Source organism: Mesorhizobium sp. B2-3-10 (genome assembly GCF_006442275.1).
Taxonomy (GTDB): domain Bacteria; phylum Pseudomonadota; class Alphaproteobacteria; order Rhizobiales; family Rhizobiaceae; genus Mesorhizobium; species Mesorhizobium australicum.
This window is the reverse complement of sequence record NZ_VFVT01000004.1, coordinates 1-113,409: the sequence shown is the minus strand read 5'-3', so window position 1 is coordinate 113,409 and position 113,409 is coordinate 1. Positions and strand designations below refer to the sequence as shown.

Here is a 113,409-nt window from a genome sequence, read left to right as displayed (position 1 = left end):
GATGGCAAGTATCCTCTATCCGAACGCTGAAGTCGTTAACCTCGATCTCGATCCCGAGTTGGGCAACTACCAGCCAGATTGGGCGAGGTCGACCTTCGTCTGCGGCGATGCCTGTGACCTCCCCTTCGCGAATGACAGTTTCGACGTGGCGACGCTCTTCGACGTGCTTGAACACATCGAGGATGACCGTAGTGCCGCACAAGAGGCCTTGAGGGTCGTGCGCCCAGGCGGGTATGTTCTTGTCTCGACGCCACATGCGGAGTGGCATTACCCTTATTTCCGCTTCATGAAGCCCTATTGCCCGCATGAAAGCGAACTGATGCAGGAATGGGGTCACGTTCGTCGCGGCTATTGGGATCCCGAACTCGCAGCGCTCTTCGACCGTGCGCCGGAACGCCGCGCCACATTTATCAACCCAGTGACGGCACTCTTTCACGACGTCGCATTTTCTCGTCTGGGACGCCGTCGCCGCAAGATACTTTACGCTCTTGCGGCGCCGATCACGGCTGTCGGCTACGTGCTGCACCACCGCTCGACACGCGGCACGGAGACGGCTTTTTCCTGGCGTAAATGAATTTTGGGGCATTTGATGGGCCGCCGCGCTTCCCTCGTCATCGCCCTCTTTCCATGGGGCGACGTCCTGGAGGAATTCCTCGATCCGATAGGATTGCGGCTTAAGGATTTCGTCGAACAGATGACCGGCGGCTGGCTGTTCGGTTACGTCTCCGCCCTGCAACTGGCCGGCCACAGGCCGGTCATTGTGTGCGCTTCCGAGCATGCCTCGCAGATAGAATGCCACTACCATGCCGGCACGGGCGCGCCGATCTGGGTCGTTCCCGGCGCGCGCGCGCGTGAAGGTCACTCCGCAGCGGGTCACAGTCTGCGGCGCTGGTCCGCGACGCCGCTCCCGGCATTCCGGAAGGTGCTCGCCCGATCGCAATGTGATGCAATTCTCGTTCAGGAATATGAATATACGCGGTTCGATGCGCTTGCCTGGCTGGCAGTCCGTAACCGCATTCCGCTCTATGCAACGTTCCAGGGCGGCGACCGGACGCTCTCCTGGATAGAGGCGATCGCCAGGCAGGCTTCTCTCCGTGCCTGCAGCGGCCTGATCGTCGCATCGGCAGCGGAGCGTGAACGCCTCGCCAAAGCTTACCCGCACATGGCGCTCAACATCGCAAATATCCCCAACCCCATCGATTGCGGAGAGTGGATAGCAATCGAGCGTCGGCAGGCGCGGCAAGATCTCGGTTTGGCGAGCGGGAATTTCATCGTTGTCAACCACGGACGCATCGACGTTCGCCGGAAGGGGCTCGATGTGCTCCTGAACGCATGGTCCCTCTTTTCGGGCGATGCTTCGTCAGAACTGGTTATCATAGGCTCGGGGCAGGACCGAGACGTTTTTGCCAGGCTGTTGAGCGAGGCCGCTCTACCCAATGCGAGATGGCTTTGCGACTACACCACGGACCGGGCTTTGATACGGCGTTGGCTTTCGGCGGCGGATGCCTATGTCATAGCGTCCCGCACCGAAGGTATGCCCGTTGCGCCGTTGGAGGCGATGGCCTGCGGCCTTCCGATCGTTGCCACCGACGCACAGGGCCTACCCGACATCTTGGCAAACGGCGAGGCATCCGGCGGCCTCATTGTTCCAAGGGACGAGCCGGCGGCCATTGCACAGGCGCTGAAGAAACTTAACGACGATCCGATTATGCGAGAGCGCCTCGGACAGGCGGCGCGAAAGCGGATAGAGGGAAACTTTTCGCTCGGCGCGGTTGCTGGCGCACTTGATCGCTTGCTGACCGCGCGGTAGCCCACATCCGCTATATTTTTTCCAATCGGCTGCGATACCAAGCCAGTGCTGTCTCGACGATCCTGTCGATGCCCGATTGTTCGGGCACCCAACCGAGTTCCCGCTCGGCCTTGCCGGCCGCGGCAACAAGCGCTGGCGGGTCGCCTGGCCTGCGCGGCCCGTAAGCCACCGGAAGCGGTATCCCCGAAGTCCGTCTGACGGCGTCGACCAGTTCGGCCACCGTTGTACCGGCTCCGGTTCCGAGGTTGTAGACGTGGACGCCCTTGTCCCGGAGAAGCTTCTCCCCTGCCAGGACGTGGGCGCGCGCGAGATCGACAACGTGGACGTAGTCCCGCACGGCGGTTCCGTCGCGGGTATCGAAATCGGCTCCGTTGATGACGAAGGTGCGGCCTGGCCTCACTGCCGCCTCTATGGCCAGCGGGATGACATGTGTTTCCGGTTCATGCTTTTCGCCGATTTCGCCGTCGGGGTCGCATCCGGCCGCATTGAAATACCGAAGCACGACCGCATTGAGGCCACGAGCAAGCGAGATATCCTCGACCATTCTCTCTATGATGAATTTGGACCAGCCGTAGGGATTGATGGGCGACTGCCGATGCGTTTCGTCTATCGGAGACCGCGTCGGAATCCCGTAAGTTGCGCAGGTGCTCGAAAAGATCAGCTTGTCCAGGCCGGCCTTCAGCATTTCCTCGAGCAGGACCAACGTGCCGAAACTGTTGTTTCGGTAGTAAAGCTCCGGCCGCTCGACTGACTCGCCAACGTAAGCGTAGGCAGCGAAATGCGCCACAGCGTCCGGCCGATACTGGTGCAGGGCGACCCCCACAGCCGCGGCGTCGGAAATATCCGCCTCGATCAACGGTCCCCATTTCACCGCGTCGCGCCAGCCGCGCGAAAGGTTGTCAAAGGCAACAACCGACCATCCAGATTCCGCAAATGCCTTGCAGCAGTGCGACCCGATATAGCCGGCCCCGCCAGTGACCAGGACCGTCTTCATTCGGCTGCGGCGGGCCGAATGTGCCCAGATGAAACCACGTCCTCGAAATACGCAATGGTCTTGGCAAGGCCAGCACGCAATGCAGTTCTTGGCTTCCATTTGAGTTCGCGGGAAGCATATCGGATATCGGGCTGCCGCTGCTTTGGATCGTCGACGGGTAGAGGCGAAAATCTGATCTTCGATCGGCTTCCGGTAAGTTCGATCACCAGATTTGCGAGCTCGAGCATCGTGAATTCCGCCGGGTTGCCGAGATTGACAGGACCGGTGATGTCGTCGGCAGTCTGCATAAGACGTACCAGACCGTCGATGAGGTCCTCGACGTAGCAGAATGAACGCGTCTGCTGGCCAGTGCCGTAGACCGTTATCGGCTTGTTTTGCAGCGCCTGCACGATGAAATTGGAAACGACACGACCGTCGTCGGGACGCATCCTTGGACCGTAGGTATTGAAAATACGGGCTACCTTGATCTTCAGCTTGTGCTGTCGCCAATAGTCGAAAAACAGAGTCTCGGCACATCGCTTGCCTTCGTCATAGCAGGAACGAGGGCCAATCGGGTTCACTCTGCCCCAATAGTCTTCCAATTGCGGATGAACTTCAGGGTCGCCGTAGACTTCGGAGGTGGACGCCTGCAGAATCTGTGCGCGAACCCGCTTGGCCAGTCCGAGCATATTGATCGCGCCATGAACGCTGGTCTTCGTCGTCTGGACGGGGTCGGACTGATAGTGGACGGGGCTCGCCGGACAGGCGAGATTGTATATTTCGTCAACTTCTACGTAGAGTGGAAACGTCACGTCATGACGAATAATCTCGAACGATCGGTCATCGAGGAGATGAGAGACGTTTCTGCGGCTTCCTGTGAAGAAGTTATCTGCGCAAACTACCTGATGGCCCTCAGCAAGGAGCCGCTCGCACAAAAATGAGCCCAGGAAACCTGCGCCGCCTGTCACCAGGATTTGTTTCGCCTGCTGCATTTTCAGGGTCTCCGGCTAATCTTAGACAGGACTAATATATTAAACTGACGCAGGGCCATATGCCACCGGCCTGCTTTCAATTTACGTTACGGGCAAGACATTGTTCTCGATGGACCAGGGGCTGCGATTATCGCTCAAAGGCGGCTGGAGCGTCCTATTTGCACGCCAGGGTAGCCCTTCTGCAATCAAAAGCTGGACATCGGGCTTTCCCCTTGGTGGGGCGCCTGCTATTTCGAACGCGTTCACAGAAAGTGCCACGCGTTCGGACAGCTGATTAGCGGATCAAGGTGATGAAGAGCGACACCCTCTCCTACCCCCCACGTGGCCTGTCGCGGGATGAAGCTGCCCGCTACGTCGGCGTAGGCGTAACAAAGTTCGACCAGATGGTCTTGGACGGGCGGATGCCAAAGCCAAAGAAAATCGACACTCGTGTGATCTGGGATCGCCTTAAACTGGAGGCTGCGTTCGCGGATCTGCCCGGCGACGATGACGACAATATCGTCGACTTTCTCTTGAAAGGGAATCATCGAGGGTAATAGCCTGGTTCTGCCATGGAACAGCGTCTTAAAGACGAATACCCAGGTGTGTCCTCCTATAAGGATCGTCATGGGAAGACGCGCTGGCGCTACCGCGCCAATGGGCGCCTGGTGCCGCTGCCTGCCCCGAACGAGAGAGGTTTCAAGGAAGCCTATCGGGCTGCTGTCGAGGGTCGCAAGATACGAAAAGCGCCGGTTGTCACAACGCCGGGTGCTTGCCTTGCCAGGGACGTTCGGAGCAGCCGAAAGGAGATTGAAGGCATCGGTGAAGTGGCTCGCTCATGATGACAGCACGAGATTCAAGAACAGCCGCCTGATCGAGGAATTTCTGGCGTTGCGGGTGGTCCCGGACCATCCGCTGACATGGCGCGACGTGCCCGTTAAGAACTTGCGGCGCGGCCACGTGAAGAGCTTCTAGGGCACTTCATCGCGACACCACGCAAGGCCAAGCTCCTGCTGGTCGCGATACGTAAGCGCGTCTATGTCGCGATGAGACTGGACTGGATTGAAATCGATCCTACCGCGGCAGTCGAGTGGCGTCCTGCCTACACGGGCTGGAAGGCTTGGCCTAATGAAGCAATGCAGAAGTATGAGCAGCGCTGGCCGCTGGGTACGGCTGCGCGCACCTGTCACGGGCTGGCGCTCTGGCTAGGCAATAGCGCTGGTTCTGTAGCGAGGCCGAGGCGAAGGCCGCCGGATGGTGACGAGCAAGGCGATGACGAAGGAGGGCAAAAAAACCTAGCGTCTGGGATAGGCAGCGGTTCGCAACACCACAGCCCTGTTGAATGGCTGGATCGATGAGCTGCGAATCACTGCGGCGCGCTAGCGCCGCGCCGGGGGTCGCCGTAACAGCATGAAATCATAGTTGATCCTTGCGCGGCTCGATTCGGCCGCGTTAACGATGTTTGTTCGGGTTTGTTTAAATCGCAGCGCAGATTGTCATCGCATGTGGAAGATCAACCCGATTTGCGCCGCTCTTCTGCTGACGCCTCTCGCTTTCGCTGTCGCGTTGTTCGTGCTCGCCACGATCTCAGACCGGACGCATCCCCCTCAGCCTGATCCCAGGTTCACGTCGTCTATTCGATAGGGGAGGATGCACGCTGTCGCGCGTCTCGTGGCCATACTGTGATTCTAAGATGACTGCGGTATGCGGATGTTCAGCCGTGGCCATTGCCAATTTTAGCGGACCGCGCACTAGTCGCCAGCATGGTGGCTGGACACGTTGAAATGGTCCTGTTTGAGCAATCGATCGCCGATAGCGATGGCTTACAGCGACCGTTTTCCGACAGGGTGGCCGATGCTGCGGATAAAACGGCGGGATCTGTCTTGTTCGACGTCCGCATCGATGGGGACGCCAACATTCAGCGGATGGCCGCAATAGGGTACGGTGAAGCGGATGCGGCGATAGTCGTGCTCGAGAAGGGTGGCCGCCTCAGATGCGCGTCAGTAAATGGTGACGCTTCTCATTTCGTCGCCGAACTGGCTGCTTGGGAATCGTATCCGTTGAGCGAGCATGTGCGCGCTGAGTACCGCGGAACCGCAATGACCCTGCTGGCGAAGCTGCGCAGTTCCGGACACTTCAAATAATCAGGGATTCACCGAGTTGCCGCCCACGAGGCTGCGTAGCCCCGACACCTATATCCCAGACCTTCACATCAACAACATCAACGTCACGACGCGAGAAGGTGAAACGCCGAATTCTTGCCCGGCTCAGGATCGCAAGCCATCCCAGAGCGTTACAAGTGGAACGTCGTGACGGCGCGCCTGTGGAACAGGGGAGACGATAATAGCAGACAACAAATTCGAAGCGCGGCGCCGCAGACCGTCGGCAGGTCTCCGGCGGTGAAGGCTGCGAGGGCGATTATTTCGCGCGCAAGTATCAGGAGAGCAGGCCGAAGACCTGATTACGCGGTCGGCAACGATCGCGACATGCTCAACGACGGCGCGGAGAAACGAAGATATAGCTGGGTGTTGGAAATGATGCATTGCACAGTTCGGTCTGAACAGGGTCAACTCAAGTGAGCAAGTCAGCTTTGCGTCGGCCCTCAGTCAAAGGATCTTCATCTCCCCTTGCGGAGCCGGCGTCCGACGGCGCAGCCAAACTCGCGCCGCCCGCATTCCGGCCGGTCCAGCTCGCAAAACTGGTGGACACGGTTCCTCCCGGCGACCGCTGGATCCACGAAATGAAATATGATGGCTACCGTATTCTTGTCGCTGTGGGCGGCGGCGAGGCGCGCGCCTATACGCGCTCCGGTCTGGACTGGTCGGACCGCTTTCCCTCGATCCTCTCCGAGGCACGCACACTTAACGTTCGCTCCGCCCTCATCGACGGAGAGGCCGTCGTCATCGACACCGAGGGACGATCCAGTTTTCAGGCGCTGCAGAACGCGTTGAAGGCTGCTCCCGCGAGCATCGATTTTTATGCCTTCGACCTGCTCCAACTCGACGGGGAAGACCTGACGAGGCTGCCGCTGCTGGAGCGTAAGGAGAAACTGGAGACAATCCTCCCGACGAAGAGCCCCATCCTTCGCTACTCCGATCATATCCAGGGCCGGGGGGAAGAATTGCTGAACCGCTTCTGCGGCGCCGGCCTCGAGGGGGTTATCTCGAAGCTGGCGGATTCGGACTATGTTGGCGCCCGCGATGGAAGCTGGCTGAAGATCAAGTGCATCAAACGTCAGGAATTCGTGCTCGTCGGCTGGACCCCGTCAGACAAGGATCGCGCGTTTCGATCGCTGATCCTTGGGGTCCATGATGGCGGAAAGCTGCGCTATGCCGGCAAGGTCGGGACCGGTTTCGATACTTCCGAGATGGTCCGGCTGATGAAGACCATGGCGCCACTCGAGCAGAAGGCCGCCACGGTCGAAGCGCCGCGCGCGGAGGTTCGCGGCGCGCACTGGCTGCGTCCCATGCTTGTCGCCGAGATCGCCTTCACCGAGATGACCAACGAAGGAACACTGCGTCATCCAAGCTATCTCGGCCTGCGCGAGGACAAGAAACCGGAAGCGGTCGTGCTCGAGACGGAACACCGCACAGCGACACTGCCGCCGCCGGCAATCGCGATTAGCAATCGCGACCGCGTGATCTACCCTGAATCCAACATCACCAAGGGTCAGCTTGCCGATCATTACCGCGACGTCGCCGCGATCATGCTTCCCTGGGCCGGCAGCAGGCCGATTAGCCTTGTCCGCTGCCCGCAGGGCCGTGCAAAGAAATGTTTTTTTCAAAAGCACGACGCGGGGAGCTTCGGCGACAAGGTCCATCACGTCGGGATCACCGAAAAGGATGGTCACGAGGAGCCCTATCTTTATGTCGACGACGCCGAGGGGCTTGTGACCTGTGTCCAGATGGGAACGATAGAGTTCCATGGATGGGGAGCGCGCATCGAAGACGTCGAGAAGGCCGACCGCCTTGTCTTTGACCTGGACCCTGACGAGGGATTGGATTTCGAGGCGGTTCGCGCTGCCGCATTCCAGTTCCGGGATATACTGAAATCTCTTGGGTTGACCACCTTCCCGATGCTGACGGGCGGCAAGGGCGTGCATGTAATCGCGCCGCTCACGCCGCGAGCTGAATGGCCTGAGGTAAAAGCCTTCGCCTTAGTGCTTGCACAGGCGGTCGCGCAGAGCGACCCTGCCCACTTCACGGCCGTGTTGTCGAAGGCCAAACGGAAGGGACGGATCTTCGTCGACTATCTGCGCAACCAGCGCGGCGCAACGGCGATCATGCCTTATAGCGCCCGGTCGCGGCCAGGCGCCCCGGTCGCGGCACCAGTCACCTGGGCGGAGATGAAGACAATCGATGCGCCCTCCCGTTTCCATGTCGGCGATGTACCCGAGTTGAAGAAGCGCGCCGCATCGAAGGCCCTCGCGGGATGGGGCCGAGCCGATCAGTTCCTGCCGGATCTATGAAGCCCTGAAGATCGCCACCTATAACGTCAACGTTCGCCTGTTGGTGCTGCTGCAGTGGGGGTGCTGGCCGGCAAGAACAGGACTGGATGTCGGAGGCTGCGGAGACGCTGTTCCGGCGCTCAGTGGAATTGCGATGGGATAAAGCCAGGGGCGGCTTCTTCTCCACGCTAGACTGGGCCGACAAGCCGGCATTCCGTTTCAAGCACTGGTGGCCGATCGCCGAGGCCGCGGGCGCGGCCTCCTTCCTGGTCGAGCACCGCCCGAGCGCCTTCCATGAAGAATGATACCGGCGCATCTGGAACACCATCGCCGAGGCCTGTATAGACCGCGAAAATGGCGGATGGTTCGAGGAGCTGGATGAGGGATTGCAGCCGGCGCATCCGCTGTTTGTCCGCGAGACCGACTTGTACCACGCACTGCAGGCTTGCCTGATACCGATCTATCCGGCGCAAGGGAGCCTAACAAACGTAATCAGCAAACGGTACGACGCTCTCTCAACCAGGATTTCTTAGCGGTCCCGCAACTCACCGAGCCGGCTGTTGCCCGAATCAGGAACTTGCAGACCTGTACTCTCTCGTGATGTCGCGTTTCCTCTAGAATAGTATGTTTATATTTTTGTAACAACTTTTACGTTGCTTGACGCGGCCGTAAGAGGCTATTTAGACAACGAAGGCTTGGCCTTGACTATTCATGCCATATGGGTGGTAGATCATTGTTCATGAAATCCAGCATCGACCACCTTCCTCCCCCGAAGCAGCGTGAGCTCAAAAAGGCAGTCGAGCTACTGCTTGGGGAGTTCGATGACGCTGTGAGAGGAGGAACCGCCGATTTCAAGAAGCGCGGGCGCATTTTGAAGATCATACTCTTTGGATCCTATGCCCGCGGCGGTTGGGTCGACGAGCCGCATACCAAGAAGGGCTACCGTTCCGATTTCGATCTGCTGGTGGTGGTCAACAATCGAAAGCTGACGGACTTCGCCACCTATTGGCAGCCTGCAGCCGACCGTTTGATGCGTGAGATCAATACGCCCGTCAGCTTCATCGTCCACTCGCGCCGGGAGGTGAACACGGCACTAAGAGAGGGGCGATATTTTTTCGTAGATATTCGTCGTGACGGGATCGTCCTGTATGAGCTCGACGAAGAGCCCCTCACGAACCCCGTCGCTTCGGGACCCGCGGAGGCCTTCCGACTGGCAGAGGACTACTACACGGAACGACTCCCGCAAGCTAGGACGTTCGCCGAGGGGGCGGAATTCTTCGCCGCCAGAGGAAGGCTTAAGGAGAGCGCGTTTCTCCTTCATCAATCGATCGAGCAAGCGTACGCGGCATTGTTGCTAGTGCTGACGAACTACAGCCCTGCCTCTCACAACTTGAAATTTCTTCGGAGCCTCGCCGAGGATCAGGTCCAGGAACTTGCCGAAGCATGGCCTCGTGACCAACAGCGCTTCGTCGCGTGGTTCAACGTTCTGAATGAGGCTTATGTGAAAGCGCGGTACTCGCGACATTTCGAGATCACGAATGAGGCACTCCAATGGCTCGCAGAGCGCGTCTCGGATCTTATCGATCGGATTGAATCTATATGCCGATCCCGACTTGAAAATTTGAAAAAAGAGGCGAGCAGTGCAATTCAGCGAGCTGGTTGAGGGCACGGCAGTCTCAATTCCAGTGTGATGTCCGGAATTATCTGTCGTCGTCCGGAATTAAGTGGGGCCGCTGACGTCGTGTGCGAAGTCTTTTCGGCGCTCGTGTAGAAGCTTGAGCGCGTCGCTGCCGCACGACGTGACACGGAGCGTGGTCTCGATCCGGGAAAGACGAATGCTGCCAACGCCGTTGGTAACGGCAGCGCAGTTCTGGAGTAGGTGGCAAAGCGCGCGAAGGGAGGTGTTTTCACCGTAGGTGGCGATTGCCTCGTAGCCGTCGGCCCCCTCAACGTTGTATTCGACGCCGATCCTTATGCAGTCCTCCCGCGTCGGCTGCCCGATCTCGAAACGCATGCCGATACGGCTTTCTATCTGATCCATTGCGTGGATATCGCGCCTCGTGCCCGCTAATCGATGAGTGTTGCCGGCGAGCAGTAAAGGGAAGCCGCAGCGCTCCTGAAGATGCAGCAGCTCCCGCAAAACAGTGGGTGTGAAGTTCTGATATTCGTCCACGAGCAACGGACGCGTCGGGCCGTATCGGGAGCCCAAAAAGTTCATGCAATCCTTCGCAAGATCGTATGTGTGCTTGCTGTCCTTTTGGACGCCGTAGGCGTCGTGCAGCATCAGGAACATCGGCCTGATAGCCTTGGTATGCTGCGCAACCTCACAATAGGCAGCTCCGCTTTCGGCGGCCATCGAGTTGAGCGCTACAGTCTTTCCGAGTCCCGCTTTGCCGACCGCAAGCACCGGATATCGCATCTTGACTGCCGTATCGAATGCGGCCCGCACGGTGAGCACAGCCCGGGTTTCAACGAATATCGTCATCCGACGATCCTCTTCACCAAATCCATCTGAGCGGCTATGCGCTCGTCCTGTTCGCGTCGGCGCTCTTCGGAGAGCAAGGGCTTCTTCGGCATCACGATCCGCGCCAGCCGCCGAGACGGGTCGAATGATAATTTGCCCGCCGGCTCGTTGGGGGTTACTTCAGGTTGATCCTGACCAAGCGCTATCAGCCGAGCTGCAACGTCGATTTTCGGGACCGAGCGAGCCATCTCCACGATCGCGCTGCGATGCGCCCTCGCCCGTGCTGCCGTGCATTGGGCGCCCCGATGATCAAGCGGATGAAGTGCAACATCGGGGGTGGCGATCCCGAGCCTGTTGCCCTTCATGTCCAGCACAAGCAGCTCGGCCGGCGCATGATAGACCGGCTCGCAGACCAGAACCTTATCATGCGTATACCGCCACAGCTCTTCGCAGGACCACCGACGCCCACGGATCTGAAACGCGCCTTGAATCACAGTGCGCTCGACATGGCGCGCTACGGATGCGCGGACCTCATCGCGGCTCATAGTGATCGCTGACCAGCCTGCAGCAACGTGCTGTTGAAAAATGGCGTTGGGCGAAAGTCCCTTGAGGCCGCTCTGCTTTCCCGTGGGCACGCTGTGATAGGCCTTTAGGAGACCGAAGAACGCCGGAACGAAGTCTTCGAAGGTGCCATAGGGCGCAACCGTCCGGCCGATCGCCTCCTGGCGCTTGTTCATACGGTTGCCGGCAATCCAGCCCGGTACTGAGCTCAGATAGCGAGACTCGAAGTCCCCGAACCAGCGTTCGATTGGCTTCGCCGCGGCGTTGTAAGGCAAGCATTGACAACCCTCACCGTGCGAGCCGGCCCATGAAATCCGGGCACGGTCAGTGTCGCGGCGGCGTCCAGGTATACGTCGCGAACCCATATTCCTTGCCGTTATCGATGTAGAGGGCTTCAGGCAGGCCGAAGGCAGGATGCTCCACCATGGCCGCGAAGACTTCGATCACATCACGATTGTTGACGCCGCCGCGCTTGTTAAATGCGATCAGATCACACCAGACGCGCCCGGTCGCCCAATCGAGAAACGCAATCAACTTCGCTGTACAAATCGAGCCCTCAGCCCGCGTCAGGTGGATGTCGATCGGGTGCACGTCTCCGACGACCAATTCCATCGGGCGCATGCCTTCGATGGAGCGCCGGCCGCGGGCGGCTGTCCTCGTAGGCTTTGCGGTTCGTTCGGAACTGGTGGACTTCCGGTAATGCAGCTCTTGCGAAACGAGCGTCCACGGGATCGAACAAGCTTGCTCGAAACTCGCAAAATCGCTGGTGCGGAACCCCCATGACCGGGTGGTCTCTACCAGGAAGTTACGGGCTAATAGCTTGACGTGTCCCCAAGCTGCGCCGGCTGCCAAAAGCCCTCGGATTTCCTGTTTTAGGTCCTCTGCAATTTTGGCCTTTGTGCTAGGGTCGAAGGGTACCAAAGCATCCCACTGCCGACTGATGACTACGCGTTTCTTGCCTTTATCGGCTCGGCCATGCCGGCCTCGGCATGCAATCGGCTTCGGACCTTTTCGAACCGTCGTTTCAATGGGCTTCAACCGGAGTTGCAACTCGGGTGGGAGTGAAGCCAAATTGACGAGATAATGCTTGCCCGCGTTGCCACCCTTACCCTGAACAACGCGCACCTCCAGGGCGTGCCCTCGCCAGTCGCCACGCTGACAGGCCTTCCAAACTGCCTGCCGCGAGATTCCTGCCGACTTGGCGAGCAGGTTGAGTGGGACGAACTCTTTCTTCGACATCGTGCGCTAGTCCCTAGCGGCGGAACGGAAACCACCGGGTAGCAACTGGAGTTATCTCTGTCGTGACAGCCAAACCTTGGATCTCCACGCAGCCTCAGGAGGCCGTATGTCAGCCATTGGCCGCAGTTCGTTTCGCGAGGGTATGGAAGAGTGACCGGTGGGGAGAGCTGGGCCTGGCCGATAGGGGTGCGGCGTTGGTTTACCAATCCTGGGGTCTTGGGTTGACCAATCCGCTGCCAACCGTAAGCGGGTTTACCAACAACGGCGGCCAGGTTCGATGCAAATCCAACCACTTGATGCCAGTCCAGAATTAAATGTCATTGAGGCCATTGGTAAACCTGATCTTAGGATCAGAAACTCCTACCTCGGCCTGAAAATGCTCTTGTTTTCAATCACATAGGCCACACACACGCAAGCCATAATTCCGGACTGGTAAACCCCACGAAATGCCAAATAATTCCGGACATCACACCATGTCACATATTTGTGCGATTCTCGAGCACAAATGAGGAACATAGCCTCCGCCATTGAGCGACTGGGACTATCGGCCAACGTCAGAAGGGAAGCGCATTTGAACCTTGAGCCAGGATCCTCTTCGTCCTCATGCTCGTGCTGCCGCATTGGCGACCACAAAGACTGCGTAGAGTGACTGGCGCGCGGTGATGAACAGGCGGTTGCGCTTGGCGCCGCCGAAGGTCAGGTTCGCCACCGTCTCTGGGATGCGGATCTTGCCGATCAGCGTGCCGTCGGGATCGAGGCAGTGGATGCCGTCGCCAGCGCCCGCCCAGATGCGGCCCGCTGTGTCCACGCGGAACCCGTCGAACAGGCCGGCCGTGCAAGTTGCGAAAACGCCGAGTTCCCCGAGCGTCGCATCTTCGACGGCGAACTTGCGGATGTGCCGCGGCCCGTCCTTCTGGTGCGTGATGCCGGTGTCGCCGACATAGAGGATGGCCTCGTCCGGCGAGAAGGCGAGACCGTTTGGCTTGGCCATCGTCGAGACGACCCGCGCCACCTCGCCCGTTAGGGGGTCGGCGCGGTAGACGTGGCAGCCCTCGATCTCCTGCTCGGAGCGGTCGCCCTCATAGTCGGTCGCGATGCCATAGGGCGGATCGGAAAACCACACAGTGCCGTCCGAGCGCACCACCACGTCGTTTGGCGAGTTCAGCCGCTTGCCTTCGAAACGGTCGGCGATCACCGTGATCGATCCGTCATGCTCGGTGCGGGTGACGCGTCGCGCGCGATGCTCGCAGGTGACCAGCCGCCCTTCCGTGTCGACTGTGTTGCCGTTGGCGTTGCTGGAGGGCGCACGAAACACTGAGACCACGCCGTTGGTATCGTCGTATCGCATGATGCGGTCGTTCGGGATGTCCGAGAAAACCAGATACCGCCCGGCCGCGAACCATGCCGGACCTTCCAGCCAGCGCCCGCCCGTCCACAGCCGCTCGACCGCCACATGGCCGACGAAACAGCTCTCGAACCGCTCGTCGAGAACCTCGAAGCCAGTGCCCTCTATGTCTCCGAACATGCCTCATCCTCTGCGAAACCGGAGCTATCGATAGCCTTCGGGGCGAGCCATTTTCAAGACTTGACCCGCAAAAATGTTAGCGATAACATCAGTGCCAATTCAGATCCGTTTGTTTGGCTTGGGAGGGCCATGGATGCGGCCCAAGCTCATAGAATTCATCGACATCTCCAAGCGCTTCGGGGGCACGCTGGCGTTGAAGTCGGTCTCGCTCGACATCCACGAGGGTGAGATCGTTGCGCTGCTGGGCGAGAACGGCGCCGGCAAATCGACTCTTATCAAGACGTTGGCCGGCATCTACAAGCGCGACCAGGGCGCGATCCGCTTTCGCGGCGAGGACTATCATCACCGCCCGCCTCGCCCCAACCTGCCGCAAAAGGTCGCCTTCATCCATCAGGATCTCGGCCTCATCGAATGGATGACGGTGGCCGAGAATGTCGGCATGGCGCAGGGTTTCTCGCGCCGCTCGGGCCTGATCGACTGGCGCGACACCGAGCGTCGTGCCGAGAGCGCCCTGGCCCTGGTCGGCTGCGCCTTCGATCCGGCGACGCGCGTCCAGGATCTTTCGCGCACCGAGAAATCGCTGGTTGCCATCGCCCGCGCGCTCGCTACCGAAGCCGACGTGCTGGTGCTCGACGAGCCGACGGCAAGCTTGCCCGCGGATGAGGTCGAACGCCTGTTCCAGGCACTGCGACCGTTGCGCGAGCGCGGCGTCGGCATGATCTATGTCTCGCACCGCCTGGATGAAGTGTTCCGCATTGCCGATCGGGTCGCCGTCATGCGGGACGGCCGCATGGTGGCGGTCAAGCCGGTCGCCGAGACGACGCCGCAGGAACTGGTCGATCTCATCGTCGGCCGCCCGGCGCACCAGATGTTCGCCAAGTCGCGCTGGCAGGACGGACCCGAGCGGCTGAAGGTCGAGGATTTGCGCTGCGGCAATGTCGGACCGGTCCACTTCGAGGCGCGGTCTGGCGAACTTCTGGGACTGGTTGGCCTGCGTGGTGCTGGACAGGAGGCCGTCGGCCGCGCGCTGTTTGGCGCCGAGCCTTTCGACGGCACTGTATTACTCGACGGCAAACGCCTCGACCTGTCCTCGGTCGGTGCGGCCCTTGCCGCCGGTGTCGGCTTGATTGCGCGCGACCGCACCGAGGAGTCGGTAGCGCTGTCGCTGTCCGTGCGCGAAAACATGTATCTCAATCCGTCCGCCGTCGGCCGCGGGCTTTTCTCCTTCATGACGCCGGCGCGGGAAAGCGAACTGACGCAGGAGCTCGGTACCCGGCTCGGGCTGCGGCCGAACGACCCGCACCTGCCGATCGAGGCGCTTTCCGGCGGTAACCAGCAGAAGGTGGTCGTCGGCCGCTGGCTGGCGACGGGTCGCAAGCTGCTGATCGCCGAGGATCCGACGGCGGGTGTCGATGTCGGCGCCAAGGCCGAAATCTATCGGCTGATCGCGGCAGCTGTCGAAGCCGGACTGGCGGTCGTCGTCGTTTCCACCGATTTCGAGGAAGTAGCGCATATCTGCCATCGCGCGCTCGTCTTCTCGCACAACCGCATCGTGCGCGAACTGGCCGGCGATGCCTTGACGACTGCTACGCTTATCCATGCCGCCTCCGTGTCCGAAGCCGCCTGAGGAGTATCCATGAACTCGATCAAATCGACGGCGCTGGAGCCGACCCGCTCGGAACTCTCAGGGCTCAGCCTTGGCCAGAAGGCGGCGCGCTACCTGCCGGTCTACGGCCTGCCGATCCTGACGCTGCTGCTCATCCTGCTGTTCTCGCTGCTCCTGCCGCGCACCTTCCCGACGCTGCTGAATTTGCGTTCCATCGTCTCCGACAAGGCGATCATCGCCTTGCTGTCGCTGGCGGCGATGATCCCCATGGCCTCGGGCCGCATCGACCTGACGGTCGGCTACGGCATCGTGCTCTGGCATATCCTGGCCATCAGCCTGCAGACCGCCTTCGGCATCCCCTGGCCGATCGCGGTGCTGATCGTCCTGCTGCTCGGCGTCGTGACCGGCTTCATCAACGGCCTGCTGGTCGAGGTGGCACGCATCGATTCCTTCATCGCCACGCTCGGCACCGGCACCGTGCTCTATGCACTCGCCATGTGGTACACGGGCGGCCGGCAGGTTGTCGGCGTGCTTCCCGAAGGCTTCCTCGCCCTCAACGGGACGATGCTGTTCGGCCTGCCGATCACTGGCTACTACGTGATCGTCCTGGCACTGGTGATGTGGCTTGTGCTCGAATACATGCCGATCGGCCGCTACCTCTACGCTATCGGTGCCAATCCCAAGGCTGCAGCGCTCAACGGCATACCGGTGCAGAAATTCGTCATGGGCGCGTTCGTCGCCTCGGGCGCGCTGACGGCGCTTGGCGGCGTGCTGCTCGCCTCCAAGCTCCGCATCGGGCAGGCCAGCGTCGGCCTTGAATATCTGTTGCCGGCGCTGGTCGGCGCCTTCCTGGGATCGACCACCATCAAACCCGGCCGCGTCAATGTCTGGGGCACGATCATCGGCGTCGTCATCCTCGCCGCCGGCATTTCCGGCATCCAGCAGTTCGGTGGCTCGTTCTGGGTCGAGCCGCTCTTCAACGGCGTCACCTTGCTCGTGGCGATCGGCATCGCCGGCTACGCGCAGCGCCGCCGCGGCGCTGTCGTGCCGCCGCCATCCACCGGCCAATCACCCGCGCACCAACCAACAAAGAAAACCGACAATGCTTAATGGGAGAAGAAACATGCATCGCAGAACAGTCCTTCAGCTCGGCGTCGCCTGCCTGGCGCTCAGTATCGCCTCGACCGCCCGGGCCGACCCGATGGCCGACGCCAAGGCAGTGGTCGGCAAATATGCCAGTAAGGTCGACAAATGGGATGGCCCGACGACCGGACCGAAGGGCGCGGCCGGCAAGACGATCGTGGTGCTTGGCGCCGACATGAAGAACGGCGGCATCCTTGGCGTCACCAAGGGCGTCGAGGAAGCAGCGGCAGCCCTCGGCTGGACCGTCAAGACACTTGACGGCGCCGGCTCCATCGGCGGCCGCACCGCGGCCTTCGGCCAAGCGCTGGCGCTCAATCCCGACGGCATTATTATCAACGGGTTCGATGCCGTCGAGCAGAAGCCGGCGCTGGAGCAGGCCAGGGCGGCCAAGATTCCGATGGCGGCATGGCATGCGGCGCCGACGGTCGGTCCGATCGACGATCTCGGCATCATCGCCAACGTCTCGACCGATCCGATGGAAGTGTCGAAGGCTGCCGCCGACTGGGCTTTTGTCGACGCCAAGGGCAAGCCCGGCGTCATCATCTTCACCGACTCGACCTACCAGATCGCCATCGCCAAGGCCGACCGCATGAAGAAGGAAATCGAGGATCTCGGCGGCACAGTGCTCGAATATGTCGACACGCCAATCGCCGAGACCTCGCAACGCATGCCGCAGCTCACCACCTCGCTGCTGCAGAAATACGGCGACCAGTGGACTCACTCATTGGCGATCAACGACCTCTATTTCGACTTCATGGGACCGTCACTGGCGGCGGCCGGAAAGTCCGGCACCGACGCGCCGATCAACGTGGCGGCAGGCGACGGTTCCGAATCGGCTTACCAGCGCATCCGCTCCGGCCAGTTCCAGAAGGTGACGGTTGCCGAACCCCTGAACCTGCAAGGTTGGCAGCTCGTCGATGAGCTCAACCGCGCCATGGCCGGCGATAAATGGTCCGGCTACATCTCGCCGCTGCATGTTGTGACGTCGGACAATGTCGAATTCGACGGCGGGCCGGATAACCGGTTCGATCCGGGCAACGGCTACCGCGACCAGTACAAGAAGATCTGGGGCAAATAGGCGCCGACGAGTACCTCTGCCAACGGGCAGGACGGTCAACGGCCGGCGGGAAAACCGCCGGCCGTTCTGTTTTGCCCAGTCTCAGGCCGTATGACGCGCGATCACCTTCGGCGTCATGCCGACGACCACCCGGTCGTCAGGCGCCCGGCGCCCGTTGAGCAGGTCGAGCACGAGTTCGGCGACACGGATGCCGATCTCATGCGCCTCGACATCGATCGTGGTGATCGAAGGCACCGACTGTTCGGCGAGGTCATAGGCGCCGAAACCGGCAATCGCGACGTCGTCGGGAACGCGGATGCCGCGCCTCACGCATTCCATCAGCGCGCCGAAAGCCGAAAGATCCGACACGCACATCACGGCTTGCGTGTCCGGCCAGCGCGAGATCATCTCGACCATGGCGGTGGCGCCCTCGCGCATCGATATCGGCGGCACGCCGGAGGCAATGATGCGCGAGCCATCGAGGCCGCGTTCCTGCAGGGCCGCGACGAAGCCGCGCCGGCGATCGAGGCCACGCGTGTCGCGCGACGTGTCGCCGCCGATGAAGCCGAGCCTCGAGTAGCCACGCTGAATGAAATGATCGACCATCAGCCGTCCGGCCGCGGCGTTGGAGAAGCCGACGACGTGACCGATCGGATCGTCCGGCAGGTCCCAGGTCTCCACCACCGGCACGCCGGCATTCTCCAGCATCTTGCGGCAGCGCGGCGTGTGCCGGCCGCCGGCGACGATGATTGCTTCCGGCCGCCGCCTCAGCAGTTGGCCGACCAGGCGCTCCTCCTCCTCGACATTGTAGTCGGTGAAGCCAAGCAGGATCTCCAGCCCGCTGTCACGCAGGCCCTCGGTCATGCCGCGCACCGTGTCGGCGAAGTTGGCGTTGTTGATCGAAGGGATCGTCACCGCGACGAAACCGGAGCGGCGCGACGACAGGTTGGCGGCGATACTGTCGAAGACATAGCCGAGCTCTTCCGCCGCCTGCAGGATGCGGTCGCGCGTGTCGGTGCTCACCGACGCGTCGCTCTTGAAGGCGCGCGACACCGTCATCGTCGAGACGTTGGCGCGATGCGCGACGTCGGCCATGGTTGGGCGTTTGGGCGGAGGCTGCATCGCCGTACGTTATCGATATCACTGCGGAATGCAACGCGCCGCGATGCTTATGAAAAGGCGATCTGAACCTTCATCGCCCGGCTGCGGTCATTGGCAAGTTCGAAGCCGGACAAGGCCTCGTCGCAGGCCACGGTGTGGGTGATCAGCGGCTTGACGTCGATCAGTCCCTTGCGCATCAGCTCGACCCCGACGGCGAATTCGGGGTGGAAGCGGAACGACCCGTTGATGGACAGTTCCTTGGCGGTGACCACCGACATAGGCAATGCCATCTCCGCACCACCAAGGCCGAGCTGAACGATCGTGCCGCGCGGCCGCAGCGCCGCGATGCCTTGCGCCAGCGCCGCCGCCGCCCCCGAGCATTCATAGAGGATGTCGAACGTCCCCTTGTCGGCGAGATAGGGCGCCAGCCCTTCCGGATCGGTTTTTGTGTTGATGGTCTTGTCGGCGCCGGCGCGCATTGCCATCGCCAGGGTGAAATCGGTGATGTCGACCGCGACGATCTCGGCAGCGCCCGCCCGCCGCGCGCTGAGGATCGACAAGAGGCCGATCGGTCCGCAGCCGGTCACCAGCACGCGCTTGCCGAGTATTTCGCCGGCCCGGCGTGTGGCGTGGAGACAAACCGCCAGCGGTTCGGCCATCGCCGCCTCGCCGGCGCTCAATCCGTCGGCCGGGACGCATTGCAGCGCGTCCGCCACTAGCATTTCGCGGAACGCACCCTGGATGTGCGGAAACGGCATGGCGCTGCCGTAGAAGCGCATGTTGAGGCACTGGTTGTGCATCCCTTCGCGGCAGTAGCGGCAGCTGTAGCAGGGCCGCGACGGCGACACCGCGACCAGTTGGCCGGGCTTGAGCCCGCTGACGCCAGAACCCAGCTTTTCGATGACGCCGGACACCTCGTGGCCGAGAATCATCGGCTCCTTCAGGCGCACCGTTCCGAAGCCGCCATGATTGTAGTAGTGCAGATCGCTGCCGCAGATGCCGCCGGCGGCGAGACGCACCAGCACCTGGCCCGGGCCCGGCGCCTCGACCGGACGGTCCTCGATGCGCAGGTCCTTGGCGGCGTGGATGACGATCGACTTCATGGTCAGCGAACTCCTCGGGCAATTCCAGGAACAATGTGCAGCGGTTTTCCGTCCGAATCTGCGTGAGACAAGCCTAGAGCACCGGCGTGAGCAATGGCTGGCCGGCGAAATGGGCGGCAAGATTGTCGCGCACCAGTTTGCCCATCGCCTTGCGCGTTTCGATGGTGCCCGACGCATGGTGCGGCTGCAGCAGCACATTGTCGAGCGCCAGGAAGCGCGGATTGAGCTTCGGCTCGCCTTCGAACACGTCGAGCGCGGCGGAGCCGAGCACCTTCGTCTCGAGCGCATCGAGCAACGCGTCCTCGTCGATGTTGGAGGCGCGCGAGATGTTGATCAGCATGCCGTCCTCGCCGAGCGCCGCGAGCACATCCTTGTTGACGATGTGGCGCGTCGCGGCCGATGCGGCAAGCGTCACGAACAGGAAATCCGAACGCCTGGCCAGTGCGTCCGGATCGGCGACGAATTCCCAATCCGGGGCGAAATCCTTCGGCGCGACGTCGCTGTAGGCAATGTCCATGTCGAAGCCGGCGAGACGCTTGGCTACCTCGTAGCCGATGCGGCCGAGTCCAAGCACGCCGGCCCGCCGGCCCCAGACGCGGCGCTTGAGCGGGTAGAGCCCCTTCGCCGCCCAGCTGCCGTCGCGCACCCACCGTTCGGCACCGATCATGCCGCGCGACTGGCACAGCATCATGGCGATGCCGAGATCGGCGACGTCGTTGGTCAGCACGTCCGGCGTGTTGGTGACCCGCACGCCTCGCTCCCGGCATGCCGCGAGATCGACCGCATCGAAACCGACGCCGTAGACGGAAACAACCTCAAGCGAAGGGCACGCCTCGATCATGGCGCGGTTCGCGCCGAGTTCGCCGCGCGTGGCTATGCCGCGCACTTGCGGCCCGATCCCGGCGAGGAAAGCCTGCTTGTCGTCGGCCGCGAAATAGCGGTGCACCGTGAAGGCTTCGTTGAGCGGCTCCTCGTCCCATGCCGGATAGGGTCCAACCTGAAGGATGTGAGGCCGCTGCATCGCTATTCTCTCCACTTGACTTGACAGATGATGTTATCGATAACATAAGACGCTCAGCGACGAGAGGCAATCGGAAAATGTCATCCAATCTGTTCAATCTCGGCGGGCGCACCGCGCTCGTGACCGGCTCCTCTCAGGGCATCGGATTTGCTTTGGCCAAAGGGCTGGCCGAGGCCGGCGCCAGAGTGGTGCTCAACGGCCGTGACGAGGCGAAGCTCACGGTTGCGGCTGGGCAGATTCCAGGCGCTGCGACGCTTGCCTTCGACGCGACCGACCACGACGCCGTCAGGGCCGCAATCGACGCCTTCGAGCAAGCCAGCGAGCCGATCGACGTTCTCGTCAACAATGCCGGCATGCAGTTCCGCACGCCGCTGGAGGATTTTCCCGCCGATGCGTTCGAACGCCTGCTGCAGACCAATGTCGCCAGCGTCTTCCATGTCGGCCAGGCGGTGGCCCGGCACATGATCAAGCGCGGTCGCGGCAAGATCATCAACATCGCCAGCGTGCAGACCGCGCTCGCCCGGCCGAGCATCGCGCCCTACACGGCGACCAAGGGCGCCGTCGGCAATTTGACCAAGGGCATGGCGACCGACTGGGCCAGGCACGGCCTGCAATGCAATGCGATCGCGCCCGGCTATTTCGACACGCCGCTCAACGCGGCACTCGTCGCCGACCCGGCCTTCAGCGCATGGCTCGAAAAGCGCACCCCGGCCGGCCGCTGGGGCAAGGTCGAGGAGCTGGTCGGCGCCTGCGTCTTCCTGGCCTCCGACGCATCATCCTTTGTCAACGGACACATTCTCTATGTCGATGGCGGCATCACAGCTTCGATCTGACGGGCCGCCGCGCATGGTGGTCATGGGCGTTACCGGTTCGGGCAAGACGACGATCGGCGTGGCGCTGGCCCGCGCTATTTCCGCGACATTCGTGGACGGTGACCAACTCCACCCTGAGGCCAACATCGCCAAGATGAGCGCCGGCATTCCGCTGGACGATGCCGACCGGTGGCCATGGCTGTCCAAGGTGGGCGAAACGCTGCGGCTAGGGCCCGCGCCGGTCATCGTCGGCTGCTCGGCGCTGAAGCGCGCCTATCGCGATTTCATCGCCGAGCAGGCGGGCGCGCCGGTGCTGTTCATCCATCTCGACGGCTCGCGCGAGCTGATCTCGAAGCGCATGCATGAGCGCACCGGCCACTTCATGCCGGCCAGCCTGCTCGACAGCCAGTTCGCGACACTGGAAGTGCCGGGCAAGGACGAGAATGCGATCGCCGTGCCGATCGACGCGCCGCTCGACGAGATTGTTGCGGACATAACAGCGAAATTCGGGGAGCGACCATCATGACCAACGCAGTCGCCTTGATCGGCGCCGGCGCCATGGGCGGGGCAATCGGCGAACGCCTGCTCGCCACCGGCAACCGCCTTTTCGTGTTCGATCTCGACAAGGCCAAGGTTGAGGTGCTGCTCACCAAAGGCGCGACCGCCATGGCGAGCGCGGCCGAGGCCGCCGGCGCGTCCGACTACGTGATCCTTAGCCTTAATTCGGCGGCGATCGTGCGCCGCGCCGTGTTCGGCGATGCCGGCGTGGCGGCTGGGGCGAAGCCCGGTACGCTGATCATCGACATGTCGTCCATCGACCCCGACGCGACGCGCCAACTCGCCGCTGACGTCAGCGAGAAGGGTTTACGCTGGGTCGACAGTCCGCTGTCTGGCGGCGCGCCCAAGGCGCTGACCGGAGAATTGACGCTGATGGCCGGCGGCGAAGCCGAGGACGTGGCCGACGCCTACAAGGTGCTGCGCCACGTCGCCACCAATTACACGCATATGGGCCCGGCCGGAGCGGGGCAGACGACCAAGCTGATCAATCAGGTGCTGTGCGCGCTGAACTTCATGGCTGTCGCCGAAGCGACCAAGCTGGCGCTCGACGCCGGCGTCGACGCGCTCAAGATCCCGCAGGCGCTGAAAGGCGGCCGCGCCGACAGCGCCATCCTGCAGGAATACCTGCCGCGCTTCGCCACCCGCGACTACCGGCGAACCGGCCGCATCGACAACATGGTGAAGGACCTCAACGCCGCCCAGGACCTGGCGCGGCGCACGCACACCGCAATGCCGCTGACGGCCGTCTGCGCCGAGGTGCACCGGCTATTGACGGCCGCAGGGCTGGGCGGCGAGGACCAGGCGGCACTGATGGAATTTTTCCAACGCAAGGATGAGGAACCGAGCAGATGATCACGCGCTATGCGTTCTTTGAAGGCAAAGTGAAGGAAGGTCAGATCGAAGCGTTCCGCAAGGACGTGATTGAGACGGTTCTGCCGAAGTGGAAGGCTTTCCCGGGCGCGCTCGACGTTCGAGTCAGCTTCGCGGAAAAACGCGACGATGGTGCGCCTGAATTTCCGATGATCCTGGCGATCAACTACCCAGATATGGCGGCCGTCGACGCGGCTTTGGCCAGCCCCGCACGCGCTGAATCGCGTGCCGCGACAGAGGCTGTGTTGTCCAGGTACTTCGAGGGTCGCATTCACCACCACGTCACCATCGCCAACGAGTTTTCATTGGCCGGAGATTGACGAATCTTAGGACATGTATCTGGCCCACTGCACTTCCCATTCATCGTTCTGCTCGAGCAGGATTGTGCCGACGAGGCGCACGATCGCATCGTCGTTCGGGAAGATTCCGACGACCTCGGTGCGCTGCTTGATCTCGCCGTTGAGACGCTGTGGCGTCCGGAATTATCTGTCGCAGTCCGGAATTTAGTCAAGGCGTCGCTGTCGCGCGCAAGTGCCTACGCTGAGATTCTGACGTCATCTGTCTCAAGGGGTTGTGGGGGAAGTACAGAGCCGTATCTTGGCCGATAAGGCTGCTGCTTTGGTTTACCAATCCTGGGGTTTGGGTTGACCAATTGGTTGCCGACCGCAAGCGGGTTTACCAATAAGGGCGGTTATATTCTATGCGAATCCAATCACTTAATGCCAATCCAGAATTAACTGTCATTGGGGCCATTGGCAAACTCGATGTTAGGGTCGGAACCCCCCTACCCTCAGCCAGAAAAACTCTTCTTTTCAATCACATAGTTCACCCGCCGCCGACCCATATTTCCGGACTGGTAAACCCCGTGAAATGCCAAATAATTCCGGACATCACACCAGTGTGCCGTCCGGAATTATCTGTCGCTGTCCGGAATTAAGCCGGGCTGCGGAGGTCGTCTGCGGCGGCGTTTCGGCGCTCGTGTAGAAGCCTGAGCACATCGCTGCCGCACGACATGCCGCGAAGCGTGGTCTCTATCCGGGGAAGACGAATGCTGCCGAAGCCGCTGGTCCCGGCAGCGCAATTCTGGAGGAGATGGCAAAGCGCGCGAAGGGAGGTGTTCTCACCGTAGATAACTATCGCTTCGTAGGCGTCGGCTCCCTCAACGTTGTGTTCCTCGCCGATCCTCACGCAGTCCTCCCGCGTCGGCTGCCCGATCTCGAAACGCATGCCGATACGGCTTTCGATCTGATCCACAGCGTGGGTATCACGCCTCGTGGCCGCTAACCGATGAGTATTGCCGGCGAGCAGTAAGGCGAAGCCGCAGCGCTCCTGAAGATGCAGCAGCTCCCGCAAAACAGTGGGTGTGAAGTTCTGATATTCGTCCACCAGTAACGGACGCGTCGGGCCGTATCGGGCGCCCAAAAAATTCATGCAATCCTTCGCAAGATCGTATGTGTGCTTGCTGTCGCTTTGGACGCCGTAGGCATCATGCAGCATCAGGAACATCGGCCTGATAGCCTTGGTATGCTGCGCAACCTCACAATAGGCAGCGCCGCTTTGCGCCGCTATCCAGTTGAGCGCTACAGTCTTTCCGACTCCGGCTTTGCCGACCGCGAGCACCGGATATCGCCTCTTGACCGCCGTATCGAATGCAGCCCGTACGGTGAACGCGGCGCGGGTTTCGATAAACGTCATCCGACGATCCTCTTCGCCAAGTCCATCTGAACGGCTATGCGCTCGTCTTGTTCGCGTCGGCGCTCTTCGGAGGTCGAAGCCCCCTTCGGCATTACGATCCGCGCCGGCCGCTTCGCCGGATGGTAAGAGACGATGCCGACAGGCTCGTTGGGGACCGTGTCAGGCTGGGCTTCGCCGCGTGCGATCAGGCGTGCAGCCACGTCGATATCAGGCGCTGACCGATCGAGATCACGCACCGCCTGCCGATGCACCCTTGCGCGTTCGGCTGATGCTTTTGCGCCGCGCTTGTCGAGCGGATGGAATTCGACATCGGGAGAGGCTATGCCGACTCGTTCACCATGCCGGTCAAGCAACAGCAACTCGGCCGGTGTGTGATAGGCCGGCACACGGACCCAAATCTTCTCGTACTGGTAAGCTTGCAATTCCGGGCATGTCCAATGACGGCCACCGACCGATATCGCACCCTGAACAACCGACCGCTCTTCGGTTCGCGCACATGCCGCGCGCACTTCATCGCGGCTCATCGCAGTCGGCGCCCATCCCGCCTCGACGTGTTTGCGGTATGTGGCTTCAGGTGAGAGACCTTTGAGCGCGCTCTTCTTGCCCTGTGCAGTGTAATTATAGGTGCGCACAAAGCCTTCTATGGCTGGCACCACATCTTCGAACGCGCCGAACGGAGCGACCGTCCTGCCGATCGCCTCCTGCTTCTTGCTCATTCGGTTGCCGCCGATGTGGCCGCGCGCCGTGCTGAAATAGCGCGTCTCCAAGTCACCGAATAAACGCTCAATCGGCTTTGCGGAGGCGTTGTAGGGCAAAGCATTGATGACGTGGGTTGATCGGGACGGGCCATGGAAGCCCGGCACGGTAAGCTGCATGGCATCGTCCAGAAAGGCGGCGAAGCCGAATTCTTTGCCGTTGTCGAAATAGAGCGACTGCGGCATGCCCCACGCTTCGATCATGGCTGCGAAGACTTCGATCACGTCGCGGTTTTGCACGCCGCCGCGCTTTTCGAAAAAGATCAGCCCGATCCAGAGGCGCTGCGTCGCCCAGTCTAAGAAGCCGATCAGTCTAGCAGTGGCGACTGTGCCGTCAGGACGAGTGAGGTGAATGTCCACAGGGTGAACATCGCCTACCACCAACTCCATCGGCTGCATGCCGGCGAGGGTGCGACGGATGCGCGGCCGGCGATCATCATAGGCCTTATGGTCGCGCTTAAACCGGTGGACGTTTCGGAAGTGGAGCTCCGCCGAGACGAGTTCGGTTGGGATAGAACAAGCGCGCTCCAGCACGTTGGGATCGCCGGGACGGAAGCCCCAGGCCCGAGTCGCGTCGATCAGGAACTTCTCGGCTTCTTGCAGGGTGTGGCCCCACGACATGCCTCCTTTGAGCAGGCCGCGGATTTCCTGTTTTAGGTCCTCCGCGATTTTCGCCTTGGTGGGGGCGTCGAACGGGACGAGCCTGTCCCACTTCCGGCTTATGACGACACGCTTCTTGCCCTTGTCCGATCGACCATGCCGTCCGACCTTCATGCCTTCGTCAAAGCGTGCGGCATGACGCTGTAGCGTCCGCAGGGAATAGCTGACCGCCCTACCCTCCAGTTCCGCGTTGACTTGTCTGCTCGCTCGGCCAGGGCGTCGGCGCGGGCAGTCGAGTTGGCTGGATGCTGAAGCGCTGGCCCCAGGTAATCGAGCCACCATGCGTGTTCTGCCGTCCTGTCGATGATTGATTTCGAGTGGTTTTCAAGGAGGGTTTGAGAGACCTCTAAACGGTGCTGGTATTCGAGCGGCAGAGACGTGGAATTCACCTGATATTGCTCTCCGGCGTTCCCGCCGCGCCGACCATTGACCTTCCGCACTTCGAGCGGATTCTTGCGCCAGTGACGCCGACGAAGAGCGCGATGAGCGACTTGTCGCCTAATGCCGACCAGCTCAGCAAACTCAACTGTAGACAGCCACTCACCCATAGCTAGCTACCTGGCGTCGACGCGGGGCAATTCCTGAGAATTTTGTGGGGATATGCTTACATCGCGAACGTGTAGGCTATTTGAAGATCGTCCGAGACCAACTCGCGGAGGCAATCTGCAATAGCGCTTGGTCGTGAGCTCGATGACCTCTCCGCTAGGGACTGGGCCAGTTGGATCGCTGATAACCGCCTCCGGATATTCCAGGAGATCGATGAGGCAGATCGCATCGACGAAACGATTAACGACCAATGTCTGGCGAGCCGTCTTGTCGGGTTGGTCATGCGCACCACAGACGGGAATCTGCTGACCGCAGCTGAACTGAAACGAATTCGCCGAAAGGTGCGAGCGCCACTCGCTCGATGAGGGTTACCAAAACCTGTCGCTGGGGGTTACCAATGCGCCTGTGGGGTGGCCTTAGGTTCCCAAACTTGGCCGTAATAAGCTCAATCAAAACAACTCCTTAAAGCCAGTCGGGAATTGATTGTCGTTGGGGCACATTGGTAACCTATTGTCCAAAGGGCATTGGTAACCTCTTCGGGCGAAAGCGGCGGGATATCATCCACTTAGCAGTCCGGCCAACGACAGATAATTCTGGACTCTCGCCCCTACCGACGACAGATAATTCGGGACGCCATACCAGTATGGCGTCGGGAATTATCTGTCGTTGTCGGGAATTAATCCGGACTTCGGAGAGGCCGGGTCCATTACGAAACGATCAATGATCTGTGTGTCTAGCCGCCGCCGCGGTCAGAAATCTGCGGGGTTTCACCGTCCCCGAGTGGGAGCGGTAGTCGCTCGTTGACGGTTACCAAACCTGTCGCTGGTGGGTTACCAATGCGCGTAACGGATGGCGTTGGGTTACCAATCGAGGCTACAATTAGCTAAATGAATGCAACGCCGACATGGGGTGCAGAGTTGCAGAGAAGCTGCGTAGAGCCGCCTGCGACAGTCATCGAAATTACCGGTGTTAACACCAAACATGCACGCGCCGTGGCAAAATTCATGGAGCCGGATATCATCAAGGCATGCCATGAAGGCTATGTGAACCAAGGCGGCTTCGCCTCGCCTGAGGAGTGCATTCGCCAGACGAAAGCGGACCTTCTCGGCGATGCAATTCGTGCGGAAGCAAATTGCAGTAAGGGCACCATCAATTTGGGGCATATGTCCTTCAAAATACCCCTTGAAAATAACTGCGCATCAGGCGGAATTTTTGCCGCACCAGCTTTCACAATGCTCCGCCCCAAATATCGGGGCAAGGTCGTTAAACCGTAAGGAAAGGCCATTGCGCGCACACCGAACTTTTCGAGCGCAAAAATTGCATTCTGATCGTTTGAACAACAAGTGTTCAGTTTGAAAACTGGAGCACGGGAACAGTCTTGTTTCGAAGCCCACCTCTTCTGGCAACACACCGACTCCTGCGCAGCTTGTCCTTGCAGCGCCCTTTCACGGCGGTAACAGGGGTTCGATTCCCCTTGGGCGTACCAGATAAATCAAGCACTTAGCTGTTACCTTTCGGCCCTGTCCAAGATTTGGCCAATATTCATCCAGAATCGCGCGTTTGCCGGCCGGTCCATGCGAAGACGCTAGATGCGCGTAGTGCTATTCTCTCGGCTACCAAAATGTCGCGTCCGCATAGGCCCATCGCCGCTTCGCTCTTGGTCTGATCCGCCGCCCACCTCAATGATTCCGACCAGTGCGCGAACAAACTGAACCATATCGTTTGCCGTGACTGCTGCCTCGTCAGGACTTTGCCCAATGTGCTCGGCGGCTGCGCAACATGACAGGCGGATGAGATCGTAGTGTGAATCCCTTTCATCCTCCGGAAACGCCGCTATTTTAAGGGCTCGGCGATAAATCAACCGCAGCAATTGTTCGAGAGCTGTTCCGACGACACTCATGCGTTTGCTCCGCATTGGTCGAGCGTTTTCCGGCGTCCAGAGCGCGCGTTGTAACGTCGATGAGGGAGGTGGTTTTCCCGTCCCGTGTGTGGAAGGGTGCGTCACAGCCGTTAACATATCGTTTCTTGCTAATATAAGACGCGTCGCAGAAGCCGCCCTGCAACTAGGCTGGGGCCACGTCTCCTCAGAAATTGTTCGTGTGTAGGACCAATGACGGGGCTTCGCGGGCCGATTCTACAATTGACGATGATCTTACGTAGCGTTAACTTCTTATTAGCTTTTGCTAACAAAGAGGGCTTCCAATGAAAACCGCTATCGTTTGCGCGGCGATTGTGCTTGCCGCGTCGAGCGCCGCTATGGCGCACGAGATGAAGAAGCCAACAGTCACTGCCGAAAAGACATGTGCAGGCATGTCGATCAAGGCGGCAGCAGCCGCCAAACTTGACTGCACCGCTACCGGAACCGCCAATTCACCACAGACGGACATGGGCAGTAATTCCAAGCCCCGCCTCGGCTATGAGACGAGCAGTCCCCAGGTGTTCTCTTTCGGGCTCTAGGGGTTGATGGTCGATTTTAGGGAGACGCTCACGCACGAGGCCGGCGAGTTGGCTTTCGCCGAGGAAAGGCGGGCCGGAGCACTACGGCGCAAGCTCGCGCTTCACGATGAAACGGGGGCAAAGCTAAAATCTGCCGTCGACTACGCTGCCTCTGCGGCTGCTCGCGTTCATAGATATCACCCCGTCATTGAGGAAACGCCGCAATGCCCGCGCTGCTGGATATTGCGAGCAAAGAAGGAGCCTTTGAGCAATCAAGTGAGCGGCGAAAAAAACGATTTGTTCAAGTGCCGCGAATGCGGGTACGAGATGCCCTTGGAGCCTTGAGGCCCTTGAGGCCCCGGAAGCCGAAGCGGCCGGGGCCAAAATTGATCAACAGATTTCGATTAATCTTCAAAGACCATTTCGCTGTCGACGCACACCTCCCGCTCATGGTCGCCACGCGCGCCGTCTGCCCAACAGGTTTGATTGTGGTGACGGTTCGGCGCGCCTAGCGTCGGTTCCTCGTTGCCGTCGTCCTCAGTGTCGCAGTCGTCCTGTTCCCGATCGTCGTAAGGGCTGCCCCTGCCATCATCAAAGCCCCTGACGGTCTGCGGGCCGAGCGCACACCAGCCAAGCCAAGGTTCGAGGTCGGCACCGTCTTCCAGATCGCAATCCACCTCCATCAGGTCGAGCGCCGTGATGAGGCTCATGGCGCGGTCGAGGAGATCGTTCAACTGCCTTTCGATCGCCTGCCGCCATGTCCGTGGATCGGTGCCGAGTGGCATACCCAGCGGCTTAAGAACGGCAACAGTCTTCAACAGTTCGCTCACGGTGATGCCGGCATTCATGGCGTCGTCCCCAGTGTCGCCTTGAATTGTGCGAAGACTTTATCGTGGTACCTCAAGCTGCGAATGTAAGCCAAGATATCAGCACGAGGCGCGCCGCTCTCTTGCATCCATACAATGTGGGTAAGCCACTCATGCATCTGCGCACGATAGGCGGCTGCGATATGTGGCGGCAGCGTGTCCAACAGGGCTTCGAGGCGCGCGAGTTTGGCATGAGCGCTTTCCCTGGTGGGCGGTGTGGGCGGTGTGATCAGAAGAGCCAGCGGTGCCGGCAATGCCGCTGTAGCGCCAGCTATGGCCGGCAGACAGGCAATGACGCCGAAGGCGGCGCGCCGTGAGAGGTGCGCGCTCATGACTGCACCTCGAAATAGGCCAACGCTGCGGTAAGGAGCGGGTCGACAATTCCGCTGCGTTCAAATGCCCTATTCTCTTCGGCAATCAGCTTCAGCGCTTCTATGGCGCTGCTGCGCGTCTTTGCTGGCTCATGCCATTTCTCAAGTGCCGCGAATGGCCGTTCGTATGTTATCGCGGCATAGGCGTCAGCCGCATCGTCGTCGTCTGGCGTGCTTGCATTGAAGGCAGCAAGGCCGGCGCGATAGGCACGGATGGAGTCGAGCAGCGGATCTTTGATCCGGATGGCAGTGGAAGCCGCAGTAGCGGCTCCCAGGGCCGGCAGAGAGGCAAGCCCGGCAAGGACGAGCCGGCGAGAAAATCGCCCGGTGATGATGTGCATTCCCTCGACAGCAGGCATAGCTTCGCTGGCCGCCGGAACATGGGTGTTCGGCATGGTGGTTGCCTCCAAATGGTGATATTTACACCATTAAAGGTAATGCCATAGCCGGTTTGCTGTCAACAACGTTTGGTGATAAAAACACCACATGAGACCAGTACAATGCCGTATGGGGCGCGCCGCCCTCAATTGGAGCACTCTCGACCTAGCCAAGGCGGCTGGCGTTGGGGGAAATACAGTCAATCGATTTGAGGCTGGACAGGACGCCCGCCTGAGCAGCGTGGACAAGATGCGCGCGGCACTCGAATCGGCCGGGGTCGAGTTCATTCCTGAGAATGGCGGCGGCGCTGGCGTGAGGCTTCGGAAGGCCTAAAGGCGCAAGTTCGCTTGCACGCGTGCTGGAGTTGCGCAAGTATTGGCGGATTGACTGGGGGAGCATAGTGCTGTGGTTGGGGAAAATTCCTGTGGTTTGCACTAGTGATTGTCGCTGGCGATGCAGAAGCTCAAACCCTTCAGGGCATCGAAAACTGTCGGCAGTTGGTAAACGGCGCGGACCGGCTGGCGTGCTACGACGGCCTAGGAACGAGCGCGCCATCAGTAGAAACAGGCCAAAAATCTGCGGCCCCCGTTACTCTCGCCAAAGCTCGATTCAACATCCAAGCCAAAAATTACGAACAGCAGATTTTCAACCCTCGGATTGAACTGCATATGTCATTTACCAATTCAACGGCCAAGAGAGTATCGGCCCTGGCTTTGGTAGTGTCCATCAAAGATGCGTTCGGCGATGTAGTCCTAAGCGGTGACAGTAAATTGGATGTCAACATCGGGCCGGGCGCGACCGAGACAAGCCCCACCTTCCTAATTTGGGAGGACAACCAGTTCCTTAACGACGATCCCTACAGCAAGATGGTTGGCCCGGTGGATGCGGGGACCGCAACGGCCGAGATCGCAATCAAGAAGGTGGTCTACCAAGACGGAACAGTTGAGTCCTACTAACCAAAAAGGGGGAGGGAAAACATGCCGCACATCGAGCGCATCGAGAAACGTAAGCGCGGTTTCTTCGGAATTATTTTCTGGTGGATGTTCCTGGCCTTCAACGCGCTGATGGGGCTCTGGATATTCTACGCCATCAAGATTTCCAGCGAGCACTACCAAGCCACAACAGATGCAGCCGGACAGGCTGGCACTGCGATCGGCGGGACACTTGCGGTTGGCATGCTGCTTTGGCTGTGGGTGTTCGGCGACATCATTCTCGGTTTGCTGGTCGCGCTTTCCCGAGGGAAGAAAATCACCATCGAGCGGACTGTCGCCTGATGACAACCAGATTGAGATACAGAGCCAACAGAATTTCACTGGCGCCGGCAGCTTTCCGAGCGGTGGGGGCCTGCTGTGGTTGCAGGCGGGGTTACGGCAAAAGGCAGTGACGCACACTTGGCGCCAATGACGGATTGAAGCGTCCAGTTCTTGCCCAATAAACGAGGCCTCTATTCTTTTCCCCCGCCTAATTTTGGTCAGTGCTTGCACTCCTGCCTTGATTGCGCGATTGCTCAGTTAGGGCAACAATTGGGGCGGGGCTGCGTGATACCGATGCGTCGGGTCATCGCGCACGGCGATGGCATGATCACAGACTTATTTCTCACAGCGGTCGCTGCGTTTTCTATTCTGATTCCACTCTACTTCATCCTCAAATGACAGGCGTCGGCTCCAGTTTCGCCGTGAACAAACCGGGGATTCACAGATTCGCGCACCGGGTATATGTTGCCAGGCATGGAACACGCTTTCGATGACATCGCCAGCGCCTTGAAAGCCCCTCAGACTGGCCAGGGAAGCCGCTACAGCGCGTTTGCTCTGAAGATGGCAGCGAACTTGGTCCTCGGCTTCGCTATCGGCCTGGGAATCGCCATAGGCCATGCTGTAGCGGGCTAGCGGCCCATATTTGCGCTATTGCTAATATTAGGCCATGATCCCTTTGCCGGGAGGGATCGCCGGCATGGCCCGGTTGCCGGCCTCCAACCCAAAACACCCCACGGCAGCCGGGTCGCCCGTTTATTACCGGCCGCCCTTAGCGTCCCCATAGAGGTTTTGCCCCATGCCCGACGTCTTGTTGGAATCGGGCGAGTAGATCAGCCCGACCGTCTTGCACTGGCAAACGTCGCATTTCAGCTTTGGCCTCAGATCCCACTCCATTGCGGGCATGTCCGGTCCAAATCGGTGGCGTAGCTTTTCGAGCGGTAGGGTCTTGCAGTGGTTGCAGGCCCCGTTCTGGCAAAAGGCAGTGACGCACATCTTGGCGTCTATCAGCGATTGAAGCGTCCAGTTCTTGCCTATCAAAGCACAGTGTCCCTATTTTTCCCGAAAGTCCTTCAGAGAGGCGTGACGTAGCTTCTCCTCGCCCTTCAGGAACCGCACGCGGCCGACCAGACCCGGCTTCAGCCATTCTGCCTTGTCGCTCTTAAGCCCCCTTGGAACAGGTCCGCCGACCTTCCCCTGCACGCGATCCCATAACGCTTGCCGTTTGTCAGCCTTGAAGGTGACAAAGGCGCCACCGGCATAACGGCCTTTGTCGGCCATCAGCACCATCGCGGGTTTCCCCGCCTCACGCTGCACGCCAATGATGTCCATTTCCTTTTCGGCATAGCACTTGATCTTGCGCCAGTTCATCGTCGGCCCGCTGCGGTATGTGCTGTCCTTGCGCTTTGAAACCATGCCCTCCAGGCCGGCTTGGTCGACAAGGTGATAGACGGCATCGCCGGTCCCAGGCATGGCTTCGCTGAACTGGATGCGGCCGCCGGTCGGGATCAATGCCTGGAGAATGTCGCGGCGGTCTTCCACCGGCATGTCACGCAAATCGTGACCATTGAGGTGCAGGAGGTCGAACGCCACCAGATAAAGGTCGCGCGACTGCGTGCGGCTGGTTACGGCTGATTGCATCGCATGGAAGTCAGACAGGCCAGCTTCGTTGATGGTGATCGCCTCGCCGTCAATGATGAAGTCTTTCGCTTCGATCGCCGCTGCTTCGCCGGCAAGCTGGATATATCGGCCGGTCCAGTCGTAGCCATTCTTGGTGATCAGCCGAATCCCGTCCTCATCCTTGATGACCTGGGTCCTGTACCCATCGAACTTGATTTCGTGGATCCACTCATCGCCTTGGGGCGGGGTATCGACCAGTTCGGGCTCCATCGGCTTAATGAACTTCAGACGCATGAACACACTCGCAAAACCTCGACTCAATTAGCTTTGTCTAAAATTGTTCCGAAGGGAGACGCCGACGCCGAAACAAAGCGACCGATCGCACGTTGCGAATCTCGCCACAGGAGGAACGTTAATGGCCGACGACAAGAGCAAGCGTGATGCCCGCGATCGGAACCGCGTATCGGGTGAAGAGGATTATGAGGTCGCCTATTTCGCCCGGAAATTCCAGCTCACCATGCCGGAGGTGCGAGACCTCATTGCGAAGCACGGCAACGACCGTGAGACGCTAGAGCGAGAGGCAAAAGCGCTTGGAAACCGCTGAGCCCGAGATATTCGAGCGGCTTCGCGCTCTGCCCTCGATGATGATCTCCGCCGAGGACTGTGACGAGGCCCTTGGCCTGATCAGGATGGCAATCGAGGCGACCTGTCCGGCTGGCGTGCTGGCTAGCCGAGAGATGGTCAATGCGCTCTATGGGCCGACCCCGATCCATGAGGCCGAGGCGCTGGCCAAAGCGATCATCGCCAACGGTGGAGAAGCTGACCAGCTAGACGAACCACCAAATGGCCGCCAGCACAATTGCTGCAGCGATGAGACCCGCCGATCCAGTCCTGGCATACCTGCGACGCGCCGCTTTGCGGGCTGCTGCTGGCGCATACGCGCTGTAAAGACGCTGGCCGTCTTCGGCGAAGCGGTCGCTGTTCGGGTAAGCTTTTTTGGGCTTCTGCCGTGGTCGAAGTATCCCCATGAAGGACGATGATAAACGAGATGCAGAACGCCCGCCACCCAGTGGGCCCGCCTCCTGGCAGTACGGGCAGGGAAGCGGGCCCGGCCAGGGGGGACATCCTGACCAGCAGCGGGGAGCTGCCACGTTTCGAACTTGCCGAGAAATACCAAGTTCCCACATGCGCACAAAATGCCCGCCGGCCGGAGCCAGCGGGCAGCTGACAGAAGTGGAGACCCGCCGGAGTAGCCGGCTGGCTCCCGAACCTTTGACTCTGACGTATGTTCCAGTGAGGCCCGCACCCCACCCCACTGTAGAGCGCGGGCCGGCCAGCGTCGCGAAAGACCCGGACGCGCCGCCGCCTAGGCCGGAACTTGCGACTGGTCGAGCTGTTCCCGACCCGAACACGAAAACCCGCCGGGCGTAGCCCTAGCGGGCTGCTTTGCATGGATCGGCTAGCCGGCCGACTTCGAGATGACGATCACCTGGGCCGCGATCCTCGATGTCCTACCGACGCTTCTTCGGCCCGCACGGAACGAAATAAACTCTATCCTGGATTCGCGCTGACCATCTCAGAATTTGTAGTTAATCTTGGCGACGACAGTGTTCTCGGTCTCGCGAGCGCTGAGCACGAAGGCCGGGCCTGCTAAGCTGCTGGCGCCATCTTTCGAGCCAAAATCGTAATAGTTCCATTCGACGCCAGCGGTCCAATGGTCACTGAAAGCGTAGTCAACGCCGAGGCCAGCAGTCCAACCTACCCGAGACCCACCCCCAAAGGATTGAAGCAAAAGCTGCGTCTCCGCGAACTTGTACTTGCTGAATGCAACGCCGCCATCGCCATAGATAAGCACCCGATCCATTGCGTACCCGAGGCGTCCGCGCACCGAACCCAGATAGTCCTGCTTGGTCTGGCAGACCGACCCTGGCGTAGCCGGACATTGACTATCGCCCTTTACCGAAGAGCCTGCGAAATCGCCCTCGATGCCTATGACGAATTGGTTGATCTGGTAGTTGTAACCGATCTGTCCGCCGTACACGGCTCCGGACCCGTTTGTATTGAAGGGAGCGAAGCTCCCCGGAGGGATTGCCGGCGACCATCGGCTGTCATTCCAGGCGCCTCCGACTTGTGCGCCGATATAGAAGCCGGTCCATGAGTACGGCATCGCGGCGACCGGCTCAACGAAGTCGGCAGCCAGGACTGGAGAAGAAGCTGCCAGAAACGCAACGGAACAGATGAGCGCGAGTTTCATGCCTTCGTCTCCAAATTCATCAACTTGTAGCTTTGCGCATTTTCTCAGGAAGAGTCTGCGCTACTTTTGCAACAGGGCGGATATTCTAGCGCTCGGTCGCGCATTGGATATCGTGCGTTTGCAGGCGCACGCTTTAGGCGTTGCTAGACGCAAAACTGCTGTGCGCCGCTTCAGGACCGATGAGGCAACGACCGCGACGCCGCGTCCTATCGATATGGGCGGCCGGGCGCCACAGTATCAAAAAACAGCAAGCACGCTGCGACCGATAGGACGTCGACTAGCAGTTCGTCCCCGGTCAATCCGAGAAAGTGGGCGAAATCACAAGCCAACACCAGCGCCATCGCACTTTACCGATCATAGAGTCCGGGAACACGTTGCATAGGTGAACCGTTAGAGGGCGCTAATGTTCCGATCTGGACTCCTACGCGGGAACCCGCCAAGAGTTGGGGCGCCGTTCATTCACGGCGGGTCGATCTAGCCCCGATTAACCAGAGTAGACATGCACCCTTGCACAAGGAATAACTTTAGGAGATGCTAATCCTTGGCCTTGGGAGGGCTCGGGGATGAAAATAAATACGTTGATGGCACTTGGTGCCATTGCCACGCTATGTGGCTGTCAGACCAGCAATCAATCTGACTACATGCAGAGCTGTTTGTCGCTTCCGTCTAGCAAGATGCGCCTGCGTTCTGCCTCCAGTGCTTCAGCCGCTGCTTCGGCGCCTTCGATGTCAATCTGCCCCAAGGCGGCCGTTAGATCCCCGACCGTATTTGCTTGGCGGCGCACCAAATTCAAGAAGGCTTTGAAGTCCATTTGTGAGGCTCCGGTTTCCGATGCACCGAATATACGATAAGCGGCGCAGCCAGTCATTTTGGGAAAACTGCAAACCTGCATCGGAAACTGCAAAACATGAACAGACCTGTTCACGGATGATTGGAGACATATTCGAAAAGCTCCGCCTTCTTGGTTTCGTATCTTCCACCAAACCTTGTCCCGATACGTCCGCCTTTGCACCACCTTGTGATCGTGCATTCAGACCTCCTTGCCAGATGGCCAGCTTGTTTCGGTGTCAGGATATCTGGCTGAAGAAGCCACTCGGCAGGGAATTGCGGCTCGAAATGGGGCGCAGGTTCCGGCTGCCGACAGGCTCCGGAAGAGCCGTGGCAGATATAGCGACGTAGGTCCGCCAGCGCGGCTTCTGCAGCTGCGACATAGGCTTCCAGTTGCGGATCGAGCGGTGTCATACACTCCTCCCCATCGCAAGCAGGGAACGAGGAACCAAAGCAGAATATGAGGGTTTCCTGATGGAAGGGATTCCAACGGACGCGAAACAATGCTTGAACTTTCGATCTGGAGCTTGCCAAGGCCAGGCTGAGCGTGAGCCAAGCTGAATCCGAGCTCAAACGTGTCGAGCGGATGCAGGACAAGCGCTACGGCGTGGGCATCGACCTTACCCTCTGTGACACGATACGAGGCGCGCACAGACGTGTCTGTGAAGCCAGAGAGCACCTGACGAAGATCAAGACCGGCAACATGGGCTGAGGTGGTGCTATGATCTACAATTCCGAATTTCACACTCCGACCAAATGCCCGACACAGATCGGGCAAAGAGGATATCGGCGCTTCGCCGACAGTTGGCGGAGCAAGCCGCACACACGGATGCATCGGCTCGGCTGGTCGAGAAAGCGGTTGCCAGGATGGCTGAGGCAAGCGGCTCTGGAGGCTTCGGACGGCGGCACATTCGCCGCTGGCTGGCATTTGGCAGCTGACCAACTCGGGGGCCGAGCCGGCGGTCGGGAAATTCCTTTGCGAACGTCCTGAAGAAGCGTAGCTTCACAGTGCGGGAGGGCGTCTGGGAGGAGCCCTTTATGTTCGAGGTGCGGAGCTTTGTCGCCAAGCTGGTGAAACGCGAGCGCGTAGCTGCTAAGCAGCACGTAAACTCGCCGATGGTGAAAACACTCGCCAATCGGCCGGTTCACATCAAACCCCGGCCCGCCAGGAACAGACCGGCTCCGCCTCAGCATCACGCAGCCAGCAACATGTAGGCTCGTCGGGGCCGCCGTCGCAGACAAGCTTTTGAGGGAGGACGAACGTGGCTGCCGAATACCAAGGAAACGATCTGACAGTCGCTATTGGCGACGACGAGGTGATCGAGTTGCAGCTCGATTCCGAAACGGCGGAAGATATTATTTCGGCGTTGATACAGTTCTTCCAATTAGGCCAGCGAGTTTCCTGACGCGAGCCGACGTTCGATCCTGGCTCCCTCTTTCTCCAAAGCCCTCTTGCGGCGCTGATGGCGGGTTGGGCCTTTGCGATTTGAGCCAGTCTCAGGTCTCGGTCTAAGGTCTCGGTCTTGGTCTTGGTGTGTGCACACCCTGTCACAGGGTGTAAAACTACCCCTACAGAGGGTGTGCACAGGGTCACTACAGGGTGTCTACAGGGTCTCATTGGCCACCCCGCATCAATCGAGTGCCCATCAGACGCGAAGTGGTTCCGATGGTCTCAGCCACCGATCTGGACATTCCAGCGGCCTTTGCGGCCTTGTCCGCTGCCTTCTGTGCTTCCCGTTCGATACGAGCCGCGTTGACCTCATCGAAGCCCGCGACGGCCTTCTCTCGCAACCGGTCGCTCTCGATTGCCTGGAGGCGGCGCCGTGTGCCTATGGCGTGGTCATCGTTGGTCGGCGGGTTATGCTTGAACCAGCGTTCTATGAGGATCACGTCGCGGTCGCGGTCGATCAACTCAACCTCGACCAGCTCGCGAAGTGCGCTCTCATACGCCGCATCAGTCCAGCCGAGATCCGCGCAAGCGTACCCAGGCGGGAGGTCGTAGACCCCGGCACTCGTCACATGGGCATTGGTGAGGAGATAGAGAAATCCCACCTTCGCCTCGTCCGGCAAGCTGATAAACCGCCGGGAGCGCCAGACGGCCGGCGCTACCTTGGTGAAGCTGCGGGCGCTCATTCGGCTGCCTCGCACCGAAGGCGCCGATGCTCTGCCTGATGGTCACGCCGGCAAAGCCAATCCACATCCATCGGCCGGTCATAGTCCGGATGATGTGCTTCGGCATCGAGATTGCCGCAGACCCTGCACGGCTCCTGAATGACCAGCCCCCGCTTCAAGGCACTCCGCAAGGACTGTTGAGCCCAGACTTTTTTCGGGTTGGCGCGCTTCCACCTCTCTTGCGGCGTAATGCGGTCGGCGTTAGACTTACGCGTCAACCTTCCTTTGCCGCCGTTCCCGACTGCAATCGGGGCGGCGGCCTCGTTTTCAAGAGGCGTCTGCATTGCTGATGCCTCCCTTCACGATCTTGAACAACGTCAACGCTTCGTCCGGTGTCAGTTTGAAGCGCTGCGCCAGCATCTCCCGCGTGGTCCAATGGGTCCGGCCTTCGCCAGCATAGGCGATGAACCAAGAGGCCTTTTCGATCATGTCATCGATGAAGGTCGTCAATGCGCCCTCGCCAAACGAAGGGCGTTGGCGAGGCGAATGGCCTCGATTGCCTGGGGTGCCGTGATGCCGAAGCGGCTGCGCAACTCAGGAACGGTTGCCGCGCCGGTCTTGCCGCCACCGGCGAGCCATTCGGCTGCGTGCTGGACTTGCTGGTCGGGATTGAGATCGAACTGCATTATGCGGCCTCCGCCTTGGCCGCGCCAAGTTCGCAGGCTTTGCGCCAATCCGCCGCCGCTTCCCTAGAGCTGCATGAGGGAGCCGGTGATTTGGCTAAAATAGCCCACCGAACTGTTGGGTGACGACCAGATGTCCACGGATTTTGTTGAACTTAATCGCTGGTTTGCTCCGATCCGCAGAGATCAGGAACTCAATCCTGAATACGGGGCGCATTGGGGCGCGCGGCTATGGGAGAAATCGCATCAGTTCCGGCCGATGAACGAAGCTTGCAAGAACGCCAAGATCCTCCGCGCAGGCGTTCATCCTGATCGACGAAATCGATGCCCACCTCCACCCGTCGTGGCGGCTGGCAGTGGTGGAAGCCTTGCGTGAGACATTCCCACTTGCACAGTTCCTGATGACAACCCACGACCCACTTCCGCTGCGCGGGTTGATCGAAGGCGAAGTAGTCATCCTCGACCGCGGCGAGAACGGAACCACTATCGAGCGACCTGCTGTCCTCGGATTGGACGGGATGAGCGTCGACCAGATCCTGACGTCCGACCTGTTCGGCCTGACCACGACGTTCGACATCACTACTGCCGACCGGCTGGCCCGGTACTATTCCCTCCTTGCGCGGCCGGTCCGTTCGGAAGCTGAAGACCAGGCGCTCGTCGCTGCTGAGGCTGCACTTCCGTCGGCAGTCCCGCTCGGCGACAATCCGCGCGAGAGGCTCATGTACAGGATCATCGACACCTATCTCTCTCGGTCATCCCGTTCCACACCTCATACATGACATCCATAATATCGGCCGTGATCGCAACGATGCTCTTGAACCCTGAACTAAGCTCATCGAGCGGTTGGGCTCGTCCATTCTCATCCACGATTAGTCGGTTGCCCGCGCCCAAGCTTGCCTTCGCCCTGCCTCGGAGTACGGCGTTGAGGGCGCGAGTCGCGTCGTTTAGTCGCTCGACATCGGGTTCGCCGTTCGCTCGTCTGAGGTGCTGGCGAAGTCCAAAGGCGCCGTTCACGAGCGCACGCTCCGAGAAGAGGCTCTGGATGCGGAGCTCGTACTCGCTGCCGCGATGGGTCAGCTCGCGCCGCGCCGCCATACGGTATGCACCGTATCCAAGCACCATCACAGGCACCTGCGCGTGGCCGTCGAACGCCGGCGACGAGGAGTTGAACGAAACGCGGTTTGTACGCTCTGTTCCCCAGAACTCGACGACGATCTCGCCCTCCTCCTCCCCTTCGGTGAGGCACCAGTTCGGCGTGACGTTGGCATCCAACGCACGTTCCGGACCGAGACAACCGAGTGCGGCGGCCTGCAGCACGGACGTCTTTCCAACGCCGTCGTCGCCGAGCACTACCACCGACCCGGCCGCTTTGACCTGCTCCTTGCCGCGCGGAGGAAACTCGAGGACGGCTTGGACAAGGCCTCGAAAATGCCTGACCGATACGCGGCGCACGTAGCGGCGCCGTCGGCGTCCTTCATCAGGCCGCCATCCATCGTCGATCAAGTCTGGGTCTTCAGGGCTGAAGGCGTTGGTGATTAGGTTGCCGAGAGTCCGCCTGTTCGTCGGCCGCCGCCGCATCCTCGCGCGTGCCAAGTAAGGCGGAAACCGTTCGAGGAGAGCGAGCCAGGCAGCACCGGAGTACGGGGCACGAGGCAGGAGCCTGTCGATCCGCGCCGACATAGGTTGGCGTGGCGATAGAAAGACCCGTAGCACCCCGCTACGCGCCTCGATAAGGGTCGGCCGGTTTAGGTCGAGGATGTCGATCGTCATCTCCCCACGCGACGTCTTGCCGATTAGGTTGCCCCGGTGATCGATGGAGAAGTGGTCTGCGGGAAGATCGGCACACGGGTCAATCAAGGTCTCGCGTTCGATGTTGCGGAGTTGTGCGACGGAGCGTCGGATGGGTCCGCGGGGGTCCGCGGGGAAGCGGTTGCGCTTCTCCCGCAAACAGTCCGGACATGCAAGATAGAGGTTCGCCCAGTCGAGCGCGAGCCAACAGTAGTGCTGGTAGTGCACCTCCCCATCGCCACCTTCCGCACCCTGCTGTGGTCGGAAATGGTCGATCTCGCCCCCCGTGGTCACTGGCGTCTCGCAGTATGCGCAGGCTCCTTCAAACAGGCGATCAAGCGAGCGACGAAGTTCTCGGTCTTCCAGCACCTCGAACGGCAGCTTGGGCGGTCGCTCGCCTCGATTTCCCTGACTGAGATATCGATCTACCCGGACACGATAGTCCTGCGCCAAAGTCGATCGCAGGGCGGCAGGACCTGCGACACGGCGTCTGTCGATATAGCGCAATCACCCCTCCCTCTTCTGTCCGACCAATAACGCCCGCTAAAGTCATATCTAATGCGATTGCGCCTCACGGACTGGAGCAAGGCCGTCCCATCGGGGCGGCGGTTCCTGACAGCCGAAAATTGATTGAGCATGCGACACAGCTGTTGGTTAGAGCAGCATCACTGATATGGCGAATTAACTCTTCATCGGATGGCGGTGTGCCGGCACGCAACTCGGGCAACTCGATGACAGCCGCATGCCTGCAGGAAGCAGCATCACCGACCTGAGCCGATATCATTCGCTGCGTCGCATTGGCTAGCTGCCATGTGAGCGGCAGGGACAATGCGGCATTCAGTTTGACGAGGGGAGACGGTGAGGAAAAATCGCCTGTGGTTCCCGCTGTCGAACCGTGCTGGGGGTTTAGAAGCGTCCTGATGCGATGGGTCGCCATGTCGGCCCTCGTGATCCTCGAGGCAAGGAGCGTGCGCACTGGCGAAAGCAGGTCACCAAATCCCTCGACTGCTCCCGGCCGCAGAACGCCTTCCGACGTGAGCGTGATCAAATGGACTTCGAAAGGGGGCACCTGCCCAATCGTGAGCTTTCCACCTAGCTGCTGAACCTGACGAAGCTCCATGATAAGGTCAAACGCCGTTTCATCGCCGGAGTTGTCAAGATAACCACCGTCGACCAGCCGGAACTCGGTTCTGCTGGTGATGAAGCGGGCCGCCGGCATGACCCACGGAAAACGGGCGCTCAGCCCCAGTGCGGTGCTAAGCTTAATGTCCTCGTCTGCACCCAACGCCTCCCATCCGTCATCGACGAGCTCGCCGTTAAAATAGCGCGTGTAGCGCGCTCTCTGATGGAGTGTGCCTGCCTCCAGCGGGCCGTCGATTGACATAAACGGTGCCACCACCACGCGCATACCGTTTTCGACCTGAGTCGTGTTCGCCAAGATTGCCGGCGCAGCACCATCTGGCCTCCAGAAACCCAAATAGGGTGCAGATAGCGGATTCTGGATGGCCGGCAGTACATCGCTCCATGCGCGCTCGAGTCCGGTGTCGAAGACGTCAGCCCTATCGTGGCGCGAAATCAACGCTGGAACTAACGTCGCCGGCAGATCGCTGAAGAGCATCGACGCCATCACTGGTGCGAGGAAATCGCGATCGAGAATCTGGCGCGTGGTTCGCTCGAACATGCCCGGGGCCATCGTACCAACGGCGCATTCGGCCCAGGGCCCGTTGGCGGCAAACGACTTCGCTAGCGCCGCAAAGACGCCCGCGCCGATTGAACCGCCGGAAACCGAACTTATTGCGAAGATGTGCTGGGAGAAGCTTGGGCAGCGATCCTGAACGCGAGCAAGGAATGTGGCGGCAAAGTCTGCGGCGTAGTGCCCGCCGCCTGCCGCGGAGATGATGAATACCGGATATGGACGTCCCGAACTCAGGAAATGATCGCGGTCACCGCGAGCCGAGAGCCAAGCATAGAGCGCTGCGGCAGTCGGTTGAACACCTGCGGCACCCTCGGGACGTCGCACCTTCGACGGAATATGGTTGTCGCTGACGTTCAACCACGAAAGGTAGACAGCGACGATCAGCAGGATGGAGAAAGCGGGAATATTCCAACGGTCGCGTAACCGAAAAAGGACGCTCAGGAACCCTCCTGTAACCAGCAAAAAGAAGAGCACTATGGCCATGCTGCCCAACAATACAGGGAGTCGGTACGGGGCAAGTGCAAACGCGACCCAACCTACTGAGCCCAAGCCGCATATCGGACCGAGGATCCGAACAAAACGCGGACGGAACGTTCGCCCGACGCACAGGAAAAGGGCTGCGACCAGCGCACCCAGAAATGCCACTAAGAGGGCGGCTAACACGAGGTTCGAGGGAAGGTCGGATATCGAATCGAAGATTGCGGAAAAGGCCCCATCGAGCGCGCCGGCAGGTTGCCCCGCGCCCATGACCTTTGTCCTCGATCCCGCTAGGAAAAGCCCGCTGGCGGCGCCCAGAAATGGTAGCAAAGCGATCACAGCCACCAACGCCGCTCTAAATCGACTGCCAGGTTGCGTGAGGGCCAAACCGAGTAGCGAAAGTCCGACCGCCAGGCTCAGCAGCGCCACAAGGGCGAATATCAACGGACCGACCTGGCCTTGTGTATCCAAAGCAAGAACCCGGTAAATCTCATGAGTCTGCTCGGGAAAAGTCAGGGCCGCGGCAGAAACGGCGGCAACCACTACCGGTGCTCTGGCTTCGCGAACAAGCCTCAGGCGGGTGGTGAGGCCGCCTTTCCATTGTAGAAACTTCGCTCTAAGTTGAGTACCAATTCCGTGCCTCAACTCTCTCCTTCCACTCATCCGCCTATTGTTCACACACGGACCTACTTTATGTCTGGGTTGGAAATTGCCTCGTCGTACTTGTCGATGGCGATCAGTTCGGACAGGTCGATCCAACCACGCATCGCGTCCTGGATGGCGCTGATGCGCTCAAGCTCGCCCTTCCAGTTGGGCGTGATCTTGAACTCATCCTCCGTGAACGGGATAACATCCTGCTTGAGGACGAAGCCGTAGGCACCGGCGGCGCTGCCTTGTTTGTTGACCACGATCTTCCAATAGGCGCGCGGTATCTGCACGCGGATACCGCCGTCGTCGTCTCGTCCGTTGAACCAACGATCCTTGGCGCCGAATATTGGACCCGCATAGATCACGACTTTCTCTTTGTCCTTGTCAGGGCCGGTCTGCTTCTGGACCAACACTTCGAGATCGCCCCAGTTATCCTCTCCCTTAGGGGCCTGATTGAAGGCACCGATCTGCGGTGAGCAGTTGGTGACGTGAAAAGTGTCGCCGTTGGCCATCTGGATGTCGTCGAAAGTGTCGCCCCAGCACACATCGTCGCGCCGCACGATGTGGCCCTTGTCGAATGCGCCTGCCTCCGACCCGGGCTTGTAGTAGTCCTTGGTGAAGAAAATGTCGGGGAGCTGGTGTCTGGCAGCGATCCGCGGATCAGTCACCCATTGCTCGTAGATCCTCTTGTCCGGAGGGAACCCGCAGAGCGTGTCCCGGTCAGTCGGCTTTTCGTCGACAGTTTTTGGCCGGTCGCGCCAGTCGACGTTGGACGCGGTAAAGAGCGCTATACGCCGCTCGGCGTGCATCCAGATCGAGAACTTGTTGTACTTCAGCTCGGTCCCACCACCATCGAGAAGCGGTGCCGCGATTGCTTCCCCCTGAGGCGTCAACTTGGGCATGGGGGCGCTCTTGCCCAGAAACTTGCGCTTGAAGCCCTGGCGGCTCGGCAGGTTGTCGAAGATCACCGGAATTTGGAATGTCGCCGCCTCGGTAGAGTCGACGAGCGGCTCGGCCTTGACGGTCGTTTTCTCTGGCGCCGTGACGACAGGCGCGACGTCACTAGGCGCGCCGACCAAACTCACCCTGAGGGCCAGCGGCAGGATAAGCCCGCCCAAACCATCGCTCACCGATCCGGCTGCGGAGACTGCAGGCTTTTGCGTCACTTCCTCGACCAATTTACCTTCCCTCCCATCCGAAATCGGCGCGCTGCTGTTGCCCTTTCTGGCGATGGCAGCGCTAAGCACGTCGCCGCCCGCCATTGCCGCCTCGACGACCGGTCGCCAACTCCCCGGTTGCGCCGCTGCCATCTCGGGTAGAATTGCACAGATGCGGCTGATGCGAATGCCGACGTTGAACTCCCAGACCACATCTGATTCATCGCGATCGTCGACGCTCGCGACATATTCACCGCTCTTGAGCAGGAATTGGCCCGCCTCGTTGCGCTTGATCCGGCCGCCAGAGTGAAGCGCCGCGATCTGAAAGCTGTCGTTGAATACTGGCGCACCTGACGAGCCATGAGCGGTGTCGGCAGTGTAGCGGATGACGAACTCCTCCTGGGACGCCGTGACGACCTTGTTCTCGCGGAGCGCTATTTGCATATAGTCGCCGTCGGGGTGCTGCACGATGGTGACGAACTTGCCCTCATACGTTTTGCCAGTGCCAGGGCTGAGCTTGAGGTAACCGCGCTCGCTCAGCGCAACCCCGTTGGTCGCCGTCGGAGAGAGAGCGACCACCGCAAAGTCGAGCTCCTTATCGTTGACGAAGAAACGGTCGGGTTCCATCGCAAAGGTCACGGTCGGATTGTCCCCGCCGGCTATGTCGTGCCAGTAGCCAAACTGTGCAAGGCCGCCAATCGCCGCTTCCGCGTTTGGAAGCACATGGTGATTGGTCATCAACAGGCCAGGTGCGACAAGGAATCCGGTTGCTTGCTCTCGGCCCCGCTCAGAGTCGATTTGCAACCGGGCAATACAGTTCATGATCAGATTGCAGCGAGGAATGAAGTTGGCATCGACAAGATCGAAATCTTCGATCATCGCCTCCATCTCGATCCGCGTGGGACGCTGTCCTTCGGACGATAAATTGCGGATGGCGACGATGGCTGGATCCGCTGCGGCCAGCTGCGCTCGCGCCGACTTGCTCACGGCAGCGACCGATTGTCGGCTGGAGATAGCCGGCGCACCGCTTTCCCAGCGCGCCTCCTTGACCTCGCGGATTTTCACAATACCCCCCTTCAAAAAAATACTTGCGCCGCCAAGTATTCAATGTCGCAGCTGTTGCTGTAACAAACAAGCGGCAGATTCTACAAAAGGTTGTCGGCTCACCTGACATTGTAGGCAGTCAATGAGCGCCAGAAGACGGACCGCCACTGCCGAGGCATCGCCACCAACTGTTTGTGGACTCACCAGCTTTGCCCAGTCGGGCCTCTGTCGCAGTGAATATTGAGTCAGTCGATGAACAGTCTGGTTTATGCCATCACTTGGTCGAGGCCGGATCATCCCTGCAGCATCGAGTGCAATATCGCCTGCATTTGCCCTTCCAGATCGAGCTCTCCCCGTGCCTCAACAGTCAACAGGTACCCATCCTTGGCCCGGCGATCGCGTCGGCTAGTAGCAGGATAGGAACAGATGCCAGCAATGCTTGCTCTTCAATTCGGTCTGCCCGTTGGCGGTCGTGCCACCTGCTGCCCACTTGATGAACGACCGCATGGAGTGCGTTGCAGCATTGCGGACCTCACCATATCCAACCCGCGTCCCTTTTACGAATCGAAGGAAGGAGCATATTTGGCCGAGGAATTCATACAGCTTGGCGGCCTTCAGGGGTCTGCCATCCAAGGATCGAAGCAGCGCCCGATGTGAAATCGTGGGTACCAGCGGAAGCCGGACACCCCCGCCGCCCAAGGCCAGGAAGTGGTCGAATGGCTGAACGGTTACCGCGAGATTGCCGAATTCCAGTGCGATGCCGACCTTCTTTGGATGGATTGCCGGACCGCATGAAGTGACGGCTTCCACCAATCCCTTGGATTTCCCGGCGAGATCCAGAGGCGAGTCCTCACCGGTCGGAAAACAGGCGGCGTTTGAGCCGTTCTGCCGAGGTCATTTCGGCTTCCTCGTCAACATCTTCCTCATCGGCGGCGACTGCGTCCCGCGACAACATGATCAGCGCGTAACCTTGCCGTTGCAGAAGAATCTGCTCATAGAGCGGCGCGGGTTGGCGACCCCTTTCGACAGGGAGCCACACGCCGGCGTCAGTCTCGTCGATCTCACTGGGCACGCCCATCTCATGCTTCCGGCGATGCAGCAGCGAGTGTGCGGGAACCATGGCCCCGGTCGGGATTGCAAGTCGGGGAAACTTGAGCGAGTCGCGATAGTCGCGCAACAACTTGCCGTTCTGCGTCACGACGAGGGCGACAGGTTCTTCGCGAAATCTGACGTATGCGCGGCCGGCCGCCTCCTTGCTGACGTCGTACTTCTTGGCGATGGACGACAGTTGGCGGATGTCAGGGTCTTTGCCGACCGCGACATCCATCCGGAACTTCGGGGGCGGCATCAGGAGCTGCGAGGCAAAGCGATTGGCCTCTACTTCCATTTTCAGGCGCCGGTCCGACTCCCCGCCCTTCAGCTCGCGCATGTCCTGCAACTTACACAGGAAGCGGCCTTCCGCCGAGGGTACGTGCGACGGGATGAGAAAATGCCCAAGCTCGTGGGCGATGGTGAAGCGCCGCCGCTCCCGTGGGCTTGCCTCGTTGAAAAGAATCGATCCGTTGAACTTGTCGGGCGTGGTGACGAGCCCGCCTTCATAGCTATGCGTCGTGAGTGGCACGATTTCGTGAATGTCCAGTCTCAGGCACAATTCCTCGATCGGCACCGGAATCGGCAGCTGCGGCTCGAGCTTCAGGATCTCGAGAACGAGGCGCTCGGGGCTGCCCGCGTCGGCAAGGTCCATCCGCGTGATCTTCATGATTTTCGGCTGGCTTTCAGCCGCTCGGCAATGAGCGCTATGGTCTCGCGATCCTCAGGCTCCAGTTCGCTTAGGTTGCGATAAAGGGCAATCAGGTCAGGCTCTTCCTCTGCGCCCGTCGGATCTTCACCCACCAATTCAGCCACGCCAATCTTGTAATAGTCGGCAAGGCCCTTCAGCAGGACCAGCGACGGGTTCTTGCTGGCGCCGCGTTCGAGGTCCCAGATATGCGCCTTGGAGGCCCCCACCGCATCAGCGACCTCCTGCAAGGATTTCGCCTTCCTCAGGCGCAGCTGCTTCAATTTGACGGCCAATTCTACCATTCAGTCCTTCTCCACGAGTCATATCGGCGCGCACGCTTGCGCGGCACGCCGTCTGATAAGGCATTACAACATCATACCGTGGGCATTGACGCAAGCCTCACCGTACGATATAGTTGTACGAGTTTGTAGCAAACAGGTTTTAACGGAGACTTTCATGGGCAAAAATCAGCATGTGGTACCTCGTGACGGACAATGGGCGGTGCTCGGCGCCGGCAACAGCCGTGCAACTTCCCTTCACCCCACCCAGGCCGACGCCATCTCTTCGGCCCGGGCCATCGCGATCAATCAATACAGCGAAGTCGTGATCCACCGCCCCAATGGCCAGATCCGCGACTCCAACTCGTACGGCAACGACCCCTACCCTCCCAAGGGCTAACAGAAGGAAACACACAATGACTGACGCCGCCGACAAGAAGGACGATCACGACAAGACCATCACCATCGTGGTGAACGGAACCGCGCACGAGGTGCCGAAGAACGACGACCTGACCTACGCGGAAGTAGTGACGTATTTCGACCCGACCTACCCGCAGCATCCGCAGACGATCTATTCTGTGACCTACACCCGCGGCGACAAGCCCAAGGAAGGCACTTTGGCGCCCGGCGGGTCGGTCAAGGCGAAGAACGAGATGGAGTTCCATGTTATTCCAACTAGCGAGTCATAATGCCGACATCCAAAAGCTGATCGACCGGGGCTACGCGCTCCGGCTCGACAGCGATTACCTTGTCGTAAGGGACATCCCGTACCTCGACGTCGAGGGCAGCCTGTGCTGGGGCGCGATTGTGACCGTGCTCAAGGACATCGATGGCAAGCGGGTTGAACCCGTCGATCATCAGGTGTTTTTCGCCGGCGGCGTGCCGCACGGCCTTGACGGCAAGCCGATACCTTCTCTGGGCGGCGGCGCCGCAAGCGTGACGTTAGCCAAGGCCGATGTGGTGGTGCAGCGGTCCTTTTCCAACAAGCCGCCAGGCGGGCTGCCCGACTTCTTCGTCAAGATCGAGCACTACCTGTCAATCCTCTCGGGGCCAGCTATTCACAAATACCCTGAGGCCAACCCCTTCACGTTCAACGTCGACGAGGATGCCGGCCCCGAAAGTGTTTTCCATTTTCGCGACACCCTGACCAGCCGTGCGCTGATCGGCGACCTTGCCGCGAAGTTCGCCCGTGAAGTGGTCGCCGTCATTGGACTGGGCGGCACCGGCGCTTATGTGCTGGACTTCCTCGTGAAGACCAATGTGCTTGAAATCAGGGGCTTCGATCCAAAGCCCTTTCACGTTCACAATGCGTTCCGCTCACCCGGGCGGCTGCTGCAGGACGAGCTCGACAAGCCGAAGGCGCAGGTCTACCGGCAGCGCTACGAGAACTTCCGCAAGGGGCTGCATTTCGAGGTCAAAGCCATCGACGGCGACTGCGAGGCGGACTTCGCAGGCGTAACCTTCGCGTTCGTCTGCGTCGACAAGGGTACCGCACGGGCGGAAATCTTCGACCTCCTCATGCGTCTGGGCATTCCCTTCATCGATGTCGGAATGGGGCTGGTCCGCCAAAACGGCGCACTCGCCGGCATGGTCCGCACGACCACGTTCCTGCCTGAAAACGCCGCCGAAGTCCGCGGCAAGGGGCTGGTGCCCCTCACGGACCCGCCGGGCGACGAGTATCGGCTCAACATCCAGATCGCCGAACTCAACGCCCTCAACGCAAGCATCGCCATGTTGCGCTACAAGCAGCACTGCGGATTTTACGCGCACGCGCTGCCGGCCTATCAATTGCTGATGAACACCGTCATGCCACACCTGTTTGCGGAGCCCCTCGAGTGACGGAACTCCGCCTCGAGAAGGTCCGCTACGTTCCCGGGGAGCCGGAGGCCGGTGTTTTGTACGTCTCCGACGAGTACAAGATCGCCGTGCACCTGTGCGCCTGCGGTTGCGGCAGCAAGGGTTCGATTCCCCTCGGGCCGGCCGGGTGGAGTGTCAGGGAGCGCGATGGAAAGCCTACCGTCTGGCCGTCAATCGGCAACGGACAGCTGCCCTGCCGGTCTCATTACATCATCACTGACGGAAAGATTCATTGGGCGCCTTCCATGAGCGCTGCCCAGGCCGTGACCGCCTTGCAATACGACCACCGTAGGCGCGAAGCCTACTATCGGACGCCGAGGTGGTGGATACGGGTATGGAAGACGGTTCTCGGATGGATTGGCCTCGGCTAGCCGTTGCCATCAGGGCACGCAGATATCTATGACCTAAAGCGGTTCGCGGCTGCGGTGAATGCTGCAAGGCTTGTGCCGATCCGCACTTTCTTTCCGGAGCGCTTCAAGGAGCTGTTCCAGAACGTCGCCCGTACCGAAGATGGGATTTGGCAGGAGGTTTGATGGCAAAGGGTCCGGGCGTCCTTGTGCGAGGTTTGAGCGAAAAGAAAATCGAATCCTTGTGGGCTTTGACGATGCGGCCGGAAGGGCATTGGTGGCAGGACCTTCCGCGATCCTGGGCGCCGTCGGGAGCGCCGCTGGAGGGGCACCGACAGCTTGGAGGGGCACCGACAGCTGCGACTGGCGGTCCGCGACGAATACCTCAACTTCTATCATTGCGGACAATCAGTCGCCAGAGTGTCCCTAGACAGGATGGCACGGCCCAGGCTGGAGGTGCACCAAGTACGTTTTCGACGACGTGCCCGGCCAAGCGTACATGACCCTGTCCGACGGGACCGTCCGCTACAGATCGGGAAACAATAGCGAAGTCCCGTACCAAGGGCTTCAGACCATAGCGGCCTGGATCAGGCGAGCGGATAAATATTCCGGTTATGAAAAGTCCGGCATGGAATGCGTCGTCGCGGCAAACGACGTCGTCATAGATCTCGAGATGGGAATTCCTTGGTGGCCGGAACAGTCGACGGGCGCGGGCACACCGGAACGGACAGGCAAATACGCTCCACGCATGGACATGGTAGCATTGGAGGATGGCCCTGGCGGACGCATCGATATCGTTTTCTGGGAGGCGAAAACTCTGGGCGACAGCAGGCTGCGCAGCAGGAGCAATCCAGAGGTCATCCGGCAGCTGCAGGTTTACAACAAGTACCTCAGCCGCCCCCGCCTACCGGGACGCGGCTTCCGCAGCCTATGTCGAGACGTGCAAGCTTTTGGAGACCATCCATCAGATGGCTGCGGGGCTTCGCAGAGAAACAGCGCTCCCGCGGCTCGGCAACATTGTGTCCCGGATTGCGGCGGGAGCCGAAATTCCTGTAGTCGATTCGATGCCGAGGCTGTTGATATTCCCCTCCGAGTTTGGAAGCGGGAAAATTCGAGCGGCAGGTATCAACCTGGAGCAGCCACCTTGCGAGACTCCGGAGCGCGTTCCCGGTCTACTGCGTCGACGACCCGAAAACTGCCGCCCTGGTTCGTCATACTCTTTAGCCCGCTGGGCCGACCTTGTTGGCATCGCTGTCCTCGTGGAAGGCGATCGAGGAATTCGATGGAGGTTTTCGCGTTGCCGAGAGCGTCCCTATGGCTTCGGCCCAATTGAATACGCGCCTTAGACCTTGCGGCCTCAACTGGAACATCCGCTTCGGGCTCGGGCACCGCAAGCGACGGGTGTTCAAGTCGTCTCCTAGCGCGGTCTCATGGGCAGATTTACGTCCACGGTCTTCGCTGCACCCGGATAGATAATCTCCGCTGACCTCACCCATTTTCCGAGTTCACCAATATAATGATTGATCGATGGGCTGGATCTTAACGCCTCAATCGTCGCGAGAAGCTCAAGGTAGACGTGGTTCAATTGAACTTTCTCCCTTCGAGAGCTCTCAATGGTGATCGACATGTGCGACCAGGCTCGATCAATTGCCTGTTCGCTTGCGTGCTTCCGACGATCTGAGACGTGAGCGGCCTTCTTGTCCGCTACGTATTTAATGACTTCTCGCCTTCGCACCGGTGTCCCCAAAACCGCAATCGCGAGGCCTTCCAGATACTCGGAAAGAGAGACATCGGCATTGTCGCGATAGCTCCAGATGGCTCCAGCCAACGGTGGCACCCCCTTCACGGAGAACTCAGCGGCCACACCTTCAAGGCGGTCCCCGGCCCAAGGATAGTTGCCGCACGTCACCAGCACGGCAGGATGGATCGGATTGAAATCCAGCATCCGCGCGCGAACTCTCAACTCAGTGCTCGGCGGCAACAGGCGCCCCATATTGAACAAGTCCTTCTCGGACAGCAGGCGTCGCAAAATAGTGCTTCGCGCCCGGATTTCGGCAGGCACCTCCGCCAGGTTTTCCGTCATCTCTTTGGTGACGAACCGAAAATCTTCCACCGTGATCCGCGCCAGATCGAAGTCTGCTTCCGAGAGGACGCGGTCCGGGGATTTCAGCCGAAACTGCGGCTTCAGCAAATACGAGAACAATGGGGTGGCGGAATTGTTCATCACGGGTCATTCGATTCCGGCGTTTGTTACGAGAGAGAGAGGGCAGTGACCAGAGTGGTGTCGTGGCGAGTTTTATCGAACCAGCCCTCCAGGTTGGCGACGGCTAGTCTACAGGCTCGGCCCATTGTGCAAGGGCAAACATGGTGGCGAACAGGATCGTCATCGTTGCCGCGACGATGCAGCCTACGCCGGTGAGATCCCACACAGGCACGACCAACTCTTGGAGCACGCGCGACCTTGGATGGTTTAGGTAGACGGAGCAGCCTATAGCAAAAATACCAAGGATCACCGTTATCAGCAGCAACTTCAACGCAGTGGTCATTAGCCTGTCGGCGGCCCTTGTTCGGAACAACAGTGCGCAGGCGATGGCCAGGAAGGATGCGATGGCAATGCCGGTCTGCTCTGCGTGTCCAGCATATTGAGGTCGCAGGATCGATGTGCCCGTGAACACATCAAACCACGCTGTGACAAATGAGATGATCAAACTAGGCGTGACACTGGCGAGCGTTCCGAGAAAACCCGAGATCTTCATTTTTTGGGTTCGCCGAACAGGGGCATTGGAATCGCCGACAACAGACGGTCCTTTTTGTCACGGAATTCATAATAGGCGGGCACCGGGGCCCAGCTTTTGAAATCGCCGGTCACGTTCCATTCGACCGACCCGTCGGCAGACAGCGGCACGCCATCCTTGTTGGTCGCAAAGAATGCCGGAGCGAAAAACTGCTCCTGCTCGGGGAATCTCGGCACGACCTTCACATCGTCGATATTGCCCTTCGTCCGCCCCGCATACTGTTTCGCGGAGTACGAAAAGAACGTCTTGAAGTGCCTCGTCCCCTCGGTGCGGAGTCCTATCCTCCCCACTAGCTCCAGCATGGAGTCATGGGAATTGTCAGGATCACTGGGAAAGAAGATGCGCACTTCGTCCGTCCAGCCTTTTGGGGGGAGCTCGCCATCCGAAGAGCTTACCTGCTTGGCCGTTGCGCCATGCCTGCAGAAATCGCCTTCGTCGTTGCGCTCATCGTCGCGCGCTGTCCCCATGAACTGCGCAGGCGTGCGCTCGCCGCTGTGGCCGTACTCGATACAGCCGTTGATCGGCCTGGGATTCAGGTCGTCGCTCATCCGCGGTGTCTTGGCCTCTTCCGTCGCTGGAACGTACGACTGGAAAGGGCCTGCTATGAACCACGTCACCATCAGGTCGCTATTCGGGTCGAGGTTGGAGACGCAGGAAACATAGCGCCGCATGTTGTCCACCGTCTCGACCCAGGAACTGGTAAGAAAGTTGAAGTTGCCTACATGGTGAGGCTGTGGGGCATCACCATCCTTGCAATCCTTTGCCTGAGTAGCCGGAGCCGGAAAAATACCCGAAGCCAAGACCAAAGCCAGTATAGAAAGCCGCGAGCAGTACATTTGTCTTCCCCCTACCTGGCGGATCAATGTGCCAGAACGTGCGAAAACTGCAATCTTGCTTGACCTTCATCGACAAGCGGACGCGTGCCGCCACCTCCCTTCCGTCACGCGAAGGACCCAGACGGCGTGCGTGGCGCAATCTTCTATCTGACGAGCGGCGAGATCGCGTGGATTGTCCCGCCGTGATGGGATCATCTATTCGTCGAGCGCGGCGCTGGCGCCATCGATATCTGCAAACCCTGGGATGATGTTACCGGCCAGCAGCTTCTCCTTCGACAGCAGCCCGGCGTCCTCGAGCGCCTCGAAATCCGGCAGCTGGCGCAACGTGTCGAGCCCAAACTGCGACAGGAAATTTTTCGTCGTCACATAGGTGTAGGGCGCGCCCGGTTGCGGCGAGCGCGGCCCGGAGGCGATGAGGTCCTGCGCCCGCAGCACGCCGATGAGATCGCGCGACACCTCCTTGCCGAAAAAGCTCGACAGCTCGCCACGCGTGATCGGCTGGAAATAGGCAATGCACATGAGGACAAGCGCCTCCGTCTGCGTCAGCTCTTTTGCACCCTCCGCCGCCGGCGTGCCGAAGGCGACGTGGATGGCGTCGGCAAAGACCTTCTTGGTCCGGTGCTGCCAGCCGCCAGCGACCGCGACCAGTTCGTAAGGGCGGCCGGCGAGCTCGGCGCGGATGTCGTCGATGATCAGCTCGAGATTGCAGTTTCTTCCCACCACCCGCGCGAGGACACTACGTGTCACCGGTTCATTTGCCGCAAAGATCACAGCCTCGACCCGGCCCATCCACTCGCGCCAGCGCAGCTCGGCCGGCAAATGTTCGAGTTCCGTGTCCAGCAACGGCGGCTGATCGTTTGCTTTGCGGCGAGCAGACGCTTCGCTCATCGCTACAGTCCAAACAGCCGGAAGCTGGGGCGGCCGGAGAGCTCGCGCACGACCTCGAGTTGCTGCAGCCGCTCGAATAGGCGTCGAGCCGCAAAACGCGACAGGTTCTTGGTCGTCAGCGAGCCAGAAACAGCATCGTCGTCGAGCAGTCTTTGGATGACATCGCCGGCCCCCTTTGCTCTGAGCTTCGGCGCCAAGGTAATGAGCCGTTCGGCCCGACGGCCAATCTCGGTTGCCAGCCGGCAGGCCTCCGCCGCCGCGTGGGCCAGCGCCACGCAGACCGCCCGCTCAAAGCTTTTTTCCCCGGGGCGGATGCGCTTGCTGCCGGACTCGGCGCGAAAAGGCGGTGCAAAGGCCTGCGTCATCGACAGTGGCAGCGGCCGCGGCCAGCGCAGGCTTTGCGCCAGCACCAGGTCGGCAAGCCACCAGGCAAACAGCTCGGCATCGGGCCGCATGGCGACCGTGTGAGCGGCGATCGCCGCGGCGGCGAATGGCGCCGGCCGCGACGACCGCGCCAGTTTTTCGATCTCCGTGCAGAGCGCCGCAAGCGCGGCGCCGTCCCAGGCGAACCCGAGCATTTCGACAATCTTGGCAAGCCGGTCAGGGGTAGCGACGGGCGGCTGCGCGGAAAACTGCCGCCAGGCACCAAGGATCGCGCCGGCGGGACCGGGATCGGCGCCGGCTCGGCGCAGGTGCCAGGCATCGCGCAACGCGGCTTCGTCCTCGGCGCGGCCAGCCAGCCGCATGCTGGCGGTGGCACATTTCAGCGCCAGCCGCTGACGCCAAGCCCCGGCCCAGGCAGGCTGCGCCCGGGCGAGCATGTCGAGCGTGCCCAAGGCGGCGCCGGCCTGGAAGGCGGCGTAGGCGTCGCTGGGCGCGCCGCCGGCGGCGAGCGCCCAGGCCGGAACGGCGGGCGGCGCGGAGGAGCTGGCGGTCGCGGGATCGAGGCGAATCATGATTTGGAGCGTAAAGCGCTCGTGCGCTTTGTGCCATAATTTTCGCGCCAAAACGCACAGCCTGTCGGCAACATAAAACGAATGATAATGTTGCCTTATCGTTCGTTTTGCTCTCTAAGTGAGAAATGGCTGTTTTCATCGAGCAAAAGCCGAAAAAGCACTCTCAGGAGAGCTCCGGACCGTCCCACAGCACGGCTGCGCACGACGATGCGGGCGCGCGGCTGTCGGTCGAGCCGCAGGACGCGATCGCTGACGACTTGCCCGACATCATCGACGTCGTCCTGGCGATGGGGACAACGCCGGAAGAACCGCCGGCCGAAGCTCCCTCCCCTCTTCCGGACGTCGCCAATCCGCGCCTGCCGGCGCATCTCGAGGCGCTTGCTGGGCGCGCCCGTGACTATGTCGAGGCGGCGAGCTCGGCCAACACTCGCCGCGCCTACGCCGCAGACTGGAAGCACTTTGGCGCCTGGTGCCGCCGGCAATATTTTGACCCGATGCCGCCGGATCCGCAGATGGTCGGGCTCTACATCACGGCGCTGGCTTCTGGGTCTGGAGGGGATAAAAAAACGGTTGCGACGATTGAACGGCGTCTGTCCTCGCTGACCTGGAATTATGCCCAGCGCGGTCAGCCGCTGGACAGAAAAGACCGGCATATCGCCACTGTGCTGGCCGGCATTCGCAACAGCCACGCCAAGCCACCTGTGCAGAAGGAGGCCATTCTCCCCGAAGATCTCATTGCCATGCTGGAGACGCTCGATCGAGGCACGCTGCGCGGCTTGCGCGACCGCGCCATGCTGCTGCTTGGCTTTGCGGGCGGACTTCGCCGCTCGGAGATCGTCGGGCTCGACGTGGCCCGTGACCAGACCGAAGACGGTCGTGGCTGGATCGAATTCTTCCCTGGCAAAGGCGTCCTGGTCACGCTGCGCGGCAAGACCGGTTGGCGCGAAGTTGAGATTGGCCGCGGTTCGGCGGACGCCACCTGCCCTATCGTGGCCCTGGAGGCGTGGCTGAGACTGGCACGAATAGGCTATGGGCCGCTGTTTCGCCGTGTCACCGCCCAAGGCAAGGCGGTCGGCGCCGAGCGGCTCAACGACCAGGAGGTGGCACGGCTGGTCAAGCGCGCGGCACTTGCTGCCGGCGTGCGGGGTGATCTGCCGGAAGGCGAACGCGGCCAAAGGTTTTCGGGACATTCGCTGCGAGCCGGTCTGGCCTCCTCAGCCGAGGTCGACGAGCGCCATGTGCAAAAGCAGCTCGGCCACACCTCGGCTGAAATGACCCGCAAATACCAGCGCCGTCGCGATCGGTTCCGCGTCAATCTCACCAAAGCGAGCGGGTTGTAGCAGGAAAGCGCCCTCCCCTGCCCCGAACCAGATGTCCAGAAAGACCAGATGACGATCTGGTTTGAGTTGGCGCCGCAAGCCGCCAACTCGTTAAAGGGCCGTCATAGCCAGGATAGCTGGTCTTTCGGCAACCGTCCGCTCGGATCGAATACCGTCACCTTGTGCGGCAGATCTGGCCCCCAATCCCAAAGCACGAGATTGCAATCTTCTGCCTCGGCGCCCGGCGCAAAGCTTGGCACCAGAATGCCGGCAATGCCTCGAGAACGCAGGCGGTCATGGACATCCCATGAAGCCGGGCGTTCCCCGTTGCTGAGCGCCGTCGCCCAGGCGCACGACACCTCGTCGAGCGTGACGGACGCTTCTCCCCTCCCCTTCCCCGTTGTCAGGTCCACAATGGCCTCGCAATCAACCTCGTAGGAACACAACACGCACGGATCGATCCGATGCGCGAAGCCCTGATTGGCTTCCTTGACCGCCGTCATGATGGTCAGGGCCAGGTAGAGTGCGGGCACACCTTTGGGATTAAAGCGCGCACCCCTGATCGCGGCTCCCTCACCGGAAGTCGGTTTGAAAGCCCAACGCGGATCATGTGCCCTGTAGCAGGTTCCAACGAACCTCAAGCAAAGCCGCCAAGCGCCATGTGATCGAGATAGTCACGAACGGCACCAGCCTTGCCCTCTTTCACGAGCGCTTCGGCGGTGCGCCCTCCGAATGCCGCAAGCGGCTGGGCTCGATACCACGCCATCGCCTGGTCCTTTCCCCCCGCCCAATCCGTCACGCGGCTGATGATCTCAAGCATCTCACGAAGTCGCCCCTGTGTTTTGGCGGCGCGGCTGCGCTCCAATCGATAAAGGGTCTCGCGAGCAAGGCCGGCCGTCTCGGCCAATTGGCCCTTGGACATTCCAAAGCCATCCGCCACCTGGTCGACAGCAATGTTCCCGGCCGGATCCATATAAAGCAAAACCAACGGTGCGTTCGGGGCGATTTTTCTGAGTGCGTGGCCCACAGCTTACATCCTGTCATATCAGACGTCACAAATACTAGGCAAAACATAAGGCACTTTAACGTTAGCATCAAGTCTCGCAACCGAGGCGACCACCGACGAGGCTGTTGGATGGCCCGCTCGCGGCTGATCAAGAGCATTCCCCTGCCTCGACTTACGACGTGACAGCACGTGACCCAGTACACCGGCTAAACAGCTTGGCCTTGAGCGGGATTGATCAACGACCAGGCCCGTCCCTCCCCAATCAATCCCAGCCTTTCCGTTTCATGCTGAGCCGCAGTGCCTCGCTGATCTCAGCGGATCTTGGGCCGCTGGCCGGCCCATCCTGATGCGCGCTGTCCTTCCAGAGCGGCTTGCCGGCGTTCTGGCTGGTCTTTGCATCAAGCCTTGCACGCAGCAGCGCCATGACCATCGGCCACACCGAAAACTGGCCGTTGCGAGCCCGCTCCGTCAGGTTCCTGAGATAGCCGCCCCGACTGTTGATCTGGTCGGTTCGCTGCAGCATCGCAGCTATCGTGATAGCCGCGTTTTCAGGCCCCATCACCTGGACCGCCTCCTGCCATGCGCTGGGGCTGACCCCCATATGGGGCCGGGCCAGTTCGGCCGCCGCAACAAAGTCGCGCCAGGTTCGGATCTGGGCGCCGCGGCCCATGTTCAGGATTTCCGGGCAGGCGTCCAGCACCATTCCCAGGGGCAACTCCCTTTTGGGCAGGCTGTGCACATTGTTATCGTGCCCGGCGCTGCCGCTCGCTTCTTTCTCGTTATCCTGGCGTTCTTCAGTTTCATCGTTAGAATGAGAGTCTGGGTTTGAATTCTGTATGTGGCGCTCGAAATGGGACTCATTGGCGTTCATATTTTGTGATTTAACGAATGTTTCCAGCAGTTGATGCACTTCGGCCCAGATGTCCTCCAACTCGTCGGCAACCGACTCCAGCAACTGGCGTGAGGCTGTCCGCGGCAATCGAGCGACCGCCGCCTCATACCGCTTCTGAAACCGGCGCCAATCACACGGAACCTGTTCATTGAGCCCTGCATCGATCATCTTGACGATGTCGCGCCGGCAGATGGTGAGACGCTCCTTGACCAGCCTGTAGGCCTTCCGCTCGGCTTGCACGGCGGCCGCCAACTGCTTGAATTCCTCGGCACGAGCCACGATTGGCGCAAGGTCGAAGCCATAGGCCTGCTCGATCTGCCCGCCCTCCCCCTTGCGAGCAAAGCGTTTGCCATTCGGGCTGTCACGACGGATCACCAAGCCACACGTCACAAGGACGGACAGGTGGCGCCTAAGCGTCGCCGGCGACATGCCGTTGGCACGCCGGATCAGCTGCTCGTTGGAGGGAAACACGACCAGGCCCCCCTCCCCGGAAAGATCATCCTCACGGTGAAACGACAGCAGCGCATTGAGGATCGCCAGCGAACGATCGGTCGCGCCTATGGCGTCCCTGGCCTCTGTGATGTCTCGAAACGCCTGCCATTTAGGCACCACAGTCGTTCGGTCGATCGCCTTTGCACCTGCCTGGCTTGCCATCTGGGCAAGCGTCATTGACCGCCGCCCAAAGGGCGTCGTTGAGATATGCGTAACCATTTTCCCTTTGCCTCTAGTCAGACAAAAGAAATCTGCTCGCCAGACGACGCCTAATAGCACTTGACAGTGATTCGCGGATTTGCGATTCTCGGCTTGCTACAGACCTGAGAAGGGCTTCCGTGACGGTGACGTTCGGGGGCCTTTTTCTTTTGCGGTTCAGTCTCCTGTTGTCTTCCTGGATTCCGTCTCTCGGAACGCCTCGAACAGTTCCTCGAGCCTGCCGGCAATGAAAGCACCGAACGCCGAGGCCTCCCTGGATTTAAAAGCCAGGGTGAAAACCTTCCCAGTATCGGTGATCCTTGCCTTTACGGAATTGTCTTTTGTCGCCCAGGCCCTTTCCACGGCCCTCGTCGGCGTCGATTTCGCACCGTGGACGGTTGCCGCCAGCAGTTCATAAAGGGCCTGGAACCGCGCATCGCTGCCGGCTTGCTGGAACTGGGCGGACTGGACATGCGCCTGCGCCCTGGCGGCATTGGCCGGATGCTCCATGAGCTTGGCCAACTGCCACCAGCGGTCACGGCCGATCCCCTTGGCCGCCCCGATGGCCATGATGACGGATTCGGAGACGTTGCTCGACACGGACCGCATCTTGGAGAAGGTCGTATCGTCGAGCGTCAAGGCCGATTTAACGATATCGGCCGAATAGCCCTGCTTGAGCAGGCGCTCGGCAAACAGCGTCCGCTCGACAAAGGACAGGTTGGCGCGAGCCGCATTCTCCTGGCCCTGGGCGACGACGTGATCGCGATCGTCCATTTGCTTGACAACGGCTCGCACTGGGCGCCCCAACGCACGTGCGACCCTGACGCGCCGATGCCCGAACACGGTCTGGTAGCGCCCGGGGGAAGCCGGATGCGGCCTGACCAGAATGGGCGAATCCTGTCCGCGCTCCTGGATCGCCCGCACCAACTCGGAGAATTCCTGCTCATCCTCGCCAATCCGGTCCGACACAAACGAGGTGTCCACCAGCTCTGGGTCGAGATCGACAACCGAGCTTTTCGACAGCTCTTCAAAGGACTGCATGATGGATCGCGATGCGCCGCGAACAGCGTAGCTCGACACATCCCTGGTCTGCTCCACCGCAGCGGACCCCATCACGCTATCGAAAATGTCCTTGCGCGCCATTCAGCCCCTCCTCAAATCAGCTACCAGTCTGATTTTGTGGACAAAAATCTGCGTTTTTACTGCAGTAAAATTCATCGCCATCACGCCCTCCCCCACGCGCGATGGACGAGCGAGACGATTTCGGAATTGACCGCGTCGAGCGATTCCATCGCCCGATCGTAGGTCGTGCGCGTGAACGATGATTTCTCGACTTCGTAGAGTGTCTGCTTGGTAAGCCCGGCGTCCGATATGGCGGTCGACTTCAGCATCGGATGTTCCAGGATCTGGCCGGCCAGCATCGATTGCATAAAGCCCACCATCTGGGCCTGCGGGATGTCGGTGGGCTCGTAACGGGTGATCAGATAACGGAACCAGTCGAGTTGGATCTCGGCTCCGGCTCCCTTGATGGTTTTCAGAATGCCGCCGAGCATCAGCAGAAACTGGCTCATGGACATGAGATCGAGCATTTGGGGGTGAACCGTAATCAGCACCGACGTCGCGGCCGACATGGCGGTCAAGGTGAGATAGCCGAGCTGTGGGGGACAGTCGACGACGACGACGTCATAGCGATCGTCGACGTCACTCAAGGCCCTGGCTATGCGCAAGAAGAACTGGCGGCCGGCATTGGATGATTTGTCCTGCATTGCCAACGGCGTATCGTACTCATATTCCTGAAGTTCGAGATTTGCAGGAACAATGTCGAGGCCGGGGAAATTCGTCGGGACGATGACGTCGGCTATGGACCTACGCTCCGCATCATAGCGGATCGCCTCATAGAGCGAGAGGTTCCGGTCGAGTTCCGGCTGGAAGCCGTGAAGTGCCGACAAAGACGCTTGCGGATCGAGATCGATGGCAAGCACGCGATGGCCGGTAAGTGCCAGGTGCTGGGCGAGGTGAGCCGCGGTCGTGGTCTTGCCGCTTCCTCCTTTGAAATTGACCACCGCGATGACCTGCAGCTTATCTCCAGGCTTGCGGTGCGGGACGTATTTCTTAACCTCCGTCCTGCCATGCTGGTCGAGGAAATGGCGAAGCTCCAGCATCTGGTCCGCCGTATAAGAGCGTCGACCCGACTGCGCTTGTTCGGGCAGGGGCCCCTTGCCTTCGAGATGGAGGCGCTTCAGATTGTTTTGCGACACACCAAGATAGTGCGCTACCTCGGCCATGGAGAAGGTGCGCAGGGTCTTCGTGGCGTTCGGAGGAAACTTCTCCATGCGCAGCTGATTGAGCCGACGCGATATCTCCGCCCCGTGCTCGAGGATCTTGTCGTCAAACTCAAAGCTGGGCAACCGCATCGCGATGTTCATACTTCCGGAAACCTGAATTGGCGCTTTTTGGTGGGAAACAGACCAACAACCGCCATTAAGCTCCGATTCGCCATCCCGAGCAAGAGCTTTTGGGTTAACAGGAGGTTAACGGCCCGAGCGGTCAACACGCCGGTAAAAACGTCTGCTGGAGAGAGCTACCACGCTGTTTCGATTTAGGTTTTTGTGGAAATTTACTGCAGTAAAGTACAAACAGTAAAGTTGCCACCACTGTCGCTCCAGCGGCGGGAAAACGGGAGTCATTCGACCCCGGGGGCGAGATATCTGTGCATGGGGCCGGGGCCCTGGTGTCAGTCAGCCGCACCCATGACCTGGCGGCCAGGCGTGTTGATCAGCAGCAGCCCTGCAAGTTCACGGCTGACTGGCCCAAGCGCCTGGCATAACGCAGCGCGAACGCGTGCCGGACGGCCATTCTATGCCAGGCGCGCCGCTGGCGACAAGCGGCTGCTGCCAAGGCGACGGCTGCTGAGACGGTCATGAGCGCCAGCCCCGCCGTGTCATAAGCCAGCGCATCGCGCAGGTTAAATTGCGTTGTAGTGACCAAATGCGATTACCGGCTCGTAGACGATATAGGTCCTGGTGATAGCTTCCTTGTGCCTCCTCAACCCTGTCATCTGCGATACCCCGGACAAGCTGTTGCTGCTCGAGTCATTGGCTTCGTCCACGGCCTCTGGCCCGCGTTCGCGTTCTCGGCTCCGAGCAGGCAACATTGCAAGACACTGCCGCTGCGATGCCGAGCCTCAATCGGAACGTGCCGCTAGTCGACGGCAATTTCGGTCCGGGCATTGTTTGGTCTCCTGGCACCTCGAGCGGAGCTGGTGAAAAGCAGGCCGCTCACGGAAAGGATCACGAGGAGCGCGCCACTCGCCATCCATATCGACGGAACCTCCGCAAGAAAGGCCCAGCCGAGCAACACAGCGATGATGGGGTTGACGAAGGTATAGGTCGCTACGAAGGTCGGCGTGACTTTGCGGAGCAGCCAGATGTAGGCGGCAAAGGCGATCACCGTTCCGGCAACGGTGAGGTATGCCCACCCAGCGACCGACAACGCCGTGATCGAGGAGGGGTGAAAAAGGCTCACTTCACCCTTGGCGGCACCGACAACCGCCAAGGCAGCGGCGCCAGCCCACAATTCGATGATAGACATCACCAATGGGCTGCTGGACGTTGGGGACTGTTCGGATACCACCGTTCCGACGCTCCAGGACAGGGACGCGCCAAGCAGCAAGAAAATGTCGATGAAGTGCACCGCCCCGATTCCGCCACCGCCTTCTTCCCAGGCTATCAGCGCAACGCCAACGACACCGGGGACGAGAAAGGTCAGTGACAAGGGGCTTGGCCGATCGGGACGTCGGAGGCCTGTCTGAAGCGCCGCAATCCACAAGGGAATGGTCGCCAGCATGATTGCGGCCAGGCCTGTTGGAACACGCTGCTGAACGTTGGCAAGGATGCCGTGGCATCCGACGAAGAAAAGTAATCCGCATATGACGCCGTATAGCAGGGACCTCCTTGACGGAGGTCTCGCACCGGATGCTGCGGCAATGATGAAAACGATCAGACCACCGACCAGGCAGCGCGCCGCCATCAGCAGGAATGGCGGCAGTGATTGCAGGGCCAGCGTCAAGGCCAGGTAAGTCGAGCCCCAGATGAAGTAGATGGCGCCGAAGGCAGCTATCAGGAGAAAACTTGCGCTGGGGAGCTTCATAGGCGTAAAACCTCTTATGAGGTTAGAATTCGGAGATCGCGCTTGGGTTCCCCGCACAACCTGAAAAAGCGGCAGCCGACCGATGTCGCAAAGGAGGATCTAGCGATCCGCTTTGTCAACACGGTCGCCTGGCGCCTGCGGCAAGCCACTGAGGAGCGGCTTCCCACGACCGCGGCACTGCTGGATTGGCTTGATGAAAACGGCGTGCGCATTTCCAACGATGCTGCTGAACTCACGCGGGGGAGGGGAGGGCACTTTCAAGGGGCCCAAACCGCATATGCAAGCGCCATAGCGCTGCGCGAGACGATCTATGCACTCCTGGTGGCACAGATCAGAAATGTCAGTCCCGTTGCCGACCACGTCCAGGCATTCAATCGTTTTCTGCATCACAGGCCAGCCGCTTTGCTGGAATGGCGTGCCGGGAAATTCGGCTGGAACGGCTCGCATCCAAATGAACTCGATTTTTGCACGCCGATCGCCATCTCCGCGGCTGAACTCATGACCGGCCCGCGGGCAGGACGGGTCAAGCAATGTGCCGACGATCGCGGCTGCGGCTGGTTGTTCATCGATGAGAGCCGGGCGCAAAACCGTCGTTGGTGTTCCATGGGAGACTGCGGCAACCGCGCCAAGGCGTCGCGCCATTATGCCAGGATCCGCGAGACCCGAACCGGGAACTGACGCCATGGCAGCCCCCACAGATGTTGCTGTAAAAGCAGGTGGCCCTGAGTCACGCCTATCATAGCGTCAACTGTAGCGGGCCATTTCGCCACAGTTCAGTGACAGGATACCAGCTGGCATGGGGTTTGCCGGAGGGGTGTAAGGTCGTATCCTACATCGCGCAAGCTGGATCAGACACTATGTGCAACGACTACGAGCAACACATTCTGTGGGCTGAATACTGCAAGATGATGCAGAGGCTCGAACTCGGGATGCCTACCGGGCAGAGCGAAGGCGATCTGCCCCAGGCCGACGACATCAAGATCAACGATGTCGGCCCGGTGATGCGCGCCGCCGGCAATGGCATCGAACTGGTGCCTATGAACTTTAGCTTCCCGCCATCGAGCCCGCGCGGCGGACCGGTTTTCAATTTCCGCTCCGAAGGCCGAAGCTTTGCCAATAGCAACCGCTGCCTCATTCCGGCCTCGGCATTCTTCGAGTTCACGGGCAAGAAATATCCGAAGGCCAAACATCGCTTCACAATGAATGATGAGCCGTTCATGGCGATCGCCGGCATCTGGCGGGAAGGGCAGGGCGGAGCGCCAGCGGCCTTCACGATGCTGACAACCGGTCCCGGACCAGACGTTGGGCCCTATCACGACCGGCAGATCGTCGTGTTGAGCCCGCATAACTGGGCGCACTGGATCTACCTTACCAAGACCGAAGCGGAGCTGCTTCAACCGTCGCCTGCAGGCACACTGCATGTTGAAACGGTTCGGCCAGGAAGCGACTGATGAGCGCTGCTGGCGGGGCCCAGATTGAAGCCCCTGCTGTTCGGTGACAGGCCCACGACTGCGTACAGGCGCGGCGTCAGCCAGCCTGGTTGGCGGTGGCATTTTCTTTCCAGCCGTGGCGCAGACCAGCCCGGCCAATGCCGGAGAGCACGGCGACCGACAGCTACACCACGTTCGGGACACGATCCAGCCAGCGTGCATCGGCGGGCCTGATCGTCACGGAGGCGACGCAAATGTCGCCTATGGAAAAGGGTAGCAGATCGCGCGCTCAAAGCACGTCGTCGTTGCGTTTCTTTCCCTTGCCTGCAAAACAGCTTCTGGGGGCGAATCCGGTTACCTGGGTCTCGAACCCGCACTAGAGGGAACATTCTGCCTGACAGTAAATTTGTTTAGCGATACCAGAAATGTCGTGCGGAACGATGAACAGACGATCTGCTTGGCGGATTGGAGCCATCGGCATCGGGGGACTTGAGTCGCCGGGTCTGAGATAAAGCGCATTGGTATCCGAGGAAACCTGATGTACCAAGAAACAACATATTGCTCGGCCTGGCCTTTGGCGTTTCCTTGGCACTTGTGCTTAGCGTCATTGAGTGCAGCCCTAAAGTAAGTTCAGCATCGCTATGTCCGCAGACGAGACCAAAAGAGCCAAACTCGAACGCCTGATATCATCCGTACCGAAGCACGAATTCGAGTTTCTGATGAAGCTCGGAAAGCTCAGCAGGCAAGAAGCACAGGCGCTCGTCGAGAAGCACAATGGCGATCGCGCCCGGATATATGCTGACTTGGCGGCCATAAGAACATTCAGATGGTAGGGACACATTGCCTGCGAGTTCCTCTAAGTCGAGCACGACGCCGACCCTGGGACGGCAATCTTGCGCCATCCCCATTCTCTCTACTCCAGCGTCGCTATATGGCGGTATGACGGCACCATCTAACGCATGACGAAAGGGCTAGGGCCGCCGACGAGCCCTGCCGACGTCCCGCTCCGGACGGCTCCAGCTCGCTGCCGCGAGGGGAGGGATCGTGCTGTATCGAGTCGCCGCAGTCGGCATTCCCGACGCTGCTCTAGCATGCCGTCCTTCAGCCTCTGCGTTCCGCTCTCCAAACAGGTCTGAACAGCAAGTCCGCAATGCTCGGTTTGCACTCGATCCCTCCCGGTCCCGGCGATGGTGGTGGTCGTCCGATAGGCTTAATTGCGCTGTAGCTAATATAAGATATACCAAGCCTTGCGGGAGGCCCCCCGACCGCGATGGCCGGTGCGGCCCGCATCCCAACATCCCAGACCGCGCCGGCCATTCCAGCTCGTGTCCAATGAAAGATGTAGCTCGCGCTAACAAAAGCTGCTTGCATGTGGATTTGACAGCCCCGCGATGAGCGTGCCGCGCGCCGGAGGCATCGGCGCTGCGCCATGCTTTGGTGGCGGACACCCAGCGTTTGCCTCAAAGGGCTACGATGAGGGTTTGCAGGCTAGCAGCTAAAGGGAGATGGAAATCACCCAGGCGCCGGCGCCGCGGAAGGATGGGCGGTCGAACACGCAAGGGTGCGGGGAGCCGGCCCGGCGGAATCCCTGGGAAGGGTCAGCCGGCGCCCAATGGCCGTGCAGAGCCAGCCCCTTGCTGCCGGACGGCAATGCGCCCCTCGCTCAGGAGGCATCTGGATGCCAAGTTGCTCCTACATACAGATGTCAACTGTTTATATAGCTGCATTCGAAACCCGCATATTCCGTCATGCCTCGTAGATCGAGCACGCGAACACGGCCTTGCCGGAATTCGAGAAATTTACGCTCGCGCAGTTCGCGCAGCATCCTGTTGACATGAATCGGAGTGAGGCCGAGGGCGTCCGCGAGATCGTACTGGGTCAGAGGGCATTCATAGCTATCGCGGGTGACGAAGCCTATGTGTTCCAGGCGCGTCCTCAATTCGAGGAACAGATGTGCGGTCCGCGCCAGGGCACTGCGTCGACCAACATTGGTGAGATGTTCAGCGATGACGGCCCCCTTGTGCCCAAGAGCCGCGACGACCAGGGAGAAAAGATGGGGGGATTTCATGGCTGCGAGCGTAAATGTCTTGGTCGAGGCTACCAAGACGTTCAGTTCGGTTCGAGCAACAAACGTTTCAAGCGCGCCACCCCCGCTCGACCGGGACAGGACGAGATCGCCTTTCAAGGCAAAATCAAGGATCTGTCGCTGCCCCCCTGCAAGTTCGTGCGACAGGCAACCCCAGCCCGACTCGACTATGAATACGCGATCATTGTCCTCACCCTGGCTGAAAATGACCGTCTCGGGTGGATAACGCTTCGGTGTGAACCCCAGCGTCTTCATGAGCGCCGAATCTTCGTCGGCAAGCCTGATATACGATGACCGCTTTTCATTCCCGCCCAAAGACTGTGAAGCGTACAACATCTATAATCCCGCCCGATGTCTTCCTTTCTATCCCCAACGGATCGAATGTACATTAAATTTGGCGTGATGGGTACCTGTGCGACGTCGCAGCTACCAGCATGCGAAAGCAAGCGTTGTACGTCGCAACCCCGCAGCTAGCTTTTATTTCTTGTGAAAGTTTCTTGCATGGAATCGACTATTTCGGCGGCGATGAAGCTGCTGCGATTGTCCACTTGGCCGGCGGCATTCCGCAAGGTATTTGATGCGTCCTTGAGCAACCCTCTTATCTGTCTTGCCGACAACAATTCCGATGCCTCAAGTTCAAGCAGCACCGATTCACTTACGTGCAACGCGGCAAGGGCAACAGCTCGAGGCCTGGTGGCTAGTAATTTCAAGAGATCACTGCTGGGCCTAGTACGAGATTTCTTTTTTGCCATAGTATGCTTCTCAACTGTCCGGACAAGAAGGGTGTTTGGACTCACATCACCTCGCCTTGGCGATTTTAATCGCGATCCGCGGCGACAAACGAGATTGGAAAAGCTCAATCTGTGCGTCCCTTTAGACATATTGTAAGCATGCTATCCCGGTTTGGAGCCACGACACAGAGGCAGGCATACCGAATTAGCCGTAGCTTGCCCTTCCACCTTGGGACACCACGATACCGCCGTCGCCGCTGAGACGTCGCATCGGAGAACGGCGACAAGTCGTTCATCAGAGAAACCATGGTCACTCCCCAGCTCACGGGGTCGCCGCTTGCCGTCCGGGACGGGTCTCGCCACCTTCGATCGGGCGCGTACATCGCTGGCCTGCCACGCTGTCGAATTCTTCCATACCCAGCCGGATGAATAGTGTAGGGCAGACCGTGAGGCTTAGCCCAGAGCCCGCGCGGCGACGCTCTCACCCATGCCCAAAGCCGGCATCGGGAAAGATTCGATCTGCCCTTCGGTCTTGTCCAAATATTGCATCAAGGCCGTCACCAAGTGGTAGAAAATGCTGGCGGGAACCTCCGTCGCCTGTGATCTTCCGCGCTCGTCAATTCTGTCGATCCACAAGCCAAGGGGGGCGGGATCGATATGCCATCGAAAGAGGCGGGCAACACGGGCCTCTATCTCTGGTTTCAAATCAGGCCCGCCTATGCCGTCCAAGGCTATGGCTGCCTTGATAGCCTCGCATTGGGGCCAACTGCGGGAGAGCCGGTCGATGGGCATTCCCTGCCGCGACACAGCCGCGTAAGCCAGACCCGTAGCCCGATTCAAGCCGCTGGCGATCGCGGACGAATAGAGCTTCCGTGCATAACTGGCCAAGTCCTTTTGCCCGCTTTTTTGAGCGAAATCGATGAGAAGCGAGGCCCATTCGAAATGGTGGCCCGGTTCGGTCGACAGGCCTTTTTCTCCAGGCAAAGGTAGCCAGTCGACGTCGAAATTTTCCCCTACCGTCCAGCTCTCCTGGTCGAAGAAATGGCATCTGAAGAGATCGACCACGCGAGCCGACCGGCGCAGATAGGTGCGGTCGCCAGTAACGCCATGCCACGCAAGGAAAGCCTCCAGCATGTGCATGTGCGGGTTCGAAAACCGCATCCCGTTGGAGCCGGAGGTTTCCAGAAAGCCGTTCAGACGGTGGTCTTCGAGATGTGCGTCGATGAAATGGAATGTCTCTTGTGCCAGTCGCAAGGCCTCGCGATGGCCGCATCGATGAGCATGGCAAAGTGCCAGGAGCACGCAGGAATGATCGTATGCGTCCTCCGCAGGGTCAGCCACGCTGCCATTGACATTAAGGGTGCGCACCCAGCCACCACGGGTGGTACGGCCATATTTGGCAATGAAGTCGATGCCGTGGTCGATCAGCTCGTCGGCTGGTCCGGCCCAGCCGCGTTCCTTGGCCACCGCGAAGGCGTAGATCTGGCGAGCCATGGTGCGCATGCGCTTGGGCTTCCCCAGCGGCCTTGTGTCGAAACCGAGCGCCTCGTGAAAGCCGCCGTTCACATCATCGACCCCTACGGTGGACCAAAGCGGCAGGGTTTCGTTGAAGAGCCAATGTTCGACGCGCTTGCGCCAGGAACCGTTGATGATGACCCGGTCTCCCGAGGGTGTGTACTTCGTCTCAAGCCGTCCGCTCTTTTCCAACTGCTCGACGACCTTCTTCACGTTCTGGCTGTGGCTGACAGGGGCGACGAACACCGCGTCCGGTGTCGCTACTACCGCCACCCCCGTCATGCCGATGACGGTCAGCAGCCTGCCTTGGCTTCTAAGGTAGGAGCTGTCGCAGTCCATGGCGACGATGTCGCCCATCACGACATTGCCATTGCCGTCGATCGGACTGGCTTCGAGCAGCGATTGCCACGACCCAAGGTCGTTCCAGCGGAAGGAAGCCGTAACCATGGCAATATCGCGTGCATGCTCCATGACGGCATAGTCTATCGAGGTGGAGGGGACGGCCGAGTAGAAACCCTGGGGGAGACAGATACCCGAGAGGTCCGTTCGTGCAGTCTTGTAGGCCCGTTCTGCAGTTTCCCAGATGTCCGGCTGCAACTCGAGAAATGCCCGGCGCATGGTGTCGGCACGAAACAGGAAAATGCCTGCGTTCCAGTAGAATCGTCCTGACGATACGTAGTTGCGCGCTGTCTCGGCGTTGGGCTTTTCGACGAAGCGCGAAACTGCAGCCACGCGGTCGTCAGTTGCTGCAACCTCGATGTAGCCGTATCCAGTTTCCGCATGCGTTGGCTTGATGCCGAACACGATGATGCTCCCTGACTCGGCGGCATGAACGCCCGACTCGACGGTCTCCCAGAATTGCGCGTCGGTCGATATTTCGTGATCGGAGGGAACCACTAGCACAAGTGCATCGCTGCCATGTTCCGATATTGTCTGCAGGGTGGCTATGGCGACGGCTGCGGCGGTATTGCGACCGACAGGCTCGAAGATCGGCTTACCGCCGTTCAGGCCGAGCGAAGCAATGTCAGAGATAACACGATCGGCATGTCGTTCGGAAGCGATCAGGTAGATTGGGGTCTGATTGTCGGGCCGCGCCTTGAGGCGCCGGACAGTCTTTGCGAGCATTGAACCGTCGCCCGAAAGGTCGTGGAATTGCTTTGGATTGTCTTCGCGCGAAAGCGGCCACAGGCGTGAGCCCACGCCCCCGCTCATGACAAAACACACCAGCTCGGATGCCATATTCGAGTCCCTTCTCAGAAATCTCTAACTACTGGCTCGACCTTTGGATCTTGGCGCAACTGCAGGTCGAGAGCATCGACCATGTCGTGGCGCCCTTTGGACGGAGCAGCGCACCAGAGCCGGATCATAGGCTTCTCCGAGAGGCTGTCACTGTGGCCCCGGCGAGGAGCTGGCAGCAGCGGCGTGAGGCAGGCAGACTGCGAAAAGCCATGCCGACATTCTGGACCAGGCCGCCAAGGAACAGCCCGGCGATTGGGCGCCAGGCAGCGATCAAATGGCTGCCCAAGTCACGTCCACTACCATCCAGCGCGGCGGCCGGCCCGACGCCGCGTCGTGATGCAATTGAGTTTGTAAAGGACACCTTCCGCTCCGAAATCGCTCACGAGGGAGGGTTTTAGCATGCTGCGGGGCGCCGGCCTCGTCAGGAATTCGGGCAGTCCTGACATCCAGATACGCTCCCCTCATCCAATAGGAGATGCCAATCGGCCGCCGAAAGGATGTCTCGTAGAGGCGAGAGCGTTTTGTATTCTGGCACATGCGTTCCATTCGGGCGCTCACGTTAAGGATTGGGCCGCAAAATGCCGCTTCCCGCATTGAGGTCCCCGTCGCGCGAACTCGTCGATGAAAGGCGCCTTGGCCGGCTGGTTCGGCTTCTTCAGGCCACGCAAGTCGAAATCGAGAAGGAGGCGACGCAACTTTATCCGTCGGAAAACGCGATGGCGGACTGCGCCGCGTTTTCTGTGCAGGCGCTCGAGAACGGCGAAACCCTCGACGTTATCTCCGTCAGGATCGATACGCTCACACATAATATGATGTTGAATCACCAACGGCAGGTCTCGCTGCAGCGGCAGCTGTCATTCGTGCGCAGGACTCAAGCAGAATTGCAGCGCCTTCTTCCCTCCCATAGGACGTAGCCGCATACGCCAATTGGCGGCGTTTACCTTCCGCACCGCCGGGATAGTCTTTTGGGGCAATCTGGGATCGCGGGGCCGCAGCTTTCCACCAGACATCGGCCGGACAACATGCTTCGCCTGCATCAGGATGGCGCGTGCGCCGGAGTTTCCCGCACGCCTGCAGGAGAAGTTGAATGGACCGCATGTTGCCTCATCAATGGCCTGCGACAACGAACAAGCAGGGTGCCATCAGCCAGGAGTTTATCGGCCTCGCTGATATAACCGGATTTTTGCGGCGTTACCTCAGAACGATCATTGCCTGCCTTGGCGCCGCGCTCTTGGTGGCCTGGTTCTACAACTCGACCACCGACCCGGTGTTTACCGCCAGTGCGCAGATCCTGATCGAGCCGAAAGTGCCGCAACATCTCCAGGAGGGCGGAGAAGTAAACCTGTCATTGGACACCGCGCAGGTGGAAAGCCAGATCGCAGTGATGCAGTCGGAAAAAATCGCCGCGATGGTCATTGAGCAGCAGAAACTCGTCGAAGACCCTAAGTTTAACCGTCCACAAGCGCCGATTTTGCCGGGGGCATTCAGAAAAATAAAAATGGTCCTGGCTGACGCTTTGGGAGCCCAAAAAAGCGCCAGGCTGACCTCGCTGTGGGATTATTTCGGCTTGGGCATGCCAGAACCCGCCGCATCACTGAGCGACTATCAGAAATTCCGCCACACAATGTCGAGTTTCCGCGACGGCCTCGATATCCGCAGGGTCGGTGTTTCCTACGCGATAGACATTTCCTTCACCTCCGTTGATCCCGAGGGCGCATCCAACATTGCCAACGCCACGGCCGATGCCTTCGTGCATGAACAGATCGAAACCAAGGCCGACGCGGCACGGGAAGGTGGCGCGTGGCTTGAGAAGCGTCTTCAGCAGCTTCGTGCGCAAATGAACGCGGCCATGGCGAAGGCTCAGGAGTTCCGTTCTCGGCACGACTACAGCGTCGGCAACGAGGCCAACAATGAAGAGGCCAATGCCACGGACGGCGTCAACGCCGTGCCGACGCTCGAAGAGCTCGAGGTGACCGCCGAAACCTATCAGAAGATGTACGAAAGCTTCCTCCAGGCCTACACCAACTCGGTGAGCCAGCAATCGTATCCCGTGGCCGACGCGAGGGTGATCACGGCCGCGACAGCGCCGCTTTATCCGAGCGCTCCAAGGCCGAAACTGGTCCTTGCCTTCGCCGCGATTGCCGGGCTCATTGTCGGCATCGGGATTTCGTTTGTGAGGCACACGCTCGATTGGACCGTCAGGTCGCCGCGGCACATCAGGGAGAACCTCGGCATCGAGTGCCTCGGAGAGTTGCCTTTGACGAGCAAGCGAATGGAATCCGGCCACATTGACGAGGTCAAGAGACGTCCCTACTCGCGATACAGCCAGTGCCTCAGGAAGGCACGGGCCGAGATCAGCCTTGCGGAAACCAACCATCAGGTCAAATTCCTCGGGTTGACCGCCGTATCCAACGGCAGTCCCAAGAGTTCCGTCATCAGCAATCTCGCCACGCTTTACTCGATGTCGGGTCTAAAGACGCTGGTGATCGACGCCGATGTCCGGCGATCGGTGACCACCATGCGGCTGCTCGGCCGCTCGGTTGCCTATGACAGACTGTGCCAGGACCCGATCCGGCTCAGCATCGTGCGCGCACCAGGCCGATCGTTCGACCTGCTTCGCAGTTCCGTGGTGGAGGGCACCGACTTGTTGACGCCACGCAACATGGAGGCGTTCCTCTCGGAAGTTACAGCTTTTGGTCTCGCCGATCACGAACTTGGCGCTTACGACGTTGTCATCGTTGACCTGCCGACACTGGCCTCGGGAGCCGACGAACTGATGGTCGGATCCGTTCTGGACGGTGTCGTCATCGTTGCGGAATGGGGCAAGACGCATTCCGAAACGCTGCGGGACCTTGTCAGAGCGTTGCAGGCCAGCAGGGCGCATGTGCTTGGAGCCCTTTTGGCGAACGCTCGGGCGATGACATCCAAACAGCGCACGACATGAGAAGGGCAGATGCGTCGTCGAAAGCCTGGAAGACGTTCGGGATCATCCCTTGGCATTAGGGTTAGGGTGGGGCGCGTAGTGCTACCTCCTTTGCCTTTCTTGCCGAGCGTCCTCCAGATTGGGAAACTGTCAGCGTCACACAATTCGAAACAATGATCGTCATGACAAACGCCTTCGAGAAGCAGTCACATCTGGCACCCTCGAGTTGGGGCCCGCCATCCGTTCCGGTAGCAGTCGACAACCGAGCGGTCCTGCATGTTGTTTCGGCTCCCGACCACGACAGTGGCGGGGTGTTGTTGATCGACTTGTCACCCGCCACCAGGGCAGGCTCTACAAATCCTCCCGTGGGAGGTCTTCTGAAGCGAATCCTGGATTTGATCATAGCGGTCACGGCGCTTGTCATGGCCGCGCCGGTAATGGTTGCTGTTGCCCTGCTCATCAGGATCACGACAGGCGGCCCGGCGGTGTTCCCGCACCGCCGGGTCGGCCTCGGCGGAAGACCGTTCAACTGCTATAAGTTCCGTTCGATGGTCGCCAATTCGGAAGCCGTTCTGAAAGCCTGCCTCGAAGCCAATCCCGACATCAGAATGGAGTGGGAGAAGACCCACAAGATCAGGAACGACCCGCGCGTGACGTTCCTCGGGCGAATGCTGCGAAGGTCAAGCCTCGATGAACTCCCCCAGCTCTACAACATTGTCCGTGGCGACATGAGTTGCGTGGGGCCAAGGCCGGTCGTGAAGGAAGAGCTCCAGCTTTACGGCGACCACGTAGCGGACTATCTCCGCGCCAGGCCGGGACTGACCGGTCTTTGGCAGGTGAGCGGAAGAAGCAGCGTGGACTACGCCACGCGCGTGGCGCTGGACAGCCACTATGTTCGGAACTGGTCTGTCTGGTCCGACATCGTGATCCTGTTCAGGACCGTCTTCGCGGTGATGCGCTTCGACAGGACCTCCTAATCCCCCTGACCCGTCACTCTGCGGTTTGCTTCCAGCGGACGGACAGAAACACCCCTATGATGTACGCGCCTGCCAACACGAATGCCAGGATCAGGAATTTGAGGACGCTCACATGGCCCGGAAATCCAAAGCCGTTCCAGGCCAAGCTTCCAATCGCAAGCAGGGCGGTGGCTGCGAGAAGGGCGGAAACCTTGAACCGCAGGCCTATCAGAGCGCCCGCAGCCGCCAGGGCGATTAGTGTCATGAGCACCGACATCTCCAGTGGCAGGACGGATCGACTCACTGCGGCACAAGGTTCCGTCCGGGGCCTGAGGGCCCACGGTGCTCACTGATATGCGGCCTCAAAGAGCAAGGCAAGTGCTGCGAGCATTGCCTAGACGGTCGGCTTGAGTGCCGAGTCTTGCTTCATCTTCCTGATCTTCCTGAATGGCTTCGGCCGCCGTGGTTTCAGGGCACAAGCCAAGCCGATCATATGGAGGCGATCGAGAGCGTCACAGGATCTGATGCGGGGGGACCGATCAGCCAACTGGTCAGTTGCCCTGGCGGATCGCGGACTTGATCAATTGATGCCCTGAACCGGAACCGTCTCGGCCTGAAGGCTACCGCCTGCAGGTATGCTAGCCAGACCTGCGTCCGGCGCCGGGATCTCGACCTTCACTGTGTCGCCGGGTTCTAATGCTGTCGTCTCCTCGGCGGGAAGTTCGGCTGTGCTGCTATCCGTCGTCCGGACGATCTTGAAGATTGGCTTGGCACTTTCGGAGCGTTGCCTCAGAGCGAGTAGGGCGGGGACTGCAATCTCGGTTTCGTGCAGCAACTGCACCGCGGTATCGGCCTTGCTGGTCACTTCGTTGAGCTGCAGCTGGGTTTCGCGCAAACCTTCAGCGACTTCGCTGGCGTGCCGGTTGCTGATGTTGAGAATCTCGATGTCGGTCTTGCTGATCTCCTGCCTCACGCGCAGCAGCGAGGTCTCGGCAGCGAGCCTGTCCCCTTGCATCTGCGCGACCGTCCCCTCAAGCGATAGCTCGCGTGGTGCAACCGCCAGTCCCTTCTCGACAAGCGTCGAAACACTCGCGAGCTCCTTCTGGACAAGCTCGATCTGTTTGTCGTGGAATGTCAGTTGCTGTCCCAGCGAGTCCAGTTCCTTTTCCAGGAAGTCCCGGAGTTCATGGAGTGAACGCAGTTGCGTCGTCAGCGCGTCCTTGCCGATCGCAAAGATCTTGCGCTCCTGGTCCATTGTCGATGCAACGGTTTGGTTGGAAGCCCTGTCGTTCAATTCCGCAGGAAACGAGATCTCCTCGCTGCCGGCCAGTTCGGCTTCGAGGCGCGCCTTGCGGGCAAGAAGGCTGACATTGTTCAGCGCCAGTAAACCCACATCGCCCTGGCCTGAGATGACTTCCCGCCCCAGCCGCGATATGTCGTCCTGGCGTATGGGCAGGCCGCCCGCGATCCCCACCGCCTGCAGCACGGTCAGTCCGGGCCGATAAGGAAACTCCCCGGGTTGCTTGACATTGCCGACGATGTAGAAAGGTCTGTACTGCACAATTTCTACAGCGACATCGGGCTGGCGGCCGAGCCCCATGTTCCGCATCAGGCGATCGCCGATGGCCCGGGCGAGGTCGCCGGGAGCGGTGCCCTGCGCGCGTATCTGGCCGACAAACGGAAGGAAGAGCGTGCCGTCGGCACCGACGACGAAAGCGTCGTTGAGAGCCGTCCATTCGAAAATCACATCACGTGATGCGCGCCATTCATAAACCTTGAGCCTGACCTTATCTTGGGGTCCGAGCAGATACTCGGCAGCCGCGGAAGGCAAGGCGCCGGCGACTGTCGCGGCCAGTGAGGCAGACGCGATCGTCAAAACCCATTTGCGCATTGTCTTCCCCTTCGTCAGATTTTCAAGATGTACTCGGGTTCGATTCGGCCAATCGCGACGTGCAGGATAGCGAGCAGGTTACCCCTGAGCCTGCCCCTACGGTCGACATACGGCTCGGGCCACAGGCTCTTTGCCAGATTGGCTGCAATATTCCTGAGCATCAGGGGAAGCGCGAAAGAGGCCGGCACGGACCCCTTTCTGATCAGATAGATCGCATTAGCAACCTGGGAGTAGCCGAATCGCTCTCCGCTGACGCGACCTGTCTTGATGCCCAGATGGACTCCCCTGATCGAGGATACGCAGACCACCCGGCCTTTGGATCTCAGTTGGCTGGTGAAGTCGATGTCCTCCTGCCATCCATACAGGACGAGGCGCTCGTCGAAACGCAAATCGCCCACAAGCGAGGAACGGACCGACATGTTACATCCGTATGCACCCACATGGTCGATTGCCGAAGGTCCGGCACTGCGGGTGCCCTCTGCTGCCCGCAGCGCGGCTTCGGCATCTTCCCAGGTGAGGCCAGCGTTGGCGGCCCCGTCCTTGATGACCCTGCCCATCACCACCGCCCACTCGTCATTTGTGATAAAGGCTTCTTCGACCTGCTTCAGGTATTCGGCCGATGGGACGAAATCGTCGTCGAAGAATGTGATGATGTCGAAGCGCGCCAGCGACGGCGCAAGAGCCGTGTTCCGCTGTGCGGTCAGCCCCCTCGGCCCGAAAACACATTTTACAGGAAAGGGGCAACTGGCCGGCAATTCAACATGCGTGGCGTCGGGCGCGGACACTATGACTTCATCGGGAAGTCTTTTCTGGCTACCCAAATAGCCGAGCAGGCGCGCAACCTGCGCGCTGCGGCCTAGGGTTGGGATAATCACTGCCAGTCTCATGCCAGGTCCATGTTTCGCTGTCCGCCGACCCTAGGACGGCGAACACACCTGGACAGCCTGCATAAAAGGGTAAGCACAGCCCCAGGTTACCTCGGAGCACAGGCTTTTGGCGTATTGCGGGCCGACTCGCTCCAACCAAAAGGATTAGGCCGGCCCGCGCTCGCAGCGTCCTGTAACCGATCGGACGACTTGCAAGAGCCATGGCATGAAAGGGAGACTGCCGGCAGTGCGATTGCTGGCTGCGGCAAGGGGGGAACCATGCTCCACGAACGTTCTTCCGACCTGGCAATCGCCGCCAAATTCGCGGTGCCAATCGAGAAACCGCCGACCGCGCCGGGAAGTGTCGACAGATACGCGAGAATAGCGGTGGTTCACGACTGGTGCCCCAACTTCCGGGGAGGGGAGCGGGTTCTTGCGCAAATCTGCAAGCAGTTTCCGAATGCCGAAGTCTTCACGCTTTTCGATTTTCTGCCGGCCGACGTCAAAGAGCAATATTTCCGGGATGTGGAATTCCATACGTCGGCAGCCAACCGGATTCCCATGGTGCGGAAGTTCTACCGGTCTCTTTTCTTCTTTTGCCCTTTCCTGATCGAGCAGTTCGACGTGACAGGCTACGATGCGGTGATCTCCTCTTCGGCCGCGTTTTCGCGCGGCGTCATCACCAGGCCGGATCAACCGCATTTATGTTACGTGCACAGCCCCGTCCGCTATGCGTGGGATGAGCAGTTCTCCTATCTTCAGCAGGGAAGGTTGGGCTTTGGTCCCAAGGGAATTCTCTATCGATACATGCTGCACCGGCTGAGGACGTGGGATACCAGGACCGCGCATGGTCCGGACCTGATGTTGGCGAACTCGAACTATGTCCGTTCCCGAATCCAGCACATCTACGGGCGCGACGCGCGTGTCGTCTTCCCGCCGGTTTGCGTAGGAGAACTGCCGTGTGTGGAGGACAAGGATGACTACTACGTCTCGGCATCCTTCCTGGCCCCATACAAGCGCACCGACCTGGTCATCAGGGCCTTCAACGAAATGCCGTCGCGACGGCTGGTCGTCGTTGGCGAGGGCCAGCAATCCGCCAGCTTGCGATCGCTGGCTGGGCCCAACATCTCGTTTTCGGGTTTTCTACCCCGCCAGGAGTATGTAGAGACGCTGGCGCGGGCAAAGGCCATGGTCTTCGCGGGCTGCGAGGACTTCGGCATCGCTTTGGCCGAGGCGCAAGCCTGCGGGACCCCGCTGATTGCCTTCGGCCGCGGCGGCGCGGTTGACATCGTGCGGCGCCTGGGGTCATCGGCCGAGCCGACGGGGGTGCTGTTCAAGGCGCAGACTATCGAGTCTCTCAAGGCGGCGGTCGTGCGCTTCGAAGAAAACAGCCACGCTATCACCCCCAGTGCCTGCACCGCCAATGCAGCGCGCTTTTCCGAAGAGAACTTCGATCGCGCGATTCTGGAATCGATCGGGGCAGTCCAGTCGCTTCACGACATCATATGAGTTCGCGCACCCTGGCGCCCTTGGTTTGTGCGTCGAGGCCGTCGGCGGCCGCCATGGCCTTGAGATAAAGCAACGTCGTCGCCCTCCAGCTGTATGCTGAGGCTCTTGCCCTTCCCTTCGCCACCATCTCCGTTCGCAACGCCTGAGAACGATGAAGTCGCATGAAGCTGTCGAACCATGCCTCCGGATTGTCGGGAGAAGCGTATAGGGCCGCGCTCGCGCAGACCTCAGGCAGGCTTGCGCGGTCGGAAACCACCACCGGGCAGCCGACAGCCATCGCCTCGAGGGCAGGGAGGCCGAAGCCTTCGGTAAGCGACGGGAAGGCCAGGCAGAGCGAGTCCGCAAGGAGAGCAGCCAACTCGCCATCCGAAACGCGGCCAAGCCAGTGGATGTTTCGCGCTTGCGTGCGCGCAGAACCTGACCGGTAAACGCGGCATTCCGACATTCCGACGATGGCTATCCTGAGCCCGACTGCTCCAAGCCGGTCAGCCATGTTCAGGACGAGGTCTACATTCTTGTGGGGTGCGGCACTTCCGATCATGACTATGGTGTCCCGGGAGGCCGCCAACCGTGTCGGCGCCGAGTGCTCAGGCTTCCAACGCAAGACATGCTCATGGCCGTTAGGGGCCACGAGGGCCCGATGGGCCTGGATCACGCCTTGGCGGATGAGTTCACCGAGCGAGAAATCGGAGACAGTCGAAATACTCCACGCAGTCTTGCCGAGGCAAGGCAACAGCGTTCTGTAAAGGCTTCTGAAGGCGAGGGAATAGCTCTGCGGCGCGTTCCAGACATTTGCGTCATGAATACAAACGATATGTTTGTGGGCAAGCAGCGGCCCGGTATTGCAGAGGCTGAGCAGACCGCCGCCGTCGAGAGCGACGGGAAGTCGCGCTTGCTCCCAAACATGCCCGCGCGCGCCGCCGATCTCGCGGCGTTCGATGGACGTGAGGGGGATGTCCCCGGATCCGGGTGGACAGAGCAGGCGGAGCTGGAGATCGCTAGCAAGTGGTACTCGCTCCTCAATCAAGGAGTCCAGCGAACGGACGACTTCATGGGCATAACGTTGCACGCCCGTTGTCGCCTGGGAAAGAAAGCGCCCATTGATCGTCCAACGTCGTGGCATGCCCTTACCCCCGAGACTTTCACTGTGGAGCGGCCATAGGGGCGCAGTCACTACGGCCATTCGGTCACCTGTTGGCGCGGAGCCTCATCCGGCCGGGCGAGGGCGGTGTTGAACCTACCTCGAACGTTGGAGGGCCGTGCGCGACCGAGAATGCTAATCTGACCACAGGTGCGGCCGGACCGGAGAGGGTTATGGGTAATTCCGAATTCGATGCGACGCAGTCGCCGCCATCAAGGCGGTTGAATGGCCACGACAGCGGCACACAGCTGGCGGGAACCCTTGTCGAAGACGCCAAATACCTGGTTGGTATACCCGAGCGAAAGTCACGGGATCAGGGGGCGGCGAGGCGACGCTGGACGATAAACGGAGACTTCACGACGCTTCGCCGTAATGGAGTAGCCCGTTATGCTCGCGAAGTGACCATGGCTCTCGATGCTCTCATTTCGGAAGGTCATCCCCTTGGTCGCGACCTGGACATGGATCTGGTGATCCCACGCCCGCTAACCGAACCCTTGCCCCTTAAGGCCATCGCCGTCCGCATCATTCCGGAATTCAACAGACCACGACTTCCTCAATTTTGGGTTCAGGCGCAGTTGCCCTGGCATGTGCCTGGCGGGTTGCTGAGTTTCTGCAATCTCGCTCCCGTCATGCTTAGCCGTCAAATCGCTTGTATCCACGACATGCACACCAGGCTGATGCCGTTGAGCTATGCGAGAGGCTTCCGGTGGGCGCACCGCCTCATCCTCCCAGCGCTCGGCAGGCGGGCTGCTCGTATCACGACGGTCTCGCAGCTGGCGCGAAGTCATCTGATCAAATTCGGAATAGCACCGGAGGAAAATATTGTCGTCACCTACAACGGCAGCGACCATGCCAGGAGATGGGATGCCAAGAAATCGTCCCTGGCCGTGGATCGGCGTAGGCCATATGTCCTTTGCCTTGGCCGGGGGGACCAAGAATACAAGAACCTGGAGCTTCTCGCCCGGCTGGCCCCACTCCTCGATGACATGGGTCTGGATCTGTGGATGCCTGGCGACGTCGACGAAGCCACGATCCTGCGATACGTTGCGAAACTGCCCGACAACATCGTCTTGCTTGGCCGCATAGGCGATGACGACTTCAAGAAGGCGCTCGAGGGCGCTTTGTGCTTCCTGTTCCCCTCACGCATCGAGGGTTTCGGGCTCCCCGCGGTCGAGGCGATGGCGTCTGGCTGTCCCGTCATTGCATCGAGCTCGCCGTGCCTCCCGGAAATCTGTGGGGACTCTGCTCTTTATGCCGATCCCGACGATGTCCATGCGTGGGCCGAGAAGGTCCGCCAGCTTGTGCTCACCCCAGCCTTGCGCGATTGGCTGGTGACCAAGGGCAACGCCAGGGCAAGCAGTTATTCCTGGCGGTGGATCGCGTGGAAATACCTGGAACTGATGGTCCAGGTTGACGCCGATTTCGGGGAGCGGTCCCGCGGCTGGAGACCGTCCGAAGGAAGCGACCTTGTCGATTTCTCGAAACCGGCCGCAAAGCCGCGCTGATTGAAGGCTTCGTGTCTGGCCGGGTGCCAATCCGCGCTCGACGGCCTAACAGAAACGATTGACCCAATATTCCTCAAATGGATTAGCAATGCGCCGTTTGGGTCAATTCTCAGGTCCGCTCGCCTCCGGTAAATTGAGATCGAAGCCGATCGAGGGCAAACAGGCCACCGTAGCGGCTTCATTGGATAGGGCGATGGTCTTCTTAACACTCGGCACGGTCGGCCTGGCATCGATAACGTCCAGGGTCAACGCTGAGTACTCTCCGGCCACGGCCCGGTCTGCTCAGGCAAGGAAGTTCTGGCACAATCCTCAGCTTTTGAGGCTCGTATCCGCCTATGCCATCGCCTACATCCACATGCCCGCAGTGGTTGGCGCCGCCCACATTCATCCGGCTGTCTTGGAGATTTTCCGTTTCGGAACGGATCTGTTCGTGGTTCTGGCCGGCTTTCTAAGCGCGCATGTGCTCGGGAACAACGGCACGTCCGCAGGTGCTTATTTGCGCGCAAGGCTCATTCGCATCGTGCCTTTATACTGGGGCTTCACGGTTCTCGCATTTCTTGTCGAAAATTACGCGATGAATAACCATTCGACGCCCTTGTCAGCACTCTTCATGTCGCTTGCCTTCGTCCCCTATGGTCCCTACCCGATCCTGTATCCGACCTGGACCTTGCTGGTCATCGTCGAGTTCAGCTTGATTATCGCGGCTTTTCAGACTGCCAGCGCCAAAAACGGTGTTTTCTATTCCGCCGCCTTTGCGGTACTCCTTGCAGGCGCTGGCAAAATAACGAGATTTGAAAACCCGATTTTCGTATTCTACACCAATCCCATACTGATCGATTTTGCCCTCGGCATCCTCATCTTCACGCTTGTCAGCTCTGGGCCGTTCCTTTTCAAAATGCCGCGGCGCCGCGTCGTTGTTCTCGCAGCGGCGGCAGTCACCTTCGGAGCTGTGGCTGCAGTCTTGCGTCCGTTCTTCTGGCCGGCGCTGCCCCGCGTCCTCGCCCTCGGCGTGCCGATGTCGCTTCTATTGCTGGGGGTTGTTATTCTGGAGCAGCTTGGCATCTACAACGACTCGAGATTTGTGAACTTTCTCGCCAAATGCACCTACGCGATCTATCTGACACACTGGTTCATGGATCTCATCTCCGAAAAGCTCGTTGTCGAAAGCGGAAATTCGGCACGGCTGGCCACGGTGCTGTTGTTCGTGACCCCCATGGCCGTAACCTGCGTTTCAGTCTTCATTTATCTTTATGTTGAAGTGCCTATGACTCGATACCTGTCCGACTGGTTCGTCGCACCGGGAATATCACCGTCATCGGCAGCGCCCAGATCGACGACAGGGCATCAAGGTGGCGCGCAGCCCGGATCGGAGCATCGGAGCCGTTTGCCATGAGCAAGATCCTGGGCTGAACGCCTCATCTTAAACAAAGCCACCGACAGAAGCTGAGGTCGGCTTCTCGCTTTTGAGTAGGTCAATTCAATATCGACGTCCGAAACGAAAAAGATAACGTTATGAGACACCGCTCGGCGCCAGCTCTACCTCTCGTCGCGGTGGTAACGCCCGTATACAACGGAGGTGCCTATCTCGAGGCTACGATGAGATCCGTTCAGCGGCAAAGTTATGATAACATTATACACGTTATCGTTGACAATTGCAGCTCGGACAACACGCCGCAAATCATCGATCGCTTTCGGTCGGAGCGTGTTGAACTGATTACCATTCGCAATGACAGCCTCCTTCCGCTGCGAGAAAACTGGACTAAGGCGCTTTGTGCGGTTCCCACCGAGGCCCTTTACGTGAAGGTTCTATGCGCAGACGACCTGATGCATAGCGATTGTATCTCGCGCTTCGTGGAGATTGCTCAATGCGATGAAAAAATCGAAGTCGTTCTTTGCCACGACATCTTCATGGACAGGGTCCATCGCGCGAATTTGCCGTTGAAGCAAGGTATTTTTGGAGGCATTGAGATTGCGGCCAAGATGCTAGACGAAAGCATTAATTGGTTGCCCTATCACCATCTATTCGTTCGATTTCCTGGCAGCGCGCAAAGCGCGGTTTTCTTCAACGATGCCCCGATCCATTTTGATTTTTCTGCAGTCGTGCGCAGTGTCCTGCGTGGCAAGCTCGCCTATCTGCACGCGCCACTCGTCTACACACGGTGGCACGCGAATTCGCTTACCAGCCAGCAGCTCGGTGCGAACCAGTTAAGAGCCTTACTTGAGCGTTTTGACATTTTATGTGCCTTCGGGGCTCAGTGTTGGGACGAGGCGACCTTCCGAAGTAAAAAGGAATGTATGCGTGCCAGAATGATGCGCTTGGCCATAAAATGGACACTGATGGGAAGGCTGGACGCGGCTCAGGAACTCTTGAAGGGCCTGAAAGAGCGGCAGGTCGCTCCGAACGCCGCGGATTGGGCCAAATCGCTGGTTGAATGGCTGCCCTATTCGAATTGGAAACGAAGCTGGCGTCTTTCAACGGGCCCTGAGATTGACGAAGCCAAGTTCTGCTCGGAGAATCTTTAAGGCGGCGGCCGCTGACCGAACGCATCCACAGGAGCTGCTGGGCTGTTGAAGCCGCGACTGATCGCGCGATCGACAATCTTTCAGTAGGCAATAATTAGCGCCTCGGCTTAATCAAAGGACCTTGGACAACAACTCCTGCTCGTGCTCCTTTACCCGAAACAGTACATCATCGAGGTGCCGCCGAAGGACTGCGCGATAGTGCTTCCTGTTTTTCAGCAATTCCGTGAGGTGCGTCTCCAACAGGTCCAGGTTGAGATTTTCTATGGATTGACAGAAATTCCCAAGGCCGAAATCAGTCATCACCGCATCGTTCTTGGCCTCGTATCCGATGGAGATTGTCGGTAGAGCAAGCTTCAAAGCGCAAACCACGTTATGAAAACGTGTGGCGACAACGACGTCAGTGTCGCCAATTTGCCGCATGACGTCATGCAGGGAGTTGATTGGCTCGGCGACAAGCTGACGAGCCTGCCGCGTGAAGCGGGTGCCGTCGATCAGGTCATATCCGCTTGCCTTAGCAATTCGACCGATATCCCTGACTGCCCGCATATCCACGGTTTCGCCGATAATTAGGCGTACTCGGTAGCCTCGATCCAGCAATGAGTTGACGAAACGGCCCATCTTCTCGATGTAGGTTTCATAGATAGCGGTGTCCGATCCTGAGCGCGCGCCTGCGCGCCAGCCGTTGTAGTTCATGAGCCCAACCCCAACTGTCGTCAGTTTTCCTCCGGTGTTGTCTCGCGCGGGCAATGGCGTAGGCAGTCTGAACACCAGATCTGGGTAGACTTCATCTCTACTTGTATCGATGCCGAGTGACGATAAGAAATCCTTGGAGACCTGATCGCGGAACGAACGGAAGTAGGCCCAGGCCGCTGCAGACCTCAACATCCGGCGGCTGGTAGAATTTAGGATCGGACCTGCGCCGGTTCCAATAAAGCAGAACTTCACCCCCGACAGTCGCGCAGATGCAGCCCAGCGGAACAGACCGTAGGATGTTCCAAATGGACCTGAGCCGTAGTCGTTTAACGTTGACGTTCCTGGCACAATTATGATGTCGAATTGCCTGACATATTTGATTGCCCGGCCCCAGTTCGCTAGCCTTCCAATTGTTCTCAGGCTGACTTTATTGCAGAACCTCAGGAGGGCATTGGAAAACTCTGGGGCGCTGATTGGTGTTGTGGCAATCTGATGCGCTTTACCAATGGCATCTGGATCAACACAGACGCACGCGATAGCCGCCTCCGGCCGAGCTTCCCGCACAAAAATCAAGAACGCTTCCAACGACGCGTCATTACCGAAATTACCCCCGCCAAACATTCCGAAAAGGCATATTTTCTGTGGCTTTGCGCCGATGACCTGCGAGAACCCATTCCTGCGCGGAAGGACCATGGTCTGTGCTCGCTATTGGTGCATGCATGCGAGCGGCGGCAGCATGATACTGCGGCCGTGCACGCTCTGATTGGAAGGGGTGACAGAGGTCAGGAGGTTCGAATGGCAAATTCGGCTGCTTCGGCATGGCTCGCACTCCAAGCCTTTCGGCAGGGCGAGGCCCTGCTTCTTGTCCCGCTGGTTCTCGTCCATGAACATTCGCGTCCTTCCAGGCTCGTTTGGATAACCACTGGCCATGCGACTTTTTCGTCGGCCATCGTGTTCACTGATCTCGCCTCACTCGGCCGGGCGGAGCGAGGCACGCGCGAAACCGGGGATGGACTTGATTATCTCGTCAACCAAAGGATGTCGGGTAAGGACCAATGCCGCTCCCCATCCAGCCAACGCCAACACCCCTGCTGCGAGTGCCTGCCCATGCGAAAGAGCGAAGCCTGTGCCCGACAAGAAAGCCACGCACAGCGGACCAGCCGCGCTCGCCATGGCCATGACTGCACTTCTCCATAGCGCTGCGGCGATATCCTTCAGCTTCAATCCCAACCGTCGCCTAACGAAGCTCAGGGCAACGTATGCCTGGAAAGGAATCGTCACCAGCATACACCAGGCGGCCGCCTGCAATCCACCGAAGATGCCAGCCATTGACAACAGAATGCCAGAAATCGGGAAGACGATGAGGGCACGGATGAACAAGTCGCGGATCGCACCGACTGCAACCAATACCGGGTAATTGAGCTCAAAACTGAAGGAGAAGAGAAGAGCAATCGCGACGACCTGAACAAGCGGCGCAGCCTCGATCCATTGGCGACCGAGCACGACGTCCACGACCGGGTAGGCCAGCACTGAGAGCACAAGGAGAGCCGGCCAGTAGAAAGCCGTGACAATAGAAAGGGCCGCGAGATACGGGCGCTTCAAATCGCTGCCTTGTCTGACCTCTGCCGAAAACGCCGGCAATACGACAGCCACGGCCCCTCCGAGGAGGAGCTTGTCGGGTATCTGGCTGATCAAGAGGGTCCTGCTGAACAAGGCTGCGGCATTCGGTGACACCAGTCGGCCCAACAAGAGCAGGGGCAGGGCGTCAAAAATGCGGAAGAGTATGGCGATGGAGCCGTTGTATCCGCCGAACGAGACCATTGCGCGCCAATTGACGAGGGTTGGCTTGAACATCCAGAAATGCGGGCACAGGGCAAGCGCAAGGCATGCAGCAAGCCCACTGCCGATTAGCCACGCCCAAGCGAAGCTCATATAGCTGAAGCCCGCGAACGCCAAAGCGATTGTTGCCACGGCTCCTGTCGCTCCGTTGGTGATGCTAATCGCAGCTACCTTGCCGAAGGCCATGTCCCGGCGCAGGAGAGCGTTGACCAGGATGACCAAAGCATCGAGGAAGAGGCAGGCTGAAATAACTCGAAAATAGGGAACGAGGTTCGGCTCCGCGTACACTGAAGCCAGAATAGGGGACGCGGCTAGGAGAACGGTGACGGCAATCCCGGTAAGGACGAACATCACTGTGAAGGCCCCCCGAATGTCCTCGCGGCTGAGTTCCCCGCGCTGGATCAGAAAGCTTGAACTGGAGAATTCCCTGACGGACAGGGCTATCGCCAGGATTGCCATCCCGATCACCGACACGCCGATTTCCTGTGGTGTCAATATGCGCGAAACCACTGCGGTCGTGGCGAAATTCGATACGAGCAGGACATAACGTTCGCCCGTGCTCATCAGAAGTGCGCGTTTAACAGAAGGCATAGTGCCCTTTCCCGGTAGCGGCGGGGCCGCCTTCGTCACGCTGAATAGTCCAACAAACCCAGTTAAAGGTCAGTACCTTCAAAGTAAGGACTAATCACAGACGAAAGGGGTAACGGGCATGCCGGCCGGAGTTGTCGGGCCTTGTTCCAGATCAGCTAAGGGCTGATCAGATTTGGGTAAAATAGAGCGTAAGAGGTTCAAGACAGGGCTTGAGTTGGTGGCGACCTCCGAAAGGGGTATCGCAGACGCGTCGGTCACCCGTATGGGTAGATTGCTACCGGCGCTCGCAGTCCCGACTATCGAGGCCGCCCCCGACCGGGAGAACTGTCGCCATGTCGTTTCGTTTCGCAGTCGCTTTGGCTTGCCTGCTGGCGTTCGTCTCGTCTGCCTCCGCCAATTTCCTTTGGGGCATTAACGGCCATCCAATAGTTGCTTATCCGGGTATCCCGATCGAACGGCAACTCGACTTCGTCAAGGATCTCGGCCTGAAGTCATACAGGGTCAATGTTAGGGGCGAGGGCGACGTCGATATGCTTGCCAACCTTGTCTCCGCCGGAAAGGTGAGAGGCATCGAGATCCTGCCCGTCCTCACGCCCGCCGGCATCGATATGGACAAGGACAGTCCGGAAGAACTTTACGCCAGGACCCGGAAACTTGCGATCGCACTTGGCTCAAGGTTCAAGGCCGACATCCGTGTCTGGGAACTCGGCAACGAGATGGAGAACTACGCCATCATCAAACCTTGTGAGAAGCGCGATGATGGTTCGCAATATCCATGTGGGTGGGGACCTGCAGGTGGAACGGGAACGCTCGATTACTACGGCCCGCGCTGGATGAAAGTGAGTGCCGTCCTCAAGGGCCTGTCCGAAGGGATGATTGCGGCCGATCCGACCATCAGCAAGGCGATCGGCACCGCCGGATGGGGCCACGTCGGCGCGTTCGCACGGATGAAGCAGGACGGCATCGCTTGGGATATCTCGGTGTGGCATATGTACGGCGAGGATCCGGAATGGGCTTTCCGGGAAATCTCGGCCTACGGCAAGCCGATATGGGTTACCGAATTCGACAACCCTTACGGAAGCCAGCGCGGCGAGAAGCAGCAGGCCGACGGCATCAAGCAGACAATGACGAGACTTCAAGACCTCAACAAGAAGTACAAGGTCGAGGCCGCGCACATCTACGAACTCGTCGATGAGGCCTACTGGGCTCCCAGCATGGAAGCCAATATGGGATTGGTGAGGCTGATCCCGGCGCCCTATGGTAAATGGAGGGTCGGCGAGCCTAAGCCGGCCTATAAGACGGTGCGTGACTTCACCCGCGGCCCGCAGCCGGCGCCTAGGCCGTACCGGGAATGCGATCCAGAGACCCTGGCTGCAAACAAACCCCTATATGTGAGGCAGGCAAGTTTCGTCTATTGCCTCATTCTTGGTCACGATGGCGACACGGCCAGCGTGGATCGTTGGTCGGCAGCTCTTGAAAGCGGGAATAGCAAGCTTGCTGACATGATATTGGACATGATGGACACCGACGATTTCGAAAGCAGATATGCCACGATCGGCCTGACGGACCGCGCCTATATCAGTTTCCTCTACCTGCTGCTTCTTGACCGTCCCGCAGACAACTACGGCCTTGACTCCTATACGCGGCCGCTACGCGCGGGCACCATGACCCGCAAGGACGCAGCCTTCGGCATTGTCACCTCAGCGGAGTTCAACTCCAGGCACTCCGCCATCCATGAGGTCTCCGGGGCGCCGACCCCTGGGTGAGCATGAACGACGGGCCGGAGGGAGTGAGCGCAATGCGCTTGATGTCTGTTCTCATGACCTGCGTCTATTTGGTGGCTATGGAGACCGGAAGCTTGGCCTGCGAACGCGACAAGGGGACGCGTTTCCCCTTACGGATCGAATCTGGAAAGAGCTTTCCGGTCGACAAGGACGGCGATCCATTCTTGATGCATGGCGACTCGGCCTGGTCCCTCATCGCAGATCTGAAGGATGACGAAGCATACCTCTATCTTGAGGACCGCAAGGCTCGTGGTTTCAACACGGTGCTGGTCAACCTGCTAGAGCACCGATTTTCCCGCAACGCGCCCGCAAACGCATATGGCGAGAGACCATTCGCTGGCAACGCCGATTTCGCCGTTCCGAATGAGGCGTATTTTGCCCATGCGGACCGTGTCCTGCAGAAGGCATGCGACCTCGGTTTCCTGGTGCTGCTTGCCCCAGCCTATCTCGGCTATCGCGGTGGTATTGACGGTTGGTATCAGAACATGGCGGCTGCTGGGCCAGGAAGGCTTGCTTCGTACGGCCATTTCGTCGGACATCGCTACCGGCACTTCGACAATATCATGTGGGTCAACGGTGGCGATGATGATCCAGCGGACAAGGATCTGGTGAGGGCTGTTGCCAAAGGCATCCTTGACGAGGAGCCGGGCGCTCTTAGCACCATCCATGGCGCTCCCGAAACGCCACCATTTGATTTGTGGACTCACGAATCCTGGCTGAACGTGAACAACATCTACACATACGGCCCTGTCTACACTGCCGCGGTCAGGGAGTACGGCAGGGGTATGCCTTTCTTCCTGATTGAGAGCGCCTATGAGTTCGAAAGTGGTACCGACGAGTACCGGGTCCGCATTCAGGCTTACCAGGCGATCCTCTCGGGCGCCTTTGGCCACCTCTACGGCAACAACCCGATATGGCATTTCGGCGGGCCCGGTCTCCATCGGCAAACATTGGGGTGGAAAGAGGCTCTGAACAGCCCGGGGGCAAAAAGCATGGAGGTGCTTTTCGCCTTCGTCTCGTCGATAAAATGGTGGCTGCTCGAACCCGACGCCACGAACAGCTTCCTGGTCAACGGTATGAGCGCGGGCATGGAAAGGGCGGTCGCTGCGACCGCAAGGGACGGATCCTATGCTGTCGTCTACATGCCCGGCAACGGCCGCATTACAGTGGACCTGGCGCGGCTTTCGGCGGCTTCCGTCCGCGCTCGCTGGCGCGATCCGACCAGCGGAGAGGTGATGGATGTCGAAGGTTCTCCCTTCAAGGCGGAGCGCACGGTTTTCAAGCCGCCAGAGCTAAACAGCCGCGGATACAAAGATTGGATCCTGGAGCTGATAGCTCAAGGCCGCCCCGAAGCGCAAAGTCAATGACGCGCGATTGCGTGCAGCAGGCAACGCAAGGCAAGAAGTGCGCCGATTCCTCCGAAAGCATTAGACGAGCGCCACTGCAAAGGAGGTAAGCGCCGGCAACGCTTCCTCGAACGGGGAATCCTGGGCGTCCATTGGCGTTCTCCCCCGTTCCTTCAAGCCCAAGTAGCCTCCCGGATATCAATATCGGTTTGAGAAGAGGTGCGCGATGAAAGTCATGGTAACCGGCCATCAAGGCTATATCGGATCGGTGATGGTGCCGATGCTGCTTCGTGCCGGGCATTCGGTGACGGGCTATGACAGCGATCTCTACCGGCGCTGCACCTTTGCCGCTGGGGGCGAGCGGGCTTCAATTCCATCTATCCAAAAGGACGTCAGGGACGTGCATGCGCGCGACCTCGAAGGGTTCGATGCCGTCATCCACCTTGCGGCCCTTTCCAATGACCCGCTGTCCGACCTTGATCCGGACATCACCTATGAAATCAACCATAAGGGCAGCGTCCGGTTTGCAAAAGCGGCCAAGGACGCCGGCGTGTCGCGCTTCCTGTTCGCTTCGTCGTGCAGCAATTACGGACAGGCGGGCGACGGGATGGTCGATGAAACGGGCGAATTGAAGCCGGTAACGCCCTATGGTTGGTCCAAGGTCCTTTCAGAACGGGATATTTCCGAACTGGCCAGCAACAGCTTTTCTCCCACCTATTTCCGCCCCGCCACGGCCTATGGGCTCTCGCCGCGGCTCCGTTTCGACATCGTGTTGAACAATCTGGTCGCGTGGGCGGTCACCAAAGGCGTCATCCTGCTGAAGTCCGATGGAACACCGTGGCGGCCGATCGTCCACATCGAGGACATTTCCAGGGCATTCATTGCCGGGCTGGAGGCGCCCCGCGAGGCCATTCACGATCAAGCCTTCAATGTGGGACGAACCGACCACAATTACAGGATCCGGGACATCGCCGAGATCGTCGCCGAGATCGTGCCCGATTGCCGGCTTGAACTCGCGCCCGACGCCGGACCCGACAAACGCTCCTATCGGGTCAACTTCGACAAGATCGCGCTTGCCCTGCCTGCCTTCAGGCCACAATGGGATGCGCGCAAGGGTGCCGAGCAACTCTACCAGGCATACCGGAAGTCGAATGTCACGCTGGAGGAATTCGAGGGGCCGCGCTTCCAGCGTATCGGTCATATCAGGCATCTGTTGACCAGCGGACTTTTGGACGAGCGGATGCGGGTCGCTGGAGTATCCAAGCCATTGGAGGAGGCGCTCGGATAAGCTGGATGGAACACCTGAACCCCGCCGGGATCGGGCCGCCGCCGGCAACCGGAATCGGTCACGAGATTTATGGCCTGGCCGAACGTCTGTTTCCCATCTGCCGGAGCATCACGGGAAACGGCGTGCGAGCAACGCTGGATGTCTTGTCACAGCATATCGAGTTGGAACGGCACGAAGTGCCCACCGGGACGCAGCTGTTCGACTGGACCGTTCCAAAGGAATGGAACATACGCTCGGCAACCATCACAGGCCCGGACGGACATACGGTCCTCGATTTTGCGGACTCCAACCTGCACGTCGTCAACTACAGCTTGCCGTTCAAGGGGATCCTGACGCTCGCCGAACTGAGGCCGCACATTCATACGCTGCCCGATCAGCCGCAACTGATCCCCTACCGGACCAGCTATTACGCCCCGACCTGGGGCTTCTGCGCGGCCCACGTCCGTGTGGCTGACCTGCCCGACGGTTTCTACCATGTGGAGATCGACGCCGAGCTCGAGGACGGCAGTCTCACATACGGCGAATACCTGCACCGCGGTCAGACCGAGCGGGAGTTCCTCCTCTCGGCGCACATTTGCCATCCCTCACTTGCCAACGACAACTGTTCGGGCTTGGCGCTGCTGGCGATGCTGGCGAGAGGTCTCAAGGCAAGGAAGACACGGTACAGTTACCGCTTCCTATTCGCTCCCGGCACGATCGGCGCGCTCGCGTGGCTGTCGCGCAATGAGGACCGAACATGTCTCATCGACCACGGTCTGGTGCTGTCATGCGTTGGCGATTCAGGAGGCCCGGCATACAAGCGCAGCCGCCGCGGCGACGCCTTCATCGACCGAGCCATGTCCCACGTGCTGGGGCATCGCGCCGGGGCAAAGCTGATGGATTTCTCCCCATATGGTTATGACGAGAGGCAGTATTGTTCGCCGGGCTTCAATCTTCCGGTCGGCATGTTCCAGCGAAGCGTCCACGGCACATTTCCCGAATACCACACATCGGCCGACAATCTTGACTTCATCAGCCCAGAGCATCTCGAGGATTCCTTCCGCATCTTGATGGAGGTGATCGACATTGTCGAAGAGGACTGGACGCCGTTGAACCGCTTGCCCAAGGGCGAGCCGCAGCTCGGCAAACGCGGCCTTTATGCAGCCGTGGGAGGGCAGAAGTCGTCGGGGGCGACGTCGATGTCCCTGCTTTGGGTGCTGAACCTCGCCGATGGGCAGCATTCGCTCCTGGCCATGGCGGAGCGCTCGAACCTGCCCTTCAAGGAACTGGCCGCCGCTGCGAAACTGCTGTTCGAACATGAGCTCCTGGTAGCCTTATGAGGCCGTTACGGTTCGCCGTCTGACAAGGGGCCAACTTTTGTCCCTTTCCGACATGGCTGTCGGCATCAAGGGCCATGCGATGGAAAAGGTGGGGTCATTGTAGAGGACGCCGGTCGACGCGTTGGGCGTATAGAACTGTGATATGAGATACGAGACCTCGGTGCCGTCGGTTAGGGTCTGGAGGCCGTGGGCGAAGCCGGCAGGGATATAGAGCTGCTTCATGTTTTCGGAAGTCAGCTCGAAACCAAGCCACTTGTAGCGTGTCTGCGAATTCGGACGCAGGTCCACAACGACGTCAAAAATCGCGCCGCGGACACAGGAGACCAGCTTGACCTCTGCGTAAGGCTCCTCCTGGTAGTGCAGCCCCCTGAGAGTTCCCTTTTTGATCGAATGAGCCCGGCTGTGCTGGACAAAGCGCGTCGCCAGACCACAATCGGCCATCTCCTTCTCACAGAAAAGGCGGGTGAAAGAACCACGGTCGTCAAGCATGGGAGTAGGCTCGATCACCCAGACCCCTTGAAGCTCCGTTTCGGTGAACTGCATGCCTTGACTCCCCGGCGCCGAGCGAGACTGCCGCATCAATTGTCAGCGTCGCCAGCCCACGCTGTAAGGGCTACCTAAGCCTTAGCTGGCCTCTCCGATAGCGGTATGTGCGGATGAAAGCTGACTACCCGTTCGGCGAGCCTGGCGTCGGGATCACCGCCGCCGGCTCGCTATAAGGATTAACGCGCCCGACGGATTGGCAAATCGAAGCGGAGAGGGCCGGATCCTAACCTGCCGTCATGTGCCTACTCAGGCGCGGCAGGCATGGGTTCTGCGGAGCGGACCCGCGGGTTAGGTAGAAGACAGGAGCGGGGAAATGAACATTCAGCCTATCGAAACCGTTCGCGGTCACAATGCGGCAAGCCGGAATGTCGGTTGCAGGCTCTGCGGGTCGCGCCTGCGCCACACATTGGTCGATCTAGGCATGTCTCCACCTTGCGAAAGCTTCCTGCAGGCCGAGCAGCTTGACCAAATGGAAGCTTACTATCCTCTCAACGTGCTTGTCTGCGACACCTGCTACCTGGTGCAGCTCAAGGAGTATCTGAGCCCCGAGACCATTTTCAGCGAGTATGCCTATTTCTCTTCGTTCTCCTCCAGCTGGGTGGCTCATTCGAAAGTGTATTGCGAGGCCATCACCAGACGGCTTGGGCTTGGCCGTGACAGTCTTGCGGTCGAGCTCGCAAGCAACGATGGTTACCTGCTGCAGCACTTTCTGCCACTGGGCGTTCCTGTACTGGGCGTCGAACCGGCAGCCAATGTTGCGCGCGCCGCGATCGAGAAAGGTGTGCCCACCCGGGTCGACTTCTTCGGGGTTCGGTTGGCAAATCAGATGATGAGCGAAGGACATTGCGCCGACCTCATCATTGGCAACAACGTCCTGGCGCAGGTGCCGGACCTCAATGACTTCGTCGCCGGGATGAAAATCCTGCTCAAACCTCAGGGGGTGGTCACGCTCGAGTTTCCACATATCGAGCGGCTGATGGCGGAGAATCAGTTCGATACCATTTATCATGAGCACTTTTCATATTTCTCGCTGCTGACGGTCGAACTGATGGCGGCGCGCCACGGATTGCGGCTGATCGACGTCGAGGAGTTGCCCACCCATGGCGGCTCGCTGCGCGTCTATCTCGCCCATGATGGCAGTCGCTGGGGCGTGGATGACAGGGTGGGCAAACTTCTCGCCCGAGAAAAGCGGCACGGGCTAACGGAGATGATTACCTATGCCTCCTTCGGTCACAAGGCGCAGCGCGCCAAGCGCGACCTGTTGGCCTTCCTTATCTCGGCCAAAAACGAAGGGAAGAAGATTTGTGGCTACGGCGCTCCAGGCAAGGGCAACACGTTGCTCAACTACTGCGCTATCGGCACCGACTTCCTTGACTTCACGGTCGACCGTAACCCTTACAAGCATGGTCGCTTCACACCGGGGATGCATATCCCGATCAAGTCCGTCGACGCCATCGACGAAGTCCGGCCAGATTACATCCTCATCCTACCGTGGAACCTGAAGGACGAGATCATCGAACAGATGCGCCATGTCGCCTCCTGGGGTGCAAGGTTTGTGGTCCCAATTCCCTTTGTGGCGGTGATCGATCCATCGGAGTTAGGCAGATGAAAGTTGTCCTCTTCTGCGGCGGTCGCGGAACCCGGATCCGCGACTATTCCGACAGTATACCCAAGCCGATGATCCCGCTTGGCCATCAGCCGATCCTGCGCCACGTGATGCAGTGGTACAGCGATTATGGACATGACGAATTCGTCTTGTGCCTGGGCTACAAAGCCAATGTCATCAAGGATTTCTTCCTCAACACACGGCCGCAGACGTTTTCCGATTGCGTGGTCACGCAGGGAGGTCAAGACGTGAAACTGCTCGGAGACCAGGTCAAGGACTGGAGCATTACCCTGCTTGATACCGGGGTCTGGCGCAATATCGGCGAACGCCTCTGGGCGGCAAGGGACCAGGTTAAGAACGAGAAGATGTTCCTGGCCAACTACTCCGATGGTCTGACCAACGTCGATCTCGACGACGTGGTGGCGAAATTCGAAGCCAGCGGCAAGATCGGTTGTTTTCTCGCGGTGCGCGCACCACTGACATACCATTTGGCCGATATCGCGGAAGACGGTCGCGTGCGTGAGTTCCGCACAACAGATACCTCGGAGATCTGGATCAACGGCGGCTACTTCCTGTTCCGCCCGCAAATCTTCGACTATATGCGCGATGGCGAGGAGCTCGTTCTGGAACCTTTCAGACGACTGATCGACGACAACATGCTCATGGCGTACAAACATGATGGCTTCTGGCGATCGATGGATACGCTGCGCGATTGGCAATCGCTCGAAGACATGGTCGAACGGGGCGACATGCCCTGGAATAGAAAAGTTACCGCCGAGAAAACCAGGCGCGGTCTGGTGATGGCCGCTTCATGAGAGGGCTTGGCCTCGCACGTGGCGGGGAGGAACTCTCGATCCTCTGCCTTGGCGCCCATTCCGATGACATCGAGATCGGCGCCGGCGGCACTATCCTTGGCCTGATCGCGTCGGGGGTGAAACTGGACGTCCACTGGTGTGTGCTGAGCGCCGGCGGCCAGCGGTCGGTCGAGGCCCGCGCTTCGGCCGAAGCGTTCCTGAAAGGATCGAAGTCGTCCGTAATCGACATCGCGGATTTCGAGGACAGCTATTTCCCGGCCCATAGCCGGGCGATAAAGCAGCGGTTGATAGATCTAAGATCTCGCGTCCATCCCGACCTGGTGCTGACCCATGCGAGGTTCGATGCCCATCAAGACCATCGGGAGGTCAATCAACTGACCTGGAATGTCTTTCGCGATCATCTTGTGGTCGAATACGAAATTCCCAAATGGGATGGCGATCTTTGCCAGCCAAATGCCTACGTGCCGCTCTCTGCCGCAGTGTTGGGACGCAAGATCGAGCTCCTGCAACAGCACTTCGGCACGCAGCGCTCCAAGGACTGGTTCGACCGCGACACATTCGCGGGGCTGGCGCGATTGCGCGGGATGGAGTGCAGGGCGCCGGAACATTTCGCCGAGGCATTTACACTCAGAAAAGCCAGACTTCTTTAGCGGATTTCCGTCACGATCTGCTTGAGGGCTTGCCTGAGCCAAGGGGGCACATGGTTCCTGGAGAAGACTTCGGGTCGGGCTTTGCCTCCACGAGCCATCCTCGACGTTGGTGGCGATCTTCGCACGACACTTTTGGCGCACCGCGCTCTGCCAGATCGGGGTTACCGGCTCATGAAGTGGGTACGAGCCCGCGGGTTTCTGATTGCCGTTTGGTCTCACTGCTCGCTGGCCGAGAATTCTGTGAGACCGCCGGTGTCTGGGCCTGTGCATCGCCATTGTTGAAGCGACGAAACACGATCTGCGAGGGACGGCCGACCAAAAATTGGCTTGCTCCCGAATCCAGGGCCTTGGCGTACACGCCCAGAGCACCATCGACGGCGTCTATGGTTTTCATGACGGCCGCGTCGTCGTGCGTGTAGCTGACGACGAGAGATGGCATGAGGACACCACGCTTGATCGTCTCCTGCAGGAACAGGGAACGGTATGTCTGTGAGGGCTTGCCGTCCTGGTCAAGCGTGGCGTAGGCGAGACAGCTGGGGCGGCCGACAACTTTGAAGTGCCGATCCAATCCATGGCGTCTGGAAACCTCCGTGATACCTTCCTTCAATTTCGTTCCCTGACGGTGCAGGTGTTCGATGACGGACTGGTCCTGATAAACCCGCATGGTCGCGATGGCCGCGGCAAGCGCGTGGGTTTCCGCACCATGCGTGGTCGACAGCAGAAAGACACGGGGGCGATCCGTATGCTCGAGCCCACCCAGCCGCATATATTCGCGTTTGCCTGCCAGGGCGGAGACCGAAAAACCATTGCCAAGAGCCTTGCCGAATGTCGACAAGTCCGGTTCGATGCCATAGAGCCTTTGTGCTCCCGCTGCATGCCACCTGAACCCGGTGATCATTTCGTCGAGAATGAACAGCGCGCCATTTTCCCGGCAAAGCCGGTGGACATTATGCAGGAAGCCGTCGACCGGATCGTCGCCACGGGAAGGTTCCAGGATCAGAGCGGCCACCTTACCCGGGTGCCTGTCGAACAAATCCTTGACACTAGCGATGTCGTTGTACCGGAATGTGAGGGTCAGGTTTTGAACCGCTTCTGGAATTCCCGCATTCATCGGTGTGGTGCCAATGAACCAATCGTCTGTCGAAAAGAAAGGGTGGTCGGCGCAGCACGCGACGAGATCGCGACCCGTGTAGGCGCGGGCAAGGCGGACGGCGCCTGACGTCGCGTCCGATCCGTCCTTGCAGAATTTTACCATCTGCGCACCGACGAGTTCAAGGAAGGTTTCGGCGCAGTCAACTTCGATCCTTGCGGGGCGCGTGAAGTTGGCTCCGCCTGCTAGCGCCGCCTCCACCGCCCTGAGCACCGTTGGGTATGCATGCCCCAGCCCGACGGAACGGTTGCCCATGCCGTATTCGATGTATTGGTTTCCATCGACATCCCAGACGTGGCACCCCAGACCACGTTCGATAAAGCCCGGCGCGAGAACGGGATACTGATCCTCGCCTTTGGCGTAGGTGTGGCTGCCGCCCGGGATCAGCTCGCGGCCACGTTCTTGAAGGTGTCCCGATTTGCGAAAACAGAGGCTTTGCTCAGGCATGCGGACTGCTCCAGTTCGACAGAAAGTCTAGATGTCTGAGCCTGGATTTTCGCGTTCTCCATAAGGTCACCGGTTTAGCACTTATGGTGGATGGAAGGGGCGATTGTACGGACTTGTGCGGCAAACGCGCCAACCGACAAGCAGCATCAAGGCGCAAGCGAATGAGTTCGCGCAGCGTTGCCTGCTGCCGGGAGCAGCTAATCCTGCGTAGGTTGGGTGAACTAGGCTCAACGCTGGAACATGGGGGAACAGTCCGGCAAGTCCTAAACGCTCACGATATTGCGCCGCGGCTGCCGCGAACTACGACCCCTCACCCGCGGACGACCCGGGAATTCCCGGTGATCCTGCCAAATAGCCGCCCCCTACGTGATCACGCCATTCACGGAAAAGAGGCTTATGGTAAACAGCTAGCAGCGGTCGATTCCCCCGGGATGTAGCCGCCCAGAATGAAGCCCGCCCGGGTCGCTACCGTGGCGGGCTTTTCGTTGACCGCGACCCGCTTGGTGCGTTCGCTACATAAGACCGCGATCGTACATTGAGGGAAGGCGGCTTGTGATTGCGATCACCGTTCAGCCGCAGCTCCTTCCGCGAAGAGATCATTGACCTTGTATGCGACTTCCGTGCGGTTGGTCGCCTTGAGCTTTTTCATGATGTTGCGGATGTGCACCTTCACCGTGCTTTCGCGCAGGTTCAGTTCAAAGGCGATGATCTTGTTGGCCTTGCCGCGTCGGAGCGCCTGCGCGACCTCAGCCTGCCTGAGCGTGAACATGCCGGTCAAAGGCGCATCACGGCTGCCTGAATCTATCAGGTGCCGCATAGACAGAACGCTACTTGCCGGAACGAAAATGCCTCCCGCTGCCGCAAGATTGATTGCCTCGACACAGACATCGATCCCTACAGAGGTTGGAATGTAGCCACGCGCGCCACATTCGAGAGCCGTCAGTATCTGTGCGAGGTCTTCGGTGTCCGCCAAAATCACTACGGGCACCGACTTGAATTCGCTCGAAATTCGCCTGATCTGGTCCGCGATACCCTGGTCAGTGACTTTCCGGCCACCTAGGTTGAAGAGAATGGCTGCAAGGGTCATCCCCTCTTTGGCGCGCCATTCGGCAATCGATCCCATGGCTTCGACGGCCATGCCGAGATCGTGGTCTTCCAGAGCCGATGCGAGACATTCGCGGTCGAGCGCCCTTCCGTCCAGGATGAGCAGACATTCCCTGCCTGCTCGTTGCACCATTCCCGCTCCGCCCGACGGGATGTCTGCCTGCTCTGCCGAAGTATATTTATGCATTCCTACTGTGGAGCCCATACTCTTACCCACCCTTTTACCACGCGATCCGCCCTGCGGCGGCCAATTAGCCCCTCACTCTGCAGTTCTTCAGAAATTGAAAAATAGCGCCCGCCGTTTTGGGAGCTTCAGCTGGAATTCGCCCAGCCTTGCACCCACTGCTGTTCCCTGTTCCCAATCCCAACCAGAACAACCTGAGCTTATGGGCTATTTATGAGCCGGCGCTAACTTAGATTAACATTTAGTTAAATTTTTGAATCTGCGAAAAACACTAACGGCTAACCCCGCCGCGGGCGCTACGGTGTTAGGTAAAACATGCGAGCTGGCCAGTCGCGGATGTGTTGTGGAGCGTCTGAATACCGCACGACATCGCAACGCTGCGAAGGTGAACCCATCCGAAGACGGCTGGCCTCGGCGGTCCTCATCCCATAGGCGTAGCCGACTGCCCCTCCGGCAGTCAAAAGCCATGTATCACCAAAGCATCGGTTGATTGCATAGGCGCCGCCACTGTCATCTAAGCGCCTGCTTCGCGCAACGCTCAACCAAAGGACGGCGTAGGGCAGCTCCCTGGCGCTCCTTGGACGCTGTGGCAAATGCCAGCTCGTTTGGTCGGGAAGGGGAAGGCAAATCCGCCAGCATCCCTAGCGGACACGAGGTCCGAAGCAGCACACGGTGCCGCAGCACTTAGACCGACAGAGCTACGCCATGTATAGCTCGGGCTCAGGCGGTCCCCTGGGGATCATTCTCGGTCAGCCAAGATGCGTCCAGAACAGGTCCGGCATTCTGGACATCGGCTTCGAAGGCGTCGATCAACCTTTTGGCGGCTTTGCTGGCGATATGGCTCTCAGGGTAGGTGGCCTTCACGGCCCGTGCACACTCGTAAACCTCCTTGAGTTTCCTAACCTGCTTGAGCCCTAACGCGCGATATACTCCATGGCTGGTCATATCGCCTCTCCTCCCTGTAGTGGAATTCTCCGCTGCCCGGCCTACTATGCGTCTGCATTGACAGAGAGTTTCCTGGCTGAAAGCAAAAAACTGCGTGCGACTGTAGTAAGGTCGTCGGCTTCCCGGGTCGAGGCGTTCTTTAGGGGGCCCGCCGGAACCAGGGCTTAGCCATTCGCGGGAGGGTACGACCCGCTTCGCGCCTCCGTCGCAGACCTGTTTGTTCTCGAATTGTGCTCAGGTGCATGTTCTGGCGCGACGTTGATGGGGACATTCGATCACTCAACGCCAAGCGCTTTTGAGCGCACGCCACCACCTTGATTATCAAGGCCACGGAAGTGACGTCAGGACGAGCATTGGCGCGCTCTACCATCGCCGGTGGAAGGCTACCCCCTTTGACTCACTTGCTCAGCACATCCAGCTGTCGAAAGATTAGCGATCGGACAGCTCGCTGTATCCGCGTCACAGGGCCAAACCAAGCGGGAACTCGTCGGCATGCAGGTGTCTCTGCCGGGACTGCTAATATGCGCGGCTATTTTGGTCACGTCCTACTATTCAAGGGGAATGCTGATCATCGGCTTGATCGCTTCCCAGGCTTTCGGCGCGACGGCCGTCATGACACTGAGCTTTCTGGGCGGGTCATCTCCATTGATCTATACCATGTTCGCGGCCTTGCTTGTCACGACCGTCGCTGCAAGACGTCGCATATGGCTTGATCTTGGACTCGTGTTCGGAAGCATCCGGACGGTCTGGATCCTGACAAGCCTCATGTTGTACGCAGTCATCGGATCATGGTTGTTTCCGAGATTCTTTGCGGGACAGACCGCCGTATTCGTGCAGGCCAAGACCCGCGGCATAGTCATAGAAGATTCCTTGGCGCCGGTTTCCGGCAACATCTCTCAGACCGGCTATTTCGTCCTTGGTGGACTCGCCGCTATAGCGCTTTGCGCCCTGCTGCTGCACTCCGACCGGATCGACCAGGTCCGGCGCGGCTTCTTCTTGTGGTGCGGTCTCCACACGGGGATGGGAGTCTTCGATTTCATCAGCAAGACGGTGGGCGCGGGAGACCTGCTGGGCCCGATCAGAACCGCCAACTACGCGATCATATCGAACGCGACGGAGGCCGGATTCGTGCGGATCACCGGACCTTTTTCGGAGGCCTCTTCATTCGCCAGCGTTTCCCTCGCCTGCCTGGCATTCTGCTACAGCTACTGGAGAAAGACGAAATCACCGCTGGCCAAATGGCTGGCTGCCATCCTGCTCTTCCTGTCCATTCTGTCGACTTCATCGACGGCCTATGTCGGGCTGATACTGCTATGCATCCCGGTTGCTTTGTCGATGCTGGGCTCGATCCTGAGGGGAAAGGTCGAGGGCGAAGAGATCCTGATAATGGCTCTCTTGGTGTTGGGCGGGACAGCCATGTTGGGCATAAGTCTTTACAAGGCCGAGGCGTTTGACCCGTTCGTCAGGCTGATCAACAGCACCATCATCAACAAAGCCGATTCCGCCTCGGGCCATGAACGCACCTATTGGAATGTAAAGAGCCTGCAGTCGTTTCTCGATACCAGCGGCCTGGGCGTGGGGTTCGGCAGCTCAAGAGCATCGAGTTGGCCGATCGCTGTCCTTTCCCAGTTGGGTTTGTTCGGGTCGCTGATGATGGGTGTCCTGCTGTGTGTCCTGGCTAGGGGGCTGGGGGCGGTTCGGCAATGGGTGGCCCCAGAAACAGACGCCGTCGTGGCTAGCGTCAGGAATGCTGCCCTTGCAAGCATAATTGCCATTTCGGTATCGGGCGGCAGCGCTGATCCAGGCATCCTCTTTTTCATTGCACTTGCAGTCGTTTGTGCCACGAGAGTCAGTGCTCGGCGCGGCATTGCCGCATTCGAGCGATCTAGCCCGGCGTCCGGCGACGGTGCGGCCAAAGTCGTGTACTCCGGTTCCGCCGAGTTGGCTTTGCGACGGCAAAGGTTGCTGGCAATGTGTCAGGGCCCGGTGATGTTCAAAATGGATGGGGATGTTGACTAACCGGCGAGTCTGGGCTCGATCGCCCTTGGCTGGGGCGCCGGTCGCCTGGCAAGGAGAGGAGGGTTGCCGCCAAAAGCTGGTCGCAGCCTGCAGGCTGTGCCGGACAGGTGCAACACGCTGGCGCCACAATCCTGCCTGACCTCACCTGCGCATCCGACGGCTACATCGTTGCGGGGCAGCTCATCCGTGCGAAGCTGATGCCGGTTTTGGGGATTTTCAGAAGACTTTTATATTGCAATCAATATTTGCTTCCATCACGGGCCTACGGCTTTCGTCGGATACGACTACCGAAAGCTTGCTTTGCAACTCGCCCTGAACTTCGTCCTGTGCCATGGCGACCAGCATTCTGACTGCGTCTACCCGGGCCTCAAGCGCACCGACGTAATGGGTGCCCTCGGTGTCGGGAAAATGGGATTTGCCGTCCCGGACATCGAAAAAAAACAGTGGCATTTTGCATCCGCGCTTAACAACAAACCGCTCGTCAAAGCGGGGTTTTGCATCTTGCTCACGGCTGCTTAGGGCATTCGCCCACAAGATTCTAGCAACCGCAGATGGTCAACCGGAGACGGTTGTGGAGAACTCAAATCCGGTTGATCACAAAATGTTAAAAAGGTTCGATTGGCCGACAAAACCGTTTCCCGAGACTTCGCCTTCTGCACCGTCGGGAAAGCGACAGCCATCGCCTTTTCAAAAGCAGTGTCGGCCCGCTAAGGCCGCAGCAGGCGTCGAGCCTGAGCAGGCTCAACCAAACTGATAGATAGGCCTGAGGAACGGTTCCGGTAAGCTACCGCCTCGACAAGCGCATTCGTGTCGTTTTCATCTGCGGAGTTTCCTTTCGTGCCTCTGAATTTCATTGCCGAAGCCCGGCCCAACACCTTCGCGTTTGAAACCTCTGCGCTGATCAAGGCATGCGGCTTCAGGGAATATGACGCGCGCTGGTGGTTTGGCCAGGTCGCGCCCGAACTCAACCTGATCGGCGTCCAGGCGTTGGGTATGGGGCTCGGCACGATGATCCGCCGTCTCGGGGTTGGGCCAGACATCGTCACCGGACATGATTTCCGTTCCTATTCGCTCGGCATCAAGCTGGCGTTGGTTTCCGGGCTGATGGCGACCGGCGCACGGGTGAAGGATATCGGTCTGGCGCTGTCGCCGATGGCCTATTTCGCGCAGTTCGCGCTCGATACGCCGTCGGTGGCCATGGTCACGGCCTCGCACAACGAGAATGGCTGGACCGGCGTCAAGATGGGAGCGGCGCGGCCGCTGACCTTCGGCCCCGAGGAGATGAGCGCGCTGAAGGCGATCGTGCTGGCCGGCGATTTCGACCTTACCGGCGGCGGCACCTATGATTTCGTCGACAATTTTCGCGCCACCTATCTTGACGATGTGACAAGGGACAAGCGCATCACACGAAAGCTGAAAGTGGTCGCCGCCTGCGGCAATGGCACTGCTGGCGCCTTCGCACCTGAGGCGCTGGAACGCATTGGCTGCGAGGTGATCCCGCTCGATGTCGAGCTTGATCATACGTTTCCAAACTACAACCCCAATCCGGAAGACATGCAGATGCTGCATGCCATCCGAGACAAGGTGCTGAAGACCGGGGCCGATGTCGGGTTGGGATTCGATGGCGACGGCGACCGCTGCGGCGTCGTCGACAATGAAGGCAAGGTGATCTTCGCCGACAAGGTCGGGGTCATGCTGGCACGCGACATTTCCAGCCAATATCCGGGTTCGACCTTCGTCGTCGACGTCAAGTCGACCGGACTGTTCAACACCGACGCGGTGCTGCGCGCCAATGGCGCTGTTACCGACTATTGGAAGACTGGCCATTCCTACATCAAGCGCCGGGTTGCCGAACTCGGCGCGATCGCCGGCTTCGAAAAATCGGGCCATTTCTTCTTCAACCCCCCAATCGGGCGCGGCTATGACGACGGACTGGTCACGGCAATCGCCATGTGTCAGATGCTGGACCGTAACCCGGTCAGTTCGATGGCCGATCTCTACGGGGCACTGCCGCTGACCTTCGGCACGCCCACAATGTCCCCGCACTGCGCCGACGATGTGAAGTATGGCGTGGTCGAGCGAGTGGTCTCCGATTTTCAGGCGATGAAGCGGGACGGCGACAGTTTCGCTGGCCAAAAGATCGGCGACCTCGTCACCGTCAATGGCGTGCGCGTCGTTGCCGAGGACGGTACCTGGGGCCTGGTGCGCGCCTCGTCGAACAAGCCGGAACTGGTCGTGGTCGTCGAAAGTCCGGTCTCGTCCGAGCGTCGCCGGCAGATGTTCGATGCCGTCGATGCCGTGCTGCGCCGCAGTCCGGAAGTCGGCGCCTACAACCAGACTTTTTGACAGGGCCAAGCGGCGAGAATGGCGGCTTGGTGCAACTGATTATTGCAAAGTGGGACGACGGGCTCTTGCATCCTCAGGCTCCAGGGCAGGCTCTGCCGGGGTTCGCAGCGTCAAAGCTGTGCCGTAATGGGCCACCCGCAAATGGTCCCTCAATTGCATCTCCCATCCAGCGTCAGGGGTGAACCTTGGCGAGCGCTGGGATAACCATCATGATTTCAAACACACCGCGGCTCGGCTGCAACAGGTGCAAACTTGCTCTTGTCGGCGATGAGACACGACCATCGAATGTCCTGAGATGCCCTGGGTGTGGGGCTTCAGACACGTGCGAGAATGTGATGCTGGAGATTGACGAGAGGCGAGCCGAGGCACTTTCGCGCGCCCTTTGCCGCCCAGAAATGCGGGGGGTAAGAACGGGTCGGCCAAAAGTGTACCGTTTCGCGCTTCTGTTTGGGACAGGGCGGCTCGTGCGAGCCGACGTCAAAGACGGGCAGTAGCATCGCGCCGGCGGTCGGCCCTTGCCAGGCCGACAGCAAACGCCAAGATCAGGTGCTTCTGGCGACCTGGTCGGGAGCCGTAACGGCAAGCTGTACTCCTCGACTGCCAAATTGTCTGTTCAGACCCTTCTTCAAGCGAACGATATCTGGTCAGTATGCAAGCTGTATGTAACCATCTGTACAGAGCAATTTAGGTAACGGCCCGCACTGCGGTCCATGGCAGCTGCCGGAAGTAGGCGCGACTTCAGAATTCGTCGGAGGCTCTTAGTCCGTAAGACCTACTTGGATATTTGCCAGACTATGATGCATCCTGAGGCCACAAATGGTCCTTGGCCCGGTCACCTCAGTGCTGAGCTAGTGGCACTCTGACTACGGTCGTCGAAACGGAGCTCAACAATGACGCCCAAGCGCTTCACCCGCCCGGTTCAGGTAATTGTGGGACTTGGCTTTGCGCATGAGGTGTCATCTGTCATGGATGCCTATCAGCTTCTCGACGAATGGGTCGGGTTCCGCAGCCCAACACATGCGGCCACACTTGCGCTTTTCCGGTCTGCCCTTGCAGACGACGAAGATGCTGAAACGGCTCGCCTTGCCTTTGAGGCATTTGCTCGATCTCGGGGCATTCTCGCCGCGGAGGAAATCGTGTCCTCTGGTGGTGCTGCAGAAGAGTGGATGACAGCCTATGACAGACGGTCAGAAGTCGTGGTTGATGGCTAGTGCACGGTGGCCAACAGTGACTTCGGTTTTGGGAAGGCGACACGCATAAGACCTACGTAAAGCGCGTCGCCTGAAATCCGTCTCGACGCGAAGCGCTTCAGGCGATGACCGCAGCGGTCACCCCGGTGGCTTGCAAGCTCTGGACGTGTCCGCACGAGGCCACCTCAGCGGGCGATCGCGCCACGAGCCTGACGGTTTGTTGACAAAATCGGCAAAGCTCAACCAGATATGGGCTCGGCGAGTTCGTCGGCCGCTTCACTGACGCCGCAGGCAGCCGCGCGCTCGAGCCAGACCCGGCCGGCCGCGGGGTCGCACTCCCCGGCCAGGCCATTGACGAGGTAACGCCCAAGCATGAGCTGGGCTTGGCCATGACCACGCCCGGCAGCGGCGGCGAACCATTTCTGCGCCGCCTTGTGGTCAACCGGCAGGGCCTGGCCAGCACCGTACAGCGCACCTAGCGCAAACATCGCCCCGGCGTGGCCGTCGAGAGCGGCCTGCTTGAACAACTGCGTTGCGACCTCTGGCTCGCGGGCGCCACCGCGCCCGTTGAGCAGCATCTCGGCAAGCGCGACCTGTGCGTCGAGGACGCCGGCTTTGCCCGCCCGACCAAACCAGAGGCGGGCCTGCCTTGGATCCGTCGCCACGCCGCGGCCATCCTGGAGGAGGCGGGCATACATATATTGCGCCTCCGCGACACCTTCGGCGGCCCGCCTCAGCCACTGCGCCGCTTGTGCCTCGTCCTGGCGCACGCCAACGCCGTTGGCGAAGCAAAGCCCGAGATTGAATGCTGCAATCAGGTCGCCCGATGATGCGGCGGCCTCGAACCAACCGGCAACGCTTGCGCCGTCGTCCGGCTCGCCGGCTCCTCCGAGGACGAGATTGGCGAGGTCGATCTGTGCGTCCTGATTGCCGGCATTGGCAGAGGCGCGCAGCCAGCGTGCTCCCTCTTCGACGTCCTCAGCCACACCATTCCCCGTCAGGTAGAGAGAGGCCAGGGCGCGGGCGGCGGCCTGGTGACCCGCTTCGGCCGCCCGCCGATACCAGTTTGCCGCTTCCGCAAAATCGGGCCGCTGGTTTTTCACGTAGCGATCGCCCAGGAGATAGGCGGCCTCGCTGTTGCCGGCCAAGGCGGCACTGCGCATCCAGGCCTCGCCGGCAGCGGGATCATGGTCGACGAGGCCACCATCAATCAGTGCCAAGCCCAGCCGGAACTGGGCGGAGGGAAGGCCCTTCTCTGCGGCGGCCTGATAGAGTCGAGCGGCGGCCGCCAGGTCGCGTGAGACGCCGAGCCCGTGCTCGGTGAGGACCGCCAGAAGATAGGTTGCGGTCGGCAGGCCGGCGTCGGCCGCGCGCCGCACCTCGGCCGCAATCCTGACCCGGTGTTCGCGATTGCCACGCCGGGCGAGCGACAGGGCAAGACCAAGACATCCTTCGGCACAGCCGGCGGAAGCCGACTTCTCGTACCAGTGATGCGCCGCATCTGCGTTGCGCATCGGCTTGGGGCCGCTGGTGAGGATATAGCCAAGGATCGCCTGTCCGGTTGGCGAGCCCGCCTCGGCCGCCTTGGTGGCCAGTTCGAAGGCTGCCGTGAAGTCCGGTTCGCCTGGGCGGTCGCGTTTGAACAATTCTTCCGATCCGGCGCCTTTACTGGCGGCTTCCGCCGGGACCAGCCCGGTCACGTAGAGTGCGGCAAGGAGCGCCTGCGCATCGGCGTTGCCGTGATTGGCTGCCCGCAGCAGCCAACGCGCGCCTTCCACACGGCTGGGCGGCACACCCGCTCCCTCGAGATAGCAACGCGCGACCCGGTATTCGGCCTCGACCATTCCCGCACGCGCGGCTATCGCCACCAGCGGAAAGGCTTCAGCTGGTTTGCCGGCGTCGAAAAGCTGGATAGACCGGCGCAACGCTGCCGCCGGGGAGACGCGTCCAGCCAGCCGATGCAGAATTGTCATCGATCCCGAACCTCTGATTGCTCCGATCCTCTATGGCTCCCGCATTGCTTCCTGGCTGACCGGGAGCATCACTGCGAGTATGTACTTGAGCACAGTACGCCGACCGACCTTGACGTCGGCGGTCACCGGCATTCCGGGGCTGACGGTGAAGCCGGCAGGCACGCCGTGAAGAGCGACCTGATCGATGGATATGCGCACGCGATAGAACGGCTCGGCGTCGGAAGGCAGCATGGCCAGCGAGCTGTTCGGATCGCGGGCTTGCTCCTGGGCAGAAAAGGAATCCGGGCTGAGCGTCCGCACGGTGCCATGCGCGAGCCCGTATTGCGAATAGGGGAAAGTGTCGAACTTGATGACCACCTGGTCGCCGACATGGACGAAGCCGCTGCTGCGGCCGACGATGTTTGTCTCGATCTCGAGCGGCGCGTTAGCCGGTACAAGGGTGATCAAGCGCTCTCCGGACTGCAGTACCGAACCGACCGAGACCTTGGCCACCGATTGGACGGTGGCGTCGGCTTCACTCTTCAATTCAACCAACTGCTTGCGCAGCTTTGCCTTGTTGAGAAGTTCGCGCGCGTCGGATATCCGCGAACTCGCCTCCGAGAGACTTTGCGAGACATCGGCTCGCCATCCCTGAATGTAGCCGTCGCGCTCGGCGGCCACGGCCTGCTGCTGGAGCCTTGCGGCTTGGGCCGTCTGCTCGGCATTGCCAAGCGACCGGGACATTTCGGCGCGATTGTCTTCGGCCAGCAGTGTGTTGAGGCGGCTGCCCACCTGCCGTGCTTCGAGCTGCTTGCGCATCTGTTCGATCGAGGACGCCACAGTGAGCCGCTGGCGGTAGCCGTCGGCATCCGACAGCGAACGCGAGATCACGGAACCGAGTTCGTCGCGCTGGCGGTCGAAATTTTCGACCTTGGCGTCGTAGACCGCCTTGCGGCGCTCAAAGATCGATGCCTGCAGGGTCCAGCTTGGGTCCAGACCATCATAGTTGAAGATCTTGCCGACTGCTTCAGCCTTCAGGCGCGCCACTTCGGCTTCAAGCGTCGAAACCTGCATCGCAAGCGCCGCCAGGTCGGCTGAAGCAAAGGTCGCATCGAGGCGAGCAAGCACTTGACCGGCCTGAACGTGCTGTCCTTCACGAACGTCGATCGAACGCACGATCGCCGTCTCCAGCGGCTGCACCAGGATGTTGGGCGCGTTTGACACCACCAGCCCCCTTGCCGTCACAACCTGATCCACGGGTATTAGTCCTGCCAGGGCGATCAGCGCCAGGACCAGGGTCGCAATGATCCAGACGATGCCGCGCGCCGTGCGCGGAATGGGTGCATTGGTGACGGCGCTCGACGGCCACTGGAACTCAAGTATGGCCGGGGTTGTCGGATCCCTCGTTTCCATCCGCTGCCGCCGGGCGGGGAGGGCGATGAGCGAGGTGCTACTCATGGGTTACCAAACCTGAAGCGTAGATTGTCTTGGCATCGTCAAACCAACCGCGGCGGTATGGCGACCGGACGGCCTTGGCGTCCATCGAGGTGCCGGTTTTGCTGCGACCACAGCTGGCGATAGAGCGTGCATCGGTCGAGCAGCGTCGCGTGCGGCGCGACGTCGAGCACCTTACCCTGATCCATGACCAGGATGTTGTCGCATTCTGTCAGCGAGGACAGCCGGTGCGAAACGATGATCATGGTGCGCCCGCTGGCGATGCGCATGAGGTTGGCGCTGACCACTGCCTCGCTCTCGGGGTCGAGCGCGCTGGTCGCTTCGTCGAGGATGAGGATTGTCGGATCGTGGATGAGGGCGCGCGCGATCGCCAGCCGCTGCTTTTGACCGCCTGACAGATTGGGCGAGCCTTCCTCGATGTAGGTGTCGTAACCATTGGGCATCCGCTCGATGAATTCCTGGGCACCGGCGAGATGCGCGGCACGCATGGCGTCGGAAAGCGTCAGCCCTGGGCGCCCGGCGATGATGTTGTCACGGATCGAGCCGCGGAACAGAAAATTGTCCTGCAGCACCACGCCGAGCCCTTGGCGAAGATGGCGCAGGTTGATCTCCTTGAGGTCGACGCCATCAAGCTTGAGGAAGCCGCTGTAGTCACGGTTGATCCCCTGCAGGAGGCGCGCGATGGTCGATTTCCCCGACCCGCTGCGCCCGACAATGCCGAACATGGTGCCGGCAGGGATGTGGAAGCTGACCCGGTCAAGCGCGGGCGTCTTTGTAGCGATATAGCTGAAGGTCAGGTCGCTGAACGCCACCTCGCCGACGAGCTTGGGTCTCAGGCCGGTGGAATTCGAGCTGCTCTCCAGCGGCCGGTTGAGAACCGACGCTGCCTCGCCGATCGCCGCACCGACCTCCTCATAGTCCTCAACCAGTCGCGCCAGGCCGACCAGCGGCTGCGCCACGCGCTGGGAGATCATCATGAAGGCGAACAGGCTGCCGACCATGTAGCCGGAGCGGTCGTTCATGGCGAGATAGGCGCCGATCAGCATGGTGCCGAGCACCATCACGCGTTCGATCGGCGTGACCAAGGTCTGCGGCCAACTGGCGAGCTGGCCGAAGGCGAGACGGGCCTTTCCCGCTTCCGCCACCCGTTCATCCCAGAGCGCCTTGCGCTGCGGCTCAAGGCCGAGCGCCTTCACCGTCTTGATGCCGACGACAGTTTCGCCGAGCGCCGCCGACTTCCAGGTCTCGGCTTCGACCACCCGTTGGTACCTACGGCGCAGCGGCTTGAGATAGGCAAGGATGATCAGCATGATCACGACCGCGCAGGCCACCACGATCCAGGCCAGCGTGGCGTTGATATAGAACATTACCGGCACCAGCACGCACAGCGTGATCAGATCCAGGAACGTGCTGAGGAGCTTTCCGGTCAGGAATTCGCGGATACGATAGACCTGGGCGAGGTGATACATCGTCTCGCCGGCCGGATGGCGCTCGAAATAGTCGAGCGGCAGGCGCAGCAGCCGGCTAAAGACGTGCAGATGCAGCTTGGTGTCGAGACGGGCGCCGACGACGTTGATGATCAGCCGCCGCGCATGGCCAAGCAGGGTCTCGTAGACGAAAACCACGGCAATCACCGCGGACAAGAGCACCAGAGTGGACAGGCTGTTGAACTGCAGCACCTTGTTGACCAACGTCATGACCATCAGCGGCGGCAAGATGGTAAGGACACTCAGCGTGAACGAGGCGATGGCGATGTCGCGCAGGGGGCGGCTTTCGAGCCGCACCAGTTCGGCCAGCCAGTGCAGGGTGAAAGGCGCGTCCGCTGCCACATGCGACCGAGTAGGGCGCAGCAGCACGGCCTCGCCCGTCCACACCTGGGACAGCCGCAGCTCGTCGACGGCGGTGACCTCGCCGTCGTCTGGCGCGTCAGCACTTTTGAGGAAGACGACGTTGCGCTCGGCACTCGCGCCGGTAAGGAGACCCGCGCCGCCATCGTTGAACAACAGGACGACCGGTCCGGTGTCCTGGAAGCGCAAGAGGTGGGCCCAGCGGATGCGTATGGCGCGCGACCACATACCGGCGTTCTGCGCCCACTCGGAGAGATCGGCGGCGCTCGGCACCGGGTTGGCCGTCCTGAATTCCGAGGGGTCGAGTTCGACGCCGTGATAGCGGGCGGCCCGCAGTACGGCCTTGAGGCGCGCCCCGAGCTGGTCGAGCTCGGCGGGACCGCCGGGCGCATTCTGGCCGTCCGCCTGGTCCGCCGCAGCCTCGACCTCGGTCCCGGCGCGGATCCGGAGCGGCTGATTGTCGGCATTTACGGGAACGTTTACCACAGGCTTCTCATCCGGTACGCAGCGCCAACGATCCACAAGGCCCAGGGCCGAGGCGTTTCTGCCGAGGTTCCTGGCAATGGCGCACTGTACTCCGAACTGATCGGGAGCGCGACTCTCATGGCTTTTCCTCTTTCGAGATGATGAACGCGCGGGGTGCCGATTTCCAGCGAAGCCCGCGCGTCCTTTTCAACCTTGACCAGCTACCGTCGAGTCCGTTCGCCGCTCACTCATGTGGCTTCAAGAGATCCTTCAGGGTCGTCTTGACGGTGTGGTCGTTGCTGGCGTAGCCGGCGCCAGGCTTAGTCTGGTCGGAGGTAAGATCCGTGCTCGCCCCCGTCGGCTTGTTTTGGTTCTGACCAGATCCGCTGATCGTCTTGAGGACGTTGAGCAGGTCTGTCGTCACCGATGTGGCTGCAAGCCCGATCAGGTTGCGAAACGACGCTTGGCCGCCGGGGTCATTGCCGTTGCCGGCCGAGCTCGACGGCAGGAATTGCGTCGTGTCCTTGAGCCCCAGCGTGCTCGCCGTGACGTTGGCTTTGGAACCGCCGTTTCCGTTGCCAGAGTTGCCCTGCCCCTGGTGTGAGCTGTTGTCGGCATTGTTATGATCGCCGGAATTACCCGGCGCGGGCTGTTCTCCGTTGCCGTGGCCGTTATTGGCATGACCAGTGTCACCACCACCCGAACCGGTTCCTCCGGTCGGGCCTGTCGTCCCTGTCGGACCAGGCGAGCCGGTCGGACCGGTTGCTCCGGTCGAGCCAGTCGACCCGGTGGCGCCTGTCGAGCCTGTGGCACCCGTCGAGCCGGTGGCACCTGTCGCGCCTGTTGCACCCGTCGAGCCAGTCGCACCTGTCGACCCTGTGGCACCGGTCGAACCAGTGGCACCTGTCGACCCTGGGGCACCGGTCGAGCCAGTGGCACCGGTCGAGCCAGTCGCGCCGGTCGAGCCTGTTGCACCGGTCGAGCCTGTCGCGCCGGTTGCACCGGTATGACCCGTCGCACCAGTGGAACCCGTGGCACCGGTTGAGCCAGTGGCTCCGGTTGCACCGGTATGACCTGTCGCACCGGTCGAACCCGTAGCACCCGTCGAGCCAGTCGCTCCCGTTGAGCCCGTGGCGCCTGTTGCCCCTGTCGAGCCAGTCGCTCCGGTCGAACCTGTCGCTCCAGTTGCTCCGGT

General features: G+C 60.0%; 101 protein-coding genes and 4 pseudogenes (1 of these 105 only partly in view). 47 read left to right on the top strand and 58 right to left on the bottom strand.

Annotated features, from left to right (window positions below; genetic code table 11):
• Both FJ943_RS13255 and FJ943_RS13250 read left to right on the top strand, forming a co-directional pair.
• Positions 1-574 carry the 3' portion of a class I SAM-dependent methyltransferase gene (locus tag FJ943_RS13255; RefSeq protein ID WP_140722068.1) on the top strand. Its footprint begins 167 nt before the window's first position, so the window shows 574 of its 741 coding nt (coding positions 168-741); its start codon lies off the left edge, out of view; it ends in the stop codon at positions 572-574.
• A 15-nt stretch (positions 575-589) separates the two neighbouring features.
• Positions 590-1,810, top strand: a complete 1,221-nt coding sequence (locus FJ943_RS13250; RefSeq protein WP_140663756.1) for a glycosyltransferase family 4 protein — start codon at positions 590-592, stop codon at positions 1,808-1,810.
• 10 nt (positions 1,811-1,820) lie between these two features.
• On the opposite strand, the gene galE is transcribed toward FJ943_RS13250, so the two are convergent.
• Both galE and FJ943_RS13240 read right to left on the bottom strand, forming a co-directional pair.
• Positions 1,821-2,804 carry a UDP-glucose 4-epimerase GalE gene (gene galE / locus FJ943_RS13245; RefSeq protein WP_140663758.1) on the bottom strand — a complete coding sequence of 328 codons (984 nt, stop codon included), beginning with the start codon at positions 2,802-2,804 and terminating at the stop codon, positions 1,821-1,823.
• Positions 2,801-3,775: a UDP-glucuronic acid decarboxylase family protein gene (locus FJ943_RS13240; protein ID WP_140722066.1), complete on the bottom strand. Its 975-nt coding sequence runs from the start codon at positions 3,773-3,775 to the stop codon at positions 2,801-2,803. The genes galE and FJ943_RS13240 overlap by 4 nt, the downstream gene beginning before the upstream one ends.
• A gap of 290 nt (positions 3,776-4,065) precedes the next feature.
• Here FJ943_RS13240 and FJ943_RS13235 point away from each other — a divergent pair, with 290 nt between their 5' ends.
• From FJ943_RS13235 to FJ943_RS13205, 6 genes and pseudogenes are all read left to right on the top strand, one after another.
• Entirely contained in the window at positions 4,066-4,311 is a 246-nt protein-coding gene (locus FJ943_RS13235; RefSeq protein WP_140663761.1) for a hypothetical protein, read from the top strand.
• A gap of 253 nt (positions 4,312-4,564) precedes the next feature.
• On the top strand, positions 4,565-4,729 hold the full coding sequence (locus tag FJ943_RS29945; protein ID WP_224720459.1) for a hypothetical protein: 165 nt from the start codon (positions 4,565-4,567) through the stop codon (positions 4,727-4,729).
• 809 nt (positions 4,730-5,538) lie between these two features.
• Positions 5,539-5,898 carry a hypothetical protein gene (locus FJ943_RS13225; RefSeq protein ID WP_224720460.1) on the top strand — a complete coding sequence of 120 codons (360 nt, stop codon included), beginning with the start codon at positions 5,539-5,541 and terminating at the stop codon, positions 5,896-5,898.
• 431 nt (positions 5,899-6,329) lie between these two features.
• The gene (gene ligD, locus FJ943_RS13215; RefSeq protein WP_246671868.1) at positions 6,330-8,222 is read left to right on the top strand and encodes a DNA ligase D; all 1,893 of its coding nucleotides are present in this window, start codon (positions 6,330-6,332) and stop codon (positions 8,220-8,222) included.
• Between the two features lie 65 nt (positions 8,223-8,287).
• Positions 8,288-8,734: pseudogene (locus FJ943_RS13210) on the top strand (AGE family epimerase/isomerase); the annotation flags it as partial.
• A gap of 206 nt (positions 8,735-8,940) precedes the next feature.
• Positions 8,941-9,864 carry a nucleotidyltransferase and HEPN domain-containing protein gene (locus FJ943_RS13205; protein WP_140663767.1) on the top strand — a complete coding sequence of 308 codons (924 nt, stop codon included), beginning with the start codon at positions 8,941-8,943 and terminating at the stop codon, positions 9,862-9,864.
• 57 nt (positions 9,865-9,921) lie between these two features.
• Here the strand turns inward: FJ943_RS13205 and FJ943_RS13200 are convergent, their stop codons facing one another.
• From FJ943_RS13200 to FJ943_RS13185, 4 genes are all read right to left on the bottom strand, one after another.
• Positions 9,922-10,686, bottom strand: a complete 765-nt coding sequence (locus FJ943_RS13200) for an AAA family ATPase (protein ID WP_140663769.1) — start codon at positions 10,684-10,686, stop codon at positions 9,922-9,924.
• Positions 10,683-11,501 (bottom strand): hypothetical protein, encoded by an 819-nt coding sequence (locus tag FJ943_RS13195; RefSeq protein ID WP_140663771.1) that lies wholly within the window; start codon positions 11,499-11,501, stop codon positions 10,683-10,685. Before FJ943_RS13195 ends, FJ943_RS13200 begins: the two co-directional genes overlap by 4 nt.
• Before the next feature lie 49 nt (positions 11,502-11,550).
• Positions 11,551-12,465, bottom strand: coding sequence for a hypothetical protein (locus tag FJ943_RS13190; protein ID WP_140663773.1), 915 nt, complete (start codon positions 12,463-12,465; stop codon positions 11,551-11,553).
• 601 nt (positions 12,466-13,066) lie between these two features.
• Complete coding sequence (locus tag FJ943_RS13185; protein WP_140722063.1) at positions 13,067-13,990, bottom strand: SMP-30/gluconolactonase/LRE family protein; 924 nt, start codon at positions 13,988-13,990, stop codon at positions 13,067-13,069.
• A 133-nt stretch (positions 13,991-14,123) separates the two neighbouring features.
• Between FJ943_RS13185 and FJ943_RS13180 the strand changes: the two genes are divergently transcribed.
• Genes FJ943_RS13180 through FJ943_RS13170 form a run of 3 tightly spaced genes read left to right on the top strand, consistent with a single transcriptional unit; the run spans position 14,124 to position 17,817 of the window.
• A complete protein-coding gene (locus FJ943_RS13180; protein ID WP_140663777.1) occupies positions 14,124-15,617 on the top strand; it encodes a sugar ABC transporter ATP-binding protein in 1,494 nt (497 codons plus the stop codon).
• Positions 15,618-15,626: 9 nt separating this feature from the next.
• Positions 15,627-16,706 carry an ABC transporter permease gene (locus tag FJ943_RS13175; RefSeq protein WP_140722061.1) on the top strand — a complete coding sequence of 360 codons (1,080 nt, stop codon included), beginning with the start codon at positions 15,627-15,629 and terminating at the stop codon, positions 16,704-16,706.
• Between the two features lie 13 nt (positions 16,707-16,719).
• Positions 16,720-17,817, top strand: a complete 1,098-nt coding sequence (locus FJ943_RS13170) for a substrate-binding domain-containing protein (protein WP_140663781.1) — start codon at positions 16,720-16,722, stop codon at positions 17,815-17,817.
• 81 nt (positions 17,818-17,898) lie between these two features.
• Here the strand turns inward: FJ943_RS13170 and FJ943_RS13165 are convergent, their stop codons facing one another.
• The 3 genes from FJ943_RS13165 to FJ943_RS13155 all read right to left on the bottom strand — a co-directional run bounded on the left by FJ943_RS13165 (position 17,899) and on the right by FJ943_RS13155 (position 21,021).
• The gene (locus tag FJ943_RS13165; protein ID WP_140663782.1) at positions 17,899-18,891 is read right to left on the bottom strand and encodes a LacI family DNA-binding transcriptional regulator; all 993 of its coding nucleotides are present in this window, start codon (positions 18,889-18,891) and stop codon (positions 17,899-17,901) included.
• Positions 18,892-18,965: 74 nt separating this feature from the next.
• Entirely contained in the window at positions 18,966-20,000 is a 1,035-nt protein-coding gene (locus tag FJ943_RS13160) for an L-idonate 5-dehydrogenase (RefSeq protein WP_140663784.1), read from the bottom strand.
• 73 nt (positions 20,001-20,073) lie between these two features.
• On the bottom strand, positions 20,074-21,021 hold the full coding sequence (locus FJ943_RS13155) for a 2-hydroxyacid dehydrogenase (protein WP_140722058.1): 948 nt from the start codon (positions 21,019-21,021) through the stop codon (positions 20,074-20,076).
• A gap of 77 nt (positions 21,022-21,098) precedes the next feature.
• Here FJ943_RS13155 and FJ943_RS13150 point away from each other — a divergent pair, with 77 nt between their 5' ends.
• Genes FJ943_RS13150 through FJ943_RS13135 form a run of 4 tightly spaced genes read left to right on the top strand, consistent with a single transcriptional unit; the run spans position 21,099 to position 23,581 of the window.
• Positions 21,099-21,854: an SDR family oxidoreductase gene (locus tag FJ943_RS13150; RefSeq protein WP_140663788.1), complete on the top strand. Its 756-nt coding sequence runs from the start codon at positions 21,099-21,101 to the stop codon at positions 21,852-21,854.
• Positions 21,823-22,359: a gluconokinase gene (locus FJ943_RS13145; RefSeq protein WP_140663790.1), complete on the top strand. Its 537-nt coding sequence runs from the start codon at positions 21,823-21,825 to the stop codon at positions 22,357-22,359. Before FJ943_RS13150 ends, FJ943_RS13145 begins: the two co-directional genes overlap by 32 nt.
• A complete protein-coding gene (locus FJ943_RS13140) occupies positions 22,356-23,243 on the top strand; it encodes an NAD(P)-dependent oxidoreductase (RefSeq protein ID WP_140663792.1) in 888 nt (295 codons plus the stop codon). Before FJ943_RS13145 ends, FJ943_RS13140 begins: the two co-directional genes overlap by 4 nt.
• A complete protein-coding gene (locus FJ943_RS13135; protein ID WP_140663793.1) occupies positions 23,240-23,581 on the top strand; it encodes a hypothetical protein in 342 nt (113 codons plus the stop codon). The genes FJ943_RS13140 and FJ943_RS13135 overlap by 4 nt, the downstream gene beginning before the upstream one ends.
• A 6-nt stretch (positions 23,582-23,587) precedes the next feature.
• Here the strand turns inward: FJ943_RS13135 and FJ943_RS13130 are convergent.
• The 3 genes and pseudogenes from FJ943_RS13130 to FJ943_RS13120 all read right to left on the bottom strand — a co-directional run.
• Positions 23,588-23,731, bottom strand: a pseudogene (locus FJ943_RS13130) (transposase); the annotation flags it as partial.
• 463 nt (positions 23,732-24,194) lie between these two features.
• Positions 24,195-24,956: an ATP-binding protein gene (locus FJ943_RS13125; protein WP_140663795.1), complete on the bottom strand. Its 762-nt coding sequence runs from the start codon at positions 24,954-24,956 to the stop codon at positions 24,195-24,197.
• Complete coding sequence (locus FJ943_RS13120) at positions 24,953-26,485, bottom strand: hypothetical protein (protein ID WP_140722055.1); 1,533 nt, start codon at positions 26,483-26,485, stop codon at positions 24,953-24,955. The genes FJ943_RS13125 and FJ943_RS13120 overlap by 4 nt, the downstream gene beginning before the upstream one ends.
• Before the next feature lie 1,319 nt (positions 26,486-27,804).
• Here FJ943_RS13120 and FJ943_RS13115 point away from each other — a divergent pair.
• A complete protein-coding gene (locus tag FJ943_RS13115) occupies positions 27,805-28,191 on the top strand; it encodes a hypothetical protein (RefSeq protein ID WP_140663801.1) in 387 nt (128 codons plus the stop codon).
• Positions 28,192-29,119: 928 nt separating this feature from the next.
• Positions 29,120-29,374 (top strand): hypothetical protein, encoded by a 255-nt coding sequence (locus FJ943_RS13105; RefSeq protein ID WP_140663803.1) that lies wholly within the window; start codon positions 29,120-29,122, stop codon positions 29,372-29,374.
• Between the two features lie 383 nt (positions 29,375-29,757).
• On the opposite strand, the gene FJ943_RS13100 is transcribed toward FJ943_RS13105, so the two are convergent.
• The 3 genes from FJ943_RS13100 to FJ943_RS13090 are packed head-to-tail and all read right to left on the bottom strand — an operon-like array spanning position 29,758 to position 30,985.
• Positions 29,758-30,201 (bottom strand): hypothetical protein, encoded by a 444-nt coding sequence (locus FJ943_RS13100; RefSeq protein ID WP_140663806.1) that lies wholly within the window; start codon positions 30,199-30,201, stop codon positions 29,758-29,760.
• A complete protein-coding gene (locus FJ943_RS13095; protein WP_140663809.1) occupies positions 30,198-30,551 on the bottom strand; it encodes a hypothetical protein in 354 nt (117 codons plus the stop codon). The genes FJ943_RS13100 and FJ943_RS13095 overlap by 4 nt, the downstream gene beginning before the upstream one ends.
• On the bottom strand, positions 30,548-30,985 hold the full coding sequence (locus FJ943_RS13090) for a hypothetical protein (protein ID WP_140663812.1): 438 nt from the start codon (positions 30,983-30,985) through the stop codon (positions 30,548-30,550). Before FJ943_RS13090 ends, FJ943_RS13095 begins: the two co-directional genes overlap by 4 nt.
• A 420-nt stretch (positions 30,986-31,405) precedes the next feature.
• Between FJ943_RS13090 and FJ943_RS13080 the strand changes: the two genes are divergently transcribed.
• Positions 31,406-31,924: a hypothetical protein gene (locus FJ943_RS13080; protein ID WP_140722052.1), complete on the top strand. Its 519-nt coding sequence runs from the start codon at positions 31,406-31,408 to the stop codon at positions 31,922-31,924.
• Between the two features lie 21 nt (positions 31,925-31,945).
• A complete protein-coding gene (locus FJ943_RS13075) occupies positions 31,946-32,242 on the top strand; it encodes a hypothetical protein (protein ID WP_140663821.1) in 297 nt (98 codons plus the stop codon).
• Positions 32,243-33,271: 1,029 nt separating this feature from the next.
• Here the strand turns inward: FJ943_RS13075 and FJ943_RS13065 are convergent.
• Entirely contained in the window at positions 33,272-34,132 is an 861-nt protein-coding gene (locus FJ943_RS13065) for an ATP-dependent DNA ligase (protein WP_140663824.1), read from the bottom strand.
• Positions 34,133-34,253: 121 nt separating this feature from the next.
• Here FJ943_RS13065 and FJ943_RS13060 point away from each other — a divergent pair, with 121 nt between their 5' ends.
• Entirely contained in the window at positions 34,254-34,442 is a 189-nt protein-coding gene (locus tag FJ943_RS13060) for a DUF3606 domain-containing protein (RefSeq protein WP_140663827.1), read from the top strand.
• A gap of 37 nt (positions 34,443-34,479) precedes the next feature.
• Complete coding sequence (locus FJ943_RS29935) at positions 34,480-34,878, top strand: hypothetical protein (RefSeq protein WP_246671867.1); 399 nt, start codon at positions 34,480-34,482, stop codon at positions 34,876-34,878.
• Positions 34,879-35,414: 536 nt separating this feature from the next.
• Here the strand turns inward: FJ943_RS29935 and FJ943_RS13050 are convergent.
• The 3 genes from FJ943_RS13050 to FJ943_RS13045 form a co-directional block, all read right to left on the bottom strand.
• Complete coding sequence (locus FJ943_RS13050) at positions 35,415-36,092, bottom strand: outer membrane protein (protein WP_140663830.1); 678 nt, start codon at positions 36,090-36,092, stop codon at positions 35,415-35,417.
• Positions 36,093-36,729: 637 nt separating this feature from the next.
• The gene (locus FJ943_RS29610) at positions 36,730-36,903 is read right to left on the bottom strand and encodes a hypothetical protein (RefSeq protein WP_181174549.1); all 174 of its coding nucleotides are present in this window, start codon (positions 36,901-36,903) and stop codon (positions 36,730-36,732) included.
• Positions 36,904-37,013: 110 nt separating this feature from the next.
• A complete protein-coding gene (locus tag FJ943_RS13045; RefSeq protein ID WP_140663832.1) occupies positions 37,014-37,334 on the bottom strand; it encodes a helix-turn-helix domain-containing protein in 321 nt (106 codons plus the stop codon).
• Positions 37,335-37,467: 133 nt separating this feature from the next.
• Between FJ943_RS13045 and FJ943_RS13040 the strand changes: the two genes are divergently transcribed.
• Entirely contained in the window at positions 37,468-37,632 is a 165-nt protein-coding gene (locus FJ943_RS13040; protein ID WP_246671866.1) for a hypothetical protein, read from the top strand.
• A 550-nt stretch (positions 37,633-38,182) separates the two neighbouring features.
• On the top strand, positions 38,183-38,326 hold the full coding sequence (locus FJ943_RS29605) for a hypothetical protein (protein ID WP_181174548.1): 144 nt from the start codon (positions 38,183-38,185) through the stop codon (positions 38,324-38,326).
• 208 nt (positions 38,327-38,534) lie between these two features.
• Here the strand turns inward: FJ943_RS29605 and FJ943_RS13035 are convergent, their stop codons facing one another.
• The 4 genes from FJ943_RS13035 to FJ943_RS13020 are packed head-to-tail and all read right to left on the bottom strand — an operon-like array spanning position 38,535 to position 39,718.
• Positions 38,535-39,053: a hypothetical protein gene (locus FJ943_RS13035; protein ID WP_140663838.1), complete on the bottom strand. Its 519-nt coding sequence runs from the start codon at positions 39,051-39,053 to the stop codon at positions 38,535-38,537.
• A complete protein-coding gene (locus tag FJ943_RS13030) occupies positions 39,050-39,376 on the bottom strand; it encodes a hypothetical protein (RefSeq protein ID WP_140663841.1) in 327 nt (108 codons plus the stop codon). The genes FJ943_RS13035 and FJ943_RS13030 overlap by 4 nt, the downstream gene beginning before the upstream one ends.
• Positions 39,360-39,542, bottom strand: coding sequence for a hypothetical protein (locus tag FJ943_RS13025; RefSeq protein ID WP_140663843.1), 183 nt, complete (start codon positions 39,540-39,542; stop codon positions 39,360-39,362). The genes FJ943_RS13030 and FJ943_RS13025 overlap by 17 nt, the downstream gene beginning before the upstream one ends.
• Positions 39,539-39,718 carry a hypothetical protein gene (locus FJ943_RS13020; RefSeq protein ID WP_140663846.1) on the bottom strand — a complete coding sequence of 60 codons (180 nt, stop codon included), beginning with the start codon at positions 39,716-39,718 and terminating at the stop codon, positions 39,539-39,541. The genes FJ943_RS13025 and FJ943_RS13020 overlap by 4 nt, the downstream gene beginning before the upstream one ends.
• Before the next feature lie 299 nt (positions 39,719-40,017).
• Between FJ943_RS13020 and FJ943_RS13015 the strand changes: the two are divergent.
• A pseudogene (locus FJ943_RS13015) lies at positions 40,018-40,494 on the top strand (AAA family ATPase); the annotation flags it as partial.
• On the opposite strand, the gene FJ943_RS13010 reads toward FJ943_RS13015, so the two are convergent.
• The 6 genes from FJ943_RS13010 to FJ943_RS12985 all read right to left on the bottom strand — a co-directional run bounded on the left by FJ943_RS13010 (position 40,445) and on the right by FJ943_RS12985 (position 48,607).
• A complete protein-coding gene (locus tag FJ943_RS13010; protein ID WP_140722046.1) occupies positions 40,445-42,010 on the bottom strand; it encodes a hypothetical protein in 1,566 nt (521 codons plus the stop codon). The pseudogene FJ943_RS13015 and the gene FJ943_RS13010 overlap by 50 nt on opposite strands.
• Positions 42,011-42,074: 64 nt before the next feature.
• Positions 42,075-44,321 (bottom strand): hypothetical protein, encoded by a 2,247-nt coding sequence (locus FJ943_RS13005; protein ID WP_140722042.1) that lies wholly within the window; start codon positions 44,319-44,321, stop codon positions 42,075-42,077.
• A 41-nt stretch (positions 44,322-44,362) separates the two neighbouring features.
• Positions 44,363-46,546 (bottom strand): DNA/RNA non-specific endonuclease, encoded by a 2,184-nt coding sequence (locus FJ943_RS13000; RefSeq protein WP_140722038.1) that lies wholly within the window; start codon positions 46,544-46,546, stop codon positions 44,363-44,365.
• Between the two features lie 384 nt (positions 46,547-46,930).
• Positions 46,931-47,338: a hypothetical protein gene (locus FJ943_RS29600; protein ID WP_181174547.1), complete on the bottom strand. Its 408-nt coding sequence runs from the start codon at positions 47,336-47,338 to the stop codon at positions 46,931-46,933.
• A 37-nt stretch (positions 47,339-47,375) separates the two neighbouring features.
• A complete protein-coding gene (locus tag FJ943_RS12990; protein ID WP_140663870.1) occupies positions 47,376-48,284 on the bottom strand; it encodes an ImmA/IrrE family metallo-endopeptidase in 909 nt (302 codons plus the stop codon).
• Positions 48,281-48,607: a helix-turn-helix transcriptional regulator gene (locus tag FJ943_RS12985; protein ID WP_140663872.1), complete on the bottom strand. Its 327-nt coding sequence runs from the start codon at positions 48,605-48,607 to the stop codon at positions 48,281-48,283. Before FJ943_RS12985 ends, FJ943_RS12990 begins: the two co-directional genes overlap by 4 nt.
• Before the next feature lie 154 nt (positions 48,608-48,761).
• Here FJ943_RS12985 and FJ943_RS12980 point away from each other — a divergent pair, with 154 nt between their 5' ends.
• From FJ943_RS12980 to FJ943_RS12970, 3 genes are read left to right on the top strand one after another with little or no spacing between them, the layout of a single operon-like run.
• Positions 48,762-48,983, top strand: a complete 222-nt coding sequence (locus FJ943_RS12980; RefSeq protein WP_140663875.1) for a DUF2188 domain-containing protein — start codon at positions 48,762-48,764, stop codon at positions 48,981-48,983.
• A gap of 16 nt (positions 48,984-48,999) precedes the next feature.
• Positions 49,000-49,272: a multiubiquitin domain-containing protein gene (locus tag FJ943_RS12975; protein ID WP_140663878.1), complete on the top strand. Its 273-nt coding sequence runs from the start codon at positions 49,000-49,002 to the stop codon at positions 49,270-49,272.
• A complete protein-coding gene (locus FJ943_RS12970) occupies positions 49,247-50,422 on the top strand; it encodes a ThiF family adenylyltransferase (protein ID WP_140663880.1) in 1,176 nt (391 codons plus the stop codon). Before FJ943_RS12975 ends, FJ943_RS12970 begins: the two co-directional genes overlap by 26 nt.
• Before the next feature lie 1,782 nt (positions 50,423-52,204).
• On the opposite strand, the gene FJ943_RS12965 is transcribed toward FJ943_RS12970, so the two are convergent.
• The 5 genes from FJ943_RS12965 to FJ943_RS12945 all read right to left on the bottom strand — a co-directional run bounded on the left by FJ943_RS12965 (position 52,205) and on the right by FJ943_RS12945 (position 56,262).
• Positions 52,205-53,011, bottom strand: a complete 807-nt coding sequence (locus tag FJ943_RS12965) for a hypothetical protein (protein WP_140663882.1) — start codon at positions 53,009-53,011, stop codon at positions 52,205-52,207.
• Positions 53,012-53,114: 103 nt separating this feature from the next.
• Positions 53,115-53,543, bottom strand: a complete 429-nt coding sequence (locus tag FJ943_RS12960; protein ID WP_140663885.1) for a hypothetical protein — start codon at positions 53,541-53,543, stop codon at positions 53,115-53,117.
• Positions 53,540-54,382, bottom strand: coding sequence for a hypothetical protein (locus tag FJ943_RS12955; RefSeq protein ID WP_140663886.1), 843 nt, complete (start codon positions 54,380-54,382; stop codon positions 53,540-53,542). The genes FJ943_RS12960 and FJ943_RS12955 overlap by 4 nt, the downstream gene beginning before the upstream one ends.
• A 231-nt stretch (positions 54,383-54,613) precedes the next feature.
• The gene (locus FJ943_RS12950) at positions 54,614-55,306 is read right to left on the bottom strand and encodes an SMC-Scp complex subunit ScpB (protein ID WP_140663889.1); all 693 of its coding nucleotides are present in this window, start codon (positions 55,304-55,306) and stop codon (positions 54,614-54,616) included.
• 2 nt (positions 55,307-55,308) lie between these two features.
• Entirely contained in the window at positions 55,309-56,262 is a 954-nt protein-coding gene (locus FJ943_RS12945; protein ID WP_140663892.1) for a DUF1403 family protein, read from the bottom strand.
• 125 nt (positions 56,263-56,387) lie between these two features.
• On the opposite strand from FJ943_RS12945, the gene FJ943_RS12940 reads away from it, so the two are divergent.
• Positions 56,388-57,602 carry a site-specific integrase gene (locus FJ943_RS12940; protein WP_140722035.1) on the top strand — a complete coding sequence of 405 codons (1,215 nt, stop codon included), beginning with the start codon at positions 56,388-56,390 and terminating at the stop codon, positions 57,600-57,602.
• Between the two features lie 101 nt (positions 57,603-57,703).
• On the opposite strand, the gene FJ943_RS12935 is transcribed toward FJ943_RS12940, so the two are convergent.
• The 6 genes from FJ943_RS12935 to FJ943_RS12910 form a co-directional block, all read right to left on the bottom strand.
• A complete protein-coding gene (locus tag FJ943_RS12935) occupies positions 57,704-58,222 on the bottom strand; it encodes an RES family NAD+ phosphorylase (RefSeq protein ID WP_140663897.1) in 519 nt (172 codons plus the stop codon).
• The gene (locus tag FJ943_RS12930) at positions 58,219-58,554 is read right to left on the bottom strand and encodes an antitoxin Xre/MbcA/ParS toxin-binding domain-containing protein (protein ID WP_140664019.1); all 336 of its coding nucleotides are present in this window, start codon (positions 58,552-58,554) and stop codon (positions 58,219-58,221) included. The genes FJ943_RS12935 and FJ943_RS12930 overlap by 4 nt, the downstream gene beginning before the upstream one ends.
• A gap of 295 nt (positions 58,555-58,849) precedes the next feature.
• Positions 58,850-60,190, bottom strand: a complete 1,341-nt coding sequence (repC, locus tag FJ943_RS12925) for a plasmid replication protein RepC (protein ID WP_140722032.1) — start codon at positions 60,188-60,190, stop codon at positions 58,850-58,852.
• 156 nt (positions 60,191-60,346) lie between these two features.
• Entirely contained in the window at positions 60,347-61,312 is a 966-nt protein-coding gene (repB, locus tag FJ943_RS12920; protein WP_140722029.1) for a plasmid partitioning protein RepB, read from the bottom strand.
• Between the two features lie 80 nt (positions 61,313-61,392).
• The gene (repA, locus tag FJ943_RS12915) at positions 61,393-62,595 is read right to left on the bottom strand and encodes a plasmid partitioning protein RepA (protein WP_140620207.1); all 1,203 of its coding nucleotides are present in this window, start codon (positions 62,593-62,595) and stop codon (positions 61,393-61,395) included.
• A gap of 775 nt (positions 62,596-63,370) precedes the next feature.
• Positions 63,371-64,318, bottom strand: coding sequence for an EamA family transporter (locus FJ943_RS12910; RefSeq protein WP_140722026.1), 948 nt, complete (start codon positions 64,316-64,318; stop codon positions 63,371-63,373).
• A 42-nt stretch (positions 64,319-64,360) separates the two neighbouring features.
• On the opposite strand from FJ943_RS12910, the gene FJ943_RS12905 reads away from it, so the two are divergent.
• Together FJ943_RS12905 and FJ943_RS12900 are read left to right on the top strand one after the other, a co-directional pair.
• On the top strand, positions 64,361-64,996 hold the full coding sequence (locus FJ943_RS12905; protein WP_224720484.1) for an ABATE domain-containing protein: 636 nt from the start codon (positions 64,361-64,363) through the stop codon (positions 64,994-64,996).
• A gap of 179 nt (positions 64,997-65,175) precedes the next feature.
• Positions 65,176-65,769 carry an SOS response-associated peptidase family protein gene (locus FJ943_RS12900; protein WP_140722023.1) on the top strand — a complete coding sequence of 198 codons (594 nt, stop codon included), beginning with the start codon at positions 65,176-65,178 and terminating at the stop codon, positions 65,767-65,769.
• A 1,684-nt stretch (positions 65,770-67,453) separates the two neighbouring features.
• Here FJ943_RS12900 and FJ943_RS12890 read toward each other — a convergent pair.
• From FJ943_RS12890 to FJ943_RS12880, 3 genes are all read right to left on the bottom strand, one after another.
• Positions 67,454-68,170, bottom strand: coding sequence for a Crp/Fnr family transcriptional regulator (locus FJ943_RS12890; protein ID WP_140620199.1), 717 nt, complete (start codon positions 68,168-68,170; stop codon positions 67,454-67,456).
• Between the two features lie 134 nt (positions 68,171-68,304).
• On the bottom strand, positions 68,305-68,586 hold the full coding sequence (locus FJ943_RS12885) for a hypothetical protein (RefSeq protein WP_140663915.1): 282 nt from the start codon (positions 68,584-68,586) through the stop codon (positions 68,305-68,307).
• A gap of 432 nt (positions 68,587-69,018) precedes the next feature.
• On the bottom strand, positions 69,019-71,319 hold the full coding sequence (locus tag FJ943_RS12880) for an AGE family epimerase/isomerase (RefSeq protein ID WP_140663918.1): 2,301 nt from the start codon (positions 71,317-71,319) through the stop codon (positions 69,019-69,021).
• A 578-nt stretch (positions 71,320-71,897) separates the two neighbouring features.
• On the opposite strand from FJ943_RS12880, the gene FJ943_RS12875 reads away from it, so the two are divergent.
• The 3 genes from FJ943_RS12875 to FJ943_RS12865 all read left to right on the top strand — a co-directional run bounded on the left by FJ943_RS12875 (position 71,898) and on the right by FJ943_RS12865 (position 75,219).
• Positions 71,898-72,233, top strand: a complete 336-nt coding sequence (locus FJ943_RS12875) for a hypothetical protein (protein ID WP_140722020.1) — start codon at positions 71,898-71,900, stop codon at positions 72,231-72,233.
• Between the two features lie 173 nt (positions 72,234-72,406).
• Positions 72,407-74,263: a GNVR domain-containing protein gene (locus FJ943_RS12870; protein ID WP_140663924.1), complete on the top strand. Its 1,857-nt coding sequence runs from the start codon at positions 72,407-72,409 to the stop codon at positions 74,261-74,263.
• Positions 74,264-74,553: 290 nt separating this feature from the next.
• Entirely contained in the window at positions 74,554-75,219 is a 666-nt protein-coding gene (locus tag FJ943_RS12865; protein ID WP_281406170.1) for a sugar transferase, read from the top strand.
• Positions 75,220-75,232: 13 nt separating this feature from the next.
• Here FJ943_RS12865 and FJ943_RS12860 read toward each other — a convergent pair whose 3' ends face one another.
• The 3 genes from FJ943_RS12860 to FJ943_RS12850 form a co-directional block, all read right to left on the bottom strand.
• Positions 75,233-75,463 carry a hypothetical protein gene (locus FJ943_RS12860; protein WP_140663930.1) on the bottom strand — a complete coding sequence of 77 codons (231 nt, stop codon included), beginning with the start codon at positions 75,461-75,463 and terminating at the stop codon, positions 75,233-75,235.
• 315 nt (positions 75,464-75,778) lie between these two features.
• Positions 75,779-77,089: a polysaccharide biosynthesis/export family protein gene (locus FJ943_RS12855; protein ID WP_140722017.1), complete on the bottom strand. Its 1,311-nt coding sequence runs from the start codon at positions 77,087-77,089 to the stop codon at positions 75,779-75,781.
• Between the two features lie 14 nt (positions 77,090-77,103).
• Positions 77,104-77,976, bottom strand: coding sequence for a glycosyltransferase (locus FJ943_RS12850; protein WP_140663935.1), 873 nt, complete (start codon positions 77,974-77,976; stop codon positions 77,104-77,106).
• Between the two features lie 258 nt (positions 77,977-78,234).
• Between FJ943_RS12850 and FJ943_RS12845 the strand changes: the two genes are divergently transcribed.
• Entirely contained in the window at positions 78,235-79,464 is a 1,230-nt protein-coding gene (locus FJ943_RS12845) for a glycosyltransferase (RefSeq protein WP_140722014.1), read from the top strand.
• Here FJ943_RS12845 and FJ943_RS12840 read toward each other — a convergent pair.
• Positions 79,457-80,587: a glycosyltransferase family 1 protein gene (locus tag FJ943_RS12840; RefSeq protein WP_140722011.1), complete on the bottom strand. Its 1,131-nt coding sequence runs from the start codon at positions 80,585-80,587 to the stop codon at positions 79,457-79,459. The two genes, FJ943_RS12845 and FJ943_RS12840, sit on opposite strands and share 8 nt — an antisense overlap.
• A gap of 191 nt (positions 80,588-80,778) precedes the next feature.
• On the opposite strand from FJ943_RS12840, the gene FJ943_RS12835 reads away from it, so the two are divergent.
• The 3 genes from FJ943_RS12835 to FJ943_RS12825 all read left to right on the top strand — a co-directional run bounded on the left by FJ943_RS12835 (position 80,779) and on the right by FJ943_RS12825 (position 84,633).
• Positions 80,779-82,110, top strand: coding sequence for a glycosyltransferase family 1 protein (locus FJ943_RS12835; RefSeq protein ID WP_140663944.1), 1,332 nt, complete (start codon positions 80,779-80,781; stop codon positions 82,108-82,110).
• 88 nt (positions 82,111-82,198) lie between these two features.
• Entirely contained in the window at positions 82,199-83,503 is a 1,305-nt protein-coding gene (locus FJ943_RS12830) for an acyltransferase (protein ID WP_140663947.1), read from the top strand.
• A 119-nt stretch (positions 83,504-83,622) separates the two neighbouring features.
• Positions 83,623-84,633, top strand: a complete 1,011-nt coding sequence (locus FJ943_RS12825; RefSeq protein ID WP_140663950.1) for a glycosyltransferase family A protein — start codon at positions 83,623-83,625, stop codon at positions 84,631-84,633.
• 111 nt (positions 84,634-84,744) lie between these two features.
• On the opposite strand, the gene FJ943_RS12820 is transcribed toward FJ943_RS12825, so the two are convergent.
• Together FJ943_RS12820 and FJ943_RS12815 are read right to left on the bottom strand one after the other, a co-directional pair.
• Positions 84,745-86,019: a polysaccharide pyruvyl transferase family protein gene (locus FJ943_RS12820; RefSeq protein WP_140722009.1), complete on the bottom strand. Its 1,275-nt coding sequence runs from the start codon at positions 86,017-86,019 to the stop codon at positions 84,745-84,747.
• Positions 86,020-86,295: 276 nt separating this feature from the next.
• Positions 86,296-87,729 carry an oligosaccharide flippase family protein gene (locus tag FJ943_RS12815; RefSeq protein ID WP_224720485.1) on the bottom strand — a complete coding sequence of 478 codons (1,434 nt, stop codon included), beginning with the start codon at positions 87,727-87,729 and terminating at the stop codon, positions 86,296-86,298.
• 359 nt (positions 87,730-88,088) lie between these two features.
• On the opposite strand from FJ943_RS12815, the gene FJ943_RS12810 reads away from it, so the two are divergent.
• The 4 genes from FJ943_RS12810 to FJ943_RS12795 all read left to right on the top strand — a co-directional run bounded on the left by FJ943_RS12810 (position 88,089) and on the right by FJ943_RS12795 (position 93,493).
• Complete coding sequence (locus FJ943_RS12810) at positions 88,089-89,522, top strand: DUF4214 domain-containing protein (protein ID WP_140722007.1); 1,434 nt, start codon at positions 88,089-88,091, stop codon at positions 89,520-89,522.
• Between the two features lie 32 nt (positions 89,523-89,554).
• A complete protein-coding gene (locus FJ943_RS12805; RefSeq protein WP_181174546.1) occupies positions 89,555-90,907 on the top strand; it encodes a DUF4038 domain-containing protein in 1,353 nt (450 codons plus the stop codon).
• A gap of 205 nt (positions 90,908-91,112) precedes the next feature.
• Positions 91,113-92,174: an NAD(P)-dependent oxidoreductase gene (locus FJ943_RS12800; RefSeq protein ID WP_140722003.1), complete on the top strand. Its 1,062-nt coding sequence runs from the start codon at positions 91,113-91,115 to the stop codon at positions 92,172-92,174.
• Between the two features lie 5 nt (positions 92,175-92,179).
• Positions 92,180-93,493: a DUF4910 domain-containing protein gene (locus tag FJ943_RS12795; RefSeq protein WP_140722000.1), complete on the top strand. Its 1,314-nt coding sequence runs from the start codon at positions 92,180-92,182 to the stop codon at positions 93,491-93,493.
• On the opposite strand, the gene rfbC is transcribed toward FJ943_RS12795, so the two are convergent.
• Entirely contained in the window at positions 93,488-94,036 is a 549-nt protein-coding gene (rfbC, locus tag FJ943_RS12790; RefSeq protein WP_140620160.1) for a dTDP-4-dehydrorhamnose 3,5-epimerase, read from the bottom strand. The genes FJ943_RS12795 and rfbC overlap by 6 nt on opposite strands.
• Before the next feature lie 316 nt (positions 94,037-94,352).
• Here rfbC and FJ943_RS12785 point away from each other — a divergent pair, with 316 nt between their 5' ends.
• From FJ943_RS12785 to FJ943_RS12775, 3 genes are read left to right on the top strand one after another with little or no spacing between them, the layout of a single operon-like run.
• On the top strand, positions 94,353-95,648 hold the full coding sequence (locus FJ943_RS12785) for a class I SAM-dependent methyltransferase (RefSeq protein WP_140721997.1): 1,296 nt from the start codon (positions 94,353-94,355) through the stop codon (positions 95,646-95,648).
• Positions 95,645-96,460 (top strand): sugar phosphate nucleotidyltransferase, encoded by an 816-nt coding sequence (locus FJ943_RS12780; RefSeq protein ID WP_023774755.1) that lies wholly within the window; start codon positions 95,645-95,647, stop codon positions 96,458-96,460. The genes FJ943_RS12785 and FJ943_RS12780 overlap by 4 nt, the downstream gene beginning before the upstream one ends.
• Complete coding sequence (locus tag FJ943_RS12775; RefSeq protein WP_140721994.1) at positions 96,457-97,110, top strand: PIG-L deacetylase family protein; 654 nt, start codon at positions 96,457-96,459, stop codon at positions 97,108-97,110. Before FJ943_RS12780 ends, FJ943_RS12775 begins: the two co-directional genes overlap by 4 nt.
• Positions 97,111-97,279: 169 nt before the next feature.
• Here the strand turns inward: FJ943_RS12775 and FJ943_RS12770 are convergent, their stop codons facing one another.
• The 3 genes from FJ943_RS12770 to FJ943_RS12760 all read right to left on the bottom strand — a co-directional run bounded on the left by FJ943_RS12770 (position 97,280) and on the right by FJ943_RS12760 (position 100,940).
• Positions 97,280-98,707 carry a glutamate-1-semialdehyde 2,1-aminomutase gene (locus FJ943_RS12770; RefSeq protein ID WP_140721991.1) on the bottom strand — a complete coding sequence of 476 codons (1,428 nt, stop codon included), beginning with the start codon at positions 98,705-98,707 and terminating at the stop codon, positions 97,280-97,282.
• Positions 98,708-99,269: 562 nt separating this feature from the next.
• Positions 99,270-99,944 (bottom strand): response regulator transcription factor, encoded by a 675-nt coding sequence (locus tag FJ943_RS12765; RefSeq protein WP_224720486.1) that lies wholly within the window; start codon positions 99,942-99,944, stop codon positions 99,270-99,272.
• A 771-nt stretch (positions 99,945-100,715) separates the two neighbouring features.
• Positions 100,716-100,940, bottom strand: a complete 225-nt coding sequence (locus FJ943_RS12760) for a hypothetical protein (RefSeq protein WP_140620151.1) — start codon at positions 100,938-100,940, stop codon at positions 100,716-100,718.
• A gap of 492 nt (positions 100,941-101,432) precedes the next feature.
• On the opposite strand from FJ943_RS12760, the gene FJ943_RS12755 reads away from it, so the two are divergent.
• The gene (locus FJ943_RS12755) at positions 101,433-102,959 is read left to right on the top strand and encodes a hypothetical protein (protein WP_181174545.1); all 1,527 of its coding nucleotides are present in this window, start codon (positions 101,433-101,435) and stop codon (positions 102,957-102,959) included.
• A gap of 216 nt (positions 102,960-103,175) precedes the next feature.
• On the opposite strand, the gene FJ943_RS12750 is transcribed toward FJ943_RS12755, so the two are convergent.
• Positions 103,176-103,409, bottom strand: coding sequence for a hypothetical protein (locus tag FJ943_RS12750; protein WP_023781630.1), 234 nt, complete (start codon positions 103,407-103,409; stop codon positions 103,176-103,178).
• Between the two features lie 387 nt (positions 103,410-103,796).
• Between FJ943_RS12750 and FJ943_RS12745 the strand changes: the two genes are divergently transcribed.
• Together FJ943_RS12745 and FJ943_RS12740 are read left to right on the top strand one after the other, a co-directional pair.
• On the top strand, positions 103,797-105,305 hold the full coding sequence (locus FJ943_RS12745) for a phosphomannomutase/phosphoglucomutase (RefSeq protein ID WP_140721985.1): 1,509 nt from the start codon (positions 103,797-103,799) through the stop codon (positions 105,303-105,305).
• 890 nt (positions 105,306-106,195) lie between these two features.
• On the top strand, positions 106,196-106,516 hold the full coding sequence (locus FJ943_RS12740) for a DUF982 domain-containing protein (RefSeq protein WP_140721982.1): 321 nt from the start codon (positions 106,196-106,198) through the stop codon (positions 106,514-106,516).
• 218 nt (positions 106,517-106,734) lie between these two features.
• On the opposite strand, the gene FJ943_RS12735 is transcribed toward FJ943_RS12740, so the two are convergent.
• From FJ943_RS12735 to FJ943_RS29810, 4 genes and pseudogenes are all read right to left on the bottom strand, one after another.
• Positions 106,735-108,339, bottom strand: a complete 1,605-nt coding sequence (locus FJ943_RS12735; RefSeq protein ID WP_224720487.1) for an SEL1-like repeat protein — start codon at positions 108,337-108,339, stop codon at positions 106,735-106,737.
• Between the two features lie 159 nt (positions 108,340-108,498).
• A complete protein-coding gene (locus FJ943_RS12730) occupies positions 108,499-109,860 on the bottom strand; it encodes an HlyD family type I secretion periplasmic adaptor subunit (protein ID WP_246671863.1) in 1,362 nt (453 codons plus the stop codon).
• Positions 109,861-109,943: 83 nt separating this feature from the next.
• Positions 109,944-112,235, bottom strand: a complete 2,292-nt coding sequence (locus FJ943_RS12725; RefSeq protein ID WP_140721973.1) for a peptidase domain-containing ABC transporter — start codon at positions 112,233-112,235, stop codon at positions 109,944-109,946.
• A 223-nt stretch (positions 112,236-112,458) separates the two neighbouring features.
• Positions 112,459-113,409: pseudogene (locus tag FJ943_RS29810) on the bottom strand (hypothetical protein); the annotation flags it as partial.

What these genes read in the sequence shown, in the direction of transcription:
- FJ943_RS13180 (WP_140663777.1), top strand. Translation starts at nt 14,124, where the DNA reads ATGCGGCCCAAGCTCATAGAATTCATCGACATCTCCAAGCGCTTCGGG.
- FJ943_RS13030 (WP_140663841.1), bottom strand. Translation starts at nt 39,376, where the DNA reads ATGCAGACGCCTCTTGAAAACGAGGCCGCCGCCCCGATTGCAGTCGGG.
- rfbC (WP_140620160.1), bottom strand. Translation starts at nt 94,036, where the DNA reads ATGCAGTTCACCGAAACGGAGCTTCAAGGGGTCTGGGTGATCGAGCCT.
- FJ943_RS12775 (WP_140721994.1), top strand. Translation starts at nt 96,457, where the DNA reads ATGAGAGGGCTTGGCCTCGCACGTGGCGGGGAGGAACTCTCGATCCTC.
- FJ943_RS13135 (WP_140663793.1), top strand. Translation starts at nt 23,240, where the DNA reads ATGATCACGCGCTATGCGTTCTTTGAAGGCAAAGTGAAGGAAGGTCAG.
- FJ943_RS13060 (WP_140663827.1), top strand. Translation starts at nt 34,254, where the DNA reads ATGGCCGACGACAAGAGCAAGCGTGATGCCCGCGATCGGAACCGCGTA.
- FJ943_RS29610 (WP_181174549.1), bottom strand. Translation starts at nt 36,903, where the DNA reads ATGGACTTCAAAGCCTTCTTGAATTTGGTGCGCCGCCAAGCAAATACG.
- FJ943_RS12830 (WP_140663947.1), top strand. Translation starts at nt 82,199, where the DNA reads ATGCGCCGTTTGGGTCAATTCTCAGGTCCGCTCGCCTCCGGTAAATTG.
- FJ943_RS12875 (WP_140722020.1), top strand. Translation starts at nt 71,898, where the DNA reads ATGCCGCTTCCCGCATTGAGGTCCCCGTCGCGCGAACTCGTCGATGAA.
- FJ943_RS12760 (WP_140620151.1), bottom strand. Translation starts at nt 100,940, where the DNA reads ATGACCAGCCATGGAGTATATCGCGCGTTAGGGCTCAAGCAGGTTAGG.
- FJ943_RS12930 (WP_140664019.1), bottom strand. Translation starts at nt 58,554, where the DNA reads ATGGATCCGGCCGGGAACATTGCTGTCGACCAGGTGGCGGATGGCTTT.
- FJ943_RS13145 (WP_140663790.1), top strand. Translation starts at nt 21,823, where the DNA reads ATGTCGATGGCGGCATCACAGCTTCGATCTGACGGGCCGCCGCGCATG.
- repB (WP_140722029.1), bottom strand. Translation starts at nt 61,312, where the DNA reads ATGGCGCGCAAGGACATTTTCGATAGCGTGATGGGGTCCGCTGCGGTG.
- FJ943_RS13020 (WP_140663846.1), bottom strand. Translation starts at nt 39,718, where the DNA reads ATGCAGTTCGATCTCAATCCCGACCAGCAAGTCCAGCACGCAGCCGAA.
- FJ943_RS12945 (WP_140663892.1), bottom strand. Translation starts at nt 56,262, where the DNA reads ATGATTCGCCTCGATCCCGCGACCGCCAGCTCCTCCGCGCCGCCCGCC.
- FJ943_RS12970 (WP_140663880.1), top strand. Translation starts at nt 49,247, where the DNA reads ATGTTATTCCAACTAGCGAGTCATAATGCCGACATCCAAAAGCTGATC.
- FJ943_RS12870 (WP_140663924.1), top strand. Translation starts at nt 72,407, where the DNA reads ATGGACCGCATGTTGCCTCATCAATGGCCTGCGACAACGAACAAGCAG.
- FJ943_RS13075 (WP_140663821.1), top strand. Translation starts at nt 31,946, where the DNA reads ATGCCGCACATCGAGCGCATCGAGAAACGTAAGCGCGGTTTCTTCGGA.
- FJ943_RS12750 (WP_023781630.1), bottom strand. Translation starts at nt 103,409, where the DNA reads ATGCCACTGTTTTTTTTCGATGTCCGGGACGGCAAATCCCATTTTCCC.
- FJ943_RS12980 (WP_140663875.1), top strand. Translation starts at nt 48,762, where the DNA reads ATGGGCAAAAATCAGCATGTGGTACCTCGTGACGGACAATGGGCGGTG.
- FJ943_RS12835 (WP_140663944.1), top strand. Translation starts at nt 80,779, where the DNA reads ATGGGTAATTCCGAATTCGATGCGACGCAGTCGCCGCCATCAAGGCGG.
- FJ943_RS13175 (WP_140722061.1), top strand. Translation starts at nt 15,627, where the DNA reads ATGAACTCGATCAAATCGACGGCGCTGGAGCCGACCCGCTCGGAACTC.
- FJ943_RS12860 (WP_140663930.1), bottom strand. Translation starts at nt 75,463, where the DNA reads ATGACACTAATCGCCCTGGCGGCTGCGGGCGCTCTGATAGGCCTGCGG.
- FJ943_RS12810 (WP_140722007.1), top strand. Translation starts at nt 88,089, where the DNA reads ATGTCGTTTCGTTTCGCAGTCGCTTTGGCTTGCCTGCTGGCGTTCGTC.
- FJ943_RS13150 (WP_140663788.1), top strand. Translation starts at nt 21,099, where the DNA reads ATGTCATCCAATCTGTTCAATCTCGGCGGGCGCACCGCGCTCGTGACC.
- FJ943_RS13065 (WP_140663824.1), bottom strand. Translation starts at nt 34,132, where the DNA reads ATGCGTCTGAAGTTCATTAAGCCGATGGAGCCCGAACTGGTCGATACC.
- FJ943_RS12990 (WP_140663870.1), bottom strand. Translation starts at nt 48,284, where the DNA reads ATGAAGATCACGCGGATGGACCTTGCCGACGCGGGCAGCCCCGAGCGC.
- FJ943_RS13140 (WP_140663792.1), top strand. Translation starts at nt 22,356, where the DNA reads ATGACCAACGCAGTCGCCTTGATCGGCGCCGGCGCCATGGGCGGGGCA.
- FJ943_RS13045 (WP_140663832.1), bottom strand. Translation starts at nt 37,334, where the DNA reads ATGACACCGCTCGATCCGCAACTGGAAGCCTATGTCGCAGCTGCAGAA.
- FJ943_RS13170 (WP_140663781.1), top strand. Translation starts at nt 16,720, where the DNA reads ATGCATCGCAGAACAGTCCTTCAGCTCGGCGTCGCCTGCCTGGCGCTC.
- FJ943_RS12910 (WP_140722026.1), bottom strand. Translation starts at nt 64,318, where the DNA reads ATGAAGCTCCCCAGCGCAAGTTTTCTCCTGATAGCTGCCTTCGGCGCC.
- FJ943_RS13160 (WP_140663784.1), bottom strand. Translation starts at nt 20,000, where the DNA reads ATGAAGTCGATCGTCATCCACGCCGCCAAGGACCTGCGCATCGAGGAC.
- FJ943_RS13105 (WP_140663803.1), top strand. Translation starts at nt 29,120, where the DNA reads ATGAAAACCGCTATCGTTTGCGCGGCGATTGTGCTTGCCGCGTCGAGC.
- FJ943_RS12820 (WP_140722009.1), bottom strand. Translation starts at nt 86,019, where the DNA reads ATGGTCCTTCCGCGCAGGAATGGGTTCTCGCAGGTCATCGGCGCAAAG.
- FJ943_RS13035 (WP_140663838.1), bottom strand. Translation starts at nt 39,053, where the DNA reads ATGAGCGCCCGCAGCTTCACCAAGGTAGCGCCGGCCGTCTGGCGCTCC.
- FJ943_RS12825 (WP_140663950.1), top strand. Translation starts at nt 83,623, where the DNA reads ATGAGACACCGCTCGGCGCCAGCTCTACCTCTCGTCGCGGTGGTAACG.
- FJ943_RS12780 (WP_023774755.1), top strand. Translation starts at nt 95,645, where the DNA reads ATGAAAGTTGTCCTCTTCTGCGGCGGTCGCGGAACCCGGATCCGCGAC.
- FJ943_RS13240 (WP_140722066.1), bottom strand. Translation starts at nt 3,775, where the DNA reads ATGCAGCAGGCGAAACAAATCCTGGTGACAGGCGGCGCAGGTTTCCTG.
- FJ943_RS12985 (WP_140663872.1), bottom strand. Translation starts at nt 48,607, where the DNA reads ATGGTAGAATTGGCCGTCAAATTGAAGCAGCTGCGCCTGAGGAAGGCG.
- FJ943_RS13090 (WP_140663812.1), bottom strand. Translation starts at nt 30,985, where the DNA reads ATGCCGAACACCCATGTTCCGGCGGCCAGCGAAGCTATGCCTGCTGTC.
- FJ943_RS12765 (WP_224720486.1), bottom strand. Translation starts at nt 99,944, where the DNA reads ATGGTGCAACGAGCAGGCAGGGAATGTCTGCTCATCCTGGACGGAAGG.
- FJ943_RS12975 (WP_140663878.1), top strand. Translation starts at nt 49,000, where the DNA reads ATGACTGACGCCGCCGACAAGAAGGACGATCACGACAAGACCATCACC.
- FJ943_RS12845 (WP_140722014.1), top strand. Translation starts at nt 78,235, where the DNA reads ATGCTCCACGAACGTTCTTCCGACCTGGCAATCGCCGCCAAATTCGCG.
- FJ943_RS12850 (WP_140663935.1), bottom strand. Translation starts at nt 77,976, where the DNA reads ATGAGACTGGCAGTGATTATCCCAACCCTAGGCCGCAGCGCGCAGGTT.
- FJ943_RS13050 (WP_140663830.1), bottom strand. Translation starts at nt 36,092, where the DNA reads ATGAAACTCGCGCTCATCTGTTCCGTTGCGTTTCTGGCAGCTTCTTCT.
- FJ943_RS12795 (WP_140722000.1), top strand. Translation starts at nt 92,180, where the DNA reads ATGGAACACCTGAACCCCGCCGGGATCGGGCCGCCGCCGGCAACCGGA.
- repA (WP_140620207.1), bottom strand. Translation starts at nt 62,595, where the DNA reads ATGAACATCGCGATGCGGTTGCCCAGCTTTGAGTTTGACGACAAGATC.
- FJ943_RS12950 (WP_140663889.1), bottom strand. Translation starts at nt 55,306, where the DNA reads ATGAGCGAAGCGTCTGCTCGCCGCAAAGCAAACGATCAGCCGCCGTTG.
- FJ943_RS12800 (WP_140722003.1), top strand. Translation starts at nt 91,113, where the DNA reads ATGAAAGTCATGGTAACCGGCCATCAAGGCTATATCGGATCGGTGATG.
- FJ943_RS12785 (WP_140721997.1), top strand. Translation starts at nt 94,353, where the DNA reads ATGAACATTCAGCCTATCGAAACCGTTCGCGGTCACAATGCGGCAAGC.
- FJ943_RS13115 (WP_140663801.1), top strand. Translation starts at nt 27,805, where the DNA reads ATGAATGCAACGCCGACATGGGGTGCAGAGTTGCAGAGAAGCTGCGTA.
- FJ943_RS12940 (WP_140722035.1), top strand. Translation starts at nt 56,388, where the DNA reads ATGGCTGTTTTCATCGAGCAAAAGCCGAAAAAGCACTCTCAGGAGAGC.
- FJ943_RS13200 (WP_140663769.1), bottom strand. Translation starts at nt 10,686, where the DNA reads ATGACGATATTCGTTGAAACCCGGGCTGTGCTCACCGTGCGGGCCGCA.
- repC (WP_140722032.1), bottom strand. Translation starts at nt 60,190, where the DNA reads ATGGTTACGCATATCTCAACGACGCCCTTTGGGCGGCGGTCAATGACG.
- FJ943_RS13225 (WP_224720460.1), top strand. Translation starts at nt 5,539, where the DNA reads ATGGTCCTGTTTGAGCAATCGATCGCCGATAGCGATGGCTTACAGCGA.
- FJ943_RS12885 (WP_140663915.1), bottom strand. Translation starts at nt 68,586, where the DNA reads ATGGCAAAAAAGAAATCTCGTACTAGGCCCAGCAGTGATCTCTTGAAA.
- FJ943_RS13155 (WP_140722058.1), bottom strand. Translation starts at nt 21,021, where the DNA reads ATGCAGCGGCCTCACATCCTTCAGGTTGGACCCTATCCGGCATGGGAC.
- FJ943_RS13120 (WP_140722055.1), bottom strand. Translation starts at nt 26,485, where the DNA reads ATGAAGGTCGGACGGCATGGTCGATCGGACAAGGGCAAGAAGCGTGTC.
- FJ943_RS12890 (WP_140620199.1), bottom strand. Translation starts at nt 68,170, where the DNA reads ATGTTGTACGCTTCACAGTCTTTGGGCGGGAATGAAAAGCGGTCATCG.
- FJ943_RS13235 (WP_140663761.1), top strand. Translation starts at nt 4,066, where the DNA reads ATGAAGAGCGACACCCTCTCCTACCCCCCACGTGGCCTGTCGCGGGAT.
- FJ943_RS13250 (WP_140663756.1), top strand. Translation starts at nt 590, where the DNA reads ATGGGCCGCCGCGCTTCCCTCGTCATCGCCCTCTTTCCATGGGGCGAC.
- FJ943_RS13165 (WP_140663782.1), bottom strand. Translation starts at nt 18,891, where the DNA reads ATGGCCGACGTCGCGCATCGCGCCAACGTCTCGACGATGACGGTGTCG.
- FJ943_RS12755 (WP_181174545.1), top strand. Translation starts at nt 101,433, where the DNA reads ATGCAGGTGTCTCTGCCGGGACTGCTAATATGCGCGGCTATTTTGGTC.
- FJ943_RS13190 (WP_140663773.1), bottom strand. Translation starts at nt 12,465, where the DNA reads ATGTCGAAGAAAGAGTTCGTCCCACTCAACCTGCTCGCCAAGTCGGCA.
- FJ943_RS12880 (WP_140663918.1), bottom strand. Translation starts at nt 71,319, where the DNA reads ATGGCATCCGAGCTGGTGTGTTTTGTCATGAGCGGGGGCGTGGGCTCA.
- FJ943_RS12735 (WP_224720487.1), bottom strand. Translation starts at nt 108,339, where the DNA reads ATGGTCGAGGCCGAATACCGGGTCGCGCGTTGCTATCTCGAGGGAGCG.
- FJ943_RS12900 (WP_140722023.1), top strand. Translation starts at nt 65,176, where the DNA reads ATGTGCAACGACTACGAGCAACACATTCTGTGGGCTGAATACTGCAAG.
- galE (WP_140663758.1), bottom strand. Translation starts at nt 2,804, where the DNA reads ATGAAGACGGTCCTGGTCACTGGCGGGGCCGGCTATATCGGGTCGCAC.
- FJ943_RS12965 (WP_140663882.1), bottom strand. Translation starts at nt 53,011, where the DNA reads ATGAACAATTCCGCCACCCCATTGTTCTCGTATTTGCTGAAGCCGCAG.
- FJ943_RS13185 (WP_140722063.1), bottom strand. Translation starts at nt 13,990, where the DNA reads ATGTTCGGAGACATAGAGGGCACTGGCTTCGAGGTTCTCGACGAGCGG.
- FJ943_RS13125 (WP_140663795.1), bottom strand. Translation starts at nt 24,956, where the DNA reads ATGACGTTTATCGAAACCCGCGCCGCGTTCACCGTACGGGCTGCATTC.
- FJ943_RS12815 (WP_224720485.1), bottom strand. Translation starts at nt 87,729, where the DNA reads ATGAGCACGGGCGAACGTTATGTCCTGCTCGTATCGAATTTCGCCACG.
- FJ943_RS12840 (WP_140722011.1), bottom strand. Translation starts at nt 80,587, where the DNA reads ATGCCACGACGTTGGACGATCAATGGGCGCTTTCTTTCCCAGGCGACA.
- FJ943_RS13205 (WP_140663767.1), top strand. Translation starts at nt 8,941, where the DNA reads ATGAAATCCAGCATCGACCACCTTCCTCCCCCGAAGCAGCGTGAGCTC.
- FJ943_RS12805 (WP_181174546.1), top strand. Translation starts at nt 89,555, where the DNA reads ATGCGCTTGATGTCTGTTCTCATGACCTGCGTCTATTTGGTGGCTATG.
- FJ943_RS13095 (WP_140663809.1), bottom strand. Translation starts at nt 30,551, where the DNA reads ATGAGCGCGCACCTCTCACGGCGCGCCGCCTTCGGCGTCATTGCCTGT.
- FJ943_RS12960 (WP_140663885.1), bottom strand. Translation starts at nt 53,543, where the DNA reads ATGAAGATCTCGGGTTTTCTCGGAACGCTCGCCAGTGTCACGCCTAGT.
- FJ943_RS12730 (WP_246671863.1), bottom strand. Translation starts at nt 109,860, where the DNA reads ATGGAAACGAGGGATCCGACAACCCCGGCCATACTTGAGTTCCAGTGG.
- FJ943_RS12855 (WP_140722017.1), bottom strand. Translation starts at nt 77,089, where the DNA reads ATGCGCAAATGGGTTTTGACGATCGCGTCTGCCTCACTGGCCGCGACA.
- FJ943_RS12740 (WP_140721982.1), top strand. Translation starts at nt 106,196, where the DNA reads ATGACGCCCAAGCGCTTCACCCGCCCGGTTCAGGTAATTGTGGGACTT.
- FJ943_RS13100 (WP_140663806.1), bottom strand. Translation starts at nt 30,201, where the DNA reads ATGAATGCCGGCATCACCGTGAGCGAACTGTTGAAGACTGTTGCCGTT.
- FJ943_RS29935 (WP_246671867.1), top strand. Translation starts at nt 34,480, where the DNA reads ATGATGATCTCCGCCGAGGACTGTGACGAGGCCCTTGGCCTGATCAGG.
- FJ943_RS12770 (WP_140721991.1), bottom strand. Translation starts at nt 98,707, where the DNA reads ATGCCTGAGCAAAGCCTCTGTTTTCGCAAATCGGGACACCTTCAAGAA.